This is a genomic window from Aeromonas tecta, from assembly GCF_000820185.1.
Classification (GTDB): Bacteria; Pseudomonadota; Gammaproteobacteria; order Enterobacterales; family Aeromonadaceae; genus Aeromonas; species Aeromonas tecta.
In genome coordinates this window covers 83,116-198,104 of the sequence record NZ_CDCA01000010.1, presented here as the reverse complement: position 1 = coordinate 198,104, position 114,989 = coordinate 83,116, and the positions used below count along the sequence as shown (strand labels likewise).

Genomic DNA, 114,989 nt, shown 5'->3' with positions numbered 1-114,989 from the left:
ACTGAACCCAGGCCTGGCCGCCACCTCGGAGATACGCAGATAACAGGCATACATGAGGCAGATGAGAAAACGGCTGCGCTCGTGCTGGGCCGGGTTCTCGCTGGCGAGCTGTTCGGCGGCCTGCATCACATAGGACCACTGCAACTCGGTAAAGGACTGGGCCTGCTCATCGGTTTCCTGCTGAGCAGACTGCTTGACCCTTTGCAGCAGCAGCGCAGGGTTGCGATCCATGTACTCTTCCTGCACGAGGAACTGAAAGAAGGCCGACAAGATGGCTATCTTGGTCTTCATCGCGGGCTCGCTCAGCCGGTATGGCAGCTCGCGGCCCAGCTCCCGTTTGCCGAGAAACGGCCGCCACTGCGGGTTGGGCAACCGCTCGCCCCACTCCTTGTCTTGCACGAACTGGGCAACATTTCGGTAGGCGATCAGTTCCTGTGGTGGTGACTGGCAGTAATCCAGATAGCGCATCATGATGCGCCTGGTGAGATCCTTGGGGCTGATGGCCAGCTCGGCGAAGCACCAGTGCAGGAAGGTCGTCAGCTCGCTGCGATAGGTCTTGTAGTTGTTCTCACTGTGACGCTGCTCCAGCAGCCAGTCGACGGCCAGTTCATAGACGAGGCCAGCGTCGGGTACCTGCGTCAGGCTGAGGTTGGCGAGATACTGATTGACCAGAGGGTTACCCGCCTCCAGATGAGCAAGGCTATCGAACAGCGGCATGGCAGGTGGCAGTGGCAGTGGAAGTGGCAGTGGCAAAGGGGTCATGGTGATGCTTGTGGTCAGGTTGTTGGGGTCGAAATCTGGGTTTGCTCAAGACTGATGCCGATAAATGGGGTTATCGGCATCAAAGGTATCCAGACTGCCTGGGCAGGTATCGCAGCCATGGTTCGAGATGTCGTCGAGTGGATGGCAAGCCTTACTATTCACTGGGTATGCACGTTGGTTAGAAAATTCTCGGGGTAAATACCAACAAATTCGAATGCGCATTCACATTTGTTGCATGGGGAGACTGATGCATTAGCCTGTCTATTCCATGCCGCTCCCGCCCTGCTCTCTTTATTCAGGCTACGCTTTTGAGGGATTTTCCCTTGGGTTTATCGGCACTGACATCGTCAATATTCTCTTCCTTTGGGCTGGGGCCCTGCCCTTTACCGCCTTTTAGCACGCTTTGCAGCAGATCACGCTGCTCTGCCAGGTAGAATGCCAGGCTCTCTTGCTGCTCGGCAGTCAGTTCGACCGGTGCCCCGGCCAGCAAGGTCATCAACTCATCGGCGGTGTCCAGCAACTTGTCATAGGCATCGGCCTCTTTCTTGCTGGTAAAGATCATCTTCTCCACTCCCCCACGCACCACAACATACTTGATCTCAACGGCCATAATGGCGTCCTCCTCATGATAGTAAGCGCAATTATATGTACGGATATACAGTATTGCAAATAACCACGCCGATGGATGACAAGGCGCGCCATCTAGCCGATCCAGGCGCTGATTGAACATAATGGGCGGCACATGGCGAGATCCTGACCTTGCCCCTCCCCTTGCCATTATATGAGCGGCCCTTTTTCTCGACCAGAGGGTGTGCAGGCAAGACAGATGGCGGGTTTTAGGGTAAATTTTATCAATTCCTTCAACAGGTTGAATCGTATGTCGGATCCCCATTCCGTGATCGTCTGCCCGGCTTGCGACTTGCTGATCGAACGCAAGTTATTGCCATTGCGCCGTCACGCCCATTGCCCTCGCTGTCATCAGCATCTCTATGGCCGCTACGCCTTTCGTCCCTCCCAGTTGATGGCACTGACCATCACCGGGTTCCTGTTGCTACCGTCCGCCTTCTTCGAGCCACTCATCTACCTGCGCCTGGCCGGGGTCAATTCAGACGCCAACTTGCTCAAAGGCATCATGGTGCTGCTTGGCGAGAATGAGTTTTGGGTGGCCGGGCTGGTGCTCTGGTGCGCCGCCCTGGCACCGACGGGCTTGCTGGTCGGCATCTTCGCCCTCGCCTCCGGTCTGGCCAAACGCTGGCATATCCTGGCGCCCACCCTCAAGGCGGTGGAGGTGTTTCGTCACTGGGCCATGCTGGAGGTTTATATCGTCAGCCTGCTGGTCGCTCTGTTCAAGCTCATCGACATCGCGGATGTGCGCTTGGGCGGCGGCTTGCTGAGCCTCGGGATCCTGATGTTGCTCAACATGACGCTGTTGATCCTGTTTGATCCGGCGCCCTATTGGGAGCGCGTTGCGCTGCAAACACCGTCACAGGAGCCGGCTCATGAACCTGACCAGCGCCCGTGAACTGGGGCTCTGCCGCTGCCACACCTGCGGCCTGTTGGTGCGCTATCAGCCCAAGATGAGTTGCCCCCGTTGCCACAGCCATTTGCAGATGCGGATCCCCCGCTCCCTTGCCTGGTCATGGGGCCTGCTGGCGCTGGCGACCTTCATGTTGCTGCCCGCCAACCTCTTGCCCATCACCCATTTCTACAACAAGGGATTATTGCAGTCCGACACCATTTTCAGCGGTATCATGGCGCTCTATCGCAGCAAGATGTCTGGCATCGCCACTATTGTGCTGACCGCGAGCATCGTCGTGCCCATCGGCAAGATCCTGGGGCTGAGCTGGATCTGCTGGCAGCTGCAACGAGCCAAGCCGGTGCGGCGCAAGCGCCAGCTCATCATGTACCGCATCATCGATTTCATCGGGCGCTGGTCCATGCTGGACCTGTTCGTCATCTCGCTCATGGTGGCGCTGGTGGATCGCGGCGTCCTGCTCAACGTGCGGGCAGGCCCCGGGGCCACCGCCTTCGCCGGCGTGGTGGTGCTGACCATGATGTCGGCCAGAATGCTGGATACCCGCCTGTTGTGGGACAAGGCGTCCCGCTAGTGCAGCTTTTCATCTGTATCGTATATGCCGTCAAACACAGTCACATTAAGGAGTCGGTATGATCGGGGCTGAACCCGTCATTGAGAAACATCGCTGGTTATCCCCAGTCTGGTTATTGCCCGTCATCGCCTTGTTGCTGGCGGGTGGCTTTCTCTACCAGCAGTGGACCAGCAGCGGTCAGCTCATTCGCATCAACTTTGCCCAGGGCAACGGTATCTTGCCGGGCAAGACTCAGCTGCGTTATCAGGGGGTGGCCATCGGGGTGGTACAGGAGCTGGAGCTGGCCGAGGATGGCCGCAAGATAGCCGTGCTGGCCAAGGTCGACAGCCGCGCTCGCCCGCTCATCCGCAAGGGCTCCGACTTCTGGCTGGTGAGCCCCAAGGCGTCACTGACCGAGATCTCCGGTCTCGATACCCTGGTGTCCGGCAACTACATCAACCTGCAGCCCGGCCGGGACAACAACCCGCTGGAAGATGAGTTCGATGCCCTCGACGGCCCTCCCCCCGGTTATCAGGCCCAGGGCCGCACCCTGCATTTGACCGCCGATTCGCTGGGCTCCGTTGGGATCGGTGCCAAGATCTATTTCCGCGGGCTGGAGGTGGGTAGCGTCATCAATACCCGGCTCGGGGAAGAGAACCAGAATGTGATCCTGGATCTGGTGATCGAGCCGCGCTTTGAAAACCTCATCAAGACCGATACCCGTTTCTGGAACATCAGCGGCATCAAGGGCTCCTTCAGTCTCAGCGGCGTCAAGGTGGAAGCAGGCAGCCTCACCTCCATACTGAGCGGCGGCATAGCGTTTGACTCCCCCAAGGAGTCTGATGTGGCGCAGAAGGGCCAGACCTTCGTCCTCTACAAGGGCTTGGCCGAGGCGGCCCGTGGGGAGCGCATCCAGATCCAGGCCGGCAGTCTGCCCATCAAGGAAGGGATGCCCATCCTGTTTGAGGGCATCGAGATCGGTCGTATCGACCCCATCCGCCTGACTGAAAAGGGCCGGGTCGTCACCGCGCTGATAAACCCGGAACAGGCGTTTCGGGTGACCGGCAAGAGCCGCCTCGTCTGGGAAACCGTCTCCCTCTCCCCGACCGGCCTCAAGCACGCGGATCGCCTGCTGGCGGGCCCCGCCATCCGGCTGGATTATGTGGCAGGCGATCGGGTCAGTGCCATGACCCTCGAGAGTCAGGCACAAACCGCCGGCATCAAGATCAGTTTGCAGGCAGACGATCTCGCTGGCCTGAGCGAAGAGGCGCCAGTCTGGTTCAAGGGGCTGCAAATTGGTCAGGTCGGCCCGCTGACGCTGGATGCGACCGGCAATGCCAGGGTCGAGCTCAGCGTCAATGAGGCGTATCGCCACCTGCTGAATCGGGCCCGCTTCTACCGCGCCTCTCCCCTGCAGATCGATGCGAGCCTCGCGGGCATCAAGGTCGATACCAGCCCGGCCAGCGCCTGGCTCGGTGGCGGCGTCAAGCTCATACAGGCGCCGGCGGGCGAGCGGATCGACAGGCTCTATCCCAGCCAGGAGCTGGCACTGCTCGGTACGCGCAATGCCAAGCCCCAACGCTGGCTGCTGCGCGCCGAACAGGCCGACGGGGTCGGGATCGGCTCACCCGTGCTCTATCTGGGGCTCGAGGCTGGCAGGGTCAAGGCATTGAAGGCCGATGCCAAGGGAGTCGAGATAGAACTTGAGATCGATGCCATCTATGCCCCCCTGCTCAAGCAGCAACCCCAGTTCTGGAAGAAGGCGGCCATCGACGGCAAGGTGCGGCTGGATGGCGTGCAGGTCAAGGTGGGCAACCTCGCCACCCTGCTGCGCGGCGCCATCGAGTTCGACCGCCTCGGCACCGGTCGCAGCAGTCATCAGCTGTTTGACAGCAAGGAGCAGGCCAGAACCCAGGTGCGCACTCTGACGCTGACCGCCGACAACAACCCGGGGCTCGGGGTGGGCAGCCCCATCCGTTATCGCGGCGTAGACATCGGCAAGGTTGAGCAGGTAGAACTGGACCCCGCCCTCGGTCAGGTCAGCTTCAAGGCAGAGCTGGACAAGCAGTATGCCGATCGCTTCTTGCAGTCCGGCGCCCGCTTCACCCTGGTGCAGGCCAAGCTGGGGCTGGGGGGCGTGTCTCATCTCGATACCCTGATCAAGGGGGTCTTCATCGAGGCAAGCCCAGGCCAGGGTGCGAGTAAGGAGCGTTTCCCCCTGAGTCAGAGCGGCCCCATCGGGCTGGCGCTGACCTTGAAGAGCCCCTCGGTCAGCGGGATCAGCGTCGGGAGCCCCTTGCTGTTTCGCAAGCTGGTGGTCGGCAGCGTCACCCAGATCGCACTGGCCCGCGATGGCAGCGAGGTGTTGATCGACGTGAGTGTCGACAAGCAATACGCCCACCTGGTGCGGGCCAACAGCCGCTTCTGGAATGTCTCCGGCGTCAAGGCCGACATAGGCCTGACCGGCGGTACAATAGAGGTGGAAACCGTACAGAGCCTGCTAGCCGGCGGCATCGCCTTCAACACCCCGGAGCGGGAGATGGGCCCCACTGTTAAATCGGGCCACAGCTATCCCCTCTATGGCAAGGCGGAGAAGGATTGGCTGGAGTGGAGTCCCCGCATCCAGCCCTGAGTCAGCTGATGCATATAAAAAACCGGCCTAGGGCCGGTTTTTTATTGGCCGCTGGCCTATGGCGCCGTGAAAGCCCCCTCAAGAAACGGCTCAGGCTGTGCTAAGATATCGCCCCTCATTTTGGGTCCGCGAGAGAGCACAGTGCACGACAACACCTATCTTCCCGATCACTTTTTGCGCCATATCCAGGCCATCATGCCGGCCCACCTCTCGCTGGATGAGTTCGTGGCGAGTTGTCGACGACCGCTTAGGCGCAGCATCCGGGTCAATACCCTCAAGATCGGCGTGCAGGATTTTGCCGCCAAGATGCAGCCACTGGGCTGGCAGCTGGATCCCGTGCCTTGGTGCGAGACAGGGTTTTGGCTGACGCGAGACGATGAGAGCGTGCCCCTTGGCAATACCGCCGAGCACTTGAGTGGCCTCTTCTATATCCAGGAGGCGAGCTCCATGCTGCCGGTGACGGCGCTGTTTGCCCGCGACAAGGTCAAACGGGATGGGATCTTGCTGGATGCGGCGGCGGCGCCGGGCTCCAAAACCACCCAGATCGCAGCCTTGATGAACAACCAGGGCATGCTAGTTGCCAACGAATATTCCAGCAGCCGACTCAAGGTGCTGAGCGCCAATATCCAGCGCTGCGGCGTCACCAACGTCGGCATGACCCATTTCGATGCCAAGGTGTTTGGCCAGTGGTTGCCGGAGACCTTCGACGCCATCCTGCTCGACGCCCCCTGCTCTGGGGAAGGCACGGTGCGCAAGGACGAAGACGCCCTTCGCAACTGGAGCATCGAGAGCATAAACGAGATAGCCGAGGTGCAGGCGGGCCTGCTGGAAAGCGCCTTCCATGCCCTCAAACCGGGCGGTGTGCTGGTCTACTCAACCTGCACCTTGAGCGAACAGGAGAACCAGGCCATCTGCCAGTCCCTGCTGGACAAGTTCGGCGATGCCTTGAGTTTTGATTCCCTGGGGGGTCTCTTCCCGGGCGCCGAGCAGGCCTGCACCCCTGAGGGGTATCTGCATGTCTGGCCCCAGATCTTTGACAGCGAAGGCTTCTTCGTCGCCCGCCTGCGCAAGCATCACTCCGTGGCCAACACCATGTTCAAGCCGGGCAAGCTCGGCAAGTTCCCCTATCTGCCGCTGCCGGCCAAAGAGTCCGAGCCCATGGTGCGCGAGATAGCAGATAACTTCGGGGTGGCGCCACGCGGCATGCTCTATGGCCGCAATGACGAGATCTGGCTCTTCCCCCACCCATTCGAGCAGTTGCAGGGCAAGCTGCGCTTCGATCGCATTGGCATCAAATTGGCGGAAACCTTCAAGAAGGGGTATCGACTAACCCACGAGTGGGCGCTGGCCAATGGCGGCATGGCGACTCAGGGCACGGTCGAGCTGGACGCTGCGAATGCACGGGAATACATGATGGGGCGGGATGTCTGGCCAGAGTTGACACCCGGCAGCGGCGAGGTGATCGTCCGCTATCAGGGGCATCCGCTGGGAATGGGGAAATGGGTCGGCAGTCGCATCAAGAATGCCCTGCCCCGTGAGCTGGTGCGTGACAACAACCTGTTCAACGGCTGAGGCGGCTGGCGGGAGGTGTGCATCTGCATGCCCTCCCCGCTGGTGGCTGGATCTGGGTATTGAGCAGTTTAACACCTGAACGAGTCTGAAAAACCTCCACTCTGGTTGAACTTTTAGTCAGATCTTGAATTGCTTCGAGCCTTGTCTAAGCTTAATGCTATCCACACACCAGTTAGCGCACGGCTCTGCAAGGAGCCAATTCCCCTATGCCAGGTACAAGGAATTCGTACCTGGCTTTTTTTATGCCCGCGTTTTGCCCGGCTTTCTCAGTCGACGATATCCGTCTGCGATTTCTCTTCACTATGTTCGTCACTGCGCTCTTCAACATACTGCGGTACCAGCTCGTGCTGATAGAGCAAGTCGATCGCCTGCTCGATGAGAGATGCCTGACTGTCTTCCAGCTGCAGGCCGAGTTCATGCAGTCGCTCGGCGTGACGATTGCTTATCCAGCACTGTAACCGGCTGTGACTCTCCTGCTTGCGCTTCACGTGCTGGCGCTGGCGCTCGGCGTTGTCCAGTGCCTCTGTTGGCGTTTTTTCTTGGCTCATATGACCTTGCTTCTTGTATCTATGCGATATGTTATCTCTCACTCGAGCAGTCTATCGATTGAGCAAGACAGGTTCCCGCCCGTCTGGAGAGAGACGGCCAAATATACCATCAGATCAACAAGATGCAATTTAACATAACAAAGAACGTGGCGCGGTTATCTTAAAGCAGCCCATCGAGGGCATGATCGGAGAACTTGTGGGCATCGTCGAAGTATTCCTGCAGGGTGCGCATGTCCTTGTGGCGGGTCACCTCGATGATCTTGTTCATGGGTTTGCCGGCGGTGACCGCCGAGGTGATAAAGCCTCGGCGCAGGCTATGGCCACTGACATAGAGGCTGTCGATGACCTGGCCAGTACGCCGCTTGATCATCAGGTTGATGCCCTGAGGGCCGAGGGGATCTGGCATCAACTGGCCCCAGCGGTTCATGCGGCGAAACAGTGGCCCCTCGCTAATCCGGCTTTTCTTGAGCCAATTCTGCAGCGCCCTGACGGGGCAATGGTGCTTGCCCGGAATGAGCGCGATCTCTGTCTCGTGCAGCTGATGCTTGCTTGGCTTGAGACGAAGCCTCACCCCCTGCCCCACAAATTCGAGATCGCTCACCTCGATGCGGGCCGCTTCCGAGCGGCGCAGGGCGCCACTGAACATCAGCAACAACAGGGTGTGATCCCGCAAGCCAGCGAGGTTGTTGGTGTCTATCTCATCCAGCACCTGGGTCAGCGGCTGCAGGGTCAGGGCCCCGGTCTTGCGCTTGCGGTTATCACCGAGCCGCACTATGCCGCGCATCATCTCTTTTATCTCCGCATGCTCGGTCGGCATGGGGTGAACTCCCTTCTGCTTGAAGGCGTAGCGAATGCCAGCGAGACGCCGCACCAGGGTCGCGGGTTTGCGCGGTTCACCGTTGCGAAGCTCCCCCTTTCCTTCCTGTTTGTCGAGCCAGACCCAGTCGGCGAGAATGCCGTCGGCCTGATCCGCTAGGAAGTTCATGATGTCGTGATGGGTGGTTTGCAGCGGATCCAGCTGCTGCAGATGACACCAGTAGACGAAGATGCGGGTATCTGCCTCGTAGGCATTGAGGGTCGAGTCCGCCTTGGCACTGCGCAGGAATCTTCTCGCCCGACTGTTGAGCTGGGGATCGAATACCGCCTGCAAGGATTGATGAGCCGGGTTTGAGATGCTGGGGTAAGTCACGTAAGCCTATGATTCAAATCGGAGTTCGGAAGGATCTTACAGGATCTTGCAGATCCATCAAGTATCGATAATGAATATTATCGATACTTATAGGGTATCAGTTTTAACCCATTCAGCATTCGGGAAGACCTCCCACCTTCCGAGTTCCATTTCGCCCGTTTACAGAAATTGAGCCGCTCCCGTTGTTCCTTTCGTGAGAGATAACATGCTCCAATCTTCGCTTTTATCAGGTGGATAATGCTGGCGATTGAAAATAAAAAGGCCCCGTTTGTGGGGCCTTGTCGGTTATTGTTTTGCCAGCTTGAACAGCGCGAAGAAGTTGTGGCTGGTGGCCTTGGCCAACTCCGTCAGCGGGATCTCTCGCAAGTCGGCAATGAACTGGGCGACGTCTCGCACGAAGGCGGGTTCGTTCTCCCTCCCCCGATGTGGCACAGGGGCCAGATAGGGCGAGTCGGTTTCGACCAGCAGCCGCTCAAGGGGTAGTGCCTTGACCACGGCTTGCAGGGCACTGGCCGTCTTGAAGGTCGCAATGCCGGAGATGGAAATATAAAAATCCATCGCCATGGCGGCTTCGGCCATCTCGAGGGATTCGGTGAAGCAGTGCAGCACCCCACCCACCTGATCGGCCCCCTCTTCGCGCATGATCTGCAGGGTATCTTGCTGGGCATCGCGAGTATGGATGATCAGAGGTTTGTTCAGTGCGCGCGCCACCCGGATGTGTTCACGAAAGGAAGCCTGCTGTACTTCCTTGTTTTCCGGCGAGTAGAAATAATCCAGCCCCGTCTCGCCGATGGCAACGACGCGGGGGTCTGCCGCCTGAGTCAGCAGCAGATCCGCATCGACGCCGGGATCCTGGTTGAGCGGATGCACCCCGCAGGAGGCAAACACCTGGGGATAAGGGGCGATCGCCGCCAGCATGGTCGGGAACTGTTGTTGAGTCACGCTCACACACAAAAAATATCCCACGTCCTGCGCCGCCGCCTTGGCCAGCACATCGGCCATGTCGGCCTGCTTGCTACCGTAGCTCAGACGATCGAGGTGACAATGGGAATCAACGAGTAACATACATAACCCTGCTTGTTTGCTTGATCGAGTTTATAACCAGCGGTTGAGCCAGTTCATCAGATGGATGGTGGGATTGGAGAGCTGACCCGGCTGGCAGGCTGCCTTCAGGCTGACCAACTGTTGCTCCGCCTCCAGCAAGGTTTCACTGGCGTGGCGTTCGGCCAGCTGCTGACTGAGCGCCGCCAGATCCGGCATCGCTAGCTGGTGATGACCGCAACCGGCCTGCGTCTTGAGGGCATCGCACAAAAACAGCTGCAGCCAGTGCAATCGAACCTGACTGTCTTCCCCCAGTTGCGAGCAGACACTGGTGGCGCGAGTGGGCGTCTGGGACAGGGAAACAAAACTCTCAAGCAGGGTTCGGCGCGCACCATCTTGTTGATCTTCGATGTAACGCAGCACCCGCAGCGGTGCCCCCTGGCAGATTCGCACCTGCGCCTGGGTCGCCTGATGCCCCTGTTCACTCAGCCAGCGTAGCGTCTCCCCTTCCGCCGGCAGCTGACAGACATGTTTGTGGCAGCGACTCAAGATAGTCGGCAACAGGCGCGACACCTTGGAGGCGATCAGCAGCAGCAGGCTATCACCGGCCGGCTCTTCCAGGGTTTTCAGCAAGGCATTGGCGGCAGATTCCGTCATACGCTCCGCGTCCGGAATGATCACCACCTTGCCGTGCCCAAGCTGGGCCGTGCTCTGCAGCCGGCCACAGATCTCGCGAATGGCTTCGACGCCGATGGTCTTGCTGTCGCTGCCTATAGTACCGAGATCCGGGTGGTGACCCTTGTCCAGCAGTTGGCAGGCGTGACACTGACCACAGGGTTCGCCCGCCGCCGGTCGCAGGCAAAGATGCAGCCGCGCCAGGCGATCGGCCAGCTGCTCCTTGCCAAGTCCCTGATCACCGAGCAGCAACCAGGCGTGGCCGAGGCGACCACGCTGGGCGCTCTGGCTCAGGGCTTGCCAGTCCGGGATCAGCCAGGGATACATAGCGAGCTATCCAGTGCGGCTTCGATGGCGGCCTTGACCTCTTCGGGGGTTTTCCCGCCGTCGATCACCAGGATGGAATCATCTTTGGCCGCGAGCTCCAGATAACGGGCACGGGTGCGCACGAAGAACCCCAGCTGCTCCAGTTCGATCCTGTCCAGCTCGCCGCGATGACGCGCCCGCTGCAAGCCGATGGCGGGATCGATATCGAGATACAGGGTCAAGTCCGGTTTGAAGTCGCCGAGCACCGCCTGTTTGATGGCCGCGATAAGTCCCGCATCGATGCCGCGACCGCCACCCTGATAGGCCTGGGAGGAGAGATCGTGCCTGTCCCCCACCACCCAGCAACCCTCGACCAACGCCGGTTTGATCCGAGTTTCCACCAATTGCACCCGGGAGGCATACATCAGCAGCAATTCGGCCTCGATGGTGAGGCGTTCATCGTGCACCTCTTTGACGATGGCGCGCATCCGCTCCGCCAACGGGGTACCACCGGGTTCACGGGTACACTCGATCCGCTCGATGCCATGGGCGCGCAGATAGTCGGTTACATAGCGTACCGCGGAGCTCTTCCCTGCTCCCTCCAGTCCTTCAATCACGATAAATTTAGACATTAGGGCTTCTTCAATATGTATTCGCGAACCGCCCGATTGTGTTCATCGAGCGTCTTGGAAAAGTAGTGGGCCCCGCCCCCCTTGGCGACGAAATAGAGATAATCGGTCGACAACGGGTTGAGCGCGGCCTCGATAGAGGCTTTGCCTGGCATGGCGATGGGGGTCGGCGGCAGACCGTCGATCACATAGGTGTTGTACGGGTTCACATCGGTCAGATCGCTGCGGCGAATGTTGCCATCGTATCTGTCCTTGACCCCGTAGATGACGGTGGGATCGGTCTGCAACTTCATGCCAAGGCGCAGGCGGTTGACGAACACCGAGGCGATCTGCGCCCGCTCGTCCGGCTGGCCGGTCTCTTTCTCGATGATCGATGCCATGATCAAGGCCTCGTAGGGCGTCTTGTACGGCAAGTTGGCCTGACGCTTGTCCCAGTTCTCTTGCAGAAAGGACTTCATGTCCTGGTAGGCACGGCGCAAGATGGAAATATCGCTAGCATGGGTTGTATAAGCATAAGTCTCTGGCAGGAACCAACCTTCCAGCTTGCCATTCTCTATCCCCAGCTCCTGGGCCAGATCGGCCTCGGTCTGCTCCACGGTCAACCGCTCCAGGTAAGGCGCACTGGAGAGCTGCTTCAACCAATCCTCGAAGCGAGATCCCTCGACGAAGGTGAGGCTGAAGTGAAACTCCTTGCCGGAAGCAAACAGCGACAGGGTCTCCTTGAGCGGCGCCCCTTCCTTGATCTCATAGGTGCCTGACTTGATGGCTACCAATTCGGGATGGCCACGCAGCCAGAGGCGCACCGCCCAGGGGCTGGTCTCCCCTTCCCCCAACTCGGCGATCAGGCGCGCCGCATGGGCGCCTTTTTCGACGGTGAAGAGGCGGGTCGGCCCCTTGTTGGTGAGCGTCTCCACCTCTTGCCATTTGTAATATACATAACCCCCAGCGACGGCAGCTGTCAGCGCCGCCCCCGCGAGCAGGGTGTAAAGCCGATTAAACTTCAATGACCAAACGCTCCTGTAAACGACGGATCAATACCGGGCTGGGATAAAGATGATCCCCGATGCCGTTCACCGGCACTACGCCCATCAGGGTATTGGTCAGCCATACTTCTTCGGCCTGCCACAGTGACTCTAACGGAGCCTCTACGACACGCAGTTCAATGCCCATCTGTTTAAGCATCATCATCACCCGGCGGCGCATGATGCCATCGACGCCTCCGTGGGAGAGATCCGGTGTGAACACCGTCTTGCCTCGACGCCAAAACAGATTTGTGCTGACTCCTTCTACCAGAAATCCGCGGCTGTTCAATACTATACCTTCGACCTTGCCGCGCGCGGCTAGTTCGCTTTTTAATAAAACTTGCTCCAAGCGGCCCAATGTCTTGAGCCCCGCCAGCATGGGCGCATCGCCGAGCCGTTGCTGGCAGACCAGCAGCTCGATGCCACTTTGCTGCCAACCCAGATAATGCGCCGGGTACTCGGCCAGCGACACTATCCGGGTGGGCGACTGGCAATCTGCCCCGTCATAGCCCCGACCGCCACTGCCGCGGGTCAACACGACTTTGACGACAGCCTGTGTCTGCCCTGTCGCAAGTTGCGCCACCTCCTCTGCCAGCCGATCCCAGGGCTGCTCGGCAAAGCCAAGTCTGGCGCTGGCATGTTGCAGCCGTGCCAGGTGATCCGGCCACCAGACAACGCGGCCAGCCAGCACCTGCATGGTGGTGAAATGGCCGTCTCCATACGCCAGGCCGCGATCCCTGGCAGACAAGGCTTCTGTTGGCACTCCATTGATCAACATGCGTGTCCTTTTGATAAAAAAGGCCCGATACCAGGGTATCGGGCCTGACTCTGCGCTTGGCAAATGCCCAGCGAGAATTATACGCGTTTGAAGATCAGGGAGCCATTGGTGCCGCCGAAACCAAACGAATTGGACAGGGCATAGTCGAACTGACCGGCCTTGGCCACGTGCGGAACCAGATCCAGATCGCACTCATCATCCGGGTTGTCCAGGTTGATGGTGGGTGGCACCTGCTGATCGCGCAGCGCCAGCACGGTGATGATCGCCTCGATGGCACCGGCGGCGCCCAGCAGATGACCAGTCATCGACTTGGTGGAGCTGATCATCAGCGACTTGGCATGTTCACCAAACACTAGCTTCATGCCGCGCAGCTCGGCCACATCCCCCAGCGGAGTGGAGGTGCCGTGCGCATTGATGTAACCAATTTGCTCGGGGGCAATGCCTGCATCCTTGATGGCATTTTTCATGGCGCGCGCGCCACCGTTGCCATCGGCGGGGGGAGCCGTCATGTGATAGGCATCGCCACTCATGCCAAAGCCAACCAGCTCGGCATAGATCTTGGCGCCACGGGCCTTGGCGTGTTCGTACTCTTCCAGCACCAATACCCCGGCGCCGTCACCCAGCACGAAGCCATCGCGATCCTTGTCCCAGGGGCGGCTCGCCTTCTGGGGCTCGTCGTTGCGAGTAGAGAGTGCCTTGGCCGCCGCGAAGCCGCCCATCCCCATGGGGGTGGAGGCCTTCTCGGTACCGCCGGCGACCATCACGTCCGCATCACCGTAGGCGATCATCCGACCGGCCATGCCGATAGCATGGGTGCCCGTAGTACAGGCGGTGGTCACGGCGATGTTCGGACCTTGCAGGCCCTTCATGATGGAGAGGTGACCGGACACCATGTTGATGATGGTGGATGGCACGAAGAAGGGGCTCAGCTTGCGCGGGCCGCCGTTCATCAGGCTGGTGTGGTTCTGCTCGATGAGACCCAGACCGCCGATACCGGAGCCGATGGCCACGCCAACCCGCTCCGCATTGTCTTCGTTGATGACCAGACCGGAATCATCCAGCGCCTGCACACCCGCCGCCACGCCGTACTGGATGAAGAGATCCATCTTGCGGGCTTCTTTGCGGTTGATGCCGAACTGCTCTGGATCGAAATCTTTGACCAGACCGGCGAAACGGGTCGCGAATTCGCTGGCGTCGAAATGGTCGATGAGAGAAATGCCGCTCTGCCCGTTAAGCAGGGCTTGCCAGCTGGATTCGGCGGTGTTGCCCACCGGGGAAAGCATCCCCAAGCCGGTTACCACGACTCTGCGTTTTGACACTGAGCTAGTCTCCGAGAGGTATTTTGAGAGGGAGTAGATATAAAAGAAGCGGCCCTTGGGCCGCTTCTTTCAGAACAGGAACTTATTCCTGATTCGCGGTGATGTAATCGATAGCCGCTTGAACAGTGGTGATCTTCTCGGCTTCTTCATCAGGAATTTCGGTATCGAATTCTTCTTCCAGCGCCATTACCAGTTCAACGGTATCCAAAGAGTCAGCGCCCAGGTCGTCGACGAAGGAGGCAGCGTTCTTAACGTCTTCCTCTTTAACACCCAGTTGTTCGATGATGATTTTCTTTACGCGTTCTTCGATGTTGCTCATGACCTGAATTTTCCTTTAAAAATACGCTATTGCGTCTGGTTGGGGTAGTGTATTCAATTGACGTGAGTTTGCAAGTGGCTTGCCGCTGGTCAAACCACGAAAATCGCCAAACTTCGGCGTATTATCGCAAATTTGAACAGATCTCACGACAAATTGATTACACCATGTACATCCCGCCATTAACATGCAGGGTTTCGCCGGTGATATAAGCAGCGTCATCAGACGCCAAGAATACCACAGCGGCAGCAATTTCTTTCGGGTCGCCCAAGCGACCGGCCGGCACCTGATTCATGATGCCATTGCGCTGTTCTTCATTGAGCGCTTTGGTCATGTCGGTCTCGATGAAACCGGGGGCCACCGCATTCACCGTGATGCCACGGGACGCCACTTCACGGGCCAGCGACTTGGTGAAACCAACCAGACCAGCCTTGGCGGCAGCATAGTTGACCTGACCCGCATTGCCCATGGTACCGACCACGGAACCGATGCTGATGATGCGACCATGGCGCTTCTTCATCATGGCACGCAATACCGGCTTGCTCAGACGGTACAGCGAGGTGAGGTTGGTGTCGATGATCTCGTTCCACTCATCATCTTTCATCCGCATCAACAGGTTGTCGCGGGTGATGCCGGCGTTGTTGATCAGGATGTCGATCTCGCCAAAGCGCGCCTTGATGGCGGCGAAGACGGTCTCGATGGATTCAGGGCTGGTCACGTTCAGTGCCATGCCACAACCTTGCTCGCCCAGATAGGCGCTGATGGCCTCGGCGCCGCTCTCGCTGGTTGCGGTACCCACTACCTTGGCGCCACGGGCCGCGAAGGTTTCGGCAATCGCACGGCCGATACCACGACTGGCACCGGTGACCAAGACTACTTTATCGGTAAAACTCATGACTCGCTCCTGATTACTTGACTTGGGCCAGCGCCTGCTCGAAAGAGGCGACATCGTTGGCGTGAATGCCTTCCACACGCGGGTCGATGCGTTTGGCCAGCCCGGTCAACACCTTGCCCGGTCCCATCTCGATCTCGAGCGTCACACCGTCGTTCGCCATCCGCTCAACGGTCTCGGTCCAACGAACCGGGCTGAACAGCTGACGCACCAGGGCTTGCTTGATGGCGGCCGGATCCTGCTCACAGGAGACGTCCACATTATTAATGACTGCGATGACAGGAACCTTGATCTCGATCCCATCCAGCGCGGCGGCCAGTTTTTCGGCAGCCGGTTTCATCAGAGCGCAGTGTGACGGCACCGAGACTGGCAGCGGCAGCGCACGCTTGGCGCCAGACTCTTTCATCAGCACGTTGGCACGCTCAACCGCGTCCTTGTGACCGGCGATGACCACCTGCCCTGGGGAGTTGAAGTTGACCGGTGACACCACCTGACCCTGCGCCGCTTTCTCACAGTTGGCCGCGATGGAATCGTTGTCCAGACCGATGATGGCGGCCATGGCGCCGGTACCTTCCGGCACGGCTTCCTGCATGGCGAGGCCTCGCAGCTCGACCAGCTTGACCGCATCGGCAAAATTCAGGGCGCCGCTGCACACCAGGGCGGAATACTCGCCCAGGCTATGCCCGGCCATGACGGCGGGAGTTGCCCCACCCTGTTGCTGCCACAGGCGCCAGAGGGCGACGGAGGCGGTCAGCAGCGCAGGTTGGGTACGCCAGGTCTTGTTCAGATCTTCGGCCGGCCCATTCATGACCAGGGCCAGCAGATCGTAACCCAGTACCTGGCTCGCCTCGGCGAAGGTCTCTTTAATTACGGCGTGTTGCTCGGCCAGTGCAGCCAGCATGCCGACGCTCTGGGAGCCTTGTCCCGGGAAGGCAATGGCAAATCGGGTCATCATTGATTCCTTTAAGGTAAGACGAATTCGATAAGCGGGCGCCCGAGACGGTTATCAAGGGCGCGGCTTGATATCAGAGGCGAACCAGCGCCGAACCCCAGGCGAAACCACCGCCGAAGGCTTCCAGCAACACTAGCTGGCCTGGCTGGATACGGCCATCACGCACCCCTTCATCGAAGGCGATGGGCACGGAGGCGGCAGAGGTGTTGCCATGGCGATCCAGAGTCAGGATCACCTTGTCCAGCCCCATGCCAAGTTTCTTGGCGGTGGCGCTGATGATGCGGAAGTTGGCCTGGTGTGGCACCAGCCAATCGAGCTCGCTGGGGTCGATGCCATTGGCCGCCAGGGTCTCGGTCACTATCTCGCTCAGGCGCGTCACCGCGACCTTGAACACGTCGTTGCCCTTCATATACATGTAGGCTTCGAGCTCGGCGCCCGGCATGCCGCGGTGTGGCTGCGGCAGCTTGAGCAGCTCGCCATAGCGGCCGTCGGCATGCAGATGGGTGGAGATGATGCCCGGGGTCTCGCTCGCCCCGATCACCACGGCCCCGGCTCCGTCACCGAAGATGATGATGGTACCGCGATCCTTGGGATCGCACATACGCGACAAGACGTCGGCACCCACTACCAAAACGTTGCGGGCGGCGCCGGATTTGACGAACTGATCGGCAACGGCGAGGGCATAGGTGAAGCCGGCGCAGGCGGCGGCCACGTCGAAGGCCGGGATCCCCGGCACCCCAAGCAGTCCCTGCAGTTCGCAGGCAGCCGCCGGGAAGGCGTTTTCGGCACTGGTGGTGGCCAGCACTATCATGTCCAGATCGGCGGCGGTCAGGCCGGCCGCGTCCAGTGCCCGCAAGGCAGCCTGATGAGACAGGGTCACGACGGTTTCGTCGGTCCCTGCGATGCGGCGCTCACGGATCCCGGTACGTTCCACGATCCACTCGTCACTGGTCTCAACCATCTGTTCAAGATCGGCGTTGGTACGCACCGAGCTCGGCAGGTAACTGCCAGTACCCAGAATTTTGCTATGCATAGAGTTCTTATAAGTCCCTGTCGGAAAAGACAGATTCAAGGCGATCTGCTATTTGCAATGGAAGTTGATGCTTGGCCTCTTGTGCGGCCAGCAAGATCGCATTACACAGAGCGCGCCGTTCGGCCCGCCCATGGCTTTTTACCACAATGCCGCGCAATCCTAACAGACTTGCGCCATTATACTGGTCGGGGTTCAGGTAAGAAAAACGTCGTTTGAACATAAATCCGGCGATCCGGCCAAGAAAACTGCGTTTCTTGCGGGGATATCCGGCCAATTGGGCCATCATTCGTACTACCCCCTCGGCCGTTTTGAGCGCCACGTTGCCCACGAAGCCATCGCAGACAATCACATCACATTCACCGCTGAAGATCCTGTCCCCCTCGATGAAGCCGACGAAATTGAGTGCGGGGCACTGGCGCAGCAACTCGGCGCTGTGACGCACCAGATCGTTGCCCTTGATCTCCTCCTCCCCCACGTTGAGCAGCGCCACCCTAGGGGACGCTATCCCCTCGACCCGTTCCGCCGCCACCGATCCCATCACAGCAAACTGCAGCAGAGTATCGGCATCGCAGCTCACGTTGGCGCCCAGGTCCAGCATCACGGTGCGCTTGCCACTCAGGGTTGGCAGCGCCTTGATCAGCGCAGGCCTGTCGACACCGGGCAAGGATTTGAGCACACACTTGGCCATGGCCATCAGGGCACCGGTATTGCCGGCACTGACGCAGGCATCGGCCTCCCCGGCTTTCACCAGATCCAGGACCACGCGCATGGAGGAGTCTTTCAGGGTACGCAGCGCCACGATCGGCTTTTCGCCCATGCCAACCACCTGGGAAGCATGTACAAAACGAACACGAGGATGAGTCAGCAAGCCATGTTGCTGTAACAGGGAGGTAGTCTGGTGTTGATCACCGACCAGAATAAGTTTGAGCTGAGGCAGAAGAGACAGTGCCTGCACGGCGGCAGGCACTGTTTCCGAGGGGCCAATATCTCCCCCCATTATGTCTAGCGCGACAGTTTGCGTAGACAAAGGCAATCCTTAAGCGATTACCTTTTTACCGCGGTAGAAACCATCGGCAGTCACGTGGTGACGACGATGGATTTCACCACTGGTCTGATCAACAGTCAGTGCTGCTGCGGTCAGTGCATCGTGGGAACGACGCATGCCACGCTTGGCGCGGGTTTTACGGTTCTGTTGTACGGCCATGGTAGGCTAACTCCTAAAAATTCACTTACGTTTGAGCTCTTCAAGAACTGCAAAGGGATTCGGCCGCTCATCAGCAGGTTCGATATCACCCCAGGTCATCTCCATGTTCCCTCGCGGGCAAACATCCATGGGATGCATTGCGACTTGAGGCAACGAGAGGATGAGTTCATCCTCCAGGATTTGATGAAGATCTATCTCGCCGTTTTCGTCCAACTCAATGGGCTCATAAGCTTCCGGCAGTTCTTCCTCGTTTGTTTTTTCAAACAGCGGAGTGTAGACAAATTCAGCTTCACAAAGGTGTTCGAATGCCTCTCCACAACGTTGGCAAACCAGATTGACCTTGGCATGGGCAGTGCCTTTCATAACGGTCAAACGCTGGACATCTTTACCAAATTGCACAGTGACATCCACATCACTTCGCAAGCCTTCGGTTGACGCTTCCAATCTGGGCATCTGCGACTTTTCCACTATCCCGACATAGTCGAGTAGCTTCAAGGCATTACGGACTGGATCAACCTTAACGGGCAACTTCACCTTTTGCATAGGGCGCGAATATTATAGGTCCAACAAGGGATAGTCAAAGGAAAAAGTCCTTACCGCCGATGATTTTAACCACACATGCCCCTGAATACAGGAACTTGCGTTCATCGGTGGCTGATTATGCCACAAACCGCAGGATCCCGCACAGGATCCTGCATCATCCGTTTGCCGTGGGGAGCTGGGTGAGTTGCATTCATTGCCGCGGCGAGAGCCATGGGTGCTCAGTGCTTCGTCGATCGAAGCTGACGCGCTGATTAAAAAACAGCCTGACAGTGTCATGTTCTCTGTCTTAGGATAATGACGGACTCTATAAGGACATCATTGGGAGACTCGTCATGAAAGGCCTTACGTTCTGGTCAATTGCCCTGGTGCTGGCGATTGGCGGCCAACAGGCACCCGCATTCGCCGAAGAAAAAACTGCCGGGCACTATTATCGGGAGGGCGATCTCGAATCCTTCATCCCTTGCGGATCGGACAATGCCTTCTGGATGAAGGGTGAGACAAAAGTATTGCAACCCTTGCGAGACAAGTTGAGCAAGCTGAACGAACTACACGCGGACTCCCCTCGCCCACTCTATGTCGAGGTCAGCGGCCATTTCGAAGACAACGCCAACAGCGAGGGGGTCTCGGCCGATTACGACGGTCTCTATCGCATCGAATCCGTACTCAGCAGTAGCCCGGACAGCCCGGCTTCCTGCCCCGTGTTGGTCATGGATGATTAACTCTATTTAGCGATGCCAGGTTGCTCAGGGAGTGACGGGACAGGCTGTGGCACTCCCCAGCAGGCTCTGCCGACTCGGCGGTTTGGGCTGTGCTTCCATCAGTAGTCTGATGGCCTGAAAGCTCTCCAGCGCGGCCTTGATGGCAATGGGATTGACCAGCCAGCCCGGCAAGTTGTTGCCCGGGTTGGTATAGGTTTCCAGCCGGATCAGAGTGGTGCCATCCCCTTGCGGCAACGCCTGCCAGCGCCCACTGCTATCCCGGATCCGCACCAGCCCAGGGCGTATGCGCAGTGCATCGGGCTCCGCCCATACCTTGAGCTCGAGTCCACAATCGGCCCGCCGCGACACATGAGAGCGGGTAATCAGCTCCCTGTCCTGCACCGGCCAGGGGGATTCCAGTCGGGTATACACCAACTCATCATCCGGCCCGGAGGTGGCGAGCACCCGCACCTCACGGCTCTTGGGCAACCACTCCTGATGGCGCGATGTATCCCGCAGCACGGCCAGGAGTGCAGAAGGCGCGGCCCTCACCCGCATCTCCAGGCGCAGCGCCAGATACGGGCCGGGTGGATGGGACTGGGTCCAGAGCATCACCCCGCTCTCTCCCTGCTGAGGTTGCCATCCCTGCCCCCAGCTCGTCAGGGAGATCAGCAGCAGAGTCAGCACGCCATATTTTCTCATTCGTATTTCCCATCTGATGGTTCTTATATGCTTATAGCCGCTTTCCAGACCCCCGGGAGCCTTGACCATGTTGGCAGCACATCGATGAGCACAATGTGGTGCCATGATCGCGGCCCCTGCACTTATCTCTTTTGCAGAATCCCAAGATGCGTTGGCTGTTTGCGCCGAGCATTTGGCAAAGATAGAATCAACTAATTGATTTATAGATGGATATCATCAGAACATGAACACGCCCTTGATCCTTGCCTCCACTTCCCGCTATCGCAAGGCCCTGCTGGAAAAGCTCGGTCTGCCGTTTCAATGTGCCTCCCCCGAGGTTGACGAATCACCCCTCCCCGGGGAATCGGCTCAGACACTGGTTGCGAGACTGGCCCATGCCAAGGCGAGCGCCATCGCCCGGCACCATGATCAGGGGCTGATCATCGGCTCTGATCAGGTGTGCGTGTGTGACGGCCAGATCCTTGGCAAGCCCGGCACGATAGAGGCTGCGGTAGCGCAGCTGATGGCGGCGCAGGGCAAGAGCGTCACCTTCTATACCGGGCTCTGTGTGCTGGATGCGGCGAATGGTCAGGCAAAGCAGTTGGTGGAACCCTTCACCGTCCATTTTCGCACTCTGGATGAAGCTGCCATTCGGCGTTATGTGAATGCAGAGTTGCCGCTCGATTGCGCCGGCAGTTTCAAATGCGAAGGTATGGGGATAGTGCTGTTCAAGGGGCTGGAGGGGCGAGATCCCAATGCCCTGATCGGTCTCCCCCTCATCGGTCTGATCGAGCTGCTGGATCAACATGGCTTGGCCCTGCCCTAAATCCGCAATAGGGAATGAGATCAGAAACGGGAGCCAAGGCTCCCGTTATATATAGATGTCTCGCAAGGCCAAATCAGCTTAGCAACTGTTTCAACTCGTCCATGCTGTCGACGATGGCCACAGGATCATGCTCAGCCAGCCGACTCCTGTCATGCACTCCCCAGGTCACACCGATGCGCGGCATGGCAAGCGCCTCTGCCATCGCCATGTCATGGATGGAGTCGCCTATCATCACCGCCTGCTCGGGGGTCAACCCCAGCTCATCCAGGATCTGTACCAGCATCAAGGGATCCGGCTTGGAATTGGCCTCATCCGCGCCGCGGGTGGCGGTAAACAGCGGCCGCAGCCCCGTCTCGTCAAGCACCCTGTCCAGACCCCGCCTTGATTTGCCCGTGGCAACCGCCAGGGCAATGCCCTCGGCATGCCAGCGGTGCAACAATTCACTTGCACCAGCGAATAGCGGGCTCGGCGTGTCGTCATGTAGATAGTGATGACGGTAACGGGCGATCAGGGCGGCGGCACGCTCACTGCCCTGCTCCAGATCGAACAGCAGGGGTATACCGACCTCGAGGCTGAGTCCGATGATCTGGTGTGTCTCCTGCGCGCTGGGGATTCGCTCGCCACAATCACGGGCGGCCCCTTGCACGCAGGCGACAATCCGGCCCACCGAATCCATCAGGGTACCGTCCCAGTCGAAGATGGCGAGCCGGATAGCCTTCATCAGCGTGCCAACTTGTTCAGGAAGCTGTCGAGCTCGGGGGCGAGCGGCGCCTCCACCTGCATCTCGCGGCCATCGGCCGGATGGGTGAAACTCAGCTTCCAGGCGTGCAAGAACAGCCGTTTCAGGCCCTGAGTGCGCATTTTCTCATCAAAGGCCGCTTCCCCATACTTGTCATCACAGGCGATGGGATGACCGGCATGCTGGGTATGCACCCGGATCTGGTGGGTACGACCGGTGATGGGGCTGCACTCCACCAGGGTGGCTTCGGCAAACTGCCGAGCAATCCGGAAACGGGTCTCGGATGGCTTGCCATCGCCGCTGACTCGCACCACCCGCTCGCCGGATTGCAGATCGTTTTTACGCAATGGCGCATTGACCACCTTGACGTGGGGCTGCCATTGGCCGCGCACCAGCGCCAGATATTGCTTGCGCATGGTCTTGACGCGCAGTTGCTCGTGCAGGCTGCGCAGCGCGCTGCGCTTCTTGGCAACCAGCAGCACGCCGGAGGTATCGCGATCGAGCCGATGGACCAGCTCCAGGAAGCGGGCCTCCGGGCGCAGGGCACGCAGCCCCTCGATAACGCCAAAGCTCAGGCCGCTACCACCGTGCACCGCCATGCCGGACGGTTTGTTGAGCACTATCATGGCCTCGTCTTCAAACAGGATCTGGCTCTCCAGACGCTGGATGCTGCCGAGGTTGGCAGAGGGCAATTCGTTCTTTTCGGCCACGCGCACAGGGGGCACCCGTACCTCGTCACCGACGCAGAGTTTGTATTCGGGTTTGATGCGTTTCTTGTTGACGCGCACCTCTCCTTTTCGAAGGATGCGATAGATCAGGCTCTTGGGGACGCCCTTTAACTGAGTCTTGAGAAAATTGTCGATGCGCTGCCCTTCATGCTCAGCTTCGATGGTGAGCAGCTGCACTTGTTGTTGTATCTGTGTCATGGCGCGGATTTTACCACTGCCGGTGCCCCTTGGCTGCATGCTTTGTTAAAAAATGGCACCTTGCTATAAAAGTGGTTTAAATGGGATAATAAACAAGGTTTTGTCATTGTGTTCAAGCCTTGTACTAAGTGGCCAAAATTTATGCCACCCAATCCCGAAACACCGTGTATACAAGAACATGACGGTTCCCGGGTGCGAGGTACAACGCATGGAGAACGCAAACAGAGCCAGTTTAATTGTCTCCACATCGGTATCCTTAATTCATGCCTTCTCGAGATGGCTGAACCAGAGCGCCCTTAGTTTGCGCCTCATGCATGCCCCAACCGGGAGGTTGCCCAAGCATGCTGAAGACCCGAGGCCGGCGCCGGCAGGACCCTGTGGAGGAATCAAAATGACAAAATAATGAGAACTCAATGAAAAGAATGCTAATCAACGCGACTCAGGAAGAGGAGTTGCGCGTAGCGCTGGTTGACGGACAACAGCTCTATGATTTGGATATTGAAAGTCCGGGCCACGAGCAGAAGAAAGCGAACATTTACAAGGGTAAAATCACCCGCGTAGAACCCAGTCTTGAAGCTGCTTTTGTCGACTACGGCGCCGAGCGCCACGGTTTCCTGCCCTTAAAGGAAATCGCCCGCAATTACTTCCCCTCCGGTTACTCCTATCAGGGTCGTCCCAACATCAAAGAAGTGATCCGCGAAGGTCAGGAAGTGATCGTCCAGATTGATAAGGAAGAGCGTGGCACCAAGGGTGCAGCCCTCACTACCTTTATCAGCCTGGCCGGTAGCTACCTGGTCCTGATGCCGAACAACCCCCGTGCCGGTGGTATCTCCCGCCGCATCGAGGGTGATGAAAGGACCGAACTGAAAGAAGCCCTGAGCGGACTGACCGTGCCGGACGGCATGGGTCTCATCGTACGCACCGCCGGTGTGGGCAAATCCCCGGAAGAGCTGGAATGGGACTTGAACGTTCTGCTCAACCACTGGGACTCCATCCACAAGGCATCACAGAACCGCTCCGCTCCGGTGCTTATCCATCAGGAAAGCAACGTGATCGTGCGCGCCATCCGTGATTACCTGCGTCGCGATGTCGGCGAGATCTTGATCGACAACCCGGTCATCTTCGAGCGCGCCAAGGCCCATATCGAACTGGTCCGTCCCGATTTCCTCAACCGCGTGAAGCTGTACAAGGGTGAAGTTGCCCTGTTCAACCACTTCCAGATTGAGAGCCAGATCGAGTCGGCCTTCCAGCGCGAAGTGCGCCTGCCCTCCGGCGGCAGCATCGTCATCGATCCGACCGAAGCCCTGACCTCCATCGATATCAACTCCTCCCGCGCCACCAAGGGCGGCGATATCGAAGAGACGGCGCTGCAAACCAACCTGGAAGCGGCCGACGAGATTGCCCGTCAATTGCGTCTGCGTGACTTGGGTGGTCTGATCGTCATCGACTTCATCGACATGACCCCGGTTCGCCATCAACGCGAAGTGGAAAACCGTCTGCGTGAAGCCGTCCATCAGGATCGTGCTCGCATCCAGCTCGGCCGGATCTCCCGTTTCGGTCTGCTGGAGATGTCCCGCCAGCGTCTGCGCCCCTCCCTCAACGAGTCCAGCAGCCATATCTGCCCTCGCTGCCAGGGTCAGGGTGTGATCCGTGATAACGAATCACTGGCCTTGTCCATCCTGCGTCTCATCGAAGAAGAGGCCATGAAGGACAATACCGAGCAGGTTCACGCTCAGGTGCCGGTCGATGTTGCCGCCTATCTGCTCAACGAGAAGCGGGCCTCCATCGCCAGTCTGGAACAGCGCAATGAAGTACGTCTGTACATCATTCCTAACCAGCATCTGGAAACCCCGCACTACGAAGTGACCCGCATTCGTCAAAACGAGATCCCGGAAGCGGCCAGTTACGAGCTGAAAACCGAAGTTGCCAAGCCGGTCTACCAACCGAAGCAGGCACAGGTGATCGAGCGTGAGCAGCCGCTGTTGCAAGGCTTCGTCCAGGCACCCCAGCCTGCCGCTCCGGCCGCGCCAGCACCTGCCCCTGTTGCCGTGACCGCCGCGGTAGTCGCACCAGTCGGCCTGTTTGGCAAGTTCGTCAAAGCCATCTCTGGTATCTTCTCCTCCGAACCGGGTCCTGTCGCCGCTGCGCCAGCCCAGACCGAGAAGCCAGCCGCCCGTGAAGCGCGCAAGGATGACGGTCATCGTCATCAGCGTGATGAGACCCGTGGCCGTGGCCAGCGTCCTCGTCGTGACGACAACCGCAACAACCGCAACACCGCCGAAGCCGGCGAGAAGCGGGAAGGTAGCGCCAACCGTGAGGGTGGTGAGAACCGCAACCGTCGTCCGCGCAAAGAACGTGAGCCTCGTCAGGACCGTGACGTCCGTGGTGAAGCGCGCAGCGAACAGCGCATGGATCGTGAACCCCGTGCTGAGGTGCGCAACGAGCCGCGCCAAGATCGCGAACCCCGTGAGCCACGTCAGGAACGTGAACCCCGCGCCCCGCGCCCGGCTCGCGAACCCCGTGCTCCGCGCGAACCTCGTGCCGAGGTCGTCGTTGAAGCCGTAGAAGCCGTTGAGGTTGATACTGCCATCATCAATGACGAACCGCGTCAGGAGAAAGAGCAGAAGGTGGCCGAGCGCCGTGAACGTCGTCAACTGCGCAAGCAGGTTCGTGTCGATGTCGCCGCTACCGATACCCCTGCCCTGCCTGCGGATGAGCAAGTGAACGAGGCTGCCGATACTCAAGCCGTGGCCGGTGAGCAAGAGGAGCAGACCGACGGTCAGCGCCGCTCTCGTCGTACCCCGCGCAGCCAGCGTATCGAAGGTCAGCGTCGCAAGCGCATCAACGAAGACGCCCGCAGCCAGCGTGATGATGAAGAGTCACATGCCGAGGCTCCCATCCTGACCGCAGCCGCTCAATCTGATGCAGCCCAGGTCAAAGTGGAAGAGCCGGCGGTGCCTGTTGTCACCACTCCGAGCGCCGAAGCCGTCGCCGCCGCGCTGCAAGCATCTGCCGCGCTGACCGAGCATATGGTCGTGGAAACCGTGGCTGACGAGGCCCCTCACCAGGTCGAGACTGCGGTTGCCGCCGTTGAACCTGTGGTCCAGGCCGACGCAGTAGCCCCTGTTACCGTGACCGAGCCGGTGGTCGCCGACGTGATTGTTGCCGAGGTTGCCGAGCAGCCAGCACCAGTCGTTGAAGCCCCTGCCGTTGAAGCCCCGGTCGCCGAAGCTGCACCAGCGATGGTGACAGAGTCTGCCCCGCAGGTTGCAGAGGTCGTTGCTGCGCCCGTTGTTGAGCCTGTCGCCGCTGTGACAGCTCAGGTCGAGCCTGCAGCCAAACCTGCCGTTGCAGCCCCTGTGATCAAACCGGTCAACAAGGGTGCTGGCGTACTGGCTAATGCTCGCAAGGCATCTGCGCCCATGGCCACCCCTGCTGCCGTACCTGCCCAGGAAAAACCTGAGCAGGTCGAACAGGCTTCCTTGGTTCGCAACGAAGTGGCCAGCTCCGGTCGTCACGCAGGCAGCACTGCCGCTGTCAACGTGGCAACCAGCCCGGCGGGTCGCCCCTGAGTTAGCTTGCTAGCCTGATGAAAAGAGCCACACACTGTGTGGCTCTTTTTTTTGCCCTGTCGTTATCCCCCCATATCGAGACCCTGACGACGACATAGACAAGGGCGTTATCGAGCGAATGATGCGACCACCGGCCCTGTGTGCCCCACGGGCAACCGCATTGTGTTCCCTTCGAAGCAAGACTGTGTTGTCGACATCTGGATTTAGACCAGTTCCGACAATCCACATCAGTCTATTTAGCTGCATTAAACACAAAATACATCGCATAACATCTAATGATTAATGCAAATCCAATACACAGACGCTGTTTTATGTGACCACTCAGCACCTTACTTCATTTTGACATCTGATTTATGACCAGGTCGACACCTCGGCCAACAAGGTGGCGTTCAACCCCTTCGGGATCTGCATGGCCATCTTTCAAGAGAGAGCCCCTTCCTCTTTCATCCTTCATTACCGGCAATAAGCGCCGGCTTCCCGCACCGAACTCAGGAGTTCTCTCACTCGCTGGTACTCAGGGCTGCAGCCCTGCTCTCGACGACCAGTGCTTACTATGCCTAGTAAACAAGTATGGTTTATTTGGTTACTGGATCTTAAAGGCGGTGATGAAGGTATGGACAGGGGTCTTGATAGGTTGATACCAAGTCTAGTTTGATGGCATATAAATGATATTTGTTTGGACTGGCTCGAGATGTCGCCCCGATACCATTAGCCGATGGTAAATCCAGATAAATGGTGCTGGCAGTTACTTGTTGGGCATGGACATTGCCGTCGCTGGTAGCGGGATTGGCTGCTACCTAAAACATCAGCCCCGTCATCAGCGGCCTAAGGTGAACTTGCAGTTACCCTGCCCTATTAAGCGCCCTGAAGCAGGCATTTATGCCCACCCTGCTGGCCATCGGCAGCTCCCACCTAGTCTGTACGAACTGATTGAGACCTTGCGCCAGATGCATAGCTCGCCGCTTACCGGCATCCTGTAGGCGAAACCAACATTGCTCCCTCGCGATGGTGCAATGCACCCTGGCAGTATGTACGTATTACATCGGCGAAGCGGCCACCCTCTTCTCTCGCAGCACTATGCCAAAGACCAGACAAGTACATATGGTCGGAATGCAGATCAGGGGTCGGAAAACACAGATGGTGCTGAATCAGGCCCGTTTATTGATAGCCAGCCATGGTTGAGTCATCGTCCAGCGCGTGCCAATGCCGCAATCAGCACGCATTAAAAAAGGGCCCGAGGGCCCTTTTATCATTCTGTAGTGCGCTGACTATCAGTTACCAAACAAATGGTTGCTGATAATGAACAGGCCACCAGAGAGCAGCATGGTCAGCGGCAGGGTCAGTACCCAGGCCAGCAAGATGGTCTTGATGGTCTGGCTCTGCAGGCCTGACTTGTTCGCCACCATGGTCCCTGCGACGGCAGAGGACAAGATATGGGTGGTGGACACTGGCATGCCGGTCAAGCTGGCCACCCCGATGGAGGCGGCTGCGGTGATCTGGGCGGCAATGCCCTGGCTATAGGTCATGCCAGTAGAGCCGATCTTCTCGCCTACGGTGTAGACGATACGACGCCAGCCCACCATGGTACCGCAACCCAGCGCCAGGGCGATGGAGACGATGACCCAGGTCGGTGCGTATTCGGCAGTCGCGGTCAGATCCTTGCGCCATTTGGCCAGATCGGTCAGCTCCTTGGCCGGCAACGGCAGCTTGGAGACCTTGCGAGCGGTGTCATCGATGCAGAGCAGCAGACGACGCACTTCACGGCGATCGGTCAGGTCCATCTCTTCATAGGTACGCACCTGGCCGAGACGATCGTTGAGGGTCGCCATGGCTTCGAATGCTTCGCCCGCCTCACAGTGGGTCATCAGCTCTTCCTGGGCATGAGCCGGAACGCTGAAATTGACCACCTGGGAGACCAGTTCGTGGTTACGCTGGTAGATCTCCATGATGCGCTGGTTGGCATCCTGGGTTCTGTCCAGATCGTAGGAGCGGCTGTTCATGTCCAGTGCGAAATAGGCAGGCGCCATGCAGATCAGCACCAACATCACCAGACCGATGCCCTTCTGACCATCGTTGGAGCCGTGTACGAAGCTCACCCCCATGGCGGAACAGATCAGGGTCACACGAGCCCAGAATGGCGGGTGTTTCTTGCCATCCACCAGCAGACGCTCTTCCGGAGTTTTGTGGATCTTGCTACCCAGCCAGATGCGCTTCATGGCAAACAGCAGCAGGGCTGCGATCACGAAACCAACGGTGGGAGAGATGATCAGAGAAAGCATGATGTCGATGGCTTTACCGACGTTGATGCCTTCCTGCAGAGGCTGATGACTCATCCAGGCATAGGCACCGCCCACCCCCAGAATGGAACCGATCAGGGTATGCGAACTGGATGCCGGGATGCCGAAGAACCAGGTCCCCAGATTCCAGACGATGGCAGAGAACAACAGGGAAAAGACCATGATCAGCCCCTGGGTGGAATCCATGCCGAGCAGCAGATCGATGGGCAGCAGATGCACAATGGCATACGCAACCCCAAGACCGCCCATCATGACCCCGGCAAAGTTGAACAGACCGGAAGCCACCACCGCCATATGAGCGGGCATCGCCTTGGTATAGATAACCGTTGCTACCGCATTCGCGGTATCGTGAAAGCCGTTGATGAATTCATAAGCCAACACAAAAAAAACGGCCAATGCCAAACCGATTGACCACCACAAACCCAAACCACTAAACATTTCAAACATAAAAACGAACCTGTTTATGAGTTGCGGCGGATTATGCCAGAAGGCTCGGTGCGCCATACCCGTTGTTGAAATATTTCAGTAAGAAAAAAAAAGAGCAATCCGTCAGAAAATGTCTTAGGGCCTGTAGGAATGCGCCTTGTCGAAGATTAATTAAACCCTCAAATGCTCTTTTTTAAGGGCTTCATTCAACACCATTTAATCTGTTAAGTCCCGATTCTCGCTGCTTTTTACCAGGTAACCAGCCTCGGTCATCACCATCATGGCACCCAAACAGATAATGGAAAAAGGTGCCGAGGCACCCTTATATCAATAAGCCGTGAAGAGGATGTTATCAGTCCTGATTGATCCGACTGGCCACCGCCCCTTGCTGACTCTTGTACTTGGCGTTTTCCCGCTTGTTGTACGGGCGAGCGGCGGCGCCGGAGAGCATCTCGAAGTTGAGTGCACCTATCTTCATCTTGGGACGCAGCGCCAGCGGCAGCTTGCCGCCGTTGTAGAACTCCAGCACGATGCGACCGGACCAACCCGGATCGATGCGATGCGCGGTGACGTGCACCATCAAGCCCAGACGGGCGAGCGAGGAGCGACCATCCAGCCAGCCGACGATATCAGCCGGCAGGGTCACGGATTCGTAGGTCACCGCCAGTGCCAGCTGACCCGGGTGCAGATAGAAGGCTTCACCGTCCGCAATGTGGATCTCGTCACTCATCACCCGATCGATGGCATCGGCCATCTCGCTGCTCGGGCCGCTGAGATCGATATAGGGCGCGGTGTGATCGCGAAACACCCGAAACTCGTTGCCGAGCAGCACATCGACGCTGACGCCGCTGATCCGCTCCACACCGGGTCTCGGCTCAATCACTATCTTGCCTTCATCCAGATGGCGTTCGATATCGGTATCACAAAGGCGCATTCGGCGACTCTCCTGACAAAAGATTCATTTAAAAAAGCCGGGCATCACCCGGCTTGTTTCATATTAACCAATCAACATGTGGCGAATTCTCGCCTTGAGCATGTCGATGGCGATGCGGTTCTTGCCACCACGGGGCACGATCACGTCCGCGTACTGCTTGGACGGGTCGATGAACTGCATGAACATGGGGCGTACCGTCTTCTGATACTGCTTGAGCACCGAGTCCATGGTACGGCCACGCTCTTGCACGTCGCGCACCAGACGGCGCAACAGGCAGATGTCGAGCGGGGTATCCATGAAGATGGAAGCATCCATCAGCTCGCGCAGCCGACTGTCGGTCAGCAGCAGTATCCCTTCCAGAATGATGACCCGACGCGGGGCGAAGGCGGTCACCTCGGTCATGCGGGTGTGTTCGGTGTAGGAGTACTGGGGAATGTTGACGGCTTCCCCGCGTACCAGCTGGGTCAGATGCTGCACCAGCAGATCGTGATCTAGGGCATTCGGATGGTCATAGTTGGTCTTGACCCGCTCTTCCATGGTCAGGTGGGTCTGATCACGGTAGTAGCAATCTTCGGTGATCACACCAATCTGACCTGCGCCCAGTTCGGCCACCAGCTCTTCATAAATGGTTTGAGCGATAAGACTCTTGCCGGATGCGGATGCACCAGCAATACCGATGATCACACACGAATGTTGAGTATCAGACATTGAAAATACCTAAGAGAGAAGAGCACTGGGGATTGTTTAAACCGATCCATTATATAAAAAAGGGTGAGCCATGCCCACCCTGAAATCCACAGTAAATGACCAACAGCCGATTATTCGTCCAGCGCCACCGTGTAAAGCGGGGTCGCAATCGGTTTACCGCTGAAATAGAGCTCGGCACCGACCCGGCGGGCCAGCTTGAGGTAGGCCCCAGCTAACTCCCCTTGCGGTGAATCGGACACGGTGGGGGTGCCATTGTCCATGTGCTGACGGATATCGATGTGCAGCGGCAACTGGCCAAGCAGCGCCACTTGATACTGCTCTGCCATCTTCTGCCCGCCGCCGGTACCAAACAATGCCTCGTGATGACCGCAGGCACTGCAGACGTGATAACTCATGTTCTCGACGATGCCGAGCACGGGCACATTCACCTTGTTGAACATGGCGATGCCCTTGCGCGCATCGGCCAATGCCACGTCTTGCGGGGTGGTGACGATCAGCGCCGCTGTGGTCGGTACCTGCTGCGCCAGAGTGAGCTGGATATCCCCTGTGCCTGGCGGCATGTCCACCACCATATAATCCACTTCGCCCCAACGGGTTTCGTGCAGGATCTGCGCCAGCGCCTTGCTCGCCATGGGGCCACGCCAGATGGTGGCATCCTGCTCAGCCACCAGATAACCGATGCTGTTGCTCTTCAGGCCACAAGCCATGACCGGCTCCATCAGCTTGCCATCGAGGCTGTGGGGACGTTCCTTGAGGGTACCCATCATGGTCGGAATGGAGGGACCATAGATGTCCGCATCCAGAATGGCGACCCGCGCCCCCTCTTTTTGCAGCGCCAGTGCCAGGTTGACGGCGGTGGTGGATTTACCCACCCCTCCCTTGCCGGAGGCGACCACCAGAATATTGCGAATCCCCTGCACCGCCGCCAGCTGCTGGGCGCGGGGCATGCTGGCCACCTCGATATCACATTGCCAATCGATGGCGGCAGCCCCCGTGGCGATGCGCAAGCGGCCATCGAAGTCCTGCTTGATCTGCTCAAACAGGGAGCGTCCGGCAAACGGCAGCACCAGTTTGATAGCTAGGCTCTGCCCATGCTGTTCGATGGATCGCACGAAACCGGCCGCGACCAGATCCTTACCCCACCCTACCGGCTTAAATTCGGCAAGGATCTGTTTTACTGAATCAATCACCATTAACTCCCCATTCTGTTGTCGTTATGCAGAGGTGAACGGTTACCGCACACAAATCAGTGCTTTGCCTGCGCATTTGAGATGCCATCTGCCAAGCCAGACAGGGCCACAACCCTAGGCAGGCCGCCCCCAATTCGGGTAACATGCTCGGCACTGTATCATCCCAACAGGCACATAAAGAACGTATTATGGCAACTGATCCTCGTACAATGCTGGTAACCTGCGCCCTCCCCTATGCCAATGGCTCCATCCATCTTGGCCACATGCTGGAACACATCCAGGCCGATATCTGGGTTCGTTATCAGCGAATGCGTGGCCATCAGGTGCATTTCGTCTGTGCCGACGATGCCCACGGCACCCCCATCATGCTCAAGGCGCAGCAGCTCGGGATCACCCCGGAAGCGATGATCGCGGCCGTGTCCGAAGAACATCAGACCGATTTTGCCGGCTTCAACATCAGCTTCGACAACTATCACTCCACCCACAGCGACGAGAACCGCGAGCTGGCGGAGTTGATCTACGGTCGGCTGAAAGGCGGCGACTTCATCAAGGGCCGCACCATCACCCAGCTGTTCGATCCGGAAAAGTCCATGTTCCTGCCGGATCGTTTCGTCAAGGGGACCTGCCCCAAGTGCAAGTCCCCCGAACAATACGGCGACAACTGCGACAGCTGCGGCGCCACCTACAGCCCGACCGAGCTCATCGATCCGAAATCCGCCGTTTCCGGCGCGACCCCGGTGATGAAAGACTCCGAGCACTTCTTCTTTGACTTGCCGCAGTTTGAAACCTGGCTGGCCGGTTGGGTGCGCGGCTCAGGCGCCATCCAGGAAGAGATGGCGAACAAGATGCAAGAGTGGTTCGAATCGGGCCTGCAGCAGTGGGACATCACCCGTGACGCCCCCTATTTTGGCTTCGAGATCCCGGGCGCCCCTGGCAAGTACTTCTACGTCTGGCTGGATGCCCCCATCGGCTACATGGCATCGTTCAAGAACCTGTGCAACAAGCGCGGCGACATCGACTTTGACAGCTACTGGAAGGCCGACTCCGAGGCCGAGCTCTATCACTTCATCGGCAAGGACATCGCCTACTTCCACTGCCTGTTCTGGCCGGCCATGCTGGAAGGCGCGGGTTTCCGCAAGCCGACCAAGGTCAACGTGCACGGCTATGTGACCGTCAACGGCGCCAAGATGTCCAAGTCCAAGGGTACCTTCATCAAGGCCTCGACCTATCTGAAGCACCTGGATCCCGAGTGCCTGCGTTACTACTACGCCGCCAAGCTCAACAGCCGCATCGACGATCTGGACCTGAACCTGGAAGACTTCGTCTCCCGCGTCAACGCCGACGTGGTCAACAAGCTGGTCAACCTGGCCTCCCGCAACGCCGGTTTCATCACCAAGCGCTTCGATGGCAAGCTGGCTGACAGCTGCAGCGAACCCGAGCTCTACAGCGAGTTCGCCAACGCCAGCGCCTCCATCGCCGAAGCCTATGAGGCCCGTGAGTTCAGCCGCGCCATTCGCGAGATCATGGCGCTGGCCGACAAGGCCAATCGCTACGTGGATGACAAGGCGCCCTGGGTGCTGGCCAAGCAGGAAGGCGCAGACGCCGAGCTGCAAGCGGTCTGCTCCGTCGGCATCAACCTGTTCCGGGTGTTGATGGCCTACCTCAAGCCCGTCATGCCGCTCTTGGCCGAGCGCGCCGAAGCTTTCCTCGGCGAGACCCTCAGTTGGGATGGCGTGGCTCTGCCACTCACCAACCACCAGCTGGCGCCGTTCAAGGCACTGTTCGCCCGTATCGAACCCGCCAAGGTAGAAGCCATGGTAGAAGCCTCCAAGGACGACCTGGCCAAGGAGCAAGCCGCGAAGCCGACTGGCCCGCTGGCGGATGACCCCATCAGTGAAACCATCTCTTATGAGGATTTCGCCAAGCTGGACTTGCGTGTCGCCCTGATCAAAAAGGCCGAAGCGGTACCGGAAGCCGACAAGCTGCTCAAATTGCAGCTCGACCTTGGCGGTGAAACCCGTCAGGTGTTCGCCGGTATCAAGTCCGCCTACAACCCGGAAGATCTGGAAGGCAAGCTGACCGTGATGGTGGCCAACCTGGCGCCGCGCAAGATGCGCTTTGGCATGTCCGAAGGCATGGTGCTGGCTGCCGGCCCGGGCGGTAAGGATCTCTGGATCTTGGAGCCCCAAGAAGGCGCCCAGCCCGGCATGCGCGTCAAGTAAGCGCAGATCGTCACGCGGTGACCAAAAAAGAGAGGCCCTAGGGCCTCTCTTTTTATTTGGCGTTAGGCAGACTCGCTGCAAGCGCCTCTCAGACCACCCGCTGCATTGCCATTCTCAGCCCCACCAACTCTGCCTGCTGGCAGTCCAGTTGTTGTAGCTGGCAGTGCATCGCCGCCTTGAGTCGCTGCTGCTGGCGTTGGCGCTTGTCATTGCCGCGCTTGCGGCCCAACCGCTTGAGCCACTGTCGACCGTCCTGCAGCTGACCAAGCCGCTCCTGCCAGCTGACCAGCATGGACAACCAGGCCGGATCCCCTGCTCCCTGATCGAGCAGCAGCTCCACCCCATAGCGAGTCTGCTTGAGGATCAGCCGCAACTTGTGCCAATGGCGAAGCTGACACTTGTCACTGACTGAGGCAGCGTCCAGCCCTGGCTCGGCCAACCCATCCGCCAGACGCAGTGCCAGCTGCATCTGAAACAGCGGCAAGGGATTGAAGTCGGCGGGCACCAGCGCCAAACGATCCAGCCAGCGATCCAACCGTACCGTCAACATGGGGACGGGGGGAACAGAGAGCCCATGGGGCTTGCCACCGAAGCGCTCCTCATACACCTGGGCATCGCGCAGGGCCGAAAGCGTGGCCGTTGCTCGCAGCAAGCGCCGCTCCAACCCGGGCTGATGGATCAATGGTCGCCATAGGGCGAGCAAGGCCAACAGCCGACGGGCCGCGATCCGGTAGGCATGTACCTCGACCGGCTCTGCCTGCTGGCGCAGGGCCAGGGTGGCAGCCTCGTATTGACTGATGAGCCGGCGCGCCTGCTCCAGCCATGTCGTCTGCACCATCATCTCCATGCTCTCGCCTCTGCTCTGTTAGTTGGTATGAAAGCCGGCGCCCGTGGGCGGCGCAGCCTCGGCACATTCCATTCTGGTGACGGTCGCCGTGCGGGGCCCGTGTTCAAGCCAACCCAACATCATCTGTACCTGATGCTCGGGGCCGGCGATGAGGACTTCGACCGAGCCATCTTCCAGGTTGTAGGCATGACCCCTCAGTCCCAGTTGCAGGGCTCGCTCGCGGGTGAAGTAACGAAATCCGACCCCTTGAACCTGGCCCCAGACTCGGATGACAAACGATTGCTCTCCCATTTTCAGCACCTTTCCCTTAAGAAATTTCCCTCCAAGGCGATAATGAGTGCGACACTCTCCCCCTGCAGGACGCAATATCATTATGAAAGAAGTAAAATTTCGGTGGGTTGACCGCTATCTCATTCACCTCACGATCAGCGAAAAATTTCTCATCACCTTCTGGTGTCCCCTCCTGTTCATCGCCGCCCTCACCTGGTACCTGCTGGCCGATGGCCACGATCAGCAGATGCAGGTAAGACTGGATCAGCTCAAGCAGCGGGTCGAGACCACGGCGCAGCTGGTGAGCCAGCAGCCGACCCTCACGCTGCCCGCCGAGCTGACCCTGAGCCAGACCGGTAACCCGGGTCTGACTCAGCAGGGGGATCATTACAGCGTCAGCGCGAGCGCAGGCCAGGCCGGGTTTGTCACCGGCACCCTGGATGCCAGCCGTTACTCCATGTGGGATGGTCAGGGCACCGCCCTCACCATCATCGCCGTGCTGGCCGCCCTGCTGGCGCTCATCACCCACTACCTGATGACCTTCGTCTCCGGCGCGCTCTACTCCACCAACAAGGCACTGCAGACGGTGGCGGGCGGGGATCTCACCTTCCGCCTCAACTTCTTCCCGGTACGAGACGAGTTTTCCATCCTGGCTGGCAGCATCGACAAGTTCACCGATCGCCAGCACAAGATAGTGCAGCTGGTGGAAGAGTCTGCCGAGGCGCTGACCATGGCCGCCGACGAGTTTCGCGAGCACGCCAGCGACGGCGAAACCCTGGCCCGCGCCCAGCGCCAGCACATGGACTCCCTGGCCGCCGCCATGGAGCAGATGTCCGCCGCCATTCGGGAAGTGGCGCGCAACGCCAACGACACCCTGTTGCAGACCCGCCAATCCAGTGAAGAGGCCGCCAACGGCGCCGAGCGGGTGGCGCGTACTATTAGCGCCATCAGTACCCTGGCGGATGAGATAGGCAACGCCTCCGGCGCCGTCGAGCGGCTGACCCACAACGCCAATCGCATCAACGAGGTGGTCAGCGTCATCAACGCCATCTCCCAGCAGACCAACCTGCTGGCACTCAACGCCGCCATCGAAGCCGCCCGGGCCGGTGAACAGGGTCGTGGCTTCGCGGTGGTGGCCGATGAGGTGCGTACCCTCGCCAGCCGCACCCAACAGGCCACGGTGGAGATCCAGCAGATGATTGAAGAGCTGCAAGCCGGTACCGGCGCCCTCAACGACATCATGGAGAAGACAGTCGGGCGCGCCGCCAGCAGCCAGGCGCTCATCACCGAAGTGGGACAAGACATCGACAAGCTGAGCAGCCACAGCGACGCGGTGCTGGAGATGAGCACCCAGATCGCCACCTCCAGCGAGGAGCAGAGCTCGGTCGCCGAGGAGATCACCCGCAATCTGGATCAGGTGCGCCACGAGGCGAGCCGGGTAGAAGAGTCGGCCAGCGCCTCGGTCGCCGGCACCGCCGGCCTCAAGGCCACCGCCACCGAGCTCGGCCAGGCCATGACGGGGCTCAAGATTTAACGGACGCGACAACGCAGACAAGCAAAGGCCATCCCACGGATGGCCTTTTTCATTGGCGCGCGTTTACCGCTTAGGGTGAGGATGCACACCGCTGCTGATAAAAAAGGGACCCGAGGGTCCCTTCAACGCATCAGGTTGGCTCAGCGCCCGAAGGGCCACCAGGACTTGTCATTGTCCTTGATATCGACCAGGGTCTCTTGCTGGTCGCCGGCATGCGCCCCTTGCAGTCGCTGCAGGCTGACCCTGAACTGCTCGGTCGGCTCCACAAACCAGTCATCGATGACAAGCACCTTGATGGACTTGACCCCACCCTCACCGGCGGCCCAATTCACGGATTGGCCGAACCAGGGCAGGAAATCCAACCCCCAACGGGCCGTCATGCCGTCGAGCGCCAGCTGGGCACGGGCAGGCTTGCTCAGATCGCCGCTGCGCACCAGCGGGATCTCGACCAGCCAGTCACCTTCGCTCACCTTGATGGCGGCGCTCTGCAGGGCAATGGTGGACGCCGCCATCTTGTCCTTGATGGTCACCAGCGTCTGGGACTGGGCACCCAGAGTCGCCCCGCTCGCCTCCTGCAATAACAGGGTGAAGGTCTCGTCTCCCTCGTTTTTCGTGTCGGTGAGTATCGGTATTTGCAGTGTTTTGTCCTGCTTATCACCATCAGACCAGTTCAACACACCACTGACTGGTGCCACATCCTGGCTGTCGGCGCTGCCATACTGCACCGTCCAGCTGACGCTGGCGGCGCCACGGCTGCCTCCCTTGCGCTGCACCGCCAGAGTCAGCATGCTGCCCTCCTCCACACTGGCCGCGCTCGTGGTGAGGCTCAGCTCCCCGGTCGAGGGCAGCGGATACTGGATGGCCACCAGCACGGGATCATGATCGGAGGCGCTGAACGGCCCCTCTGACTTGCCGAGCTGACCCGAGAACTTCTTGCCGTACTCGAAGAAGTTGCTCTCGGCCGAGTTGATGTGCCAATCCTCGATGCCGACGACCTTCTTCGCCAGGCTCGGGTTTGCCAGCGCATGATCCAGATTGCCGAGCTCCCCCTCATAGCTGTAGGAGTAGGTGTCGGTGCCGTGGAACTGGGTGTTGAGGTTGATAAGCCCGGCCCCCTTGCCCACCGCAGTGGCCTGCTCCTCATAGGGCTGGCCCGCCAGCTGGGTGAAGGCGGCGCTCATGATCTGGCGTGATTGGGCGGCAGGATCGTAATCCGTCAGCACCCGCACCGGATCTTCCAGCCCGTAGGCGTTGAGATCGCCCATCACCAGCAGATCCCCGACCTCCTGCTTGAGCCGCTCCCCCAGCACCTTGGCGGCAGAGACCCGCAGCGCGTTGCAGTGACCCTGCCCATCCTGGGGATCGGCAGTCACATAGTCCGGGTAGTCCTCATAACAGGCCGAGCCCTTGGATTTGAGGTGATTGACCACCAGGGTCAGCGGCGCATCCCCCTTGGGCGAGGTGAAGCGCTGCAGCAGGGAGTCGCGCATGCCTTGCTGGATGCTGACCGTCTTGCCAGCGCCGTCGATGGCCTCGGCCACCTGCACCGGTAGCGGGATCAACTGAGCACCGCCGTCCAGGCTGACCCTGGCGGGCTTGTAGATGAGCCCCACCGTGATGGCGTCTGTGCCCATGGGCTTATCATCGGGGGAGTGAACGAAGGCGTAGTGATCCTGCTCGTCCGGCAGGGCGGCGTTGAGGGCCCCCACCAGGTTGGCGATAGCGGAGTTGTCACCGTAGCCGTTGTTCTCAATCTCCATCAGCCCCACCACGTCGGCGTTGAGGCGAGTGATGGCGCTGACGATCTTGGTGCGCTGCAACTCGAACTCACCCACCGTCAGGGCGCCCCGGTTGCTGTTGGTGGGGTTGGCATCGCCGCCGACCACCGTGGTGAAGAAGTTGAGCACGTTGAAGCTCGCCACCCGCAGATCCCCCGCCGTGGCAAGCTCTGGGGTCTCGACCCTGTCCCAACCACTGTGATCCACGTCCGCCGGGCTTATCCGGTTGTCCGCCACCAGCCGGTAGAGGTCGTAGGAGTAACCGATGGCCCCCTCCAGATTGCTTAAGCGATCGCCTATGCGCAGATACCCCTGCTCGGCATCGAAGGCAGGATACCAGGGCAGCACGCCGTCCGGCGCCTTGGTATCGGTCTCCACCACCAGCTGGTTCACCCGGTTACGCTCGGCCCATTGGCTCGCCTGCTCGCTCATGGCCGGGAATTTCTGGGTCGATTTGATGAGCGGCGCACCGTAGGCCAGCACCAGGTTGTTGCGTTTGCCGTCGTAATCAAAACTGAAGTTGCGAGTGACCACCAAGCTGGAAGCCAGCACCAGTCGTACCCGCATCCCCTCGTGACGCTCAAGCAGCGCAGTCAGACTCTCCCCCGCCACCGGCACCAGATCCAGCGCGGGGATGAGACCCACCATGGGTTGGGTCACCGTCATGGCATCGGCGCTGAGCTGGGTCTGGTTGTAGTACTCCTTCACCTTGCCAGAGACACACACCTCGGCGCCGGGCACCATCTCGGGGCTGACCGTGGTGCTCTGCACGAACAGGCCATCGGAGCTCGCGGGATCGCCATCCCCCTGCGGGTCCTGAATGAAGAAGCCCTTGTAGAGACCGTTCACCACCTGAGTCACCACCCCACGGGTGGCATAGGCCGTCTCGGATTCAAACTTGCCGGCCGGCACCAGCGGACTGCGATCACCGTTGCCCTGGATGGCGGGCACCGGGATGAGCGTATCCACCGGGCAGGCAAACACCGGCGGCTGGCTGCCATCACAGCTCTGCTCGCCGCTGCAGCCGAGGCCGCTTACCTCATCCTTGGCAAAGGCCAGGTATTCGGCGGCGGGATCGAAGGTAGCCGTTGCATCAACGCGCCCCACATTGACGCTGGCCTTGCGGCGCAGGGTCATGTCCAGAGTCGAGACAGAGCCGGATACCCAAGCCGTGCCCGGATCCACCCCGATCTGGCCGATGCTGTCGACTATATCGTCCTCCTGATAGAGCACCAGGCCATCATCACCATTGAACACCAGGTTGCCGCTGGTCTGGTTGGCCTTGGCGAGGGTAGCGGGCAGCGCCGAGGGGTGGGCCAGCACCAGACTGGCGCCGGGGGCCAGTGTCCCTTGCAGGGCCAGACTGTTGGTCGGGCCCGCCGCCAGGGTACGGCCATTGGCATAGAGGGCCAGCCGGTATTGGTCGAGATCGATGGCGCTGGCGCCGAGATTGCTCAGCTCCACCGCCTTGTTGTTGCCGGATCCTTCCAGATATTCGGTGATAAGCAGCTGTGCCTGCACCTGTCCAGACAATGCCAGCCCAATCGAGAGCGCCAGCAGAGAGTGTCTTCCTGACATGGTAAGCCTTCCTTTTCTTGTTTATGTTGCCAGTGATATTGGGCGACCTCGCGGTCGCAGCACCTTGTTGCATGCCGCTGACAAGAGCCAGACGGCGCACATACTGTGCCCACTTTTCGCGGGTAGCACCGCGAGCTGGCTAACAATTGCAGAAGTTTGTTGCTGGCAAGTGACAGATAAGGTTCAGGTTTATCGATATGGTTAACATTGGCCACGCGTCCGGCGCCGCCAATGGTCGAAGAAGGTCAGTAAAAGCCATGGGGCAAGGCTGGCGTAAGCTGACCATTGCCCCTAGAATATGCCCCCTCTTCTTCCTCGTATCGGCAAACACTCATGAGCACATTCGTCTATCTCGTCCCAGGCCGCGAAAAATCCCTGCTGCGCCGTCATCCCTGGATCTTCTCCAAGGGGATCGACAAGGTGCAGGGCAACCCCATCGACGGCGATACCGTCGAGATCTACGGTAACGATGGCAAGTGGCTCGCCCGTGGCGCCTGGTCCGGCAGCTCCCAGATCCGCGCCCGGGTCTGGACCTTCGATAAAGAAGAGACCATCGATCTGGACTTCTTTATCCGTCGGCTGAGCGATGCTCAGGCCGCCCGCGATGCGCTGATCAAGCGCCAGGGTCTCACCGGCTATCGCCTGTGCTCCGCCGAGTCGGACGGCCTGCCGGGCCTGATCATCGATCGCTACGCCGATTTTCTGGTGTGTCAGTTCCTCTCCGCCGGGACCGAGTTCCAGCGCGAGCTGATCACGAAAGCCCTGCGTACCCTCTACCCCGAGTGCAGCATCTATGAGCGCTCCGATGTGGCGGTACGCAAGAAAGAGGGCCTGAAAGAGCGCACCGGCGTCATCTATGGTGAGACTCCGAACGAACCCGTGATGATCGAAGAGAACGGCGTCAAGATCCTGGTAGACATCCGCAATGGTCACAAGACCGGTTTCTATCTGGATCAGCGCGACAACCGCCAGGCGGCCTCCAAGTACACCGAAGGCAAACGGGTGCTGAACTGCTTCAGCTACACCGGTGGCTTCGGCATCTATGCCCTCAAGGGCGGCGCCAAGGAAGTGGTCAACGTCGATCTCTCCCAGACAGCGCTGGATCTGGCCCGCCAGAACGCCGAGCTGAACGGTCTCGACATCAGCAACACCCAGTTCGTGCGTCACGACGTGTTCAAGCTGCTGCGGGAATACCGCGAGAAGGGCGAGAAGTTCGATGTCATCGTGCTGGATCCGCCGAAGTTTGCCGAGAGCAAGGCCCAGTTGCTGGGTGCCTGCCGTGGCTACAAGGACATCAACATGCTGGCATTCCAGCTGTTGGCGCCGGGCGGCGTGCTGCTGACCTACTCCTGCTCCGGCCTGATGGAGCAGAGCCTGTTCCAGAAAATCGTGGCGGATGCGGCGCTCGACGCCGGTCGCGATGCCCAGATCCTAGAGCTCCTGTCCCAGGCTTCCGATCACCCCATCGGCACCGCCTATCCGGAAGGTTTCTACCTCAAGGGGCTGGTGGTACGCGCCCGCTGATCCACTCCTGATCAGTGAAAGCACAAGTATCCTGATCAAACAGGCCCGCATTGCGGGCCTGTTTTTTATGCGCCAACCCTCTCTCGTCCCCGCGTACATACCATCTCTCTGGCCCTGCCTGTTTTGTCTTCATCAATGCATATTTATGATAAAAATCACATCCGTATGACTCTCACTTGCGTACTCTGATCCCGCCTGTGACCACCATGAGTCGAGGCTGCGGGCCCAAGGGGCCTGCATAACAACAAAAACGATGTCAGGCCAAGCTGAACATCACAAGGGTCCCAACATGAACCAATCATTGCCGCTGTTAACGCCGCTGCGGGGCATTGCTGCCCTGATGGTGGTGCTGTTCCACGCCAGGTTGCTGCTATTTCCCCAGTGGAAGGAGCCCATCGCCGAGGTGACACAACTCATCGAGAACGGCTACCTCTGGGTCGATCTCTTCTTCATCCTGAGCGGGCTGGTGCTGGCCCACGTTTATGGAGAGGCCTGCTCTGGCCCTCGCCGCACCATTGGCTATGGCCGCTTTCTCTGGCTGCGGCTGACCCGGGTCTACCCCCTCTATCTGCTCACCCTGTTGCTGCTGGTCGGCTGGGAGCTCTACAAGGCCCAGCATCAGATAGGCTTTTACGCCGGTCCCCTGTTCAAGATGTGGGAGTGGGAGGGCATGCCTGCCTTCGGCTCCCCCTTCACCCCGGTGGAGGCGCTGCCGAGCGCTTTTCTGTTGCTGCAGGTGGCCACGGATCATGGCTTGACCTGGAACTTCGCCGCCTGGTCCCTGAGCGTGGAGTGGATAAGCTACCTGCTGTTCCCGCTGCTCATCCCGCTCGCGGTCACCCGCAGCCGCTGGAGCCACCTTGCCCCGCTGCTGGCATTGATGGTGCTGGCATTTATCGTTCACCGCCAGGGCACCCTGGATGTCACCAGCGGGGTGCTGGCGGTCGGACGAGGGGTGAGTGAATTCGTGCTCGGCCTCTGGCTGCTGCCCAGGGTCAAGGCGAGCCAGCATCTGGCCATGATGGGGCGAGATCTACCGCTGTTGCTGGCCTTTGCCCTGCCCTGGGTGCTGCTGCAATTCACCATGACGGCGCCATTGACCCTGCTGCTGATTGGCTCCTATGTGCTGCTGATCTGGATTGCCGCGGCGCAAAACGCGCGCCAGAGCCCGCTACTGCGCCTGCTAGACAACCGCTTCACCAACTGGCTGGGGGATCTCTCCTACTCCCTCTATCTCTGGCACGTCCTGGTGCTGCTCACAGGCTGCGAGCTCATTCACTATCTGGCTCCCGGTCTCACCGACTGGTGGTATGCCCAGACCAGCCCCTTGCTGGGGGTGCTCGCGACCCTGTTGATGCTGGCGCTGCTGCTTGGCATCTCCTGGCTGAGTTACCTAGGGTTTGAGCGGCCGATGCAGCGCAGATTGCGCCATTGGCAGGGCGTCAAGCGACTGTGGTCACGGCCCGTGAAGGAGTGAGTGGCACTTAGCGTTTTTCTTAAGCCAAAAAACAGGCCCGTAATCGATGCGGGCCTGTTTTTTATTGAGGTTTTCAGCTCAGTCCCGCTGGGGCGCCCCCAGGGGGAAGTAATGTCGATAGGGCCTCGCCTCATCCACCACCCGGGCAACGCTGGAGTGGGCCAGCAGACGCGCGCGATAGGCACGAAGCTGGGCGCAGGTGGGCGGGATTTCGTGGGCCCAGTCGGCATAGAAGAGGGAGGGTGCGGCGGCGCAATCGGCCAGGGTAAAGTGCTCCCCCGCCGCCCAGGTGCGTCCGCGCAGGCGCTCATCGAGCCAAAGATAGATCTTGTCCAGCACGGTCCGCGCCTCGGCGACCCCGAAGCCATCGTACTCGGTCGCCGGACGCAGCTTGTCCAGCACCACCTTCTGCATCGGCGTCATCACATAGTTGTCGAACAGGCGATCCAGCATGCGCACCTCTATACCGGCCTCCCCCGTGGGTACCAGGGTACCTGGGCCCGGGTGCTGCAGCTGGAGGTATTCGATGATGATGCTGCTCTCGAGAATGGTGCGGCCGTTATCCACCAGCACCGGAAAGCGTTTGAGGGGCCAGAGGCTGGCCAGTTCGGCCTTCACCGTCGGGGATTCCAGGTTGTGGTATTCGAACGACAGGGCGTTCTCATACAGCGCGATCAGCACCTTCTGGCTGTAGGACGAGAAGGGGTGGGCATAGAGTTTCATATCACCGGATCCTTATGTTTCGTTGCATTCATCCAATAAACAGTGCATTTCATTCATCAAACCCAAACCAGGCAGAGAAATATGCCGCAAATTACAGCTCTCGCCACTACCCCTGCTCCTTGAAGGCGAGCACCAGCACCCCCCCGGCGATGAGAGCGATGCCGAACCATTCCCGCAGGGAGGGACGCTCCCCGAGGAAGAGAACGGCGAAGATCACCACCAGCACCAGGCTGAACTTGTCGATGGGCGCCACCTGGGAGGCGTTGCCCAGTTGCAGCGCCCGGAAGTAGCAGAGCCAGGAGGCCCCGGTGGCGAGGCCGGAGAGGCCGAGGAACAGCCAGCTGTGGCCGGAGAGCGCCAGCGGATTGCTCCACTGGCGAGTACCTGCCACATAGAGGCAGAGCAGCAGGAAGATGATGGCGGTGCGGATCAGGGTTGCCAGATCCGAGTTGATCTGCGCCACGCCGAGCTTGGCGAAGATGGCGGTCAAAGCCGCGAAGATGGCCGACAGCAGGGCCCAGCCAAACCAGTTCAGGGTCGAAAGAAATGAGGTACTCATGTTTTTGCCTTGCAACACGGGGGTGAGCTAGTTGTAGCAGAGCCTGGGGACGACGGGATCCCGCTCATCGCCGGGCTGCGCCGCCCATCCCATCTTGCCCCCTCACCCACTCATCACCTCAATCTCCGCCTCAATTGCGGGTCGGATCCCTCACCCTCTTTGTGGCATAATGCTCCGTCCCGTGGCCTTGGGTGGCGCGGTGTGGGCCAGCCCCACGTTGCGGCGCGCCTTGTCTGCCCGCCAAACCACCCAGGCTCATCCGTTTTCTGCGATTGTCCGCACTGTCACTACCCGCAATGCGATGACCGCACCCATATCGAACCGCTTCACGCGAGCGTGAACCAAGAGGGGTCAGTATGTCTTCCATTCGTCTCACCCAATACAGCCACGGCGCTGGCTGCGGCTGCAAAATCTCCCCCAAGGTGCTCGACACCATTCTCAAGAGCCAGATCCCGGGGTTTGATGACCCAACCCTCATCGTCGGCAACAGCAGCAAGGATGACGCCGCCGTGGTGGACATCGGCAACGGTCAGGGCATCGTCTCCACCACCGACTTCTTCATGCCCATCGTCGACGACCCCTTCACCTTCGGCCGCATCGCCGCCACCAATGCCATCAGCGATATCTACGCCATGGGCGGCAAGCCCATCGTCGCCATCGCCATCCTCGGCTGGCCCATCAACACCCTGGCGCCGGAAGTGGCCCAGCAGGTGATCGACGGTGGCCGCCAGGTGTGTCACGAGGCTGGTATCTCCCTGGCCGGTGGTCACAGCATCGATGCCCCCGAGCCCATCTTCGGCCTGGCGGTGACCGGCATAGTGCCGCTCGATGCCATCAAGCAGAACGACACTGCCAAGGCTGGCGATGTGCTCTACCTGACCAAGCCGCTTGGCATCGGCATCCTCACCACGGCTCAAAAAAAGGGCAAGCTCAAACCCGAGCACGAGCAGCTGGCCCCCGAGGCCATGTGTACCCTCAACAAGATTGGCCAGCGCTTCGCCGCGCTCAAGGGCGTGCACGCCATGACCGACGTCACCGGCTTTGGTCTGGCCGGCCATCTGCTGGAGATGTGCGAAGGCTCCAAACTCTCTGCCCGCCTCGATTTCAACGCCCTGCCGCTCTTGCCCGAGGTGGACCATTACCTCGCCGAGGGTTGCGTGCCGGGCGGTACCCTGCGCAACCATGACTCCTACGGCCACAAGCTCGATGCCATGGACGATCGCACCCGCAACATCCTGTGCGATCCGCAGACCAGCGGCGGCCTGCTGGTAGCGGTGGGTAAAGAGAGCGAGGCCGAGCTGCTGGCCATTGCCCGCGAGGCAGGTTTGAGCCTCTCCCCCGTCGGGCGGATGCAACCGCTGGTGGGTGAGCGCTTCATTGAGGTCATCCAATGAGTGCGTTGCCCCAGGCGACGGATCTGGCCCGCATCTTCTTGGAGGACGTGCCGCTTATCGACCTGCGCGCCCCCATCGAGTTCAAGGACGGCGCTTTCCCCACGGCCATCAACCTGCCGCTGATGACGGACGAGGAGCGCGCCCAGGTCGGTACCTGCTTCAAGCAGCAGGGTCAGGCCGCAGCCATCGCGCTCGGCCATCAACTGGTGGGCGGCGATGTGCGGGCTGCGCGCATGGAAGGCTGGCTGGCGCAATTGCGCCAGCAACCCGATGCCCTGCTCTACTGCTTTCGGGGCGGCCTGCGCTCCCAGACGGTGCAGCAGTGGCTGGCTGATGCCGGTGTCATCCGTCCGCGGGTGGCCGGCGGTTACAAGGAGCTACGCCGCTTCCTCATCGATACCCAGGCGAGCGCCTCGGCCGAGTGTGGCTGGACAGTGCTGACCGGCATGACCGGCTCTGGCAAGACCCACATGCTGGCGCAAGTTGCTCAGGCGGTGGATCTGGAGGGGCATGCCCATCACAGGGGCTCCTCCTTCGGCCAGTTGCCGGGCGGTCAGCCCAGCAACATCAACTTCGAGAACAAGCTGGCCATCGAGCTGCTCAAACGCCGCCACCTCGGCGAACATGCCTTCGTGGTGGAGGACGAGAGCCGCCTCATCGGCCGCTGCGCCCTGCCGCTGAACCTCTATGATGCCATGTGCCAGGCGCCGCTGGTGGTGGTAGATGTACCGCAAGAGGAGCGCGCCGAGCAGATCCGCATCGACTACGTGCAGGATCTCTGGCAGCGCTACCTGGAGATGTATGGCGCCGAGGAAGGCTGGCCGCTGTTTGCCGCCTACCTGACCGACGCCTTGGCGCGCCTCAAGCGTCGCCTCGGTGACAAGGATCATCGGGAGCTGGATCAGCTGATGCAAGCGGCCCTCGCCGAGCAGGCCCAAAGCGGCAACACCGAGCTGCACCTGGCCTGGATCCGCCTGTTGTTGACCCGCTACTACGACCCCATGTATCTCTATCAGCTCAACAACAAGCGCGAGCGCGTGCATTTCAGGGGCGACAAGCAGGCCTGTCTCGCCTTTTTTGCAGAGCAAGATGCCAATAAGGCCAACCAAAAGAGTTCGACATGCTGAAATTTGAGATTATTCCAGTCACTCCCTTTGCCCAGAACTGCTCCCTCATCTGGTGTGACGAGACTCGCCAGGCGGCGCTGATAGACCCGGGTGGCGAGGCCGACAAGCTGCTGGCCGCCATCGCCAAACACAAGCTGGTGTTGTCGAAAATCCTACTGACCCACGGGCATCTGGATCACGTCGGGGCCGCTGCCGAGCTGCGCACCCGCACCGGGGTGACCATCACAGGTCCCCACAAGGAGGATGCCTTCTGGCTCGACATGCTGCCCCAGCAGAGCCAGATGTTCGGCTTCCCTCACACCCCGGCCTTCGCCCCGGACGCCTGGCTGGCGCAGGGAGACAAGGTGGCGCTCGGCAACTGCGAGCTGGAGGTCTATTTCTGCCCGGGCCACACCCCTGGCCACGTGATCTTGCTCTGCCAGGCCGAGCAGCTTGCCTGGGTCGGCGACGTGCTCTTCGCCGGCGGCATAGGTCGTACCGATTTCCCCCGCGGCGATCACGCCACCCTCATTCGCTCGATCACCGAGACTCTGTTGCCGCTCGGTGATGACATCGTCTTCGTGCCCGGCCACGGCCCCAGCTCCACCTTCGGCCGTGAGCGGGTGAGCAACCCCTACCTCACCCAGCCGGTCTGGTAGAGAGGCAAATGAAAAAGGGCGGCCCCAGGGTCGCCCTTTTTTTGATCCGGCCTGATGGCGGACCTTGGCCATCCGCTCCTGAGCGCCAGAATGCAAAAAGCCACTCCGAAGAGTGGCCTTTTATTCAACCGGAACGACGCGATTAAACGCGTACGAAGTCCAGGTGAACCAGCTTGTAACGTACTGGGTGACGCTGGATAGCCTTCACTTTTACGTTAACTTCTTCGCCGTTGATGACCATGGTCAGTACGGACTCGTAGAATTCCGGCTTTTCTTGGGCCAGAACTACTTTTTTGTGGTCCAGGGTGATGGACACGGCTTCTTTGCCTGCACCGTAGATGATGGCAGGAACTTGGTCAGCGTGACGCAGGCGGCGGCTCGCACCTTTCCCCAGGTCAGAACGGACTTCAGCTTGGAATACGAAAGACATAGTGTTTATCTCTTTTAAGATGAATGTATGGTGTTGACTGCGACCGGTCAGCACCTCGCAAAACGAGCGCGCATACTAGCATGGGCCCAGAGTGGATACAAGCCGCGAACCCCTTGGCATTTCCCCCATTCAGACCCGCTGCCCCTGAGCACATGCAGCCTGCTCGGTGGGCCATTGGGGCCACAGGTCAGCGTCCCTGCTCCAGCCGGGCAAACTGTTGCTGACGCTGGGCCGGGCTCATGGCATCGAACTGGGCCAGGGTCTCGGCCCGCGGACAGTAGAGGCTCTGGCCCGTTTTGACCCGGATCCCCTTGCCCATGCTGGTGCGGTTTTCCTCCACCAGGGCCAGCAGATAGCTGTAAGTGTCTGCGCCAAGCTGACCCTCTCCTTGTTCAACCAGCTGGCTCGCGATGCGCCACAGGGTCTCCCCCGCCGCGACCTGGTGGCAAATCCGCGATGTGCCGCCAGCCGCCGGAGCCGACAGCGTCAGGGTCGTCGCCTCGACCAGTTGGCGAGCCGCGGCCAGCTGCACTTGTGCCATCCGCTCAGGAGCCGCTTGCCCGCCAGAGGCGGCCTGGCGCACCAGGCTGGCCAGCAGGGGCTCGGGGGCTGGCATCTGATGGCCCGCACCGCGCCCCATGGGCCGCGAGAACTCGGCGATAAAGGGTGAGGATCCCCCATCGGACATGGGTAAAGAGGCAGCAATGGCCGGGGTGGCCCCTTGATGAGGCGCCATGCCATAGGCCATCTCGTCGATGCGCTTGAGACGGGCCAGATAGGCCTTTGAGAGCTGCGCCTCCCCCTCGAACAAGTCAAAGGGGGGAACCAGTCTCGCAGGGAACAGCACCTGCCAATGGCCATTCTTCTTTTTCTGCTCGAGGGGTGGGAACTGATTGCCCCGCCATGCCACGAAGATGGGCGGCACGGCACTGTGTACCGGGTAATAATCCGGATTCAGCTGCACCCAAGTTTGCTCCGCAATGGGTTGATAGCCGCTGATGTTGACCAGCGCTACCCCTAACCAGATCCCCAGCATCCTATCCCCTCCTCCTCATGACACCCATCCTCATTCCCATAATGCAATGGTTCAGAAAAAACAGATACATAGCAGCTTAGCACTGGGCAATCGCATTGAGCACCCGTTTATCGGAAACCGGATAGGGGGTGCCCAGCTGCTGGGCAAAGAACGACACCCTCAACTCTTCGATCATCCAGCGGATGTTGGCCACCTCGGTCGGGATCAGCTGGGATTTGGGGATCTTGGCGAGCAGCGCCTTGTATTCGGCCTCGACGCTCTGCACCTTGAGCATGTAAACCCGATCCCGGTTCGGATCGATGGCCAGCTTCTCCATCCGCCGCTCGATGGCGCGCAGGTAGCGCAGCAAGTCCGGCAGCCGCTGCCAGCCGGTCTCGGTGACGAAGCCCTTGTGAATCAGCTTGTCGAGCTGCAACTGAATGTCTGACATGGCAAAGGCCGTGTCGAGCTGCATCTTGCCCTTGAGCCGTTTCTTGATCTCATGGGAGAGGGTCAGCACCGCCTCCACCTGCTTGGCAACCTCGACCACGGCGTCGTTGAGCTCGGCGCGCACAAACTCCTTGAGCGCCTCGAAGCCCGCCTCGTCCCAGGCCAGGCCACCGTGGCGCTCGATCAGCTTGTCACAACCACAGGCGATGCAGTCATCGATCAGCTCCGCCACCTTGCCAAAGGGGTTGAAATAGAGCCCGAGCTTGGCCTTGTTCGGCAGCTTCTCCTGCAGGTACTTGATGGGGGATGGCACGTTGAGCAGCACCAAGCGGCGCTGACCACTCCACATCAGCTGCTGCTGGGCCACCGGGCTCTCCACCAGCTGGATGGCGACCGAGTCTTTCTGATCCACCAGCGCCGGATAGGCCTTCACCTCGAAGCCGCCGCGTTTCTGGCTGTACTCCTTGGGCAACTCGCCAAAGCTCCACAGGGTGAGGCCTGACTGTTCGATGTCATCGTCCGCGACCTGGGACAGGGTCTCCTGCACTTTGCCACGCAGGGAGTCCTTCAGCGCCTCCAGATCCTTGCCTTCCGCGATGGGCTTGTGTTTGTCGTCCACCACTCTGAAGGTGAGTTTCAGGTGATCGGGCACCGCTGACCAATCCCAGGCCTCGCGCGGCACTGTCACCCCTGTCATGCGGCGCAGCTGGCGCTCCATCTCGTCGAGCAGCGGCCCCTGCTCGGGGTTGATGCTGGCGAGCAACGCATCGGCATAGTTCGGCGCCGGCACGAAGTTTTTGCGCATCGGCTTTGGCATCGACTTGATGAGGGCCACCAGCAACTCATGGCGCAGGCCGGGGATCAGCCACTCGAAGCCCTTCACCTCCACCTGGTTGAGCTGCGGCAACGGTATGTGCAAGGTGACGCCATCGGCCGCCTCCCCCGGTTCGAACTGGTAGCTCAATTTCAGCTTGAGCCGCCCCTGCTGCCAGAAGTTCGGGTAATCGAAATCGCTGATGTGGGCCGCATCGCCCTTCATCAGCATCTCCCGCTCGAAGTTGAGTAGCTCGGGATCCTGCTTCTGCGCCTCCTTCCACCACTTGTCAAAGTGGCGGGCGGAGATGACGTCTTCCGGCAGACGGGCGTCGTAGAAGCGGAACAGGTCCTCGTCATCCACCAGAATGTCGCGGCGGCGAGACTTGTGCTCCAGCGTCTCCACCTCGGCCAGGAGCTTGCGGTTCTCGGCAAAGAAGCGGTGGCGCGTCTCGAAATCCCCCTCCACCAGGGCGCGGCGGATAAACAGCTCGCGGCACAGGGCCGGATCTATGGTGCTGAAGTTGATGGTGCGCTCATTGACCAGGGTCAGGCCATAGAGGGTCACCTTCTCCTTGGCCATGACGGCGCCGCTCTTCTTCGACCAGTGCGGATCGCTGTGGTGCAGCTTGATGAGATGCCCCGCCAGCGGCTCCACCCACTCGGGTTCAATCTTGCCGTTGATGCGGGCGTAGAGGCGCGAGGTCTCCACCAGCTCGGCGGCCATCACCCATTTCGGCGGCTTCTTGAACAGACCCGAGGCCGGGAACAGGTGGAAGCGACCGTTGCGGGCACCGAGGAACTCGGGTTTTTCCAGATCCTTGTTGCCGATGTGGCTGAGCAGCCCGGTCAGCAGGGCGCAGTGAACCGTCTTGAAGTCAGCAGGCTCGGCATTGGTCTTGAAGCCCAGCTCTTTCACCGTCTGGCGCAGCTGGAAGTGAATATCCTGCCACTCGCGCACCCGCAGGTAGGAGAGAAACTCCTTCTGACACATGCGGCGGAACGGGTTACTGCCCAGCAGATCCTGCTGCTCTTTCAGATAATTCCAGAGGTTTACGAAGGCGAGGAAGTCGGAATCCTTGTCCTCGAAGCGTCTGTGCTGCTCGTCGGCGGCCTGTTTCTTCTCCATGGGGCGCTCGCGCGGATCCTGGATGCTGAGCCCCGCGGTGATCACCATCACCTCGCTCAGGCAGCCGGTTCTGGCCGCCGTGATCACCATTTTTGCGAGCCGTGGATCGAGCGGAATACGCGACAGCTGGCGGCCGGTGTCGGTCAGCTGCAGCCGGACCTCTTGTTCCTCGCCTGCGGTGGACGTTTGACTGGCGGCTTGATCGCGCTTGGCCGGCAGCTCCTTGACCGCCTCCAGCTCCTTGAGCAGGGAGAGACCGTCCTTGATGTGGCGCGATTCGGGCGGCTCGACGAAGGGGAAGGCTTCCATGTTGCCAAGCCCCAGCGCCAGCATCTGCAAGATGACGGACGCCAGGTTGGTGCGCAGGATCTCGGGATCGGTGAAGGCGGGTCTGTTGTTGAAATCCTCCTCGCTATAGAGGCGGATACAGATACCGTCCGCGACCCGGCCACAACGGCCCTTACGCTGGTTGGCGCTGGCCTGGGAGACCGGCTCGATGGGCAGGCGTTGCACCTTGGTGCGCCAGGAGTAGCGGCTGATGCGGGCGGTACCAGGATCGATGACGTAACGGATACCCGGCACCGTCAGGGAGGTTTCCGCCACGTTGGTGGCGAGCACGATGCGCCTTCCGGCGTGTTGCTGGAACACCTTGTTCTGCTCGGCGTTGGAGAGGCGCGCATAGAGTGGCAGCACTTCGGTGTCGCGCAGATTGAGTTTGCGCAGGGCCTCGGTGGTGTCGCGGATCTCCCGTTCGCCGTTCATGAAGATGAGGATATCGCCCAAGCCTTCGCGGGCCAGCTCTTCGACCGCATCGAAGATCCCCTGCAGCTCGTCGCGCTCGTCCCCACTCTCCTTGCCATCGCTCTTTTTATCTTCACCCTTTTTGTCGTCAAACAAGGGCCGATAGCGCACCTCCACCGGATAGGTGCGACCGGACACTTCGATGACCGGTGCCTGGTTGAAGTGGCGGGAGAAGCGCTGGGGATCGATGGTGGCCGAGGTGATGATCACCTTGAGATCCGGCCGCCTTGGCAGCAGTTGCTTGAGATAGCCGAGGATGAAGTCGATGTTGAGGCTGCGCTCGTGAGCCTCATCGATGATGATGGTGTCGTACTGGGTCAGCATCCGATCGTGCTGGATCTCCGCCAGCAGGATACCGTCGGTCATCAGCTTGATGTGGGTCTGCTCGCTCACCTGATCGGTGAAACGCACCTTGTAGCCCACATATTGACCGAGCTCGGATTGCATCTCCTCGGCGATGCGGGCCGCGACGGTGCGGGCCGCCAGACGGCGTGGCTGGGTGTGGCCGATGTAGCCCTTCACCCCGCGCCCAAGTGCGAGACAGATCTTGGGGATCTGGGTGGTCTTGCCCGAGCCGGTTTCGCCGGCGATGATCACCACCTGGTGTTCACTGATGGCTTTGGCGATCTCCGCCTGCTTCTGGCTGACCGGCAGGTTGCCTGGGTAGGTGACCTTGGGGACGCCCGCCAGGCGGGACTGGTAACGTGCCTGAGCCAGGTCCAGATCCGCGGCGATGGTCTCCAGTACGGCGGCCTGTTTGCCCTCGGGCAGCTTCTTGACCCCGTGCAGACGGCTGGAAAGGCGGCGGGCATCAAGATTCATGCAGGCGGAGAGACGGCGGCGCAGCGCCTCGATAGAGAGAGACAAGGTACAGATTCCTTATGAGAAGCCCGCGAAGGGCCAATTCGATAGCTGGGGAGATCCTAAAGAGCGGGCGGGAGCGGTGCAAGCCTTAAAGCGAGTCGCCGCCGGATAAGGACGATAACCTTGAATAAAAAGAGCAGGCTCTCGGCCTGCTCTTGATGAGAGCGTCTGAAACCAGGGTCAAACCCGGGCCTGACACACGAAGCAGGTGCCGAGCTGGGCATGGATGGCCTGCATCACGTTGTGGCGGCTGATAACCCCAAGCAGGCGTCCCCCCTCCACCACCGGATAGATTTTGGGTTTTTGGCCCATCATCATCTCCGCCAGATCCAGGATGCTGGTATCGGGCCCGACCGCCAGCACCTCCTTGCGCATCACGTCCCTGACCTGCGCCACCTGCTCGCAGTGGTAGGCTTCTTTCAACATGACGGCGATGCAGTCTTGCTCCGACACCCAGCCGATCAAACGGCCCTGCGCATCCACCACAGGGCCGCCGAGCTGGTGGCTATTGAGAAACTTGGTGACCGCATTTTGCACCATCATGTCCGCGCCGAACGTGATGGGTTTGGTCTGCATATAATCCTTGGCCTTGAGTGATTCCATGACGCTTCCCCCAACCTGCCTCCCGGGCGGGAGGCGCAAGCCGGGCAGGATGTCCGGCTCACTCCAAGCATAGCCTGCCGGGGATCAGGAGATGGATTGCAGCAACAGCAGCAACTCGTTCTGGCTGTGGCAGTCGGTCTTCTTGAACACCCCCTTGAGGGTAGAGCGGACGGTCTCCACCTTGACTCCCCGCAGCTCGGCGATGTCGTTGCTGCTGTAGCCCTTGCTCATCAGCACCAGCAGCTCCTTCTCGCCGATGGTGAGCGGATAGAGGCTGGCCAGTGCTTCGATGTCTGGATTGAAGGAGTGTTCGGGGTCGCGCAGCACCACTTCCACGTAGCGCTCGAAGCGGCTCAAGCCGCTCATCAGGGTGCACTGGATCAACAGCGGCCTTAAATTGGCCTGACGGGGAATGGACATATAGGCGCTGGCACCCGGCAACAAATAGGCAAAGCCATTCAATATTTCCTTGAGCTGGCGTTGCTGTTCCTTATTTTGCAGCGAAAAAATACCATTGATGGCCCGCAGCTCCACATTCTCATCGGAGATACGGTTGAACGCCACATTGGAATAATGAATATGCCCCTTGTCATCGATGATGGCACTGGGTTTATTATGGTTTTTCACCAGCTGTTGCAGTTGATAGTTCTGGGTTTCCAGGGCAAGCAGGTTCCAATAATGCTGGCTCCATGCCGCCAGACCAGAATAAATCTCGGTCAGGGAAGAGAGATCCTGAGGGCTGAAGTCATCCTGCGCCGCGCCGCGATAACTGCACAGGCTGCTGAGGCCACGCCCCTTTACCCGGCACACGCCGCCGGCGGCAAACTGGGCACCGAAACTGGCCAGCAGGCCCGGTGAATTGGAGATGGCACTGGCGCTGACAATCCCCTGACAGCCCTTGTCCAGATAGTGGTTGAACCACACATCCTGACGATGGTGCTGCACATAGAACTGTTGCTGGGCCTCGGTCAACCCGCTCGAGAAGAGCTTTATTCCGTCGCTCTTGTCATCATCGCGCAATAAAAACAGCGATGAACTGCCGGACAAGTCTGAACGAAATTGGTCCACCACCAACTTAATGTCAGAATCATTAATACCGCACTCGTATAACTGGCTGATATAGGGCGATATCCTTTCTTTTTCTAATGCCTTCACACCCGAACTCCTAATTCTTATTTTTATTGATGGGGCATCTTACTCTGCAATGAGAAACTCGAGAAGTAGTCAAATGAACAAAGCTTTTATGACCAATCCATAAATAGTAATGAGAAAATTACATATGAATACAGGAATGAGAAAACGTTAAATCCAAACTAATGTTTTATATTGATTTTGTCGTTATACAGCAGGTTTGACTGCTTTTTCCCATGAATGACTTCGCTTTCACCACCGCTCTCGGCTTGTCCAGACGTTTTTACTGCCAGTTCCCGATGGCCTGAGGCGGTCTACGCCCGGCTCGCGCACCCAGATCATATGCTCAGGTCTTTGATACCCCATCAATTCCTTATCTTGCCAGTGATCTGCAACAAGCCTGCCACCGGCTTCTCCATCATATCGGCCGTCTTTATGATCATCGTGGCCAAAACCCTCAACCTGATGGAGCACTGGAACTTCTACTTCTGGTCGCCCCTGGTGATCACCTTCGTCATCACCGCCATCCTGGCGTGCATCCCGCCCATCTCCGGCATGGATAACCGATGAGCCATTGCCGGTGGGCAAGAGCCGCTGGAAACCGCCATGGCCCTCGGCTGGTTGAGTTAGTCCGGTAACCCGTGCCTAAAAAAACAAAGCGCCATCAGGCGCTTTGTTTTTTGTCGACGCCATCCATGGCGCCAAGTGAGGTTTAATGAGCGATATTGGCAAAACGCCCGCGGTTGAAATCATCGATAGCCTGGTTTATCTCCTCCTGGCTGTTCATCACGAAGGGGCCATAACCGACTATGGGCTCATCGATGGGTTCACCGCTGAGCAGCAGCAAGACCGCATCCTCGCGGGTCTCGATCTGGATGTCACTGCCGCGCGAGTCCAGCAGTACCAGCTGCGCCTCACCCGCCTCCTCCTGATCATTGACCCGCACCGATCCCTTGAGCACCACTATGGCCGTGTTCCAGCCATCGACGGCGGGGAGCAGCACCCTGGCACCGCCATTGAGCCGCACATCCCAGACGTTCATCGGCGTGAAGGTGCGGGCCGGGCCCGTTTGCCCCGCATAGTCACCCGCGATGATCCGCACGCTTCCTGCCTCGTCGGCCAGGGGATGTAGCGGGATCTTGTCGCTGCGAATAGCCTGATAGCCGGGCGCCGACATCTTGTGTTTGGCGGGCAAATTGACCCAGAGCTGCACCATGTCGAGGGTGCCACCCGTTTGGGTGAACACCTCGGAGTGAAACTCGTCGTGCATGATGCCAGCCGCCGCCGTCATCCATTGCACGTCGCCCGGGCCTATAGTGCCGCCCTGCCCGGTCGAGTCGCGGTGTGCGACCTCTCCCTTGTAGACGATAGTGACGGTTTCAAAGCCCCGATGGGGGTGTTGGCCGACGCCGCGGGGGCTATTGGCCGGTTCGAAGTCGGCAGGCCCGGCCCTGTCCAGCAGCAGGAAGGGGCTGAGCGCCTTGCCGTGGCTGTGATAGGAGAACAGGGAGCGCACCGGGAAACCGTCGCCAACCCAGTGGGGGCGCGGCGCGCTGTAGATACCGATGATCTTTTTCATGACTCTCTCCAAGTGGGTTGTAACGCTTGGGTTCATTATGTGGATGGAACGATCTCTTCGGTAGACGTAATATTGGCCACCAGCGTCCTATTTGGTGAACGATAAACCATGACTTCGGATCTCAACGATCTCTATTACTACGTCCAGGTGGTGGACCACGGCGGTTTCGCCCAGGCGGGCCGGGCGCTGAGCATCCCCAAATCCAAGCTCAGTCGTCGCATTGCCTTACTGGAAGAAAGGTTGGGGGTGCGTCTGCTACAGCGATCCAGTCGCAGCTTTCAGGTCACCGAGCTGGGGCAGGCCTATTACGCCCGCTGCCGGGCCATGCTGGTGGAGGCCGAGGCGGCCCAATCTCTCATCGACGCCACCCGCAGCGAGCCCTGCGGCGTGGTGAGACTCGCCTGCCCCATCGATCTGCTGCACGCCCATGTCGGTACCATGCTGGTGGCATTTTCCCAGGCCTATCCTGAGGTCAGCATTCAGCTGGTCGGGGTGAATCGGGCGGTGGATCTGGTGGCCGAGGGCCTAGATGTTGCCATTCGAGTGAGGCCCTTGCCGCTGGATGACAGCGATCTGGCCATGCGGGTGCTGGGCTATGCGAGCCAGTATCTGGTGGCCAGCCCCGCCCTGCTGATCCGCCATGGGGAGCCCAAAGGACCTGCGGATCTGCTGAGCTGGCCGAGTCTGGGGCACGGCGCCACCCTGGAGGGCCATAAGTGGATGTTGCTCGGGCCTGAGGGGGCCGAGGTCAAGCAGCATTACACCCCCAAGTTCACCACCACCGACATGCAGACCCTTCGCCAGGCGGCGATAAGCGGTGTGGGGGTAGTCCAGTTGCCTGCGATGATGGTGCAGGAGGCGCTGAATGCGGGCAGCCTGGTGCGACTGCTGCCGGACTGGGCACCGCGCCGGGAAGTGATCCACGCGGTGTTCCCCACCCGGCGGGGGTTATTGCCTTCGGTGCGGGCTCTGATCGATCACCTCGCGCAGCATTTTGCCCCCCTGGCAGAACACTGAAGGTACCAGCTGCCGGCGCTCTCACTGTTCGAATAAGCAAAAAGGCCAGAGCGGTGCTCTGGCCTTTTTTAGCGATGGACGTTCGTCTCGTTTTGGATCTTACAACCCAAATACTTAGAACGGCAGCTTCATGCCCGGCGGCAGCTGCATGCCACCGGTCAGCTCGCCCATCTTCGCCTTGTTCTGCTCTTCCACCCGGCGAACGGCATCGTTCACGGCGGCGGCGACCAAGTCTTCGAGCATCTCCTTGTCATCTTCCATCAGACTCGGATCGATCTCGATGCGACGCACGCTGTGGCTACCGGCCATGGTGACCTTGACCATGCCAGCACCGGCTTCGCCGACTACTTCCATCTGGGCAAGCTGCTCTTGCATCTTCTGCATACGCTCTTGCATCTGTTGGGCCTGTTTCATCAGGTTACCCATTCCACCTTTACCAAACATAGGTCGTCTCTCGTCTTGAAATCCGGCATCCAGCGCCGGGCTGTGGGCTTGTCTGTCCTGAATATGGGGACAGCCAAAGGGTTTTTCAACCGGGGATCCGCTCCCGGCAGCTGTTTTAACCAATCAAACTCAATGACTCAGCGGCTCTATGCTGTCGGGATGGAGCACGGCGCCGAATCGCTGTTGTAGAAACTGTACATGAGGATCCTCTGCCAGATCCCGGGCTACCTGCTCGCGCACCCCCAGATAGAGGCGATGCTCAATCTCGAGCGGCGTTTCCCGCGCCGGATCCGTGCCCAGAGTCACCTCCACGCGCACCGCCTGGCCGAGCTCAGGGCCGATGATGTCGGCCAGATCGGCGAGGGCCCGATCGCTCACCAGATGACGCTGCTCTGGCTTGAGCACAAGCGACACCCGCTCGCCTTCGCGGGTCATCACCGAGTTGATCGCGAGCTGCCGCAACCGGCCACCTACCCCGGTGCGAGCGATGAGCTCGGCCCAGGGATCGCCGCAGTTGACCAGCAAGGAGGACGGGATCAACCGGGCAACCTCCTCTCCCTCCTCCGGCTCGGCGTCGCTCTCCAGCTCGTCCCAATCGATGGTCTCCATCGCGGAGGCTGGCTGCGGTTCGCTCGGTACGGCGAGCGGCGCAGACTGGGGCGCGGCGGGGACAGGCGCCGCAGCGGCCTTGGCCGGTGCACCATCCAGATCCCAGGGGGGGAGATCATCCGGGTCGGGGCGAGCCTTGCGCGGTGTACTCTGGCTGGCTGTGACCGGAGTCAGAGGCAGATTTACCGCAGCAGAGGCGCTGGCAGAGTGCTCACCAAAGCCCTGATTCAGGTACTCCTCGTAATCGCTGCCACTGTCATCGTAGGCATCGAGCGGCTGCAGATCTTCATAGCCTGTCACGGGCTCGGCATAGGCTGGCGCCGCGGCGGCAGCTTGTCTAACGGGCGCAGATGGCGGTATCGCCACAGGCGCCGCTGGGGTTGCCTGAGGCGCCATCGCGGGTTTGGTCGGCGCCACCCGAGCGGGCGGCGGCGTCGTGGCTCCGGGTTCGGCTCGCAACCGGCTGCGCAGCAGATTGCGCTTGCCGAGCAGGCTCTGCATGCTGGAGGCCGCGGAGGGTTCTGGTTCGACCGCAGCGGCGATTTGAGATTCATTCGCTGGTGCGGTTTCTACCGGCATGTCCGTCAGCGGCGCAGGGTCGGCAGCCATTGAGAGGCGGGAGGGAACACTCGGCTCGACTCTCGCCTCTGGCTCATATCCCATCTGCTGCGCGGCCTGCAACAATTCATTCTGCTCGGCAAACAGCGGCTCGCTCAGGGCATCCTGGGCGGCGTCCTGCTCATCCACAGCGGCAACCGAGGGCATGACCGCAGATGTATTCACCATGGCGGCGGGCTCTGCAGCAACGGCGGCCTGAGTACGCACGGGCGCTGCCGGTATGGCGGCCTGATCCGGGGCTGGTTCAGCCCCGCGAGGCTTTCCCACCGGGGCCGCGGCGGCCTCCCTCCCGGCCGCAGAGCCGGCAACCGCCAGCCCCGCCATGGAGGGAGGCAAGGCGCTCAGGTTCGCTGGGTGCAGCGCCTCGCGACGCGGCGAGAACGCCAGCATCCGCAGGCAGGTCATCTCCAGTGCAGTGCGGCCATCCGGCGCCCAGGGCAGGTCCTTGCGCCCCCCCAGCACGATTTGGTAGCACAGCTGCACCTCTTCCGGGCTCATGGCCCCGGCCAGTTGCAGCAGGGCGACGGCATCGGCCCCCTGCTCCTGCACGCTGGCCGGCAGCAACTGCGCCATGGCGACGCGATGGAGCAAGGCTTCCAGCTCGGCGTGCAACTGATCGAAATCCGGCCCCAGTGTGGCGATTTCGGTGATCTTGGCCATGGTCGCCGGGGCGTCCTGGCGCAAGATGGCCTCCAGCAGCTGATGAAGGTGATGATGATCGAGAGTCCCCAACATGGTCAGCACGGCTTCGAGCCGCACACTGCCATTGCCGTGGGCCAGCGCCTGATCGGTCAGACTCAGCGCATCGCGCATGCTGCCATCGGCCGCCTTGGCCAGGGCCAGCAGAGCACGGGGCTCGAACGGCTGACCTTCCTGATCCAGCACCCATTCCAGCTGTTTGGCGATCTGGCTCTGATCCAGGCTCTTCAGATGGAACTGCAGGCAGCGGGAGAGAATGGTGATGGGCAGCTTCTGCGGATCCGTGGTGGCCAGCAGAAACTTCACATAGGGAGGCGGCTCTTCCAGGGTTTTGAGCAGCGCGTTGAAGCTGTGACGCGACAACATGTGCACCTCATCGATGAGGTAGACCTTGAAGCGGCCACGGGCCGGCCTGTACTGCACGTTGTCGAGCAGTTCGCGGGTGTCTTCCACCTTGGTGCGCGACGCCGCATCAATTTCCAGCAGATCGACGAAGTTACCCTGATCGATCTCGCGGCAGGTGTCACATACGCCGCACGGGTGGCTGCTGATCCCCTGCTCGCAGTTGAGGCTCTTGGCCAGAATGCGGGCGATGGTGGTCTTGCCGACCCCGCGGGTGCCGCTGAGCAGATAGGCGTGATGCAGCCGTCCCTGATCCAGGGCATTGGTCAAGGCGGTCAGCACATGTTGTTGGCCAACCACTTGTTCAAACGTATGGGGGCGCCATTTACGCGCCAGAACCTGATAGCTCATAGATCTCGATGCTGGGAAAACGAGGCATTGAGGCAGGATGCTAACACAAATGCGGGGCGGGCTGTATCGGCTAAGGGCTCTGTTGGGAGGGATCGCTTGATTTTCAAACCGATGCCCGAACGGGCACCGGTTTGGCGCGGATGGCAGGCTGACGACGCCTGCTCAACCGCCAGGCAGGAGGCTTACTCGCCGGCCAATTCGACCAGTGACACCACCTTGATACCGGCCGCCGTCAGGCGGGCATCGCCACCCAAGGATGGCAGGGAGATGATGAAGGCGGCATCGGCCACTTCACCGCCGGCGCGGCGAATGAGCTTGACGGTAGCATCGACGGTACCGCCGGTGGCCAGCAGATCGTCCACCACCAGCACCTTGTCACCGGGGACTATGGCATCGGTGTGCAGCTGCAGGGTGTCGGTACCGTATTCGAGGGCATAGGACTCCTCGATGACGGCGCGGGGCAACTTGCCCGGCTTACGCACCGGCACGAAGCCGAGGCCCATGGCGAAGGCAACCGGGGCGCCGAAGATGAAGCCGCGGGCTTCGGTGCCGACAATCTTGGTGATCCCTTGATCACGATAATGCTCAGCCAGCAGATCGATGGTGGCCTTGAAGGCCTCAGCGTTCTCTATCAGGCTGGTGATGTCGCGAAACAGAATGCCCGGCTTTGGATAGTCGGGAATGGTCTTGATGCTCGCTTCGATAAACTTGAGGGTATCCGGATTCATTATTTGACCGCTTATTTTTTTGAGCCCAGCTGCGGCGTCTCATCTGATATCCGCCAGGGGGCAATAAAAAGGCCCGTCACGCAAAAATGACAGGCCGACTCCATAGCATTATTGCTGCAATAGCTTAGGGATTTCACTTCTCCATTGCAACTGGCTCCAGCACGGGTAATCGCATTAACCAGGTGAGCAGGATGGCCATGATGACGACGAGCAACAGCCGCACCCAGGGCATGGGCACCACCACCAGCGATACCGAGAAGGAGAGCAGGATAAAGATGATGGCCCGACGGCGGGCATGACGACGAATGCCGCGATACTGCTGCCAGTCGGCGATGGGCGGTCCAAACCAGGGATGTGCCAGCAGCCAGCGATGAAACCGGGGGGACGAGCGGGCAAACAGCGCCGCCGCCAATAACATGAAGGGCGTGGTCGGCAGCAGTGGCAATACTATCCCGACAATACCCGTGGCAAATGCCAACCAGCCAAGGGCCATCAGACACCAACGCTTCATTCCGACTCCTCATAGATACTTCTGTCCCTAGCCTAGCAGACTTGCCCCGTTCCCCGACAGCGCCGCGATGGGCTTCGAAAGCTGTCAGCGCGTTATCTAGGCGTATTCTTTACATACCGCGCCGAATACGGCCTTGACGGGTACAACTGCTGACATCTGCCCCCCGTTGCCTCTACCATCTCGCTGCTTTTTGAACTCCATCCCTTCAAAACCGGTTAGGCGCGTTATCTCGCCCCCCATGCAGGCCATGCCCGATATGCACTCCAGCTGGCGCAACTGCTGACATCTGCCTTTGTTACCACTACAATCTCGCCTCTTTCTTGACTTCCATCCTTCGGAACCGGTTATGCGCGTTATTTTGGCCCCCATGCAGGGGGTGCTGGATCATCTGATGCGGGAGGTACTCACCTCCGTCAACGATTACGACCTCTGTGTCAGCGAATTCATCCGGGTCGTCGATCAGCTGCTGCCCGCCAAGGTGTTCTATCGTCTCTGCCCCGAATTGCGCCAGGATGGCAAGACCCGCGCCGGCACCCCGGTGCGGGTGCAACTGCTGGGTCAGCACCCCGAATGGCTGGCTGAGAACGCGGTGCGCGCCATCGAGCTCGGCTCCCCCGGGGTCGATCTCAACTTCGGCTGCCCCGCCCCCACGGTCAACAAGAGCAAGGGCGGCGCCGTGCTGCTCAAGGAGCCCGAGACCGTCTATCGGATCGTCAAGGCAGTGCGCGAAGCCGTGCCCGCCCACCTGCCGGTCAGCGCCAAGATCCGGCTCGGTTACGATGACAAGGAGCTCTATCTCGACAACGCCCAGGCGGTGTATCAAGCCGGGGCCAGCGAGCTGGCGGTGCATGCCCGCACCAAGCGGGAAGGCTACAAGGCGCCGGCGCACTGGGAATACGTGGACGCCATTCGCCGCGCCCTGCCCATTCCGATCACCGCCAATGGCGAGATCTGGGATCACAAGGACGCCCTCAAGTGCGCCCAGGTTTCCGGCTGCGATGCGCTGATGGTGGGCCGCGGCGCCATCTCCCTGCCCAATCTGGCCAACGTGATGAAGACGGGGTGTGCCCACATGAGCTGGGCCGAGGTGCTGCAGCTGATGGTAAGCTATACCGAGCAGGACTTGGCGAGCGAGAAGGCCGACTACTATCCCAGCCGGATCAAGCAGTGGTTTAGCTACCTCAAGCGTGAATATCCTGAGGCTGACGAGTTATTTCGGGATATTCGTCTGCATAAAGAGACGTCGCCCATCCGGGATGCCCTGCTGCAAGCCTCGAAAAGCGTGATCTAACCGATCTTTACTTGACTCATGTCATCTTGATAATCCACCCATTTCCCTATACTGGCCCCCGTTGTTATTCGTCTGTTGGGGGTTAGTGTGTGTGAGATGACGCAAGCCCAGTTGGCCGGATGGCGTGATCGCCTGCTGACTGACTGGGCGCAAGTGAAAGAAGAATTGGTCGTTCAGCTCAAGGCTGATAAAGGTGATGATCTGGCAGAAAAAGTGGCGCAGTGCGAGCGCGATCAACTGGTGGACATGACCAGTCGCTTCAAGCTGCCCAAGGTGGAGCCGCGTGTGATACGGCTCAAGCGGATCGATGCCGCCCTCTGCCAGATGGACCTGGGCCTCTATGGCCTCTGCTCCGATTGCGAGGAGCCCCTGGCCATCGCCCAGCTCGAGCAGGATCCGACCCTGCAACGCTGTCCCCGTTGTGAGAGCCGCTATTGCAAGGGATTCCACGCCCACGAACTCTGAGGGGGCACCTTCTGTGCCCCTCATGACCTGTCCATCCCCTCCGACTTCCCTCCCCCTGCGTCCATTGCTACGCCCGCAGTAGCATCTCTGTTTGAAAGCTCGCTCTTTTACAGTTGACTCAACCGCTATTGATAAATTAAGCAATATAAAAGGGAAGCCATAGGCTTCCCTTACAATGATTTATTTTTTTGGTCAACCCTGACACTCAGGCTCCGGCGCTTACTGTACTTACGTACTTATGGCACTTGAAGTAGCCCCGTAGCGGCCAGAGGGTCCCGATGCGCGCTACTGGGCCAGCAGATGCCCCACCAGCTCCTGACGCCAGCCTTGCAGCAGCATCGGCTTGTCGGCGCGGGCACGCTCTTCGTCGCTCATGCGCCAGCTCCAGGTGAAGTACTGGTGAATGATCTTCTTGCTGGCCACCAATTCCGGTGGAATGTTGCTGGCCTTGGCCTTCTCTTCCACCATGGCCTTGATGCGCTTGAGCTCCGCCTTGTACTGAGGGAAGTCCACCAGCCGGCGAATGGGCTCGGGCCAGCTGTCCGGCTCGCTCTGCTGGGCCGCCGCGACGATGTCCAGCATCCGCTTGCCGTGGATCTTGATTTCGATCGGCGCCAGTCCCAGCTCGTTGAGATCGCGCAGGGAGGTGGGCTTGCGCTCCGCTACCTTGAACAGGTGCAGCTCTTTGACCACGAAGTTCAACGCCAGATCCCGGCGGATCGCCTCTTTCTGACGCCAGGCAGCCAGCTCGCGCAGGATGGCGAGTTCACGGCGACCCAGTTGCCAGGCGTTGATGATCTCGAGGTAGGCCTGACGGGGATCGTTGCCCTGGGTCTTGCGGGCGGAGTGGTTGCGGCACTCCTGCTCGAACCAGGCAAACTTGCCGCTCTCATGCAGCTTGGCCATTACCTTCTCGTAGAGCGGCATCAGGTAGAACACATCCGCCGCCGCGTATTCGAGCTGACGGTCGGTGAGTGGGCGAGCCAGCCAGTCGGTACGGGCCTGATCCTTTTCCAGCTCCACGCCGAGGAACTCCTTGACCAAGGCACCGAAGCCGACCGAGACGCCGTGACCCAGGAAGGCTGTCGCCAGTTGGGTATCGTGCATCAGATTTGGCAGATGGCCCGCCTGATGCTGGATGAGTTCGAGATCTTCACCGGAGGCGTGCAAGATGGAGATCTGCCCGGCCCGGCCGAGCCGTTGCCACAGCCCGGACAACTCCAGGGTCAGCGGATCCAGCAGCGCCAGCTGTTTGCCGTCATAGATCTGGAACAGACCGAGCTGGGGATAATAGGTACGGGTGCGAACGAATTCGGTATCGATGGCCAGGGGAACGTCGGCCAGGGAAGCGAGATACTGTTCCAGTTCGGCTTGCTGTGAAATGAGTTGATATTGCATCTTTGCCTGCACGTTGGTCGGGGCCCGAAAAGAAAAAACCGTGGGTTGACCCACGGTTTTGCATGACATCAGCTGTCTGCCCGTTATTGCTTGGCAATTTCCTCGTCGCGCAGCACGCGGCGCAGGATCTTGCCCACATTGGTCTTGGGAAGTTCGTCACGAAATTCTACCAGTTTCGGGACCTTATAGGCAGTCAGATGTTTGCGGCAGTGAGCAATAATCTCATCCTCCTGCAGTTTTGCATCTTTCTTGACCACGAAGATCTTCACCAGCTCGCCGGACACTTTATGGGGCACCCCCACCGCGGCCACTTCCAGCACCTTGGGATGCAGCGCCACCACGTCTTCAATCTCGTTCGGATAGACGTTGAAGCCCGACACCAAGATCATGTCCTTCTTGCGATCGACGATCTTGAAGAATCCCTGCTCGTCACACACTGCTATGTCGCCGGTACAGAGCCAGCCATCCTGCATCACCTCGGCGGTGGCTTCCGGCCGCTGCCAGTAGCCGGTCATCACCTGCGGACCACGCACCTGCATCTCGCCGGGGGCGCCCAGCTCGCTGACCACCGCGCCCTTGTCATCCACCAGACGGATCTCGGTGGAGCAGACCGGCAGGCCGATGGAGCCGTTGTAGTCCACCAGATCATAGGGACAGACGCTCACCAGCGGCGAGCATTCGGTCAGGCCATAGCCTTCCAGCAACGGGGTATCGGTCAGCGCCTTCCACTGCTCCGCCACCGCCCGTTGCACCGCCATGCCACCACCGATGGTCAGCTTCAACCCGGAGAAGTCCATGCTCTGGAATTCGCCGTTGTTGACCAGCGCATTGAACAGGGTGTTGACCCCGGTGATGCAGGTGAAGGGGTATTTCTTGATCTCTTTGACAAAGCCCGGGATGTCGCGCGGGTTGCTGATGAGCAGGTTGTAACCGCCAAGGCGCATGAACAGCAGGCAGTTCACGGTCAGCGCGAACACGTGATAAAGCGGCAGCGCCGTCACCACGAACTCCTTGCCCTTCTCCAGCACGGGACCATAGACCCCGAGACACTGTTCGACGTTGGCAATCATGTTGCGGTGAGTCAGCATGGCCCCCTTGGAGAGGCCGGTGGTGCCGCCGGTGTATTGCAGGAAGGCGATGTCCTGGTTGCTGATCTCGGGCTTGATGTATTGCAGGTAGCGGCCCTTGGCCAGCACCTGGCGCATGGTACTGGCGTGGGGCAGGTTGTATTTCGGGACCAGCTTCTTGACGTACTTGACCACGAAGTTAACGAGCGTGCCCTTGGCCAGCCCCAGGTTGTCGCCCATGCGGGTCAGGATGACGTGCTTGATCGGGGTGTCGTAGACCACTTTTTCCAGGGTATGGGCAAAGTTGGAGACGATGACGATGGCCTTGGCGCCGGAGTCTTTCAGCTGGTGTTCCAGCTCACGGGGGGTATAGAGCGGGTTGACGTTCACCACCGTCATGCCGGCCCGCAGGATGCCAAACACCGCGATGGGGTATTGCAACAGGTTGGGCATCATCACCGCCACCCGATCGCCCTTGACGAGCTTGAGCTCGTTTTGCAGGTAGGCGGCAAAGGCGCGGGACTGCTCCTCCAGTCGGCGGTAGGTGATGGTCTGCCCCATGTTGACGAAGGCGGGCTGATCGGCAAACTGGGTCACCGACTCCTCAAACATCTCAACCAGAGAGCCGTATTGGTCTGGATTGATCTCGGCGGGAACCCCTTCCGGATAACGCTTCAGCCAGACTTTTTCCACGAACTTCTCCTGCATAACTAGCACCTTTGCGCTCACTGTGTTGCCTCCGTCCCGGTTCACATCCATTTCAATCAGTTGTTTTAAGCTACAACTCTAATGCGCCACATATTTACATAAGGCAACATCGATTAACAGCAAATTAACAAGACGAAAGTGTGAGGGAGAAAGCAAACCTGGAATGATGTAAAGCAGCTGATCTTAACGGATCTGACAGAAATTTTCGATATAAACGGCGGTTTGGCTTGAATTTTCCATGTGGAAATGATGATTTCCCGCCACCACCGCCATTTCTATCTGCCTGAAGGCCCCGGCCCGCGATTGCCACTGTTCGACCAAGGCCGTAAAGCCCTGCTCCCCCCGAATAAACAGCACCGGGCAAGCAATGGCGCGGATCAACGCCTGCGCCTGGCCCTCGCTCATGCGCAGGGGCGACAAGTCTCGCAGCCGTGGATCGCTGCGCCAATGCCAGCGGCCGTCCCGCGCGATCAGCTGGCGTTCGCAGATAACGCGCGCCGCCCCATGGGAGATCTCCGCCACCTTGCAGCGCGCGCCCACCGCCTCCTCGATGGAGGCAAACCCCAGCGAAGCTCGCTCCCGGGTTCGACTGCGATTGAGAATGGCCCGCCGCAACTGCTCAGGCACCTGCTCATCGGCCTGGCTAAGCGGCCCCAATCCTTCCAGCATGACGAGCCGCTCGACCTGCTCCGGAAAGACCCCCGCATAGGCACTGGCAATCAGCGCCCCAAGGGAGTGGCCGAGCAGCATGAAGCGTGGCCAGCCAGCGGCCTGGCTCAGTTGGTAGAGATCGTCCAGCCAGTCGACGAAGACGTAGGGAGTTGACTTGTGATCCGAACGGCCGTGGCCGGGTAGATCGACGCAGATGAGGTGAAACTGCTCGAGATAAGGGGCGAGCGGCAGGAAGCTGGCGCTGTTGTCGAGCCAGCCGTGCAGGGCAATCAGCATCGGCTTGCCCTGCTGGTCGTTATCCAGCAGGGCAATGCGCCGCCCGTCATGCAGCGTGACGAACCGCTCCCACATCATCATCAGCGGTAAAAGCGGTGACGTGGCCAGAAGGGATCATAGAAGGGGTCGTAGAACGCGGGATCGTAACGCACCTCCACCTCCTGCACCGGTGGCCACAGCTTGCTGCTGGTCACCTTGAGCACGGAGAAGCGGTATTTGTGATCCCCGATCTGGCTGTCTATCGGCTTGTCCAGGGTGCCCAGCACCGTCAGGCTGCGCCCCTTGGCATACAAGGTCGGATCGACGAACCCCTTCATGATGGCGAGAAAACGCCCCGGACTCTGCTCGGTCTGGGTTGGTACCCCGTTGCTCTTGAGCGGCAGATAGACCACTTCGATGATGCTCTGATCCTGCTTATTGTGGACCGCCGAGATGACCCCGCTCCAGCGAGCCGGCTTGCCATCCATGCCCGCAAGCGCCGGCTGGTATGCCACCAGCGCACTCTCTGGCTCATAGGCCAGCTCCTTGGGCACGGAACTGCAGGCGCTGAGCAGCAACCCCATCAGACCCAGCAATATCACGCGTTTCATCATTCGCCTCTCCTCATGCGGGCCCCTCGGCGGCATGCCCGCTATTTCATTCTATTCGCGACCCGGCAGTTTCTTCCAGGTCACCTTGTCACGCAGATAAACCGGTGTAGCCTGCTCCACCGCGACCGCTTCCCCGGCTAGCCAGGCTTTGCGGGCCAGCGGCAGCATGTCCAGCGCGGCGGGGAAACGCAGCTGTTGGCTGCCCACCAGCTCCTCGGCCAGCCCGTTGAGCTGCTCGCCATAGGTCTCAAACCCTGTGCCGACCGCGAACCAGCGCCCAGCCAAAGCCGCCTCTGCGGTCAGCTCGCTCACCAGCAATGTCGGCTCGCTCACCACCTCTTCCCCCACCAGCTGCATGCAACCTGCCTGCAACTCATAGCGACCGAAGTAGACTTCGTTCATCCGCGCATCGATGGCGCTGAGCACATGGGTTGCCCCTTCCAGCCGATGCACCCCTTGCGCCATGGCCGCCAGGGTGGAGATGCCGATGAGCGGCACACCGGCGCCAAACGCCAGCCCCTGCGCCACGCTGATCCCGATCCGCACCCCGGTGAAGGAGCCGGGACCACGACCGAAAGCGATGGCATCAAGCGCATCCAACGATAATCCGGCCTCATCTAACACAGCCTGAACCATGGGCAAGATTTTACGGGTGTGATCCCGTGGAGCCTCTTCCCAGCGGGAATACAGCTTGTCACCCACCAGCAAGGCGGCTGAGCAGCCTTCGGTGGCAGTATCAACGGCCAGGATCTTCAACTCGTTCATTCTTTTTATTCTCTTTACATCAGTCAGTTAAGTCATCAGCGGGATTTTCCCACCGCATGCAGATATCAGGTTTAAACGGCGCAAGGCCGTTTGCAGTCATCCCCGGCCTTGTCGGTGCGAGGAGATAACGACTCACTCGCCCCGATCGAAGAAATTACCCAGGCTCGCCAGCTCCCGCGTGCGGGGAATGGCCGGCAGGCTTTTGATAAAGGTGGCGCCATAGGGTTTGTTGACCATGCGCGGATCACAGATGACCAGCACCCCGTGATCCGTGCGATCACGAATAAGCCGCCCCACCCCCTGCTTGAGGGCGATCACCGCCTTGGGCAGCTGAATATCGGCGAAAGGATCGCCGCCTTTGAGCTTGCAATCATCGACCCTGGCCTTGAGCAGAGGGTCGTCGGGGCTGGCAAACGGCAGCTTGTCGATGATAACACAGGAGAGCGCAGCCCCCCGTACGTCTATCCCCTCCCAGAAACTGCTAGTGGCCACCAGCACGGCGCGGCCATTCTCCACGAAGGTCTTGAGCAGCCGCTGCTTGTTGTCCTCTCCCTGCAGCAGCACAGTGCGGCCTATCTCGCGGCGCAGCACCTCCGCCACCTGGCGCATCACCTGATGGCTGGTACAGAGGAAAAAACAGCCCCCCGGCGTCTTGTTGATAAGCGGGATCATCAGGGTTGCCAGCTGCTCACCGCGGCCGAAGGCATTGGGCTCTGGCAGGAAGCGCGGCACGCAGAGCCGCGCCTGCTCGGTGTAATCGAACGGGCTGTCGAGGATAAGCTCGGCGCTGCCCGCGAGCCCGAGATCGGCCACGAAATGGTCAAAACGATTGTCCACCGTCAGGGTCGCCGAGGTAAACACCCAGGCCACCTCGGGGCGCAGCACTTCGGCACCGAAGCGCTCGGCCACCGACAGCGGGGTGAGATTGAGGGTAAAGTGCAGCCGCGAGCAGTCATACCAGTAGGAGAAACCGGTCTGGTTGATGGCGAGCACCTCGCCGAGACGAGTACGCAGCTCGCAGATTCGCTCGAAGGCGTGATCGAGCTGCTCGCCGCGCCCGAGCGCGAGTTTGAGCACCTCGTAGCAGAGGCCAAGCGCATCGTTGAAGCGCGCCAGCGCCTGGGCCCAGAGTGGCAGACGCAACATGTCGCGGGTATTGCCGCGCCCGCCATCCACCCCGAAGGCGAGGCGCAAGTCCTGGCTCGCGATGGCGAGCCGATCTGCCGCCTTGCCAAGCTGTCCCATGTCATGGGCCTCGGCGCGGTACGCGAGCTGGATGTCATGGGCGAGATCCTGGATGGCGCGGCTGCCTACCGACTTGCCGAAGTAGTTGGTGGCGATCTCCGGCAGCTGGTGCGCCTCGTCGAACACATAGACCTGGGCTTCTGGCACCAACTCGCCGAATCCGGTGTCTTTCACCGCCATATCGGCGAAGAAGAGGTGATGATTGATCACCACCACCTGGGCATCCATGGCCCGGCGGCGGGCCACTACCAGGTGGCAATCATCATAATAGGGGCAGTCGCGACCGAGGCAGTTGTCGTTGGTGCTAGTGATCTGGGGCAGGATCTCGGCATTCTCCTGCAACCCCGGAATGTCCCCCACATCGCCGGTCTCGGTGGCGGTGGACCAGGACTTCACCTTGACCAGATCGCTCAGCACTTCCGCCTTTTGCAGGTGGGATTCGCTGAGCAGTCGGTTCATCCTCTCGATGCACAGATAGTTGCTGCGCCCCTTGAGCAGGGCCACCGGCGGTGTGTAGGAGAGCGCCGCCGTGATGGTGGGCAGGTCGCGATAGAACAGTTGCTCCTGCAGGTTCTTGGAGCCGGTGCTGATCACCACCCGCTTGCCGGACTCGAGCGCCGGCACCAGATAGGCATAAGTCTTGCCCGTCCCCGTTCCCGCCTCCACCAGCAGACGGCCACCGCTCTTGATGGCGCGCGCCACCGCCTCGGCCATCTCCAGCTGAGGTGCGCGGGCGACAAAACCATCGATGTGGCTGGCCAGGGGGCCATCTGGCTTGAACAGGGTCTGTATGGTCAAAGGGGTGTCCCGCGCAAAAGCGGTCATTATGCCAAAAGTGAGGGAAAAGCGGGATCGCTAAATGAGGCGCTAACGCGATGCGGCCCGTGCAGAGTGAACGAGCGCAGCAATGCGGGATCAGGAGCCAGCTCAGACGAAGATATCAATCTTGTGCTCGGGATCGGGCTTGTGATCATCATCTTTCACCACGCTCTGATCGTGCTTTGCCCGGGGATCCGGTTGCTGCTGCGAGCCGTCGCCACCGCCATCGGCGCTGGTTTTGCGCAACTTGTGCTTCTGGCTCACCTGGGTCACCTCCCGCTTGATGTCATCGGGACTCGGCGTGGCGGGTGCCCGCGGCAAGATGGGGAATAACAGGTCCTGACTGGGCATAGTTTGACTCCTGCGAGATGAGTTGATTAGATATCGACCGAATAATCGTTTTCTTGATTTTAATCCATCAAGCCACATTCTCGGGTTGCAATTTCCGTCAAGGTCGGTAATGTAAATCAGGCGTCATCTACGACATCTTTTTTGTAAAGGATTCATTACATGAAGTTCAACCAACTGAAGACTCATCACCACCATCATCATCCCGAATAGTCTTTCAGGAGGTTGACTGCTGGAAGACACTTAACTGGTGACTTCCAAAAGGACCGCAAGATTCATAAACCCTCGGAAGCACACACTTCCGAGGGTTTTTTCGTTTTTGACTAGAAGGAAATCGAGCAATGGAAACACAACGTCTGCGCATCGCCATGCAAAAATCCGGTCGCCTGAGCCAGGACTCCCAGGCCCTGTTCAAGAGCTGCGGCCTCAAGATCAACCTGCGTGAGCAGCGCCTGATCGCCCACGTGGAAAACATGCCCATCGACATCCTGCGGGTGCGCGATGACGATATCCCGGGCCTGGTGATGGAAGGGGTGGTCGATCTTGGCATCATCGGCGAGAACGTGCTGGAAGAGGTGCAGCTCATTCGCGCCTCCCAGGGCCAGCCCTTCGCGGTCAAGACCCTCAAGCAGCTCGATTTTGGCGGCTGCCGTCTCTCTCTCGCCATCCCCAGCGATGCCGAGTATCAGGGCCCGGCGAGCCTAGCCGGCAAGCGCATTGCCACCTCTTACCCCGGCTTGCTCAAGCGCTTCTTCGACGAACAGGGCCTTGATTTTAAGAGCGTGATGCTGGGCGGCTCGGTGGAAGTGGCGCCGCGCGCTGGCCTCGCCGACGCCATCTGCGATCTGGTTTCCACCGGTGCGACCCTCGAGGCCAACGGCCTGAAAGAAGTGGAAGTGATTTACCGCTCCAAGGCGGTGCTGGTACAGGCACCCAATCCCTTGAACGCCGCCAAGCAGGCCATCATCGACAAGCTGCTGCCCCGCATCCAGGGCATGCAACAGGCCCGCGAGAGCAAATACATCATGCTGCACGCCCCCAAGGAGAAGCTCGAAGCCATCACCTCCCTGCTGCCGGGTGCCGAACGTCCCACCATCATGCAGCTGGCCGGTGACACCAATCAGGTGGCACTGCACGTGGTTTCCAGTGAGACACTGTTCTGGGAAACCATGGAGCAGCTGAAAGCCCTGGGTGCCAGCTCCATTCTGGTGCTGCCCATTGAAAAAATGATGGAATAAGCAGAAATGATGGAATAAGGACTGACATATGCAGACCCTGATCTGGAAGACCCTCTCCCCCGCCCAACAGGCCGATGTCCTGACCCGGCCGGCGTTGAATGACGAGGCCGACATCGGCGCCGTGGTGCAAGGCATCATCGCCGCCGTCCGCAGCCGGGGGGATGAAGCCCTGCGTGAGCTCAGCCTGCGCTTCGAGCGCGCCCCCCGCGAGCAGCTACGAGTGAGCGAGGCCGAGACGGACGCCGCCTGTGAGCGTCTCGGTGCTGACATCAAAGATGCTATCAATACGGCCATTAACAACATTCGCACCTTCCACGCAGCGCAAGTGCAGCAGATTGTGCGAGTAGAAACTCAGCCAGGCGTCGTTTGTGAGCTGCGCACCCAGCCCATCAGCCGGGTCGGTCTCTATGTACCGGGGGGCAGCGCGCCGCTCCCCTCCACCGTGATGATGCTGGCCATTCCCGCCGCCATCGCCGGTTGCCGGGAGGTGGTGCTCTGCACCCCGTCCCCCGCCAGCGACGAGATCCTGTTTGCCGCCCGCGCCTGCGGCGTGCGTCAGGTGTTTGCCATCGGCGGCGCCCAGGCTATCGCCGCCATGGCCTATGGCACCGAGTCCATCCCCAAGGTGGACAAGATCTTCGGCCCGGGCAACGCCTATGTGACCGAGGCCAAGGGTCAGGTTTCCCGTGACTGGCGCGGTGCCGCCATCGACATGCCGGCCGGCCCCTCCGAGGTACTGGTGATCGCCGACGACAGCGCCAACCCCGCCTTCGTGGCCGCCGATTTGCTCTCCCAGGCCGAGCACGGCCCGGACAGCCAGGTGGTGCTGGTCACTACCTCGCCCCGTCTGGCCGATGCCATCAGCGGTGAGATCAAGGCGCAGTTGGCCAAGCTCAGCCGCCGCGACATCGCCGCCAAGGCGCTGGGATCCAGTCTGGTCATTCTGTGCGATGACCTCGATGAAGCCTGCGCCATCTCCAACGCCTATGCCCCCGAGCACCTCATCGTGCAGACCGCGGCGCCGCGGGACCTCTTGGGCAAACTCGAGAACGCCGGCTCCATCTTCCTCGGTCAGTGGACACCGGAATCGGTGGGGGATTACGCCAGCGGCACCAACCACACCCTGCCGACTTACGGTTATGCGCGCACCTGCTCGAGCCTGGGGCTCGCCGACTACCAGCGCCGCTACACGGTGCAGGAGCTGAGCGCGGATGGCATCCAGGGATTGGGCCCCATCGTTCAGCGCATCGCCGAAGCCGAGGGGCTCGATGCCCACAAGAATGCCGTTACTTTGAGATTGAACGCCTTGTCTAACAAGCAGCAGAAGGATTTGTCATGAGCATCGCCAATCTGGCTCGCCGCGTGGTGCGGGCCCTCACCCCTTATCAGTCTGCTCGCCGCATCGGCGGCAATGGCCACGTCTGGCTCAACGCCAACGAGGCGCCGCTGGCCTATCCCTTCACCATCGAGGGCAGCCGCCTCAACCGCTACCCGGAATGCCAACCCGCCGCCGTGGTGAACGGTTATGCCACCTATGCGGGAGTGAACCCGGATCAGGTGCTGGTGAGCCGCGGCGCCGACGAGGCCATCGAGCTGCTGATCCGCACCTTCTGTGAGGCGGGGGAAGATCAGATCCTCATCTGCCCGCCCACCTACGGCATGTACGCCATCAGCGCCGAGACCTGCGGGGTCGGCATCGTTGAGCTGCCACTCACCAAGCGCCGTCAGCCGGACTGGCCTGCCATCTATGATCGCCTCTCCGACGTCAAGCTGGTGTTCCTCTGCTCTCCCAACAACCCGACCGGGGATCTGGTGGGCCGTGATGGCCTGATCAAATTGCTGGAGAAGGCCCAGGATCGCGCCATCATCGTAGTGGACGAGGCCTATATCGAATTTTGCCCAGAGGCGAGCGTGGCGGACTTGCTGGCGCGCTTCCCCAATCTGGTGGTGACCCGCACCCTCTCCAAGGCTTTTGCGCTGGCCGGGATCCGCTGCGGCTTCACCCTGGGGGATCCCGAGGTCATCGCCATGCTCACCAAGGTGATTGCCCCTTACCCTATCCCTGAGCCCATCGCCCAGATAGCGGCCCAGGCGCTCAGCCCCATGGGGTTGGAGCTGATGCAGGAGCGGGTGATTGAGCTCAACAAGCAAAAAGCCATCATCAAGGCCGAGCTGAGTCAGCTGCCTTGCGTGCGCGAGATCTTCGAGGACAAGGGCAACTTCGTGCTGGTGCGCTTCGATGACAGCGCCAGCGTCTTTGCCGCCATGAAGGCCGCCGGCATCATCTTGCGGGACTTCTCCACCAAGCCGGGGCTGGATAACAGCATCCGTATCACCATCGGCTATCAGGGTGAGATGGACGCCGTACTTACCGTGCTGCGCGGCCTGTCAGCCGCCAAGATGCAGTCTGATAACCAGCCTGCCGCCAGTTTATAAGGACGTAACAGATGAAGACCCCGTTTTTGTTTATCGACCGCGACGGCACCCTGATTGAAGAGCCGGTGACCGACAAGCAGGTGGACAGCCTCGCCAAGCTGCGCTTCGAGCCCATGGTGATCCCGGTGCTGCGCGAACTGCAGGCCGCTGGCTACGTGCTGGTGATGGTGACCAATCAGGATGGGCTCGGCACCGATAGCCTGCCCCTTGAGAACTTCCAGCCACCCCACGATCTGATGATGCACCTGTTCGAATCCCAAGGCGTGCACTGGGAGCAGGTGCTGATCTGCCCCCATTTCCCGACCGACGGTTGCAGTTGCCGCAAACCGAACCTCGGCCTGGTGAAGGAGTACCTCGCCTCGGGTCGCATCGACTTTGCCAACTCCTTCGTGATTGGTGATCGCCAGACCGACCTGCAGCTCGCCGAGAACATGGGCATTCGCGGTATTCGCTATCAGCCGCAAGATCACGACTGGCTCGCCATTCGTGATCAGCTGCTGTCCAAGGGGCGCATCGCCGAGGTGGAACGCTACACCAAGGAGACCCGCATCCAGGTGGCGGTGGATCTCGACAAGAGCGGTGGCAACCAGATAGTCACCGGCATCGGTTTCTTCGATCACATGCTGGATCAGATCGCCACCCACGCCGGTTTCAGATTGAAGCTCAAAGTGAGCGGCGATCTGCACATCGACGATCACCACACGGTGGAAGACGTCGGTCTGGCCCTGGGCCAGGCCCTGCGCCAGGCGCTGGGTGACAAGCGCGGCATCGGTCGCTTCGGCTTCGTGCTGGCCATGGACGAGGTGCAGGCGGTGATCGACGGCCGTCCGCGCCAGAGCGAAGATGCCACCTCCCTCACCGAGCTGGACGTGGCCACCGCGCTGGATTTGAGCGGCCGCCCCTACTTCGTGTTCGACTGCCCGAGCGGCTTTGGCCGCGACAGCGTGGGCGAGATGGCCACCGAGATGGTGCCCCACTTCTTCCGCTCCTTGTCGGACGCCATGGCCATCACCCTGCAGATGAAGGTCGGCAGCGGCAACACACACCACCAGGTGGAGGCGTTGTTCAAGGGCTTCGGCCGCGCCCTGCGCCAGGCCATCCGGGTCGAGGGGAGCGAGCTGCCCTCCAGCAAGGGAGTGTTGTAATGGCTAAGCAAAATCTGGTCATCATCGGCACCACTGACAGAGTGCCAACCTCCATGCGGGTTGTGAGGAGTCTGAGATGAGCAAGCAAAACCTGGTCATCATCGACACTGGCTGCGCCAACCTGGCCTCGGTGCGGATGGCGTTCGAGCGCCTCGGCGTGACCCCGCGGGTCAGCTGCGACGCCGCCGACATCGAGCAGGCTGACAAGTTGATCCTGCCGGGGGTCGGTACCGCGGTGGCCGCCATGCGCAACCTCAACGAGCGGGGTCTGGTGCCGCTTATTCGCGCCGCCAAACAGCCGCTGCTGGGCTTTTGCCTCGGCATGCAGATGCTAGCCGAGGCCTCCGAGGAGACCATGGCGGGGGATGAGGGCCGAAATGGCGCCCTGATCGAGGGCCTTGGCATCGTCCCCGGCAAGATCCGGCTGATGGAGGTGGGCAATCTGCGTCTGCCTCACATGGGCTGGAACCAGATTGAGCACGACGAGACGCACCCGCTGCTGCGCGGCATCCCGAGCGGCAGCTACTTCTACTTCGTCCACTCCTACGCCCTGGAGGTGACGGATGCCACGCTCGCGACCTGCGACTACGGCAGCCCCTTCACCGCCATCGCCGCGCGAGACAACTTCTTCGGCGCCCAATTCCATCCGGAGCGATCCGGCGCGGCCGGCGCCCGCTTGCTGCAAAACTTTCTGGACTTATAAGGCAAGGAACCGCGAATGATTATTCCAGCCATTGATTTGATTAACGGTCGGGTTGGATGAAGGCGCGCCTCTATCGGGGCAATGACCAGACGCTGGCAGGCAGTAATCCATACGAATATTGGGAGTTGTGAACAAGATGATTATCCCGGCAATTGATCTCATTAACGGTCAGGTGGTGCGCCTCTATCAGGGCGACTACGGCCAGAAGACCGAATACAGCAGCAGCCCCCAGGCACGCTTCGACGACTATGTGGCCCAAGGCGCGGTGCAACTGCACCTGGTGGATCTGGACGGTGCCAAAGACGCCAAGGCGCGCCAGCTTGCCCTTATCACCCAGCTGCTCTCGGCCACCGAAGCGCCGGTGCAGGTAGGCGGCGGCGTGCGCAGCGAACAAGACGTGGCAGACTTGCTGGCCGCCGGTGCCAACCGGGTGGTGATCGGCTCCACCGCGGTCAAATCCCCGGATCTGGTGGCGAGCTGGATGGAAAAATATGGCCCCGAGCAGATAGTGCTGGCGCTGGACGTGAACATCGACAGCGATGGCAAGCGCCAGATAGCGGTAGCGGGCTGGCAGGAGAACAGCGGAGTGACCATTGAGGCGCTGATCGAACGCTTCCTCCCATTTGGTCTCAAGCACGTGCTCTGCACCGACATCAGCCGCGATGGGACGCTTGCCGGCAGCAACGTCGAACTCTACCGGGATCTCTGCGCCCGCTACCCGAGCGTGGCCTTCCAGGCCTCCGGCGGCATCGGTGGCATCGCCGACATCGAGGCCCTCAAAGGCACGGGCGTCAAGGGGATCATCCTCGGCCGCGCCCTCTTGGAGGGCAAGTTTTCGGTGGGCGATGCCATCGCCTGCTGGGCGAATCAACCCATTGTAGGAGGCAGCTGATGCTGGCAAGACGCATTATTCCCTGCCTCGACGTCAAAGACGGCGTCGTGGTCAAGGGCGTGCAGTTTCGCAATCACGAGGTGATGGGCGGTATCGTCGAGCTGGCTCGTCGTTACGCCGAGCAAGGTGCCGACGAGCTGGTGTTCTATGACATCACCGCCTCGAGCGATGCCCGGGTGGTGGACAAGAGCTGGGTGAGCCGGGTGGCGGAAGTCATCGATATTCCCTTCTGTGTCGCCGGCGGCATCAAGAGCGTGGAAGATGCCCGCCAGATCCTGGAGTTTGGTGCCGACAAGGTCTCCATCAACTCCCCGGCCCTGGCGGATCCGACCCTTATCACCGTCCTGGCCGAGCGCTTTGGTGTGCAGTGCGTGGTGGTGGGCATCGACTCCTACTTCGACGCCGAGACCGGCCAGTATCAGGTCAAACAGTTCACCGGCGACGAGAGCCGCACCCGCACCACCGCCTGGACCACCCTGGAGTGGGTCAAGGAGGTGCAAAAGCGCGGCGCGGGCGAAATCGTGCTGAACGTGATGAACCAGGACGGCATGCGCCAGGGCTACGATCTCGAGCAGCTCAAACTGGTGCGGGCCCTGTGCAAGGTGCCGTTGATTGCCTCGGGCGGTGCTGGCACCATGGCGCATTTTCGCGATGCCTTCACCCTGGCCGACGTGGACGGGGCCCTGGCGGCCTCCGTGTTCCACAAGGGCCTTATTCCCATTCCCGAATTGAAACGCTGGCTGAAAACCGAAGGAGTCGCCATCCGTGAATAATCCATTGATAGATACCCCCCTGATCGACCGTCTCGACTGGGCGAAATGTGATGGCATGATCCCCGCCATCGTCCAGCACGCCGCAAGCGGCCAGGTGCTGATGCAGGGCTTTATGACCCGCGAAGCGCTCGAAAAAACCCAGGCCACCGGCCAGGTCACTTTTTTTAGTCGCAGCAAGCAGCGGCTCTGGACCAAGGGCGAGAGCTCGGGCCATGTGCTCAAACTCGTCGCCATCAGCACCGACTGCGATCAAGACTCCTTGCTGGTCGCCGCCGAGCCGGTGGGCCCCACCTGCCATCTGGGCACGGCTTCTTGCTTCGACGCCCATCCGCAGCCACCGCTGGGTTTTCTCGCCGAGCTCGAGCAGATCCTGGCGGCACGCAAGGGCGCCGATCCTGCCACCAGCTACACCGCCAGCCTCTATGGCAAGGGCACCAAGCGCATCGCCCAGAAGGTCGGTGAAGAGGGTGTGGAAGTGGCGCTGGCGGCCATGGCCAAGGACAGGGAAGAGCTCATCAACGAGTCCGCCGACTTGCTCTATCACCTGACGGTGTTGCTGCAAAACGAGGGGCTGGACCTGAAAGACGTGGTGCAGCGGCTCGCCGAGCGCCACAACAAATAACATGCAATAGCATAAAGAACGGGCCTTTTGGCCCGTTCTTTATAGATATGCCTACCCAATATAAATCCACAGATGACTTCATCTAGCTGCCAATTAAAAACCAGATATTTATATTAAAAACACCCATTTCCAGCCATGTCGAAGAGCCCCTCACCGCGTCTTTGCGGGTCTCTCGGCAAGCCATCTATGCCCGCATAGGACGAGACAAGCCCCCAGTCAGGGAGTCGCCCTGCGTCGAGTTGGCGGCGATAATGGCCCATCCTGCCTTACCTTTCAGAGTCGTCATGAGCAAGTTTCAGGTGTTTGCCACCCCAGATGCCCCCGCCGCCTTCACCCTGCTCGACATGGCGGCGGCCAATTTCATGGCCGACAAGGCCGCTTTGCTCACCCAGGGCTTCGAGGTCATCGGCGAACCCATACTGGCCCCGGATGCCCGCGCGGCGACCCATGCCCATCAACTCAACCTGGCCGACCCCAGCCGCCCCTATGGCGGTCCCGGCCGCATAGGCCTCTTTCATTACATGCTGCTCCACGCCCCCCGGCTGTTTGGCAAGAAGACGCACCCCGGAGCTGACTGAAGCTGGTCTGAACAAAGGGCCCTGTTGACGCCGCAGATGGGGGCTGCCCAGGGGGGATATTCCCCTGAATAATGGCGCCATTGCGTCCCCCACCGTCAGAGGCCTTATGAGCAAATATCAGTTCTTCCGCCAAGAGCAAGATCCCGCCAGCGTCACCTTCTTGCAGATGTTCTCCCCTTCCTTTTTGCAGGAAAGGGGTGTTATTGCCTAAAGCCGCGATCGATACGTCACTCCCCAACCCAGACGATGACTATCCCCCCCCTTCACCAAATACGCTCCAGATCTCCGGAAATAGCGCCCCATCCGCCGATGAAGTAGTGGTCTTTCTTGCTTGGCCACTGCATTTTGTGTGCATATTTCTGGATTTAAAGCGGTTTATATTAGCTATGAACGGGATCACAAGAACCGCTCATTATTAATGAACAACTCTATTAATTACGCCCTGTTAAGGACGTGTTAAGCATCAGTGTGAGATAGTGACATGCAGCTGATTACGTTCGGTTACCTTTCCAAATAAAATATATCTCATAGGAACGGTATGGGACAGATAACAGCAAGAACAGAATAGCATGCTCTATATGCAATAATTTATGTGCGCAAGCCATCAATAACATGGAGTGACCGCTTCACGTTATTAACTACAATGCTGTTAATTTTACCTCCTCCGGTGTGGATGCCAATCCTTACCACCATTTTAGTGCCTTATATATTGCATTCTATTTTTATTATTTGATTTAACATCAAAGGATATCTAAAAAATGAAAAAACGGTTTATTGCCACATCGCTGCTGATCTTGTCCGGTAATGTACTGGCATCATCGGAAAACTGGGAAGGTTTCTACATAGGTGGCAATCTTGGGTACGGGGCTGGCGATACCAAGGATCAGAGCAACCCGGATGCTGCCGAACAATCCATGGAGGGCGTGACTGGCGGTATCCAAGCAGGACACAACTGGCAGTTTGACAACAATGTGGTGTTAGGTGTCGAGGCTGGGTTGTCTTTTAATGACATCAACAAATCATGGCATGATCAAGAGAACAACCAGTTCAGCCCATATCATGGCAAAGATGCAATCAAGCAATCAGGTTCGTTTAATATTAAACTCGGCTACGCCATTGATAATTTCCTACCCTACGTCACCACTGGTGTCACTGTGGCCAAAATGGAACATTCACTTGGATGTGAAAAGTCCTCAGTGTCAGTCACAACAGGCTGCAGTTCAGACTTTAACACCAACACCTCTGACATTGGCGCAGGTGCTAATATTGGTGTCGGCGTCATGTATAAATTCAATAAAAATCTCTCAGGTGGGATTGAGTATCTCTATACCGACTTGGGAAATAGCTCGGTTAGTCTGAACGACCCCAATTATCCATCTGCTAGCGAACGTAATATGAAAACAGATTTTAGTACCATAACAGCCAGAATGAATTATCATTTCTAAGATGTTGACCACTAGTTAATTAATGGCGCGATAATGATTTTTCACTATCGTGCCGTTTACCATTATCTAATTCGCATGACGTCACGTTATATTTCATCTCTGATGGGAGTGGCTTCGGCTGTTACCTAACTCAGCGGTAAAGTCTTCCTGGCTATTCTTTCGTTCTAATAGGCTGAGCAAGGGTATTGAGCTTGTTGATGACGCGCACATCTGCACTGTACCCAGATAGGCCTCTGGCAGCCACAAGGTTGTGGGTAGTCTGATCGACCGTTGGTCTATTTTATTCCGAGCCCTGTTTGCGCCCCTTCCCCCCCCTTATCCAACACCTTCAGCCCGGTGGACTCGATGACCAGATCAGTCTCCTTGCCCTTGTGCGGTACTTTGACCGTGCCAGCGCACTTGCTGACGTAGCGATGGGACACATAGCGGCACATTCATCAGTTCAAACAGTAAATCGAGCAGCCCATAAGAAGACGCCCCTCGACGCTGACTGAAACAGCTCTGACTAAAGCGAGTCTGACTGAAGCTGGTCTGAACAAAGGGCTCTGTTGACGCCGCAGATAGGGGCTGCCCAGGGGGGAGATTCCCCTGAATAATGGCGCCATAGTGTCCCCCACCGTCAGAGGCCTTATGAGCAAATACCAGTTCTTCCGCCAAGAGCAAGATCCCGCCAGCGTCACTTTCTTGCTGATGTCCTCCCCCTCGTTCTTGCCTGAGAAGGCGCAACTGCTCGAGCAAGGTTTCGAGGTGGTGGGGGATTATATCGACGCGACAGACGATCAAGAGGCCATCGAGAAATTCAGGAGCGGCATGGTTGAGCCGCTGACGGAGTACACCAAGGCCACCGAGGAGGGAGGGCTGTATTACTTCATCACCGGCCTGTGGGAGGCGCTGAGCAAGCGCATCAAGGGCAGTCATACCCGCTAGCCTCTGCGAGATCAGCGCGGATGGGCCCCGCGTTCAGCCACCCATTCTCTCCTTTCTCCGAGCCAGGCTCTGCTGACGAATTGGCCACAGGCAGGCCGAGCGCCATCACTCGGCCCCATCCCTCATCGGCGTTGCCGTGGTGATAAAAAAACGGGCCCCAGGCCCGTTTTTTTGACGGCAAGACAACCCTCTCACTCCAGTTGCTGGCGCAGCACGTACTTTTGCACCTTGCCGGTGGAGGTCTTGGGCAGCGGGGTGAAGATGATGCGCTTGGGAGCCTTGAAGTGGGCCATCTGCTCGCGGCAGAACGCAATCAACTCGGCCTGACTCAGCTCGCGCCCCTCTTTGAGTTTGACGAAGGCGCAGGGCACTTCGCCCCACTTCTCGTCCGGCATGGCGATCACCGCCGCCTCGTCCACATCGGGATGACGATAGAGCACATCTTCGACCTCCAGGCTGGAGATGTTCTCCCCGCCCGAGATGATGATGTCCTTGGATCTGTCTTTGATCTCCACATAGCCATCCGGGTGCCAGACCGCGAGATCGCCGCTTCGAAACCAGCCCTCCGCCATTGCCTCCGCACTGGCGGACGGGTTCTTGAGGTAACCCTTCATCACTATGTTGCCGCGCAGGAAGATCTCCCCCAGGGTCTTGCCGTCCTGGGGCACCGGCTCGCCACTGACCGGATTGGCGACGCGCAGCTCCCCCTGCAGCGGTGAGGCCACCCCTTGGCGCGCCTTGAGCCGCGACAAGGCGGCGCTATCTTGCCCCTGCCAGCTCTGCTGCGGCTCGCACACCACGCAGGGGCCATAGGTCTCGGTCAAGCCGTAGGTGTGGGTCACCGCTATGCCCATCGCTTCCATACCGGCGATCACCGTGGCCGGTGGCGCGGCCCCGGCCGTCATCACCTTGATGGGGTGATCAAGCCCCAACTTCAGCGCCGGATCGGCGTTGTTGAGCATGTTGAGCACGATGGGCGCCGCGCAGAAATGGCTCACCTTGTGGGTGTGCAACGCCTCATAGATGGCCCCCGCCTGCACATGGCGCAGGCAGACGCTCACCCCGGCGGTGGCCGCCAGGGTCCAGGGGAAACACCAGCCGTTGCAGTGGAACATCGGCAGGGTCCACAGGTAGACCGGGTGTTTGGGCATCTCCCAGGAGAGCACGTTGTTGATGGCATTGAGGTGAGCGCCGCGATGGTGATAGACCACCCCCTTGGGGTTGCCGGTGGTGCCCGAGGTGTAGTTAAGCGAAATCGCCTGCCACTCGTCGCGCGGCAACCAGCCTGGCTCCTCGCCATTGCCCCTGGCAAGGAAATCCTCATAGCTGAGGGCGCTGATCAGCTCCCCTTCCCGATAGAGGGGATCGTCGATGGCGATGACCAGCGGCGGCTGTTCGAGCAGGGCCAGCGCTTTTCGCACCACGGCGCCAAACTCTCTGTCCACCAGCACTACCTTGCTCTGGGCATGCTGGAAGATGAACGCCATGGACTCGGCATCGAGCCGGGTGTTGATGGTGTTGAGCACGGCGCCGATCATGGGCACCCCGAAATGGGCCTCGAACATCGCCGGGATATTGGGGGCGACGATGGACACCGTATCCCCCTCGCCGATGCCATGCTGGCGCAGGGCAGAGGCAAGCTGGCAACAACGCAGCTCGGTCTGGGCCCAGCTCTGACAAAGCAGACCGTGCACCACGGCCGGATAGTCGGGATAGACCCGGGCCGCCCGTGTCAGGAAGCTCAAGGGGGTCAGGGCGTCAAAGTTAGCGGTGGTCTTGTCGAGGCCTGTCTCATAGAGGTGCTGCTGTGTCATCGGGTTCCTTCCTCACGTGGGCACAAAGCGGGTGGCGGTCATTGGCCAGACAGCGGCCAGACTGCAGCCGGGAGGCGGTCAGGCATCGTGCCCGACGCAGCCTCCTCATGGAAATGGCAGGTTAACAAGGGGAAGGGGCATCCGGTATTAGCGAAACGTCTTAGCTGGCCGCCGACTCATCGCATGGCGGAATATATCTGGCATGCCACGCTATATATTCTGCGACCAACATTCACCATCATTCTTAATTTCATCGAAGCGAAATAAACCCCACCAAAAAATGAATGCCAGGGAAATACCATGCAATATCGGTGCAGTTATCCTTCATCAAGAATTGCGTAGCCGACAATGTCATCCCCGCGCCCTTGAATAGTCATGGCATAACTCAGCCAATCATCTATCTCGGCACCAGTTAATCACAAGGTATCGACAGTCCGGTTCTGTGAGCCAGCCCCGGTTCATCCCTGTCGCAGAGCGTTATGGTTACACAGCGAAACAATATGCCACACCATCAATATCAGGCCAGATTTCTCGCCACCAAGCGCGTAAAAACCAGCATGAACACGCACTATCTTGTATGACGAAGGAACCCTATCGACCCGATATTCCGCCGAGCCCGACCCTGCTTTCAAGGAGTGTTTTATGTGCGCCGAGCCGAATATGCAATCACGCAGACAATTTCCCACCGCCTTTACCATTTTGTTTCTTATTATGTTGCTGGCCATTGCTCTGACCTGGATCATTCCCGCCGGGGCCTATGCCAAGCTCTCTTATAATCCAGCCAGCGACATGCTGATGGTCAATAGCCCGCAAGGGGAAATAAGCCGAGTGCCCGCCACCCAGGCCGAGCTTGAAAAACGTCATATCAATATCGGGGTGGCGCAATTTACCAGCGGCGTCATTCGCCAACCCATCGCCATTCCCGGCACCTATGAACGACTGGCGCAGGCCCCCAAGGGGCTGACTGACGTGGCGGTAAGCATGGTCAAGGGCACCATCGAAGGGGCCGACATCATCGTCTTCATTCTGGTGCTCGGCGGGCTCATTGGCGTCATCAACAAGACCGGCGCCTTCAGCGCGGGCCTGGTGGCCCTGTCGCGCAAGACCCGGGGCAACGAGTTCCTGTTCGTGGCGCTGGTCTGCTTGGTGATGGCGCTCGGCGGCACCACCTGCGGCATCGAAGAGGAAGCGGTCGCCTTCTATCCCATACTGGTGCCGATTTTTCTGGCACTGGGCTATGACGCCATCGTCTGCGTCGGCGCCATCTTTCTCGCCGCTTCCATGGGCACCACCTTCTCCACCATCAACCCCTTCTCGGTGGTGATCGCCTCCAACGCCGCGGGCATCCCCTTCACCGAGGGGCTGGTCTTTCGCGCCGTCGGCTGCCTGGTGGGGACCCTGGTGGTCATCTCCTACCTCTATTGGTACTGCAAGAAGATCAAGGCCAACCCGGCCTTCTCCTACAGCTATGAGGACAGGGACAGCTTTCGCGCCCGTTTCCTGAAAGAGGGCTCGCTGGATGAGGGCGTCCCCTTCACCCTGCGCCGCAAGATCATCCTCAGCCTGTTTATCCTCGCCTTCCCGCTGATGGTATGGGGCGTCTCCATGGCGGGCTGGTGGTTCCCGCAGATGGCGGCCTCCTTCCTCACCATCGCCATTATCATCATCTTCATCTCGGGGCTGAAGGAGAAGGAGGCGGTCGAGGCCTTCACTCAGGGCGCCTCCGAACTGGTGGCGGTGTCGCTCATCATCGGCTTGGCACGCGGGGTCAACCTGGTGCTGGATCAGGGGATGATCTCGGACACCATACTGGCTTACGCCTCCAGCCTGGTCTCCGGCATGCACGGCGCCGTGTTCGCAGTCGCCCAAATGCTGGTGTTCACCCTGCTCGGGCTGGTGGTCCCCTCCTCCTCGGGGCTGGCTGTGCTCTCCATGCCCATCATGGCGCCGCTGGCGGATACCGTGATGATCCCGCGCTACATCGTCGTCTCGGCCTACAACTGGGGGCAATACGCCATGCTGTTCCTGGCCCCCACCGGGCTGGTGCTGGTCACCCTGCAGATGCTCGGCATCCAGTTCAACCAGTGGGTCAGGTTCGTGCTGCCCATGGTGGGCTTCGTGCTCGGCTTTGGTGCACTGATGCTGGTGGTGCAAGTCATGCTGATCTGATAAGTGCCAGCCCAGCCAGGTCCCGTCATCCGCCACCGAGCCCGCTACGGCAGCGGCAGGGAGCAAACCGGGACCCATATTGAGCGCTTGTCGCCAAAGCCCGACACCCGTTTGGTGAAGGGCTTTTTGGTGATGTCAGGGCTTGTCGTGCCAGGGCGGCCCTTGCCTTGTTCATTCGCCGCGTTGTGCCAAGATGACCGCAAGCTAGAACAGCATCGGATGATGCATCTCAGGAGAATCCAACATGAACAAATCCATGATGGCAGGTGTCGGGATCGGTATCGCCTCTGCGCTGGCACTGTCAGCAGCCGCCAGCGGATCCCTGTTTTCATCAGAGCCCCAGTTTGCCGAGGTGCTGGCCAGCAAGCCGGTGACCGAGACCGTCAAGACCCCGCGCCAGGAGTGCCGCAACGTCAACGTCACCCACCGCAAACCGGTGCAGGATGAGCACAAGATCCTGGGCACAGTGGTCGGTGCGGCCCTGGGCGGCGTGGTCGGTCACCAGTTTGGTGGCGGCAGCGGCAAGAAGGTGGCTACCGCCGCCGGCGCCGTGGCTGGTGGCTATGCCGGTAACCAGGTGCAAGGCAACATGCAGGCCGGGGATACCTACACCACCACAGAGCAACGCTGCAAGACAGTACAAGACAGCAGCACCCGCACCCTGGGCTATGACGTGACCTACCGTCTCGCCGGCCAGGAAGGGGTGATCCGCATGGAGAAGCAACCCGGCCCCACCATCCCGGTCAAGGATGGCAAGCTGGTAGTGAGCAACGCGCAGGGTTGAACCTCCGTTAGGAGCGCCCTGCCATGAAAAAGGCCCACCAATACGGTGGGCCTTTTCCTTTTCTGATGACTTGAAAATAGGGCGTCAACCGCCCAGATGCAGCGCCAGCCAGACGGCTATCGGGATCACCAGCACCGAGAGCGCGTTGCCACCGAGCACTATGCTGGCCACCTTCTCCGGCTGGCACTGGTACTGCTCGCACAACATGTAGTTCAGCACCGCCGGCGGCAGCGCCACCGACAGGGTCAGCAGCGGGATCCACTCCGGCCGCAGCGGCAGCAACCAGACGGCGAGCGCGAGGGAGAGCCCACCGGCCAGCAGATAGAGCAGATTGCACTTGATGGCTAGCCCCATATGCTCCAGTTCCCCTTCCATCAGCCGGATGCCGAGGGCAAACAGCATCAGCGGCACCGACAGCTGACCGAGCAGCGAGGCGCTGGTCACCACGTAGGCCGGCAACGGGATCTGCCAATTGGCCACCAGCAGCCCCGCCAGCGCCGGCTGCGCAGCCAGAGCCAGCGCGACGCATTGGCCGAGAGGATGAACATGCCCACCGAGAAGTGGAGCAGGTTGGAGAGCACAAAGAGGATGACGATGGCGCCGAGCTGCTGCTCGCCAAACGCCAGCACCATCAAGGGGATGCCGAGGTTGCCGGTGTTGCGAAACATGGCGGGCAGGATCAGCGCAGCCCGCTCTATCCCCTTGAGCCGAAGCAGGGAGAGCAGCAACCCTGGCAGCAGGATCACCAAGGTGCCCGCCGCGATGAGCGGCAGATGCTCCCCCAGCGCTAGCGGGTACTTGATCAGCGCCGAGAACACCAGCGCCGGCGAGAACAGCTCGATGTTGGCCCGATTGATGTAACCGAGCTCGGCCCCCGCACGCAGCCGCCCGTAGAGGGCGCCGAGGGCCACCACCGCAAACACCGGGATGACGATATCAAGCAAGGTCGTGAACATGATGCCCGGCTCAGAGTTCGCGGGCGGAACGCCCCATCAACACCACAGGGTCAAGGGTCACTTCCAGCTTGCCGTTGCTGACCCAGAGCTGACCATCGGAGATGGTGCAGGTGAGCTGCATGGTGCGCTCGACCATGGCGGTCAGCGGCAGGGTTTGACTGTCGGAGAGCTCGATCACGCTGAGGTTGTCATGCAGGCCAAGCTTGCCCTGGTTTTGCTTCCACCAGACGCTGGTGCCGCGGCCACCGTACAGATAGAGCACCACCTGACGGGAGCGATTGCATGCCTTTCTCAGGCGCTTCTCGTCGGGCTGACCCAGCTCAATCCAGAGCTCGATCTCATCGGAATAGTTTTTCAGCCAGAGCTCGGGCTCATCGTCCGCCGACAGCCCCTTGGTGAATTCCAGCCGCTCGGCGGCGTGCCAGGCGAAGGCGGCCAGCCGGATCATCATGCGCTCGTCGGTCTCGGAGGGGTGACGGGCCAGGGTGAGGGAGACATCCTGATAGAGATGGCGATCCATGTCGGACAGACTGAGTTGGGCCTTGAATACGGTTGCCTTGAGAGCCATAGAAACCTTGAATACCTTGAAGTGGAAAACGCGCCGAAAAGCTGCGCGCCAGTGTAATCAAAATCGGCGCAGGGTTCGACCACCTTGGTGAAACAGTTGTGCACCAGCGCGGCGATAACGAGGAAGACGGGCAAAAACAAATGCCAGCCCGAAGGCTGGCATTTGGCGGTATGAACCGGACTGGATCACTTCTCGGCGGACTTGACCCCGAAGAGGTTGAGCAGCACGCAGCAGGTCACTGCGACAGCCACAAATCCGCTCAGGAAGATAAAGGGCATGGCCCCGTATCCCAATATGTTCCAGATGGTTTGTTCAAGCAGACTCATTATGTGTCCTTCATCCAGTGAAATGGGTGTCCCTTTCGACGGCGGGTATGTTCCCGCTCCTGATAGCACTATTTGAACTCATCCGGCGCCAGAGGCCTATGCCACCAAAGTAATAAATAGGGCACTAGTTTGCGCTAGATCAATAATTTAGCCCCATTTTATGCGCCATTGCCCTCGTCCCCCCTCGCTGAACCATAGTCGAGCCCGGCCGGAGCGCGCCAAATGGAAGAGGCGGCCCCAGGGCCGCCTCTTGGTCATGACAACATCAGCGCCTTTATATCAATAGAAGGTCTGCTGCTCCGCCGCCATCGCCTTGAGCCGTGCACAGGGGGCGAAGCGATCGCCGTGGCGCTTCTGGTAATACTCGAGACGCCCCACCAGGTGTTCGATACCGAGGTTGTCCATGTAGCGGAAGGGGCCACCCAGGAACGGCGGGAAGCCGATGCCGAAGATGGCGCCGATATCGCCATCCCGGGCCGAGGCCACGACGCCACTGTCCAGCGCCATGGCGGCCTCGTTGAGCATCATCAGCACGCAGCGCTCGGCGATCTCCAGCTTGGCGAGTTTGGCCGACGGCTTGACCCCCAGCACCTCGTAGACGCTCTCGTCCACGGTCTTCTTGCCCTCTTTGCCGGTGAGCCGGTTGCGCGGCGCGGCCTTGCCATAGAGGTAGAAGCCCTTGCCGTTCTTGCGACCCTTGCGATCGTTTTGCAGCAGCTTGTCAAAGGCGGCCGGTGCCTGGAATTGCTCACCACCCAGCTCTTTTTCCAGGATGGGGGAGATCTTGGCCCCCACGTCGATGCCGACTTCGTCCAGCAGCTGGATGGGGCCGACCGGGAAGCCGAAGTCCAGCAGGGCACCGTCCAGCACCTCCACCGGCTCCCCTTCCAGCACCAGCCGCGCCGCCTCGTTCATGTAGGGGGCGAGGATGCGGTTCACGTAGAAACCGGCTTCGTCCTTGACCACGATCGGGGTCTTGCCCTGAGCACGGGCGAAAGCCAAGGTGGTGGCCACCGTCTCGGCACTGGTGCCGGCATGAGGGATGATCTCCGCCAGCGGCATCTTGTCCACCGGGCTGAAGTAGTGCAGACCGATGACCCGCTCCGGATGGGTGGCCTTGGCCGCTATCTGGTGAATGGGCAGGGAAGAGGTATTGGACGCAAATACCGTGTGCTCCCCGCATTCCCGCTCCACGTCCTGCACCATCTGGTGCTTGAGGGCGAGATCCTCGAACACCGCTTCCACCACCATGTCGACCCGGTGGAAACCGGCGTAATCCAGTGTGCCAGACAGCATGCTCATCTGCTTTTCGAGTTCACTGCGCAAGATCTGACGACGTTTCAGCTTCTTGGCCAGCAGATCGTAGCTATAACGCATGGCGTTGCCGATGCCGGCACTGGCTACGTCCTTGATCCGCACCGGGACCCCGGCCTTGGTGGCGGTCACGAAGGCGATGCCGCCCCCCATCAGGCCCCCGCCGAGCACGGCGGCATGAGTGATCTTGCGCGGCGCAGCGCCCTGATAAGTTACCTCTTTCTTCATCTCGGTGGTGGCGAAGAACAAGGATCGCAGAGCGGCGGATTCGGGGGTCATCACCAGCTCGCCGAAGTGGCGCGCCTCGGCGACCAGACCAGCCTGCAGCCCCTCCTCTACCCCGATGCGCACCACTTCCAGGATGCGCTCCGGCGCCGGGTAGTTGCCACGGGTCTTGGCGTTCACCCCTTTGCGAGCCTGATCGAACAGCACCTTGCGGCCAAGCTGGTTGGTTTCCAGCAGCTTGCCTTGCAAATCTCGTTTGAGGGTGTGGCGCGGTTTACCCTTCTTGGCCAACTGGATGGCTGCTTCCAGCAAGATGGCGGGGGCGACTACGTCGTCCACCAGGCCGAGTTTCTTGGCCTGTTTGGCACGTACCTGCTTGCCGGTCAGCATCAGATCGAGCGCCTTGGCGACCCCGATGAGGCGCGGCAGGCGCTGGGTGCCGCCAGAGCCCGGCAGCAGGCCGAGCTGCACTTCCGGCAGACCCAGCACGGTCTTGCCGTGATCCGTGATGACCCGGCCATGACAGGCTAGCGCCAGCTCCAGCCCGCCACCGAGGCAGGGGCCGTGGATGGCGGCGATCACCGGGATGGCGAGCGCCTCGATCTCGGCAAACACAGCCTGCCCCTCGCGAGACAGGGTCTGGGCATCCTGGGCGCTGGCGCACGCCGCCAGCATGCTGATGTCGGCGCCGGCGATGAAGGAGTCCTTCTTGCCGGAGACGACCACCAGACCGATCAGATCCTTGTTGGCTTTAACTTCGGCCAGCACCGCGCGAATTTCCTCTGCGAAGGCGGCCTTGAGGGTGTTCATGCTCTCGCCGACCACATCCATGGTGAGGATGCCGATACCGTCTTTGCGAATGTCCAATGCAAATGTGTTAGTGCTCATCTTGCTCGCCTCCATCATGCTCTCTGTCATCACTCCACCTCCAACACCATGGCTGCGCCCAATCCACCTGCGGCGCAGGCGGTGTTGAGCCCCAATCCCCCGCCCCGACGACGCAGCTCGTGCAGGGTTTGGGTGATCATGCGCGCCCCGGTGGCGGCAAAGGGGTGACCGTAGGCCAGGGAGCCGCCGAGCACGTTGAATTTATCCATGTCCACCTCGCCGATGGCGCTGTCCCGACCCAGCTTGGTGCGGGCAAACTCAACGCTTGAGAACATCTTGAGGTTGGCCAGGGTCTGGGCGGCGAAGGCTTCGTGCATGTCGATCAGGGTCAGGTCGGCCAGCGTGATGCCGGCTCTGTCCAGCGCCAACGGGGTGGCGTAGGAGGGCCCCATCAGCATGTCCTGCCACACATCGATGGCAGAGAAGGCGAAGCTGCGGATATAGCCCAAGGGTTCGAGTCCCAGCTCCTTGGCCCGGCCTTCGCGCATCAGCAGCACGGCGGCGGCGCCATCGGTAAGCGGGGTGGCGTTGGCGGCGGTGACCGAGCCGTGCAGCCGGTCAAACACCGGTTTGAGCTTGGCGTAGCTTGCCAAGTCCGAGCTCTCGCGAATGTTGTTGTCCCGCTCGAGCGGTGATTTATAGGGTGGCACGTGGGCGGTAAACACCTCGCCACTGAGTTTGCCCTGCGCCCAGGCCTCTGCGGCCAGGGTATGGGAGCGATGCGCCAGGGCGTCTTGCGCCTCGCGGCTGATGCCGTGGCTCTTGGCCATCTGCTCGGCGGTCTGTCCCATGGAGAGACCGGTAGAGTATTCGGCCACCGCCGGCGGCACCGGCAGCAGATCCTTGACCCCCAGCCGGCGCAGGATATTGAAGCGCTGCTGCAGATTGCGGGCCTTGTTCAGATCGACAAGGGCCCGCGCCAGCGTCTTGCTGACCCCGATGGGCAACACGGAGGAGGAGTCGGCGCCGCCGGCAATGGCGATGTCGACCGTGCCGGCCATGATGGATTCGGTGACATTGGCCACCGCCTGGAAACTGGTGGCGCAGGCGCGCGATACGCTATAGGCATCGGTGCTGACGCTCATGCCGGTGCCGAGCACTATCTCGCGGGCGATGTTGGGTGCTTCTGGCATCTGTACCACCTGGCCGAACACCAGCTGATCGATCAATTTGGGATCAAGATCGGTGCGGGCAAGCATCTCGCTCACTACCAGCTTGCCGAGATCGACCGCGGGAACGCCATGAAAGGCGGTGGCCTGCTTGGCAAAAGGGGTGCGCAGACCCGCCACGACGGCAATCCGTTCGCCCTGGCGCGTCGTCAGTTTCAATGGCTGTTTCATCCTGGCTCCTTGGTTAAAAGGTAGAGGTCTGACCTCATTGCGCCACATCTTAACAATCCACTCACAACTTTCATACGGCTGATTGAAACTAAATTGTCACCATCTTTGCCCCCTCTCTCGCCCTCGTGAAGTAACTAGGGTATAAAAATAGCAACTTCTATTAAAACAACGGGTTCATCCCATGGCAGCGACCGAGTTCAGACAACTTAGCGACTATCTGGGCAGCCAGATCCTGGGACAGGGCCCGCTCATCGACGGCCTACTGATCGCCCTGCTATGTGAAGGACATGTGTTGATCGAGGGGGCGCCCGGCCTTGCCAAGACCCGCGCCGTCAAGGCGCTCGCAGGCGCCGTGGAGGGGCGCTTTTCCCGCATCCAGTTCACCCCGGATCTGTTGCCGGCCGATCTCACCGGCAGCGAGGTGTTTCACCCGCAGGATGCGAGCTTCGTGTTCAAGCCCGGCCCCCTGTTCAACCACCTGGTGCTGGCAGACGAGATCAACCGGGCTCCCGCCAAGGTACAATCGGCCCTGCTCGAGGCCATGGCTGAGCATCAGATCACCGTGGGCAAGAAGAGCTGGCGCCTGCCCCCTCTGTTCATGGTCGCCGCCACCCAGAACCCCATCGAGCAGGAGGGCACCTACCCTTTGCCGGAGGCCCAGCTCGACCGCTTCTTGCTCAAACTGGTGGTGGATTACCCGAGCCCCGCCATGGAGCTCGCCATCTTGCAGCTCAACGCTCGCGGCGAGTCGTTGACCCCGCCCCCCGTGACCCTGACTCAGGCCAGCCTGCTGGCGGCTCGTGACGAAGTGTTGGGAGTGCAGATGCAGACCCGCCTCGAGCATTATCTGGTGCAGCTGGTCTGCGCTACCCGCCCGGACAGTGGACTCTGTCCGGAGCTTGCCCCCCTCATCGCCGTGGGCGCCAGCCCCAGGGCCAGCATAGGGCTGGCACGCGCCGCTCGCGCCAGGGCCTGGCTTGCCGGGCGTGATTTCGTGCTGCCGGAAGATATCCAGCAACTGGCTCCCGCCGTGCTGCGCCATCGCCTCATTCCCAGTTATCGGGCACTCGCCGACAACCTCGATAACGAGGCACTGATCTCACTGCTGCTGGATGTGATCCCATGCCCATAAGCCCTCTGGCGCCATCGCCTTCTCTTCGGCCAAGCTATCGGGCGCTGGCCGACAACCTCGACAGCGAAGCCCTGATCACTCGCCTGCTGGACTGGGTACCGTGTCCCTAGCACCCCGCAACCACCCCGATATTGCCCTGCATCTGGACCAGTTGCTGGCCATTCGGCTGTGGGCGCGGCGCGGCCCAAGGGCCCGCATTCACCCCGCCCATCAGGGGCGGCTCGGGCGCATGCCCGGCCTCAGCTTTCGCGAGCTGCGGGCCTATCAGGCCGGGGATGAGGTGCGCCACATCGACTGGCGGGTGACCGCAAGGCTCGATCGCCCATACACTCGCCTCTACGCAGAGGAGCAGGATCATGCGCACTGGCTGCTGCTCGATCTCTCCCCCGCCATGTACTTCGGCTCAGGGCCGCAGCTCAAGGCGCGCCTGGGCTGCGAGCTGGCGGCAGCCCTGCTCTGGCAGGGAGAAAAACAGGCCAACACCCTGATCTGCCACGGGCGGGATCCCCAGATACAGCCCCAACGCGGCTCGCTGATGCCACTGCTGGAAAGCCTCTGCCACCACTACCGGCAGGGGCTGGACCGCGTGCCACTGCTGCACAGCCTGGCGCAGACAGTGGCGCGGCTCAGGCTGCCCCACGGCGCCCGCTTGACGCTGATCTGCGATCACCAACCCTGTGACGAAGCACTCGCACAACAATTGCAACTGCTCGGCAGGCGACACGACATCCACTACTGGCAGATCCGGGATCCGCTGGAGGCAGCCTTGCCCGAGCAAGGTCGGCTGGCGGTGCAGGCGGGTAAACAGAGCGGCTGGCTCGACGCTGGCCAAGCGGCCTTTCGGCGTCACTATCAGCAAGCGGCCGAGCAGGAGGCCTATCAGAGTCAGCAACAGTTGTTGCCGCTGGTGCAGCGCCTCTATCGACTCGACAATGGCCAGCCCTTGCAACGCCAATGGCAGGAGGGCGAATGCCGTCTGCTCTGAGCCTCATTCTGCACCTGACTCTGACCGGCTCGCCCCTCGCCGCTCAGTTGCGTGACATCCACCCGGGCCCGGCGCTCGGCAGCGCCATCGATCCTCGCCTGCTGGGATTGGGATGGCTGCTGGCTGCCTTGCTCTGCGCCCTGCTGATCGGGACCCTGGTGCTGACACTGTGGCGCCAGCGCCGCTGGGACCGGCAGCTGGACTGGCAAGCCGCCGATCTGGTGCCCCGCCTGCAGAGCGTGTTGCGCAGTGCCGCCCTCGCCCGCTGGCCCGAGGCGCGCACCCTGCAGGGGGAAGCCTGGCTCGCCTGGCTCGATGAAAAAGGGGGCTGCCGCTTTAGCGAGCTGGCGACGCACTGGCCTGGCTGGCTCTACGGCCAGGAGGTGCCCGATGCTCAGCAACGGGCGGCGCTGCGCCGTGCCTACCTGCGCTGGGGGCGCAGTTGTGTCAGCCTGCCGCAGTTACTGGCTCGGCCGAGCCGTTGGCACCGGCAGCATGGCGGAGGCACAAGGTGATCCTCGCCTGGCCCTGGTTTGCGCTCGCCCTGGTATTGCCGCTGCTGGTGCGCTTCGGTCTCCCGCCCCTTGCCGCCGATCGGCGGGGCCGGGCCAGATTAGCCCATAATGGTTTCCCCCTGCTGCTGCCCAATGCCGGGCAACCACTCTGGCGCATGGCGCTGTGCTGGTGCGCCCTGGTACTGGCCCTGTGCCGCCCTCAGTGGCAAGAGGTGCCGCTCATTCACTATCAGGCCAGCCGGGATCTCATCCTGGCGGTAGATCTCTCCGACAGCATGCGCACCCAGGACATGCTGGACGAGGGCGAGCAACGTGATCGCCTCAGCGCGGTTCGCCAGCAACTCAAGCAATTGATCAAGGCTCGCCCCGGCGATCGCATCGCCATCGTGGTGTTTGCCGATCATGCCTATCTGCTCTCCCCCCTGACCCAGGAGACCCAGGCTCTGCTGACCCTGACCAACGAGCTGGATTTTGATCTGGTGGGCCGCACCACGGCGCTGGGGAAAGCCATACTGCTGGCCCGCCAGCACGCCGAACCCGGCCGTCCCACCGCCCTGTTGCTGGTTACCGATGGCCGCAACACGGCGGGCAACGCGGATCCGCTGACCGAAGCCAAACAAGCGGCCGCCGCCGGCATGACCCTCTATACCCTGGGGGTCGGCGCCGATCCCGGCACCTTCGCCGAGGCCTTGCCCCAGAGCCAGAGCGATCCCAGCGCCGAGCTGGATGAACCCCTGCTGCAACAGCTGGCCCAGCTCGGTCACGGCCGCTATTTCCGTGCCCGCAGCCAGGCCGATCTCGCGGCCATCAACCAGACCCTCGACCAACTGGAGCCCAGCGCCAGCGCGCAGACGATCTATCGTCCCAACCAGGAGCTCTATCCCTGGCCGCTGGCGCTGGCCTGGCTGTTGCTGATGTGGCCAACCCACTGGCGCCGATTCTCCCTGCCGTGGCGCCGCCGGGGCCAACCACCGGAGCCACCCCATGCTTGACTCGCTGCGGGGGCCCTTATCATGGAGCTGATCCTGCTACGCCCGCTCTGGCTGCTGGCCCTGTTGCCCTGGTTGTGGCAGGGCTGGCGCCGACATCGCCAGCGCCCCCTGCTCGCCCCCGCCATGCAGGCGTATCTGCTGCCAAATCAAGGCCGTAGCCTCCCCTGGCTCTGGCTCGCCTGTCTGCCGGTGATCCTGGCCCTCAGCGGGCCGGCACTGCGCCAGCAGAGCCAGTCCATCGAGAGCCCCGCCCTCGATATCTGGTTGCTGGATCTCTCCGGCTCCATGCTGGCAGGGGATCTGCCACCGGATCGGGCGACCAGGGTGCGACTATTGCTACAAGACATGCTGGCCGAGGCCGGTCCCAATCCCATCGCCCTCATCCTGTTTGCCGGCGATGCCTACCTCGCCATGCCCCCCAGTCGGGATCATCAGGCCATTTCGCTGCTGCTGCCTGACCTGCGCCCGGCCATCATGCCCATCCCCGGCAGTGCTCCCGAGCGCGCCGTCGCGCTGGCGCTTGGCCAGATCCCCGCTGGCCAGCACGCTCGCTTGCTGCTCATCACCGATGGTCTCTCGCCCACCCAGATCGAGCGCATTGCCGCTCAGTGGCCTTGCCAGAGCACGCTGTTTTGCCAACACACCTCGACTGCTCGCCTCGATATTCTGCTGGCCAACGCGGGCAAGAGTGCCCTTCTCCCTCCTTCCGCCACCGCAGGATCCGGGCTTGGCAGTGGCTTGGGCCGTGAATTGCCGCCCCCCGATGGTGCGGCCATGCAGCGACTGGCCACTCAGCTGGGGGGAGATCTGCAGTGGCTGCAGGCCGGCATGCCGCGCTTCGCACCGCTGCCCATGAGCCAGACGCTGGCCGCCGATCACAACCAGGATCTCGGCCCCTGGCTGCTGCTCCCCTTGCTACCACTGGCACTGCTGGCCCGCGTCGGTTCGCTCTGGCTGTTGCTGCTTTGCCTCGGGGGTATAGTCAACTCGCCGCCATCGCAGGCCGCCGTGGCGTCGACGGCAACAACCATACAAGATCGCGAGGCCTGGCAGGCCTTCCAGCAGGGACATTATCTGCTGGCCGCCCGCAATTTTCAGGATCCCGTCTGGCAGGGTAATGCCTGGTACCGAGCCGGTGACTACGAGAAGGCCGCCTTGGCCTATGCCCGCGCCAGCAATGCGACCGCCCACTACAACAGGGGCAATGCACTGGTGCAGCTAGGCAATCTTCACGCTGCCGAGCAGGCCTATCTGGCCGCTCTGGCCCTGGAGTCTGGCCACGAGGATGCGCTCTACAACCTGGCCCTGCTGCGGGCCCAGCCTCCACAAGCGGCTCCCGCCAGCCAGGAGCCCAAACCCGTAGAAGCTCCCGAGCAATCTGCCGCCCCGGATCGGGCGCGGCCACCGGCGCCGCCAGTCTTGTTGTTGGAGCAACGACTGCGCAAGGAGGCCCAGCGCCGAGCTCAGGCCGCGCCATCGCTCAAACCGGAGGAGCCCTGGTGAGGCCATCCTTGCATTCGCTTATGGGACGACCCCGCTTCCGGGTACGGCACTGGCGAAGAGGCTTGTCTCTATCACTGGTCCGAGTGGGGGCCCGCATGCCTTTATATCATCGAGGGCAATGGCGGCATTGGCTGTTGCTCTGCTTTTTATTGATGGGCCAGGCGATCATGAATCAGGCGCTGGCAGCCTCGCCCAGGGCCGAGTTGCTGCCGGGGGCGAGTGAGGGAGACTGGCTGCTCATCATTGAGGCGGATGGGGAGCGGCGCAGCGATGAGCTCAACCTCACCCCGTTGCTGCGCCAGTTTGCGGTGGGCCGGGTGACATTGAGCCGCGTCACCACCGAGGTGCAGAGCCTGACCCGCTGGCAGATCCCCCTCAGTGTCGCCAGGGACACCAACCAGATCCCCGCCCTCACGCTGGGCAGCGAGCAGACCCCCCCCTTGCCGCTGCCCGAGCGCAACCAGCCTGATACAGCCAGCGCAGCCGCCTCGGTCTCGCCCGTCGAACTGCAAGCCAGCGTGCTCCATCAGGGGCCACTCTATCCGGGTCAGCCTTTCATCTATCAGTTGAGCCTCTGGTTACCCGACAACATGGAGGCGCCCAACCTCAGTGAGCCGAGCGGTAGCGGCTTCACCATTCGCCGCCTTGGCAACGATCAGTGGGAGTCCCCTGCCAGCCCCGGCATGCCCGGACGCCTGACCCGCAAATGGCTGCTACAGGCAAAAGAAACCGGCCTGCATCCGCTGGAATCCCCCCGCTTTGAGGGCACTCTATCCAGAGCGCGCGGCCAGAGTGACAAGTTTTCGGCCAGGGCGGCCACCCAGTTTGTGAAGGTGGACAAGGCCCCGCTGGAGCCGGTGGCCAGCACCCTGATCCTGCGCCAGCAGTTCAGCCCGGCGACCGGAGCCAGGGTTGGGGAGCCGGTGATCCGCACCCTGACCCTGGTGATGGAGGGAGGAGATGGCAGTCGCCTGCCAATGCCCCCCTTCACCGTGCCCAGCGAGCTGCGACTCAAGCCGGACGGAGAGCAGCAACAGGAGCAATTCACCGCCAAGGGGGCTCTTCGCTTCGAGCGCCAGTGGCGCCAAGCATTGACGGCCGATGCGGCGGGTGGTTACAGCTTGCCCGCCGTGGATCTGCCCTGGTTCAATACCCAGAGTGGCCGCATCGAACATGCTCGCTTGCCGGCGCAGACGCTGCGCTTTGAGGCCAATACCGAAGTGGCTACCACCTCTCAGGCCCCCCACGGCGAGAGTCTCTACTGGGTGCTGGCGGCGCTGTTGTTGCGGGCCCTGTGGCAACATTGGCCCCGCTGGCGGGCCTTTTATCACCTGCAGCGCGCGCTGGCCGCCAAGGAGCCTGACTCGGCCAGATGGGCCTTGTTGAGCTGGAGCGAGCGGCGCTGGGGAGGATCCCACCTGCATCTTGCCAGCCTGCCCTGCCATGGCGATCCCGCCATCGGCCCCTTGCTCGACGGTCTGGACAGGGCCTGTTTTTCCCCGTCCTCAGCCATCGACGGCGAGCCTGACTGGCTGGCGCTTGGCAAGGGATTATGCGCCTACGAAACTTTTGCGATAGCCTATAGCCTCAGGACACTGGCGCGGATGAGTCGCTGATCCGCCGCAAGCCACCGCAGATAAAAAGGAAGCCCAGCAATGGCGTTAGGTTTTTTTAGAAAAAAAAACTCCGGGACGGGAAAGGATCCCGCGACCACACCGGTCTATGGGGGTATGGCAGACAAACAAACCAAATACGAAGCCCTGGTGCACGCCCTGCATGCAGACATTTACCGCTATGCCTACTGGTTATGCCGGGATCCACAGGTCGCCGAAGATCTGGTGCAAGAGACCTTCCTGCGCGCCTGGAAGGCGATCGACAGCCTGCTCGACGACAAGGCCGCCAAGGCGTGGCTCATCACCATCCTCAGGCGAGAAAACGCCCGGCGCTTCGAGCGCAAGCAGTTCGATCTCATCGATCTCGATGAGCATCCACAGAGCGATCAGGATGCGCTGCACAGCGAGCAGGAGATGGAGAACGAGTGGCTCAGGCGTCATATCGCTCGCCTGCCCGCCGAATACCAGGAGCCCTTGCTGTTGCAAGTGCTGGGCGGGTTCAGCGGCGAGGAGATAGCGGCTCAGCTCGGCCTCAACAAGAACACCGTCATGACCCGGCTGTTTCGGGCTCGCAACCAGATCAAAGAGGCCATGGAGTCAGCAGCACAACAGAGAGGACACACGAATGGATGAGCTTGAGTTTCGCCGTCGGGCCATCGCCCATCCAATGGACACAGATCCTGCGTTCCTCGAGGCGGCGCAGGCTGCCCCCGCCAACCGCAAACATCTCGACGAGATGCAGCAACTGGATCGCCAGCTGCGTCGCACCCTCGAGGTCGAGGTGCCGGCGGGTCTGGCCGAGCGCATCCTGCTGCGCCAGGCGATGGAAGTCGACGATGATGTTGTCATTCCTCTGCCGCCGCCCCCCGCACGCAGCAGCTGGCGTCCCCTCGCCATCGCGGCCTCGGTCGCCTTCCTGCTCGGCATGAGCACCCGCTGGGTAAGCTGGCCGGTGCAGGCGCCCGCCGAACTTTCACTGGCACAAGTCGCCATGGCTCACGTCTACGGGGAAGAACCCTTCATCAAGGACGTGGACGAGAAGGTCAACCTGCAGACCATCAACGCCAAGATGGAGAAATACGGTGCCACCCTGATGGACATGCAGGGCATGAAGGTCACCTATGTCAATCACTGCGCCTTCTATCAGGGACCGGCCTTGCACATGGTGATCCAGGGCAAGATGGGACCCGTCACCCTGTTCCTGGTGCCCAAGCATGTGCCGCTCACCCTGCAGCCGCATTTTGCCGATGGCACACTCAAAGGGGAGATACTGCCGCTCAAGGGTGCCAACATGGTGCTGATCGGTGACATGCAGGAGCAACTGGCTCCGGTTGCCCAGCAATTGGAGTCACATCTGCACTGGTCCATTTAACAGACCTTAACCTTGGCTGACTGGCATTTTGCTCCGTCAGTATCACAGGCAGACAAGCCAGTTGTCTGCCTGTTCATCTCAACATCTCGACAATTCCCTGCTCATTGCCCGCCTGAAGTCACAAATCTGCCAATTTATTTAAGTGATACAAACGAAACCAATTGTTTACAATTTATCCAATAATGGATAAATTCGGCTAATAAAACGGCAAGTTAAAACAAATGATTAACACAATGGAAACTTTTATGTATTCTGCTGTCACTGGTCTGATTTCTTACCTCCTACCAGATCCATAGAATCACGCCAGAAGTGAATGGGAAGAAGCTTACATAACAACAGATCTTGTCGTGTATAGCGGCCAAAGAGCCGTGATATCGACAGAAAATCTGCTTACAAGAGAGAACACTATGACAACTGCCTTTTTCAAGAAAAGCCTGATCGCCGCGGCCGTGACCCTGGTCAGTACCCAGACCTTTGCTGCCGCGTTCCAGTTGAACGAGCACTCAGCCTCCGGTCTGGGTCGCGCCTATGCAGGGGAAGCCGCCATCGCGGACAACGCCTCTGTGCTGGCCCGCAACCCGGCCGCCATGACCACCTTCGACAAGATGGCGTTCTCTGTGTCCGGTACCTACATCAAACCTGATGTGAATGTTGAGGGTAACCTTTACGCGGGTCCACTCAATCGGGGTAATTCCAGCGAGGACGACATCGCACCGGACGCCTTCGTACCGGCGACCTACTTCATCCAGCCGCTGAACGATCAGTGGGCCTGGGGTCTGGGCCTGTTCTCCAACTACGGCCTTGCCACCGAATACTCCAAAACCTTCCCGGCTGGCGCCGGTGCCGGTGATACCGAGCTGTTGACCTTCAACATCAACCCGAACATCGCCTATCGCATCAACTCCAACTTCAGCATCGGCGCCGGTATCAACGCCGTCTATGCTCAGGCCGAGTTGAACCGCTACGCCGGTGCCCTGGCTGCCGCCATTCCTGGCGCCTCCTCTGACACCCGCCTGGCTCACCTGAAGGGTGATACCTGGGGCTTTGGCTGGAACGTCGGCACCCTGTATGAAATCAACGACAGCAACCGCCTGGCCCTGACCTACCGCTCCCAGGTAGACCTGAGCTTCGACGGCGACTTCCAGGGCGCCACCTCCGGCAACCGTGTGGTCGATGGCAACCTGAAACTGGATCTGCCGGCCCAGGCCGAGTTCGCCGGTTACCACCGTCTGAACCAGCAGTTCGCCGTGCACTACTCCGTCAACTGGACCGACTGGAGCGCCTTCCAGGAGCTCAAGGCCACCAGCAACGGCTGCGCGGGCGGTGTCTGCCTGCAGAAAGACGAGAAGTTTAAAGACTCCATGCGCTATGCCCTGGGCGGTACCTGGTACATCAACCCGGCCTGGGAAGCGCGTCTGGGCTTCGCCTACGACAACAGCCCGATCGAGCCGGAATACCGCAGCCTGAGCATTCCTGACTCCGACCGCGTCTGGTACAGCGTCGGTGCCACCTACCACATCGACCAGGACATGAGCGTCGATTTCGGCATGGCGTACCTGGACGGCAAGGAAGTGGACGTGAACGAAGGTGTGCGCAGCCACGCCGATGCACTGCGCTGGAAGGGTACCTCCCACGGTAACGCCCTGCTGGCCTCCGCCCAGTTCAACATGAAATTCTGATCCCGGGATCAGCAAAAAGAGCGCCCGAGGGCGCTCTTTTTTTATACCGAATGCACATTTCAGCGTACAGCTGTAGCAAACAGCTGTACGCTTTTCGTTTTTTATCAACCTGTTAGCCCCAACATCCTCAGCATTTAATCCCGTTTTGCCTTCAACGCCTCCGGCGCCGTTGCCTTACTGGTCATACCATATAAAATCCCGCCCCCAACCAAATAACAGAATGAACCATAAGTTCATCCAGGAAGAAGCTATGCATTCCCCCCTCAAACTCTCCCTCGTCGCCCTGCTGATGCTGTCGAGCCAGGCACAGGCGGCCGGCTTTCAGCTGGCGGAGCAATCGGCCACCGGCATGGGCCGCGCCTTCGCCGGTGAAGCGGCCATCGCCGACAACGCCAGCGTGCTGTCACGCAATGCCGCCGCCATGACCCGCTTCGATCGCACTGCCTTCTCCGGCGGCTTCATCTATATCCGCCCCGACGTCAACATCGAAGGTACGACCCGGGTGCCGACCGCCATGGGCCCCGTCAACCTGGATGCGAGTGCCCACGACATCGCAGGCTCGGCCTGGGTGCCCAATGCCTATCTTATCGTGCCGCTCGGCGAGCAGTGGCGGCTCGGCCTCGCGGCCACCTCCTACTATGGCCTCGGCGTCGAGATGCCGGACAACTACAACGCCGGTCACTTCGGCAATGTGTCCGACATCAAGACCATGGATTTGAGTGCCTCGCTGGCCTATCGCATCAACCAAAACTGGTCGGTGGGTGGCGGGCTCTCGGCCATTCAGGGTGAGGGCGAAGTAGGCGGCACCTTCCCCTCCAACAACAAGATAGCCAAGCACCTCCAAGGGGATGGCTGGGCATTGGGCTGGAATCTGGGCACCCTGCTGGAGCTGTCTGAATCGACCCGCATCGGCCTCTCCTATCGCCACGACGTCAAGCTGACCCTCTCTGGCGACGCCATCGGCACCGATCTGCAGGGGCGTACCTTCACCGACACCGGCAGCCTGGAGTTGCCACTGCCCGCCACCGCGGAGCTGGCGCTGTTCCACCAGCTGACCCCGGCCCTGGCGCTGCATTCGAGCATCAACTGGACCAACTGGAGCAAGTTCGTCCAGCTCGAATCCGAGCTCGATCATTACGGCACCATGCACATCAAGGATGAACACTGGCAAGACAGCTGGCGCTATGCCCTGGGCATGACGTATCAGCTGGCGCCCCAGTGGCAGTTGCGCTCCGGGGTCGCCTACGATCGCAGCCCGGTGCCCGCCGATCGCCGCACCATCTCCATCCCGGACTCGGATCGGATCTGGTACAGCGCAGGCGTCGGCTATCAGTGGGATCGCAACTTCTCCCTGGACGTCGGCCTGACCCTGCTCGATGGCAAGAAGGTCGATGTGACCGAAACCATGCAGCTCAAACCCGGCGTGCCACAGACCAGCTCCAGCTTCCAGGGCACCTCGGAAGGGGACGCCTGGCTGGCCGGTCTGCAGCTCAACTACCTGTTCTAATTCAGCAAGATCTCATCAAACACTATGCCAGTTGTTGACCGGTTCGGTCCGGCTAGCACTGGCATAGTGATCCGCTTCACAATAGAATCAACCCAGCACCCATGCTGGAGAGATGCATGTATTCCTATGTAGCAAGGCAGCCCATCCTGGATCGGGAGTTGAACACCCACGCCTATGAGCTGCTGTTTCGCGACAGCCTGGATAACGTGTTCCCTCCGATCTCCGCCCAGCAGGCAACCGCCCGGCTGGTCGTCGAACAGTTCCTGCAACAGAACATCGATCAGCTGATTGGCGGCCGCCCCTGCTTCATCAACTTCCCTCACTCCTTGCTGCTCGAAGGGCTGGCCGAGTGTTTGCCCCAGGAGAAGGTGGTCATCGAGATCCTGGAAGATGCCACGCCGGACGATGCGCTGCTTGCCAAGGTAGTACAGTTGAATCAACTGGGTTATCGCATGGCGTTGGATGACTTCACTCTTTCCTTGGACTGGGATCGCTTTTTGCCCTATGTCCACATCATCAAGTTCGACCTGAGGGCTACCTCCCTCGCCAGCATCGAAGCCTTCATCGCGAGTCACCGCCACCTGCCGCTCACCTATCTCGCCGAGAAGGTGGAAAACAAGGCGGAGTTTGAGCGGATGAAGGCGCTGGGAGTCGCGCTGTTCCAGGGTTTCTTCTTTAGCCGGCCGCAGATGGTGCAACAGACCACCAGCCACCCGGATCAGTTAATGGTCATGCACCATGAGCCGTCGCTCAAGCACCTGATTGAAAAAGTCCTGCACAAATAATGGCGTAGCGAAGACTCGTTCGTTTATTAGCCACTCCCCCATCAGGCACAGTAAAGACATAAAAAAATGCCCCTCGAGAGGGGCATTTTTTGTGTCAAGCGTGAGCGGCTTAGAACAGCATATTGAACTGGACCGAGGCCAGGAAGGCATTGCCTTCGTTGTTGCCTTCGAAATAGAAGGGCTGGCCCGGGTCGTTGTTGTGGATCCCCTCCTTCACCTCGCTCGCTTCGCCATTGATATAGGTCATGCCGATGTCGATGCTCTTGGTCTCATCGAGGTGATAGGTCGCCCCCGCGCTGTACCACCACTTGTCTGCATCGGGCAGACTGATGGTGGCGTGCTCGCGCTGTACGGCTGACTCGTCATAGGCGACGCCGACGCGCGCCTCCCACTGCGGGTTCACATACCAGGTCGCGCCGACCGCGTAGCGCATCGCATCCTGCAACTGCTCGTTCTTGCTCAGGCAGACGCCGCCCGGCAGGCTGCATTGATCGCTGGTTGCTTCGAGTTTGTCAAAGGCACTCCAGTCGGTCCACATCACCGAGTAGTGCAGGGCAAATTGCTGATTCAGGCGGTGGTAGCCGGAGAACTCGGCGATGGCGGGCATGGGGATATCGACCTTGGCATCGGCCTTATAACCGGGTGCGCCAACGGCGCCGGTGTAATCCCCCTCCAGCTCCACATCGATCTGGGAGCGGTAGGTCAGCGCCAGGCGGTTATCCTGGTTGATCTCGAACAGGCCACCGACGTTCCAGCCCCAGCCGTTGCCGGCGCCATCGAAGTTGGCCAGGGTATTGTGAGAGCCATTGGGGTTCGCATTGGCGTTGACCCTGTCCACATACCCGCTGGCGATGGTGTAGTTGACACCGGCCCCCAGGCTCCACTGCTCGTTGATGCGATAGGCCACATTGGGGTTCAGGTTGACACTCATCAGCGAGGTCTCACCCGCCAGCAAGCCTGCTGCAGGATTGCTGCCAGCACCGAAGCTGTCGTCGAAGCGCGTGCCCAGACCATAGTTGGTCATCATGGCAAAACCGACGGCCCACTGCTCGTTGATGGGCTGGATCATATAGGCGGCGGGCACCACGGCGTTGGGGCCGGCGTTGCCATGGCTGGCCGCGGTGGAGCCAAAGCGAGAGACAAATTCACCGTCCACACTGTAATCCGGATCCACCATGGTGGCGGCGACGGAGACGGCGGTCTTGTCGAACATCATCATGGCGGCCGGGTTGCGGCCCAGCACGGACGCGTTGTCGGCAATGGCTCCCTCACCCGCGAAGGCGCGGCCGAGGCCGGAGGCGGAGTGTTCGTTGATCTGAAAGCCAGAGGCTGAGGCATGGGTGGCGAGCAGTGCCAGCGCGCTGGCAAGGATGCTGAGCTTGAATGGGGTGGTCATCAAAGGTTCTCGTTTACGCACCCATGGCGGGCGATGAGCATCACGGCGGCCTGGGCGACGCGATGCAACAGTGCCCTGAGTCATGGGAGTCAAGGCAAGAGCGGCAAAAATAGATGCGCATAGTAGGGAGCCTCCTCGCGACTGCAAATCAGACCAGTCTCCATATTGGCCGCCAAACTTAATACCGGCTGAATGATCGCAAATAAGCCTGTCTTTCCGCTGATAAACGGGCTTTTCGCTGCACGTTTTGGATAGCGCGAACGGTGAGCAGACCATCAGGACAGACTGGGAAATTGTCACCCAGAGCCGCCATCGACCCCCGGGTGAGGAAACATGGCTTAGTAGCCGCCCATGCGGCCCCCGGGCCAATTCGACAATGTGGAAATCAGAGAGTGGAAAAGTGAGAGGAAAAGAGAGAAAAGAGAGAAAAGAGAAAAGAGAAAAGATAACGAAGGCAAATAACCCGTCCGTGTCATCAACTTCCAGGCTCAATGCCGATGCCGCCTCGGGCTGGTCGGCATTGAGCCCCTCGTCTCAGCCCAGCTCGATGGCCACGGCGGTGGCCTCCCCGCCCCCGATACAGAGGCTCGCCACCCCACGCGTTAACCCGCGGGCACGCAGGGCGTGGATCAGGGTCACCAGGATACGGGCGCCGCTTGCGCCGAGCGGATGACCCAGGGCGCAGGCGCCGCCGTTCACATTCAACTTGTGATGGGGGATCTGGCAGCCCGCCATGGCCAACATGCTGACCATGGCGAAGGCCTCGTTTACCTCAAATAGGTCAACTTCCTCCACCGGCCAGCCCACCCGCGCCAGCAACTTCTCGATGGCGCCGATGGGCGCACTGGTGAACTCCGCTGGCAGGGCGGCGTGGCTCTGATAACCCGCAATCCGCGCCAGCACCGGCAAGCCCAGTTCGGCCGCCGTCTCGGAGCGCATCAGCACCAGCGCCGCCGCCCCGTCCGAGATGGAGCTGGAATTGGCCGCCGTGATGGTGCCGGCCTTGCTGAACGCGGGTTTGAGTTGGGGGATCTTGTCGGGCCTGGCCTTGCCCGGCTGTTCGTCATCGGCCAGCAACGGCTGATCCCCCGCCATGACGGGGGCAAGCTCGGCCGTGAAGGCGCCGCTCTGCTGGGCCGCCAAGGCCCGCTGGAGCGAGCTGATGGCAAAGGCATCCATGTCGGCCCGGGTCAGCCCGGCCCGATCGGCGCTGATTTGGGCGTAATGGCCCATCAGCTGCCCCTCGTAGGCATCCTGCAAGCCGTCGAGAAACATGTGATCCAGCAGGCTCCCATGGCCCATGCGATAACCGGTGCGGGCCTTGTCCAGCAAATAGGGCGCCCGGCTCATGCTCTCCATCCCCCCCGCCACCACCACCCGGGTCTCGCCGAGGCGCAGGCTGTCTGCGGCCAGCATCACCGCCTTCATGCCGGAGCCGCACACCTTGTTGAGGGTGGTGCAGGGCACGCTGTCGGGCAATCCGGCCTTGAGCGCCGCCTGACGCGCCGGCGCCTGGCCGAGCCCGGCGCTCAGCACATTGCCCATGTAGACCTCATCGACCTGCTCGCCCCTAAGGCCGGCCGCCGCCATGGCCGCCTTGATGGCGCAGGCACCGAATTCGGGGGCACTCAGCTCGCTCAAGGCGCCCTGAAAGGCCCCCATGGGGGTACGCTTGGCTGCCACTATCACTATGTCCATCGGTCACACTCTCCTTGTTACATGGAGATAACATATGCCGTCACCGGCACAGGAACAAGACTTGCAGGGAAGTTGACGTTTGGGTAAGGTGCAAGCCTGCATTGACAACCCAGATGGCAGCCAAGTCAGCCTTATGAACAGAGACGACACCCGGACCTTCAGCATCAGTGAACTCGCCCGCGAGTTTGACGTGACCACCCGCAGCATCCGCTTCTATGAGGATCAAGGTCTGCTGAACCCGACCCGTCAGGGCCAGACCCGCATCTACAGCCGCCAGGACAGGGTACGCCTGAAGCTCACCCTGCGTGGCAAGCGTCTGGGCTTCAGCCTGGCGGACATTCGCGATCTGTTCGATCTCTATGACGCCGACAAGAGCAGCCGCACCCAGCTGCAGACCATGCTGGGGCTGGTGGCCGACAAACGGGAAACCCTGCAGCAGCAACTGGAAGACATCAAGATGGTGTTGCTGGAACTCGAGGCCGCCGAGCAGCGTTGCCAGCAAGCTCTGGCTCAGCTCTAGCCTTCACATCTCCTCGCGCCTTTCATCGAGAACGGCGCCCATAAAAAAGAGGGAAGCAATTGCTTCCCTCTTTTGCATTCAGTGATGATCACCATGACTGGCAGGCTGGGCCGTGACTCAGGCCTGCTTGCTCCAGCGATCCGGATCGTAATCCGGGCTGTAACGGTCGACGATGATGGCACAGGCCGCGTCGCCGGTGATATTGAGCGCGGTGCGGATCATGTCAAACAGGCGATCCAGTGCAAACAGCAGCGGCAGCCCTTCGATGGGAATGCCCGCCGCCAGCAACACTGCCACCACCAGGAAGCTCGGCCCCGGCACCCCGGCCTGGCCGATGGCCCCCAGGGTCGAGGTGAGGATGATAGCGGCCCAGGCCCCCATGCTCAAGTCGATGTTGTAGACCTGGGCGAAGAAGATGGCGACCAGACCGTAATAGATGGCGTTGCCGCTCATGTTGATGGTGGCGCCGAGGGGCAGCACGAAGGAGGCGGTGGCGTTGGTGACCTTCAGCTCCTGCTCGCAGGTCTCCATGTTGACCGGCAGGGTCGCCATGGACGAGGCTGTAGAGAAGGCCACGATCTGTGGCTTCTTCATCGCCGAGAAGTACTTGCGTACTGGCGTGTTGGAGAAGAGCGCGATCAGCAGCGGATAGACCACGAAACCGAAGATCAGGATGGCGCCCACGTAAACCAGGAACAGCTTGAGCACCAGGGTCAGCACATCGAAGCCGTAGGTGCCGATGGCATCGGCCATCAGGCCAAACACCCCGATGGGAGCAATCAGCATCACCTTGTTGATCATCCACACGAAGGCGTCGACCAGGGTGTTGAGTCCGTCGGTAATGGGCTTGGCGCGCTCGCGGGGCTGCTTGGCCAGGGCGATGCCGAGGAACATGCAGAACACCAGGATCTGCAGGATGTTCGCCTCATTGAGGGACTGGAACACGTTGGTCGGGATCATGCCAAGCAGAGTGGCGATGGCGTCCGGCAATGCCCCCTTGTCGGCGTAGTCGCCGGAGAACATGGTCCCCATGGCGCTAAAGTCGACCCCGACCCCGGGTTTGAAGATCTGACCCATCACCAGTGCCAGCAACACCGCCAGCGCCGAGGTGCCGAGGAAGAAGGCGAGCGTGGTCGCCCCTATCTTGCCCGCGGCCGGGCTGGCGCCGAGGTTGGCGGCCCCGGACAGGATGGCCACCGCCACCAGCGGGATCACCAGCATCTTGATCAGCTGGATGAAGAGAGTACCGAGCGGCGCGAAGACGGTGGCCTGCTCGCCCATGAGCGCACCGGCCAGGGCCCCCAGTATCATGGCGACCACGACCTGGAAGCCAATGTTATTGATTAATCCTTTTTTTAACACAGAATGTTCCTTAAATGAGCAACTACTGACTATTTACTAGTGCAATTGACTACCCAGAGTAATAAAACCGCCTCATTACCCTGAGGTCGCGTTTTATCTCATATTTATTCATCGTTTAACATCCTGTTTCCTGAACGTAACTAATTTAGTCTCTTTCCGACAAAACTGAGACTCAGAAGAGGCATCGTTGTTTTTCCTTGTTTCACCATGACAACGGCCAAAAAAATGTGCTACGTTGGCTTGGCAAACGTGCATACAGGGAAGAAAAGATGCTGAAAGTTAACGAGTATTTCGATGGAAATGTTAAATCTATCGGTTTCGAGCAGAAAAATGAGAAATCCACAGTCGGCGTGATGGATGTGGGCGACTACCTGTTCAACACCGCCGCCCCCGAGCGGATGACGGTGGTCAAGGGTACCCTCACCATCCAGCTGGCCGATGAAGATGACTGGCACACCTATGGTCAGGGTCAATCCTTCGAGGTCGCCGGCCACTCCTCCTTCAAGCTGGCGGTGAAAACGCCGACTGCCTATCTGTGCGAGTTCCTCGACTGAGTTCCTCGGCCGGATAGCACTCTGAGTGCAAGCCATGGGGGCAGACCCGCTCCCCTGGCTTATTCAATCCAGCCCTTCCCGCCTCATTTCCACACCGCCATCACAAGCCGCCATTTCCCCTCTTTTCATCGACTACAAAAAATTTACAATGTTTAGACGAAACCCATCATCGGAGTACGTCATGATCAGTGTCTTCGACCTGTTCTCCATCGGAATTGGCCCCTCCTCCTCCCACACCGTGGGGCCGATGCGGGCCTCCTGTGCCTTCGTCAATGCGGTCAAACAGGCAGGACTCCTCTCCCAGACCGAGCGGGTCGTCGTCGAGTGCTACGGCTCCCTCGGCCAGACTGGCAAGGGCCATGGCACCGGCAAAGCCATCATCCTGGGATTGGCGGGGCTGGAGCCGGAATCGGTGGATATCGAAGCCATTCCGGGCTTCCTCGAGCAGGTAGAGCACAACCAGACACTGCGCCTGGCGGGAGAGCAGCCAAGCCATTTCCCCCGGGTTGGCGCCATCATCTTCAACCGGCGCAAGACCCTGCCCGCCCACTCTAACGGTATGACATTGCGCGCCTTCAAAGGGGAAGCCCTGCTGTTTGAGCAGACCTACTACTCCATCGGGGGTGGCTTCATCATCGAGGAGAGCCACTTCGCCAATGCCAAGGAAGAGGCGGCCCGCTTCGATGCAGAGCACCCCATCCCCTATCCGTTCGAGAGCGGCGCCCAGCTGCTGGCGCACTGCAAGGAGAGCGGCCTCTCCATCTCCGGCCTGATGCTGGCCAACGAGAAGGTGTTTCGCAGCGAAGCCGAGATCAAGGCGGGGCTTCGCAAGATCTGGCAGGCAATGCAGGGCTGCGTCGAGCGCGGCTGTCGCAGCGAGGGCATATTGCCGGGCGGGCTCAAGGTGAAGCGCCGTGCCCCCGCCCTGTTTCGGCAGCTCAACGGCGAGACCAACTTCAACAAGGATCCCCTGATGGTGATGGAGTGGGTTGACCTGTTCGCCCTGGCCGTCAACGAAGAGAACGCCGCCGGTGGGCGGGTGGTGACGGCGCCGACCAATGGCGCCGCCGGCATCATCCCGGCTGTGCTGCACTATTACGATCGCTTCGTGCGCAAGGTGGACGACGATCTGTTGCTGCACTACTTCCTCACTGCCGCCGCCATCGGCATCTTATATAAGAAGAACGCCTCCCTGTCGGGGGCCGAGGTGGGTTGTCAGGGCGAGGTGGGCGTCGCCTGCTCCATGGCCGCTGGCGCCCTGGCCGAGCTGCTTGGCGGCAGCCCCGCCATCGTCGAGAACGCCGCCGAAATCGGTATGGAACACAACTTGGGGCTGACCTGCGATCCCATCGGCGGCCTGGTGCAGGTGCCCTGCATCGAGCGCAACGCCATGGGGGCGGTCAAGGCGATCAACGCCGCCCGCCTCGCCCTGCGTGGCACTGGCGAGCACAAGGTGTCGCTGGACAAGGTGATCAAGACCATGTGGGAAACCGGCAACGACATGAAGACAAAATACAAGGAAACCGCCCGCGGCGGCCTCGCCGTCAACATCACGGAATGTTAACTCGAGGTAACGCGGTAGCGTTTGACACTCCCATACCCGGCCCGTCCGGGTATTTTTTCGCAAAACGTTTGCCAAGCGCTTAACAAATTGGATAACCATCAAAATTAATTTTATACTCGCGCCTTAGATTCAACAAAAATAGATCTGTTTCAACTTTTTTTAGGTTTTGAACCGTTACACTACGGTTATCTGGTTCATTGGCCTTGTGAAGACAGACCCGTCCCATGGATCACCCCCTTTCTGCGAGCGGGCATGGCGCCCCCTTCTACCCTGAGGTAATTGTTACATGATCAGCGTTTTTGATATCTTCAAAATCGGTGTTGGCCCCTCCTCTTCCCACACTGTCGGCCCGATGAAAGCAGCCAAACAGTTTGTGGATGAACTGCGTGCTGGCGGCAAGATCCGTGACATCACCCGGATCCAGGTTGACGTCTATGGCTCCCTCTCCTGGACCGGCAAAGGTCACCATACCGATACCGCTATCATCATGGGTCTGGCCGGTAACCTGCCGGAAAATGTCGACATCGACGGCATCCCCGAGTTCATCTCCCGCGTCGAGCAGACCGGTCGTCTGCCCATCGGGCTGCACTGCCACACCGTCAGCTTCCCGCGCGATGCCATGGTGTTCCATGATGAGGCCCTGCCGCTGCACGAAAACGGCATGAAGCTGACCGCCTTCATCGAAGACGAGACCGTCTACAGCAAGACCTATTACTCCATCGGCGGCGGCTTCATCGTCGACGAAGAGAACTTCGGCAAGGCCGACAGCGGCGACATGTCCGTCAGCTATCCGTTCAAGAGCGCGGCCGAGCTGCTCGCCCACTGCAGCCAGACCGGTCTCTCCGTTTCCGCCCTGATGCTGGAAAACGAGAAGTGCTTCAATACCCCGGAAGAGATCTACAAGAAACTAGGCAAGATCTGGACCACCATGCGTGAGGGGATCGAGCGTGGTTGCCGTACCGAAGGGATCCTGGCCGGCCCGCTACGCGTCCCGCGCCGTGCCGCGCCGCTCTATCGTCAGCTGACCACCAACGAGCATCTCTCCAACGATCCGATGAACATCGTCGACTGGGTCAACATGTTTGCCCTGGCGGTGAGTGAAGAGAACGCCGCCGGTGGCCGCGTGGTGACTGCGCCGACCAACGGCGCCGCCGGCATCATCCCGGCCGTACTGGCCTACTACGACAAATTCATCCAGCCGGTGGGTCGCGACGAATACACTCGTTTCTACCTGGCCTCCGCCGCCGTCGGCATGCTCTACAAGATGAATGCCTCCATCTCCGGCGCCGAAGTGGGCTGCCAGGGTGAAGTGGGCGTTTCCTGCTCCATGGCCGCCGCCGGCCTGACCGAACTGATGGGTGGCAGCCCTGAGCAGGTGTGTGAAGCCGCCGAGATCGGCATGGAGCACAACCTGGGTCTGACCTGTGATCCGGTCGCCGGTCAGGTGCAGGTCCCCTGCATCGAGCGTAACGCCATCGCCGCCATGAAGGCCGTCAACGCATCGCGCATGGCGCTGCGTCGCACCTCCAAGCCGCGCGTGTCGCTGGACAAGGTGATCGAGACCATGTACATCACCGGCAAGGACATGGACTCCAAGTACCGTGAAACCTCTCGTGGTGGCCTGGCCATCAAGGTGATGCAAGTGGCTTGTGATTAAATCGCGACGGTGACATGCAAAAAAGGCGGGATATCCCGCCTTTTTTATTGCCTGTTATTTGCTAACGCCAATGAGATTCTCACCGTCGATATTGCCAGACGAAGCTTGCTTATTTCAGCGATGGCGACGTTGGGCTGGCACTATTATTCAACGATTACTCCACTATGCGATCGGCCAAGGTTCCGACCGCCACCACGAAATAATGGGAGCGATTCCAGTGGCGCAGCACCCGATAATTGTCATAGGCGAGATAACTGCGGCCATGGACGTCGTCCGGCCGAATGAGGGAGGCTTGCATGGCCACCTTTGGCAGCGGTGAGCCATCATGCTGGCGCACCCCGAGTGCCTGCCAGGCTGAGAGCGGCTTCTTGGTCTCCAGCCCCAGCAGCGCCGGGGCGAGGGAGTCCGGTACCTGCACGCGCCGGCCCCAGGTCTGCTCCTCCTGCCAGCCGTTCTGATGCAGATAATTGGCTGCCGATCCAAACACATCGGCGAGATTGCCCCACAGATCTTTTCTGCCATCCCCATCTTGATCGACCGCGAATTTGAGGAAAGACGAAGGCATGAATTGCACCTGTCCCATGGCGCCCGCCCAGGATCCCTTGAACGCAGCCGGGGTCACGTGGCCCTGCTCCAGGATCCGCAAGGCATCAAACAGCTGCGCTTTGAAAAAGGCCTCGCGCCGTCCCTCCCAGGCCAGGGTCGTCAACGACGATATCAAAGGGAAATGACCGGTCAATTTGCCGAAATTGGTTTCGATGCCCCACAAGGCGACAATAAAACGGGGTTGTACCCCATATTCATGGCCTATTTTGGTGAGCAGCGGCAAATGCTGACGATATAAGGCTTTCGCCTGATTGATTTTCCATTGCGGAACGGCGCGGGGAATATAGCTATCCAGCGTCAGTTTAAATTCCGGCTGGTTTTTGTCGTGCTTGATGGCGGGTTCGATGACCCGGATATCGGCAAAGGCCGCCTCGAGAGTGGCGGCCGGGATCCCGGCCGC

Annotated in this window: 99 protein-coding genes, 4 pseudogenes and 1 other annotated feature (1 of these 104 running past the window's edge); of the genes and pseudogenes, 46 read left to right on the top strand and 57 right to left on the bottom strand. The window is 60.3% G+C overall.

Going from position 1 to position 114,989, the window contains the following annotated elements; all coding sequences use genetic code 11:
* Both BN1137_RS02220 and BN1137_RS02215 read right to left on the bottom strand, forming a co-directional pair.
* Positions 1 to 717: the 5' portion of a tyrosine-type recombinase/integrase gene (locus tag BN1137_RS02220; RefSeq protein WP_050717035.1), read on the bottom strand. Its footprint begins 534 nt before the window's first position; only the first 717 of its 1,251 coding nucleotides appear in the window; it begins with the start codon at positions 715 to 717; its stop codon lies off the left edge, out of view.
* A gap of 340 nt (positions 718 to 1,057) precedes the next feature.
* Positions 1,058 to 1,372, bottom strand: a complete 315-nt coding sequence (locus tag BN1137_RS02215; RefSeq protein ID WP_050717034.1) for a YebG family protein — start codon at positions 1,370 to 1,372, stop codon at positions 1,058 to 1,060.
* 267 nt (positions 1,373 to 1,639) lie between these two features.
* Here BN1137_RS02215 and BN1137_RS02210 point away from each other — a divergent pair, with 267 nt between their 5' ends.
* The 4 genes from BN1137_RS02210 to rsmF all read left to right on the top strand — a co-directional run bounded on the left by BN1137_RS02210 (position 1,640) and on the right by rsmF (position 7,053).
* Positions 1,640 to 2,284 carry a paraquat-inducible protein A gene (locus tag BN1137_RS02210; protein ID WP_050717033.1) on the top strand — a complete coding sequence of 215 codons (645 nt, stop codon included), beginning with the start codon at positions 1,640 to 1,642 and terminating at the stop codon, positions 2,282 to 2,284.
* Positions 2,262 to 2,870 (top strand): paraquat-inducible protein A, encoded by a 609-nt coding sequence (locus BN1137_RS02205; RefSeq protein WP_050717032.1) that lies wholly within the window; start codon positions 2,262 to 2,264, stop codon positions 2,868 to 2,870. The genes BN1137_RS02210 and BN1137_RS02205 overlap by 23 nt, the downstream gene beginning before the upstream one ends.
* A 58-nt stretch (positions 2,871 to 2,928) precedes the next feature.
* Positions 2,929 to 5,481, top strand: coding sequence for an MlaD family protein (locus BN1137_RS02200; protein ID WP_050717031.1), 2,553 nt, complete (start codon positions 2,929 to 2,931; stop codon positions 5,479 to 5,481).
* 141 nt (positions 5,482 to 5,622) lie between these two features.
* Positions 5,623 to 7,053, top strand: a complete 1,431-nt coding sequence (gene rsmF, locus BN1137_RS02195) for a 16S rRNA (cytosine(1407)-C(5))-methyltransferase RsmF (protein ID WP_050717030.1) — start codon at positions 5,623 to 5,625, stop codon at positions 7,051 to 7,053.
* 266 nt (positions 7,054 to 7,319) lie between these two features.
* Here the strand turns inward: rsmF and BN1137_RS02190 are convergent, their stop codons facing one another.
* The 15 genes from BN1137_RS02190 to yceD all read right to left on the bottom strand — a co-directional run bounded on the left by BN1137_RS02190 (position 7,320) and on the right by yceD (position 19,500).
* The gene (locus tag BN1137_RS02190) at positions 7,320 to 7,601 is read right to left on the bottom strand and encodes a RepB family protein (RefSeq protein ID WP_050717029.1); all 282 of its coding nucleotides are present in this window, start codon (positions 7,599 to 7,601) and stop codon (positions 7,320 to 7,322) included.
* A gap of 160 nt (positions 7,602 to 7,761) precedes the next feature.
* Complete coding sequence (locus BN1137_RS02185) at positions 7,762 to 8,790, bottom strand: site-specific integrase (protein ID WP_157433588.1); 1,029 nt, start codon at positions 8,788 to 8,790, stop codon at positions 7,762 to 7,764.
* Between the two features lie 285 nt (positions 8,791 to 9,075).
* The gene (locus BN1137_RS02180) at positions 9,076 to 9,855 is read right to left on the bottom strand and encodes a TatD family hydrolase (protein ID WP_050717028.1); all 780 of its coding nucleotides are present in this window, start codon (positions 9,853 to 9,855) and stop codon (positions 9,076 to 9,078) included.
* A 30-nt stretch (positions 9,856 to 9,885) separates the two neighbouring features.
* Positions 9,886 to 10,833: a DNA polymerase III subunit delta' gene (gene holB / locus BN1137_RS02175; protein ID WP_050717027.1), complete on the bottom strand. Its 948-nt coding sequence runs from the start codon at positions 10,831 to 10,833 to the stop codon at positions 9,886 to 9,888.
* Positions 10,818 to 11,444, bottom strand: coding sequence for a dTMP kinase (tmk, locus tag BN1137_RS02170; RefSeq protein WP_050717026.1), 627 nt, complete (start codon positions 11,442 to 11,444; stop codon positions 10,818 to 10,820). Before tmk ends, holB begins: the two co-directional genes overlap by 16 nt.
* A complete protein-coding gene (gene mltG, locus BN1137_RS02165; protein WP_050717025.1) occupies positions 11,444 to 12,445 on the bottom strand; it encodes an endolytic transglycosylase MltG in 1,002 nt (333 codons plus the stop codon). Before mltG ends, tmk begins: the two co-directional genes overlap by 1 nt.
* Positions 12,435 to 13,241, bottom strand: a complete 807-nt coding sequence (gene pabC, locus BN1137_RS02160; RefSeq protein ID WP_050717024.1) for an aminodeoxychorismate lyase — start codon at positions 13,239 to 13,241, stop codon at positions 12,435 to 12,437. The genes mltG and pabC overlap by 11 nt, the downstream gene beginning before the upstream one ends.
* Positions 13,242 to 13,318: 77 nt before the next feature.
* On the bottom strand, positions 13,319 to 14,560 hold the full coding sequence (gene fabF / locus BN1137_RS02155) for a beta-ketoacyl-ACP synthase II (RefSeq protein WP_050717023.1): 1,242 nt from the start codon (positions 14,558 to 14,560) through the stop codon (positions 13,319 to 13,321).
* Positions 14,561 to 14,642: 82 nt separating this feature from the next.
* Positions 14,643 to 14,879, bottom strand: a complete 237-nt coding sequence (acpP, locus tag BN1137_RS02150) for an acyl carrier protein (protein ID WP_005300909.1) — start codon at positions 14,877 to 14,879, stop codon at positions 14,643 to 14,645.
* 157 nt (positions 14,880 to 15,036) lie between these two features.
* Entirely contained in the window at positions 15,037 to 15,771 is a 735-nt protein-coding gene (gene fabG, locus BN1137_RS02145; protein WP_050717022.1) for a 3-oxoacyl-ACP reductase FabG, read from the bottom strand.
* A gap of 13 nt (positions 15,772 to 15,784) precedes the next feature.
* Positions 15,785 to 16,720, bottom strand: coding sequence for an ACP S-malonyltransferase (fabD, locus tag BN1137_RS02140; protein WP_050717021.1), 936 nt, complete (start codon positions 16,718 to 16,720; stop codon positions 15,785 to 15,787).
* Positions 16,721 to 16,793: 73 nt separating this feature from the next.
* Positions 16,794 to 17,753 carry a beta-ketoacyl-ACP synthase III gene (locus tag BN1137_RS02135; protein WP_050717020.1) on the bottom strand — a complete coding sequence of 320 codons (960 nt, stop codon included), beginning with the start codon at positions 17,751 to 17,753 and terminating at the stop codon, positions 16,794 to 16,796.
* 7 nt (positions 17,754 to 17,760) lie between these two features.
* Positions 17,761 to 18,780, bottom strand: a complete 1,020-nt coding sequence (gene plsX, locus BN1137_RS02130) for a phosphate acyltransferase PlsX (RefSeq protein WP_050717019.1) — start codon at positions 18,778 to 18,780, stop codon at positions 17,761 to 17,763.
* A 9-nt stretch (positions 18,781 to 18,789) separates the two neighbouring features.
* Entirely contained in the window at positions 18,790 to 18,957 is a 168-nt protein-coding gene (rpmF, locus tag BN1137_RS21750) for a 50S ribosomal protein L32 (RefSeq protein WP_081966227.1), read from the bottom strand.
* 21 nt (positions 18,958 to 18,978) lie between these two features.
* Positions 18,979 to 19,500 carry a 23S rRNA accumulation protein YceD gene (gene yceD, locus BN1137_RS21745; protein WP_083443335.1) on the bottom strand — a complete coding sequence of 174 codons (522 nt, stop codon included), beginning with the start codon at positions 19,498 to 19,500 and terminating at the stop codon, positions 18,979 to 18,981.
* 332 nt (positions 19,501 to 19,832) lie between these two features.
* Between yceD and BN1137_RS02120 the strand changes: the two genes are divergently transcribed.
* Positions 19,833 to 20,219: a hypothetical protein gene (locus BN1137_RS02120; RefSeq protein WP_050717018.1), complete on the top strand. Its 387-nt coding sequence runs from the start codon at positions 19,833 to 19,835 to the stop codon at positions 20,217 to 20,219.
* A gap of 24 nt (positions 20,220 to 20,243) precedes the next feature.
* Here BN1137_RS02120 and BN1137_RS02115 read toward each other — a convergent pair whose 3' ends face one another.
* A complete protein-coding gene (locus BN1137_RS02115) occupies positions 20,244 to 20,900 on the bottom strand; it encodes an START domain-containing protein (protein WP_050717017.1) in 657 nt (218 codons plus the stop codon).
* Positions 20,901 to 21,123: 223 nt separating this feature from the next.
* Here BN1137_RS02115 and BN1137_RS02110 point away from each other — a divergent pair, with 223 nt between their 5' ends.
* The gene (locus BN1137_RS02110; protein ID WP_050717016.1) at positions 21,124 to 21,705 is read left to right on the top strand and encodes a Maf family protein; all 582 of its coding nucleotides are present in this window, start codon (positions 21,124 to 21,126) and stop codon (positions 21,703 to 21,705) included.
* A 73-nt stretch (positions 21,706 to 21,778) separates the two neighbouring features.
* Here BN1137_RS02110 and BN1137_RS02105 read toward each other — a convergent pair whose 3' ends face one another.
* Positions 21,779 to 22,426: an HAD family hydrolase gene (locus BN1137_RS02105; RefSeq protein ID WP_050717015.1), complete on the bottom strand. Its 648-nt coding sequence runs from the start codon at positions 22,424 to 22,426 to the stop codon at positions 21,779 to 21,781.
* Positions 22,426 to 23,370, bottom strand: coding sequence for a 23S rRNA pseudouridine(955/2504/2580) synthase RluC (gene rluC, locus BN1137_RS02100; RefSeq protein WP_232306879.1), 945 nt, complete (start codon positions 23,368 to 23,370; stop codon positions 22,426 to 22,428). The genes BN1137_RS02105 and rluC overlap by 1 nt, the downstream gene beginning before the upstream one ends.
* A gap of 413 nt (positions 23,371 to 23,783) precedes the next feature.
* On the opposite strand from rluC, the gene rne reads away from it, so the two are divergent.
* Positions 23,784 to 26,942 (top strand): ribonuclease E, encoded by a 3,159-nt coding sequence (gene rne / locus BN1137_RS02095; protein ID WP_050717013.1) that lies wholly within the window; start codon positions 23,784 to 23,786, stop codon positions 26,940 to 26,942.
* 1,271 nt (positions 26,943 to 28,213) lie between these two features.
* Here the strand turns inward: rne and BN1137_RS02090 are convergent.
* From BN1137_RS02090 to apbC, 4 genes are all read right to left on the bottom strand, one after another.
* Positions 28,214 to 29,686, bottom strand: coding sequence for an inorganic phosphate transporter (locus BN1137_RS02090; RefSeq protein ID WP_050717012.1), 1,473 nt, complete (start codon positions 29,684 to 29,686; stop codon positions 28,214 to 28,216).
* Between the two features lie 331 nt (positions 29,687 to 30,017).
* Positions 30,018 to 30,599, bottom strand: coding sequence for a dCTP deaminase (gene dcd / locus BN1137_RS02085; RefSeq protein ID WP_050717011.1), 582 nt, complete (start codon positions 30,597 to 30,599; stop codon positions 30,018 to 30,020).
* 63 nt (positions 30,600 to 30,662) lie between these two features.
* Positions 30,663 to 31,307, bottom strand: a complete 645-nt coding sequence (gene udk, locus BN1137_RS02080; protein WP_050717010.1) for a uridine kinase — start codon at positions 31,305 to 31,307, stop codon at positions 30,663 to 30,665.
* Between the two features lie 110 nt (positions 31,308 to 31,417).
* On the bottom strand, positions 31,418 to 32,500 hold the full coding sequence (gene apbC / locus BN1137_RS02075; protein WP_050717009.1) for an iron-sulfur cluster carrier protein ApbC: 1,083 nt from the start codon (positions 32,498 to 32,500) through the stop codon (positions 31,418 to 31,420).
* A 185-nt stretch (positions 32,501 to 32,685) separates the two neighbouring features.
* Here apbC and metG point away from each other — a divergent pair, with 185 nt between their 5' ends.
* On the top strand, positions 32,686 to 34,719 hold the full coding sequence (gene metG, locus BN1137_RS02070; protein WP_050717008.1) for a methionine--tRNA ligase: 2,034 nt from the start codon (positions 32,686 to 32,688) through the stop codon (positions 34,717 to 34,719).
* A gap of 88 nt (positions 34,720 to 34,807) precedes the next feature.
* On the opposite strand, the gene BN1137_RS02065 is transcribed toward metG, so the two are convergent.
* Together BN1137_RS02065 and BN1137_RS02060 are read right to left on the bottom strand one after the other, a co-directional pair.
* Positions 34,808 to 35,557 carry a CHAD domain-containing protein gene (locus BN1137_RS02065; RefSeq protein ID WP_408605521.1) on the bottom strand — a complete coding sequence of 250 codons (750 nt, stop codon included), beginning with the start codon at positions 35,555 to 35,557 and terminating at the stop codon, positions 34,808 to 34,810.
* Between the two features lie 27 nt (positions 35,558 to 35,584).
* Entirely contained in the window at positions 35,585 to 35,857 is a 273-nt protein-coding gene (locus BN1137_RS02060; RefSeq protein WP_050717006.1) for an acylphosphatase, read from the bottom strand.
* Positions 35,858 to 35,939: 82 nt separating this feature from the next.
* On the opposite strand from BN1137_RS02060, the gene BN1137_RS02055 reads away from it, so the two are divergent.
* Positions 35,940 to 37,370, top strand: coding sequence for a methyl-accepting chemotaxis protein (locus BN1137_RS02055; protein ID WP_050717005.1), 1,431 nt, complete (start codon positions 35,940 to 35,942; stop codon positions 37,368 to 37,370).
* Between the two features lie 140 nt (positions 37,371 to 37,510).
* On the opposite strand, the gene BN1137_RS02050 is transcribed toward BN1137_RS02055, so the two are convergent.
* Positions 37,511 to 40,726: an ExeM/NucH family extracellular endonuclease gene (locus BN1137_RS02050; RefSeq protein WP_050717004.1), complete on the bottom strand. Its 3,216-nt coding sequence runs from the start codon at positions 40,724 to 40,726 to the stop codon at positions 37,511 to 37,513.
* A gap of 333 nt (positions 40,727 to 41,059) precedes the next feature.
* Here BN1137_RS02050 and BN1137_RS02045 point away from each other — a divergent pair, with 333 nt between their 5' ends.
* Positions 41,060 to 42,250 (top strand): class I SAM-dependent methyltransferase, encoded by a 1,191-nt coding sequence (locus tag BN1137_RS02045; RefSeq protein ID WP_050717003.1) that lies wholly within the window; start codon positions 41,060 to 41,062, stop codon positions 42,248 to 42,250.
* A 289-nt stretch (positions 42,251 to 42,539) separates the two neighbouring features.
* The gene (locus tag BN1137_RS02040) at positions 42,540 to 43,727 is read left to right on the top strand and encodes an acyltransferase family protein (RefSeq protein WP_050717002.1); all 1,188 of its coding nucleotides are present in this window, start codon (positions 42,540 to 42,542) and stop codon (positions 43,725 to 43,727) included.
* A 78-nt stretch (positions 43,728 to 43,805) separates the two neighbouring features.
* Here the strand turns inward: BN1137_RS02040 and BN1137_RS02035 are convergent, their stop codons facing one another.
* On the bottom strand, positions 43,806 to 44,450 hold the full coding sequence (locus BN1137_RS02035; protein WP_050717001.1) for a glutathione S-transferase family protein: 645 nt from the start codon (positions 44,448 to 44,450) through the stop codon (positions 43,806 to 43,808).
* Positions 44,451 to 44,556: 106 nt separating this feature from the next.
* A complete protein-coding gene (locus tag BN1137_RS02030) occupies positions 44,557 to 45,009 on the bottom strand; it encodes an EamA family transporter (protein WP_050717000.1) in 453 nt (150 codons plus the stop codon).
* 356 nt (positions 45,010 to 45,365) lie between these two features.
* Between BN1137_RS02030 and selD the strand changes: the two genes are divergently transcribed.
* From selD to BN1137_RS02015, 3 genes are read left to right on the top strand one after another with little or no spacing between them, the layout of a single operon-like run.
* Complete coding sequence (gene selD / locus BN1137_RS02025) at positions 45,366 to 46,403, top strand: selenide, water dikinase SelD (protein WP_050716999.1); 1,038 nt, start codon at positions 45,366 to 45,368, stop codon at positions 46,401 to 46,403.
* Complete coding sequence (gene mnmH / locus BN1137_RS02020) at positions 46,400 to 47,530, top strand: tRNA 2-selenouridine(34) synthase MnmH (RefSeq protein WP_050716998.1); 1,131 nt, start codon at positions 46,400 to 46,402, stop codon at positions 47,528 to 47,530. The genes selD and mnmH overlap by 4 nt, the downstream gene beginning before the upstream one ends.
* Positions 47,524 to 48,168, top strand: a complete 645-nt coding sequence (locus BN1137_RS02015; RefSeq protein ID WP_050716997.1) for an MBL fold metallo-hydrolase — start codon at positions 47,524 to 47,526, stop codon at positions 48,166 to 48,168. Before mnmH ends, BN1137_RS02015 begins: the two co-directional genes overlap by 7 nt.
* A 142-nt stretch (positions 48,169 to 48,310) precedes the next feature.
* On the opposite strand, the gene rplY is transcribed toward BN1137_RS02015, so the two are convergent.
* The 5 genes from rplY to BN1137_RS01990 all read right to left on the bottom strand — a co-directional run bounded on the left by rplY (position 48,311) and on the right by BN1137_RS01990 (position 55,428).
* Positions 48,311 to 48,598 (bottom strand): 50S ribosomal protein L25, encoded by a 288-nt coding sequence (gene rplY, locus BN1137_RS02010; protein WP_050716996.1) that lies wholly within the window; start codon positions 48,596 to 48,598, stop codon positions 48,311 to 48,313.
* Between the two features lie 187 nt (positions 48,599 to 48,785).
* Positions 48,786 to 49,634 carry a hypothetical protein gene (locus tag BN1137_RS02005; protein ID WP_050716995.1) on the bottom strand — a complete coding sequence of 283 codons (849 nt, stop codon included), beginning with the start codon at positions 49,632 to 49,634 and terminating at the stop codon, positions 48,786 to 48,788.
* 76 nt (positions 49,635 to 49,710) lie between these two features.
* Positions 49,711 to 53,673: an ATP-dependent RNA helicase HrpA gene (gene hrpA / locus BN1137_RS02000; protein WP_050716994.1), complete on the bottom strand. Its 3,963-nt coding sequence runs from the start codon at positions 53,671 to 53,673 to the stop codon at positions 49,711 to 49,713.
* Between the two features lie 177 nt (positions 53,674 to 53,850).
* Positions 53,851 to 54,273 (bottom strand): CBS domain-containing protein, encoded by a 423-nt coding sequence (locus BN1137_RS01995; RefSeq protein WP_050716993.1) that lies wholly within the window; start codon positions 54,271 to 54,273, stop codon positions 53,851 to 53,853.
* Positions 54,274 to 54,357: 84 nt separating this feature from the next.
* Positions 54,358 to 55,428, bottom strand: a complete 1,071-nt coding sequence (locus BN1137_RS01990) for a helix-turn-helix transcriptional regulator (RefSeq protein WP_050716992.1) — start codon at positions 55,426 to 55,428, stop codon at positions 54,358 to 54,360.
* A gap of 378 nt (positions 55,429 to 55,806) precedes the next feature.
* On the opposite strand from BN1137_RS01990, the pseudogene BN1137_RS23090 reads away from it, so the two are divergent.
* Positions 55,807 to 56,005 (top strand): annotated as a pseudogene (locus BN1137_RS23090) (YjiH family protein); the annotation flags it as partial.
* Positions 56,006 to 56,116: 111 nt separating this feature from the next.
* Here the strand turns inward: BN1137_RS23090 and BN1137_RS01980 are convergent.
* Positions 56,117 to 56,983 (bottom strand): pirin family protein, encoded by an 867-nt coding sequence (locus tag BN1137_RS01980; RefSeq protein ID WP_050716990.1) that lies wholly within the window; start codon positions 56,981 to 56,983, stop codon positions 56,117 to 56,119.
* Between the two features lie 108 nt (positions 56,984 to 57,091).
* Here BN1137_RS01980 and BN1137_RS01975 point away from each other — a divergent pair, with 108 nt between their 5' ends.
* Positions 57,092 to 58,000 carry a LysR family transcriptional regulator gene (locus BN1137_RS01975; RefSeq protein WP_050716989.1) on the top strand — a complete coding sequence of 303 codons (909 nt, stop codon included), beginning with the start codon at positions 57,092 to 57,094 and terminating at the stop codon, positions 57,998 to 58,000.
* Between the two features lie 114 nt (positions 58,001 to 58,114).
* Here the strand turns inward: BN1137_RS01975 and BN1137_RS01970 are convergent, their stop codons facing one another.
* From BN1137_RS01970 to BN1137_RS01955, 4 genes are all read right to left on the bottom strand, one after another.
* Positions 58,115 to 58,444 carry a YbaB/EbfC family nucleoid-associated protein gene (locus BN1137_RS01970; protein ID WP_050716988.1) on the bottom strand — a complete coding sequence of 110 codons (330 nt, stop codon included), beginning with the start codon at positions 58,442 to 58,444 and terminating at the stop codon, positions 58,115 to 58,117.
* A gap of 129 nt (positions 58,445 to 58,573) precedes the next feature.
* Positions 58,574 to 61,123, bottom strand: a complete 2,550-nt coding sequence (dnaX, locus tag BN1137_RS01965; protein ID WP_050716987.1) for a DNA polymerase III subunit gamma/tau — start codon at positions 61,121 to 61,123, stop codon at positions 58,574 to 58,576.
* A 182-nt stretch (positions 61,124 to 61,305) separates the two neighbouring features.
* A complete protein-coding gene (apt, locus tag BN1137_RS01960; RefSeq protein WP_050716986.1) occupies positions 61,306 to 61,851 on the bottom strand; it encodes an adenine phosphoribosyltransferase in 546 nt (181 codons plus the stop codon).
* Between the two features lie 133 nt (positions 61,852 to 61,984).
* Positions 61,985 to 62,362 carry a YbaN family protein gene (locus BN1137_RS01955; protein WP_050716985.1) on the bottom strand — a complete coding sequence of 126 codons (378 nt, stop codon included), beginning with the start codon at positions 62,360 to 62,362 and terminating at the stop codon, positions 61,985 to 61,987.
* A 346-nt stretch (positions 62,363 to 62,708) separates the two neighbouring features.
* Here BN1137_RS01955 and dusC point away from each other — a divergent pair, with 346 nt between their 5' ends.
* Together dusC and BN1137_RS01945 are read left to right on the top strand one after the other, a co-directional pair.
* Positions 62,709 to 63,653: a tRNA dihydrouridine(16) synthase DusC gene (dusC, locus tag BN1137_RS01950; RefSeq protein ID WP_050716984.1), complete on the top strand. Its 945-nt coding sequence runs from the start codon at positions 62,709 to 62,711 to the stop codon at positions 63,651 to 63,653.
* Positions 63,654 to 63,749: 96 nt separating this feature from the next.
* On the top strand, positions 63,750 to 64,118 hold the full coding sequence (locus BN1137_RS01945) for a TraR/DksA family transcriptional regulator (protein WP_050716983.1): 369 nt from the start codon (positions 63,750 to 63,752) through the stop codon (positions 64,116 to 64,118).
* A 285-nt stretch (positions 64,119 to 64,403) separates the two neighbouring features.
* Here BN1137_RS01945 and rnd read toward each other — a convergent pair whose 3' ends face one another.
* From rnd to BN1137_RS01910, 7 genes are all read right to left on the bottom strand, one after another.
* The gene (gene rnd, locus BN1137_RS01940; RefSeq protein WP_050717132.1) at positions 64,404 to 65,516 is read right to left on the bottom strand and encodes a ribonuclease D; all 1,113 of its coding nucleotides are present in this window, start codon (positions 65,514 to 65,516) and stop codon (positions 64,404 to 64,406) included.
* 83 nt (positions 65,517 to 65,599) lie between these two features.
* Positions 65,600 to 67,276 (bottom strand): long-chain-fatty-acid--CoA ligase FadD, encoded by a 1,677-nt coding sequence (fadD, locus tag BN1137_RS01935; RefSeq protein WP_157433599.1) that lies wholly within the window; start codon positions 67,274 to 67,276, stop codon positions 65,600 to 65,602.
* Between the two features lie 198 nt (positions 67,277 to 67,474).
* Positions 67,475 to 68,317 carry an alpha/beta fold hydrolase gene (locus BN1137_RS01930; RefSeq protein WP_050717131.1) on the bottom strand — a complete coding sequence of 281 codons (843 nt, stop codon included), beginning with the start codon at positions 68,315 to 68,317 and terminating at the stop codon, positions 67,475 to 67,477.
* Positions 68,318 to 68,319: 2 nt separating this feature from the next.
* Complete coding sequence (locus BN1137_RS01925) at positions 68,320 to 68,832, bottom strand: Slp family lipoprotein (RefSeq protein WP_050716981.1); 513 nt, start codon at positions 68,830 to 68,832, stop codon at positions 68,320 to 68,322.
* 48 nt (positions 68,833 to 68,880) lie between these two features.
* Positions 68,881 to 69,594 carry a tRNA (adenosine(37)-N6)-threonylcarbamoyltransferase complex dimerization subunit type 1 TsaB gene (tsaB, locus tag BN1137_RS01920; RefSeq protein ID WP_050716980.1) on the bottom strand — a complete coding sequence of 238 codons (714 nt, stop codon included), beginning with the start codon at positions 69,592 to 69,594 and terminating at the stop codon, positions 68,881 to 68,883.
* Positions 69,595 to 69,726: 132 nt separating this feature from the next.
* Positions 69,727 to 71,637 (bottom strand): DNA repair helicase YoaA, encoded by a 1,911-nt coding sequence (locus BN1137_RS01915; protein ID WP_050716979.1) that lies wholly within the window; start codon positions 71,635 to 71,637, stop codon positions 69,727 to 69,729.
* Positions 71,638 to 71,766: 129 nt separating this feature from the next.
* On the bottom strand, positions 71,767 to 72,009 hold the full coding sequence (locus BN1137_RS01910; RefSeq protein ID WP_050716978.1) for a hypothetical protein: 243 nt from the start codon (positions 72,007 to 72,009) through the stop codon (positions 71,767 to 71,769).
* A 185-nt stretch (positions 72,010 to 72,194) separates the two neighbouring features.
* Positions 72,195 to 72,323: a sequence feature (His leader region), on the top strand.
* A 24-nt stretch (positions 72,324 to 72,347) separates the two neighbouring features.
* Here BN1137_RS01910 and hisG point away from each other — a divergent pair.
* The 10 genes from hisG to BN1137_RS01860 all read left to right on the top strand — a co-directional run bounded on the left by hisG (position 72,348) and on the right by BN1137_RS01860 (position 81,838).
* A complete protein-coding gene (gene hisG / locus BN1137_RS01905) occupies positions 72,348 to 73,244 on the top strand; it encodes an ATP phosphoribosyltransferase (RefSeq protein ID WP_050716977.1) in 897 nt (298 codons plus the stop codon).
* A 28-nt stretch (positions 73,245 to 73,272) separates the two neighbouring features.
* Positions 73,273 to 74,583, top strand: a complete 1,311-nt coding sequence (gene hisD / locus BN1137_RS01900) for a histidinol dehydrogenase (RefSeq protein WP_050716976.1) — start codon at positions 73,273 to 73,275, stop codon at positions 74,581 to 74,583.
* On the top strand, positions 74,580 to 75,680 hold the full coding sequence (gene hisC / locus BN1137_RS01895) for a histidinol-phosphate transaminase (protein WP_050716975.1): 1,101 nt from the start codon (positions 74,580 to 74,582) through the stop codon (positions 75,678 to 75,680). The genes hisD and hisC overlap by 4 nt, the downstream gene beginning before the upstream one ends.
* An 11-nt stretch (positions 75,681 to 75,691) precedes the next feature.
* The gene (gene hisB / locus BN1137_RS01890) at positions 75,692 to 76,825 is read left to right on the top strand and encodes a bifunctional histidinol-phosphatase/imidazoleglycerol-phosphate dehydratase HisB (RefSeq protein ID WP_050716974.1); all 1,134 of its coding nucleotides are present in this window, start codon (positions 75,692 to 75,694) and stop codon (positions 76,823 to 76,825) included.
* Between the two features lie 76 nt (positions 76,826 to 76,901).
* Complete coding sequence (gene hisH, locus BN1137_RS01885; protein WP_050716973.1) at positions 76,902 to 77,528, top strand: imidazole glycerol phosphate synthase subunit HisH; 627 nt, start codon at positions 76,902 to 76,904, stop codon at positions 77,526 to 77,528.
* A gap of 136 nt (positions 77,529 to 77,664) precedes the next feature.
* The gene (gene hisA / locus BN1137_RS01880; protein ID WP_050716972.1) at positions 77,665 to 78,420 is read left to right on the top strand and encodes a 1-(5-phosphoribosyl)-5-[(5-phosphoribosylamino)methylideneamino]imidazole-4-carboxamide isomerase; all 756 of its coding nucleotides are present in this window, start codon (positions 77,665 to 77,667) and stop codon (positions 78,418 to 78,420) included.
* A complete protein-coding gene (gene hisF / locus BN1137_RS01875; RefSeq protein ID WP_050716971.1) occupies positions 78,420 to 79,193 on the top strand; it encodes an imidazole glycerol phosphate synthase subunit HisF in 774 nt (257 codons plus the stop codon). Before hisA ends, hisF begins: the two co-directional genes overlap by 1 nt.
* On the top strand, positions 79,186 to 79,815 hold the full coding sequence (gene hisIE, locus BN1137_RS01870; RefSeq protein WP_050716970.1) for a bifunctional phosphoribosyl-AMP cyclohydrolase/phosphoribosyl-ATP diphosphatase HisIE: 630 nt from the start codon (positions 79,186 to 79,188) through the stop codon (positions 79,813 to 79,815). The genes hisF and hisIE overlap by 8 nt, the downstream gene beginning before the upstream one ends.
* A 284-nt stretch (positions 79,816 to 80,099) precedes the next feature.
* Positions 80,100 to 80,393, top strand: coding sequence for a hypothetical protein (locus BN1137_RS01865; RefSeq protein ID WP_050716969.1), 294 nt, complete (start codon positions 80,100 to 80,102; stop codon positions 80,391 to 80,393).
* Between the two features lie 758 nt (positions 80,394 to 81,151).
* Positions 81,152 to 81,838, top strand: coding sequence for an outer membrane protein (locus BN1137_RS01860; protein WP_050716968.1), 687 nt, complete (start codon positions 81,152 to 81,154; stop codon positions 81,836 to 81,838).
* Between the two features lie 311 nt (positions 81,839 to 82,149).
* Here the strand turns inward: BN1137_RS01860 and BN1137_RS22780 are convergent.
* A pseudogene (locus BN1137_RS22780) lies at positions 82,150 to 82,312 on the bottom strand (IS5/IS1182 family transposase); the annotation flags it as partial.
* 156 nt (positions 82,313 to 82,468) lie between these two features.
* On the opposite strand from BN1137_RS22780, the gene BN1137_RS01855 reads away from it, so the two are divergent.
* Positions 82,469 to 82,765 (top strand): hypothetical protein, encoded by a 297-nt coding sequence (locus BN1137_RS01855; protein ID WP_050716967.1) that lies wholly within the window; start codon positions 82,469 to 82,471, stop codon positions 82,763 to 82,765.
* 191 nt (positions 82,766 to 82,956) lie between these two features.
* Here BN1137_RS01855 and BN1137_RS01850 read toward each other — a convergent pair whose 3' ends face one another.
* Complete coding sequence (locus BN1137_RS01850; protein ID WP_050716966.1) at positions 82,957 to 84,579, bottom strand: acyl-CoA synthetase; 1,623 nt, start codon at positions 84,577 to 84,579, stop codon at positions 82,957 to 82,959.
* Positions 84,580 to 85,221: 642 nt separating this feature from the next.
* Between BN1137_RS01850 and BN1137_RS01845 the strand changes: the two genes are divergently transcribed.
* The gene (locus BN1137_RS01845; RefSeq protein ID WP_050716965.1) at positions 85,222 to 86,748 is read left to right on the top strand and encodes a YfcC family protein; all 1,527 of its coding nucleotides are present in this window, start codon (positions 85,222 to 85,224) and stop codon (positions 86,746 to 86,748) included.
* Between the two features lie 244 nt (positions 86,749 to 86,992).
* Positions 86,993 to 87,532, top strand: a complete 540-nt coding sequence (locus tag BN1137_RS01840) for a glycine zipper 2TM domain-containing protein (protein WP_050716964.1) — start codon at positions 86,993 to 86,995, stop codon at positions 87,530 to 87,532.
* Positions 87,533 to 87,616: 84 nt separating this feature from the next.
* Here the strand turns inward: BN1137_RS01840 and BN1137_RS01835 are convergent.
* The 5 genes and pseudogenes from BN1137_RS01835 to fadI form a co-directional block, all read right to left on the bottom strand.
* Positions 87,617 to 88,488 (bottom strand): annotated as a pseudogene (locus BN1137_RS01835) (AEC family transporter).
* A gap of 10 nt (positions 88,489 to 88,498) precedes the next feature.
* Positions 88,499 to 89,056: a YaeQ family protein gene (locus BN1137_RS01830; RefSeq protein ID WP_050716963.1), complete on the bottom strand. Its 558-nt coding sequence runs from the start codon at positions 89,054 to 89,056 to the stop codon at positions 88,499 to 88,501.
* A 185-nt stretch (positions 89,057 to 89,241) separates the two neighbouring features.
* A complete protein-coding gene (locus tag BN1137_RS21740) occupies positions 89,242 to 89,382 on the bottom strand; it encodes a TIGR02808 family protein (protein ID WP_083443334.1) in 141 nt (46 codons plus the stop codon).
* 279 nt (positions 89,383 to 89,661) lie between these two features.
* The gene (fadJ, locus tag BN1137_RS01825; RefSeq protein WP_050717130.1) at positions 89,662 to 91,809 is read right to left on the bottom strand and encodes a fatty acid oxidation complex subunit alpha FadJ; all 2,148 of its coding nucleotides are present in this window, start codon (positions 91,807 to 91,809) and stop codon (positions 89,662 to 89,664) included.
* A 29-nt stretch (positions 91,810 to 91,838) separates the two neighbouring features.
* Positions 91,839 to 93,149, bottom strand: coding sequence for an acetyl-CoA C-acyltransferase FadI (fadI, locus tag BN1137_RS01820; protein WP_050716962.1), 1,311 nt, complete (start codon positions 93,147 to 93,149; stop codon positions 91,839 to 91,841).
* A 181-nt stretch (positions 93,150 to 93,330) separates the two neighbouring features.
* Here fadI and BN1137_RS01815 point away from each other — a divergent pair, with 181 nt between their 5' ends.
* The 11 genes and pseudogenes from BN1137_RS01815 to BN1137_RS01765 all read left to right on the top strand — a co-directional run.
* Positions 93,331 to 94,281 (top strand): AAA family ATPase, encoded by a 951-nt coding sequence (locus tag BN1137_RS01815; RefSeq protein WP_050716961.1) that lies wholly within the window; start codon positions 93,331 to 93,333, stop codon positions 94,279 to 94,281.
* 100 nt (positions 94,282 to 94,381) lie between these two features.
* Positions 94,382 to 95,266: a DUF58 domain-containing protein gene (locus BN1137_RS01810; protein WP_050716960.1), complete on the top strand. Its 885-nt coding sequence runs from the start codon at positions 94,382 to 94,384 to the stop codon at positions 95,264 to 95,266.
* Complete coding sequence (locus tag BN1137_RS01805; RefSeq protein ID WP_050716959.1) at positions 95,251 to 95,781, top strand: DUF4381 family protein; 531 nt, start codon at positions 95,251 to 95,253, stop codon at positions 95,779 to 95,781. The genes BN1137_RS01810 and BN1137_RS01805 overlap by 16 nt, the downstream gene beginning before the upstream one ends.
* Positions 95,778 to 96,773, top strand: a complete 996-nt coding sequence (locus tag BN1137_RS01800; RefSeq protein WP_050716958.1) for a VWA domain-containing protein — start codon at positions 95,778 to 95,780, stop codon at positions 96,771 to 96,773. The genes BN1137_RS01805 and BN1137_RS01800 overlap by 4 nt, the downstream gene beginning before the upstream one ends.
* A 21-nt stretch (positions 96,774 to 96,794) precedes the next feature.
* Positions 96,795 to 98,276 carry a vWA domain-containing protein gene (locus BN1137_RS01795; protein ID WP_050716957.1) on the top strand — a complete coding sequence of 494 codons (1,482 nt, stop codon included), beginning with the start codon at positions 96,795 to 96,797 and terminating at the stop codon, positions 98,274 to 98,276.
* Positions 98,277 to 98,443: 167 nt separating this feature from the next.
* A complete protein-coding gene (locus tag BN1137_RS01790; protein ID WP_083443339.1) occupies positions 98,444 to 99,892 on the top strand; it encodes a BatD family protein in 1,449 nt (482 codons plus the stop codon).
* A gap of 39 nt (positions 99,893 to 99,931) precedes the next feature.
* Positions 99,932 to 100,522 (top strand): sigma-70 family RNA polymerase sigma factor, encoded by a 591-nt coding sequence (locus BN1137_RS01785; RefSeq protein WP_083443333.1) that lies wholly within the window; start codon positions 99,932 to 99,934, stop codon positions 100,520 to 100,522.
* Entirely contained in the window at positions 100,515 to 101,261 is a 747-nt protein-coding gene (locus BN1137_RS01780) for a DUF3379 domain-containing protein (RefSeq protein ID WP_050716954.1), read from the top strand. The genes BN1137_RS01785 and BN1137_RS01780 overlap by 8 nt, the downstream gene beginning before the upstream one ends.
* 407 nt (positions 101,262 to 101,668) lie before the next feature.
* Positions 101,669 to 102,940: an outer membrane protein transport protein gene (locus BN1137_RS01775; protein ID WP_050716953.1), complete on the top strand. Its 1,272-nt coding sequence runs from the start codon at positions 101,669 to 101,671 to the stop codon at positions 102,938 to 102,940.
* A gap of 250 nt (positions 102,941 to 103,190) precedes the next feature.
* Entirely contained in the window at positions 103,191 to 104,447 is a 1,257-nt protein-coding gene (locus BN1137_RS01770) for an outer membrane protein transport protein (RefSeq protein ID WP_050716952.1), read from the top strand.
* A 116-nt stretch (positions 104,448 to 104,563) separates the two neighbouring features.
* Positions 104,564 to 105,181: pseudogene (locus tag BN1137_RS01765) on the top strand (EAL and HDOD domain-containing protein); the annotation flags it as partial.
* A 160-nt stretch (positions 105,182 to 105,341) separates the two neighbouring features.
* Here BN1137_RS01765 and BN1137_RS01760 read toward each other — a convergent pair.
* A complete protein-coding gene (locus tag BN1137_RS01760) occupies positions 105,342 to 106,628 on the bottom strand; it encodes an outer membrane protein transport protein (RefSeq protein ID WP_050716951.1) in 1,287 nt (428 codons plus the stop codon).
* 534 nt (positions 106,629 to 107,162) lie between these two features.
* The gene (locus BN1137_RS01755; RefSeq protein WP_050716950.1) at positions 107,163 to 108,326 is read right to left on the bottom strand and encodes a thiolase family protein; all 1,164 of its coding nucleotides are present in this window, start codon (positions 108,324 to 108,326) and stop codon (positions 107,163 to 107,165) included.
* A 133-nt stretch (positions 108,327 to 108,459) separates the two neighbouring features.
* Between BN1137_RS01755 and BN1137_RS01750 the strand changes: the two genes are divergently transcribed.
* Complete coding sequence (locus BN1137_RS01750; protein WP_050717129.1) at positions 108,460 to 108,846, top strand: MerR family transcriptional regulator; 387 nt, start codon at positions 108,460 to 108,462, stop codon at positions 108,844 to 108,846.
* A gap of 117 nt (positions 108,847 to 108,963) precedes the next feature.
* On the opposite strand, the gene BN1137_RS01745 is transcribed toward BN1137_RS01750, so the two are convergent.
* Positions 108,964 to 110,208: a dicarboxylate/amino acid:cation symporter gene (locus BN1137_RS01745; RefSeq protein ID WP_050716949.1), complete on the bottom strand. Its 1,245-nt coding sequence runs from the start codon at positions 110,206 to 110,208 to the stop codon at positions 108,964 to 108,966.
* A gap of 269 nt (positions 110,209 to 110,477) precedes the next feature.
* On the opposite strand from BN1137_RS01745, the gene ppnP reads away from it, so the two are divergent.
* The 3 genes from ppnP (at position 110,478) to BN1137_RS01730 (ending at position 113,983) form a co-directional block, all read left to right on the top strand.
* Positions 110,478 to 110,762, top strand: a complete 285-nt coding sequence (gene ppnP / locus BN1137_RS01740) for a pyrimidine/purine nucleoside phosphorylase (RefSeq protein WP_050716948.1) — start codon at positions 110,478 to 110,480, stop codon at positions 110,760 to 110,762.
* A 181-nt stretch (positions 110,763 to 110,943) separates the two neighbouring features.
* Positions 110,944 to 112,326 carry an L-serine ammonia-lyase gene (locus BN1137_RS01735; RefSeq protein WP_050716947.1) on the top strand — a complete coding sequence of 461 codons (1,383 nt, stop codon included), beginning with the start codon at positions 110,944 to 110,946 and terminating at the stop codon, positions 112,324 to 112,326.
* Positions 112,327 to 112,612: 286 nt separating this feature from the next.
* Complete coding sequence (locus BN1137_RS01730; protein ID WP_050716946.1) at positions 112,613 to 113,983, top strand: L-serine ammonia-lyase; 1,371 nt, start codon at positions 112,613 to 112,615, stop codon at positions 113,981 to 113,983.
* A 154-nt stretch (positions 113,984 to 114,137) separates the two neighbouring features.
* Here BN1137_RS01730 and BN1137_RS01725 read toward each other — a convergent pair.
* On the bottom strand, positions 114,138 to 114,989 hold an 852-nt coding region (locus BN1137_RS01725; protein WP_050716945.1), incomplete at its 5' end, for a lytic murein transglycosylase.

What these genes read in the sequence shown, in the direction of transcription:
- fadJ (WP_050717130.1), bottom strand. Translation starts at nt 91,809, where the DNA reads ATGAGCACTAACACATTTGCATTGGACATTCGCAAAGACGGTATCGGC.
- BN1137_RS02180 (WP_050717028.1), bottom strand. Translation starts at nt 9,855, where the DNA reads ATGTTACTCGTTGATTCCCATTGTCACCTCGATCGTCTGAGCTACGGT.
- BN1137_RS02190 (WP_050717029.1), bottom strand. Translation starts at nt 7,601, where the DNA reads ATGAGCCAAGAAAAAACGCCAACAGAGGCACTGGACAACGCCGAGCGC.
- hisA (WP_050716972.1), top strand. Translation starts at nt 77,665, where the DNA reads ATGATTATCCCGGCAATTGATCTCATTAACGGTCAGGTGGTGCGCCTC.
- metG (WP_050717008.1), top strand. Translation starts at nt 32,686, where the DNA reads ATGGCAACTGATCCTCGTACAATGCTGGTAACCTGCGCCCTCCCCTAT.
- holB (WP_050717027.1), bottom strand. Translation starts at nt 10,833, where the DNA reads ATGTATCCCTGGCTGATCCCGGACTGGCAAGCCCTGAGCCAGAGCGCC.
- BN1137_RS02210 (WP_050717033.1), top strand. Translation starts at nt 1,640, where the DNA reads ATGTCGGATCCCCATTCCGTGATCGTCTGCCCGGCTTGCGACTTGCTG.
- BN1137_RS01785 (WP_083443333.1), top strand. Translation starts at nt 99,932, where the DNA reads ATGGCGTTAGGTTTTTTTAGAAAAAAAAACTCCGGGACGGGAAAGGAT.
- BN1137_RS01910 (WP_050716978.1), bottom strand. Translation starts at nt 72,009, where the DNA reads ATGCCCAGTCAGGACCTGTTATTCCCCATCTTGCCGCGGGCACCCGCC.
- BN1137_RS01945 (WP_050716983.1), top strand. Translation starts at nt 63,750, where the DNA reads ATGACGCAAGCCCAGTTGGCCGGATGGCGTGATCGCCTGCTGACTGAC.
- BN1137_RS01805 (WP_050716959.1), top strand. Translation starts at nt 95,251, where the DNA reads ATGCCGTCTGCTCTGAGCCTCATTCTGCACCTGACTCTGACCGGCTCG.
- BN1137_RS02005 (WP_050716995.1), bottom strand. Translation starts at nt 49,634, where the DNA reads ATGCTGGGGATCTGGTTAGGGGTAGCGCTGGTCAACATCAGCGGCTAT.
- BN1137_RS21740 (WP_083443334.1), bottom strand. Translation starts at nt 89,382, where the DNA reads ATGAGTCTGCTTGAACAAACCATCTGGAACATATTGGGATACGGGGCC.
- BN1137_RS01925 (WP_050716981.1), bottom strand. Translation starts at nt 68,832, where the DNA reads ATGATGAAACGCGTGATATTGCTGGGTCTGATGGGGTTGCTGCTCAGC.
- BN1137_RS02060 (WP_050717006.1), bottom strand. Translation starts at nt 35,857, where the DNA reads ATGGGAGAGCAATCGTTTGTCATCCGAGTCTGGGGCCAGGTTCAAGGG.
- BN1137_RS02200 (WP_050717031.1), top strand. Translation starts at nt 2,929, where the DNA reads ATGATCGGGGCTGAACCCGTCATTGAGAAACATCGCTGGTTATCCCCA.
- fadI (WP_050716962.1), bottom strand. Translation starts at nt 93,149, where the DNA reads ATGAAACAGCCATTGAAACTGACGACGCGCCAGGGCGAACGGATTGCC.
- BN1137_RS02030 (WP_050717000.1), bottom strand. Translation starts at nt 45,009, where the DNA reads ATGAGTACCTCATTTCTTTCGACCCTGAACTGGTTTGGCTGGGCCCTG.
- BN1137_RS01780 (WP_050716954.1), top strand. Translation starts at nt 100,515, where the DNA reads ATGGATGAGCTTGAGTTTCGCCGTCGGGCCATCGCCCATCCAATGGAC.
- hisG (WP_050716977.1), top strand. Translation starts at nt 72,348, where the DNA reads ATGGAAACACAACGTCTGCGCATCGCCATGCAAAAATCCGGTCGCCTG.
- BN1137_RS01955 (WP_050716985.1), bottom strand. Translation starts at nt 62,362, where the DNA reads ATGAAGCGTTGGTGTCTGATGGCCCTTGGCTGGTTGGCATTTGCCACG.
- BN1137_RS02015 (WP_050716997.1), top strand. Translation starts at nt 47,524, where the DNA reads ATGCTGAAATTTGAGATTATTCCAGTCACTCCCTTTGCCCAGAACTGC.
- BN1137_RS02110 (WP_050717016.1), top strand. Translation starts at nt 21,124, where the DNA reads ATGAACACGCCCTTGATCCTTGCCTCCACTTCCCGCTATCGCAAGGCC.
- BN1137_RS01790 (WP_083443339.1), top strand. Translation starts at nt 98,444, where the DNA reads ATGAATCAGGCGCTGGCAGCCTCGCCCAGGGCCGAGTTGCTGCCGGGG.
- BN1137_RS02115 (WP_050717017.1), bottom strand. Translation starts at nt 20,900, where the DNA reads ATGAGAAAATATGGCGTGCTGACTCTGCTGCTGATCTCCCTGACGAGC.
- BN1137_RS01755 (WP_050716950.1), bottom strand. Translation starts at nt 108,326, where the DNA reads ATGGACATAGTGATAGTGGCAGCCAAGCGTACCCCCATGGGGGCCTTT.
- BN1137_RS01730 (WP_050716946.1), top strand. Translation starts at nt 112,613, where the DNA reads ATGATCAGCGTTTTTGATATCTTCAAAATCGGTGTTGGCCCCTCCTCT.
- BN1137_RS02120 (WP_050717018.1), top strand. Translation starts at nt 19,833, where the DNA reads ATGAAAGGCCTTACGTTCTGGTCAATTGCCCTGGTGCTGGCGATTGGC.
- BN1137_RS01750 (WP_050717129.1), top strand. Translation starts at nt 108,460, where the DNA reads ATGAACAGAGACGACACCCGGACCTTCAGCATCAGTGAACTCGCCCGC.
- hisB (WP_050716974.1), top strand. Translation starts at nt 75,692, where the DNA reads ATGAAGACCCCGTTTTTGTTTATCGACCGCGACGGCACCCTGATTGAA.
- BN1137_RS01775 (WP_050716953.1), top strand. Translation starts at nt 101,669, where the DNA reads ATGACAACTGCCTTTTTCAAGAAAAGCCTGATCGCCGCGGCCGTGACC.
- dnaX (WP_050716987.1), bottom strand. Translation starts at nt 61,123, where the DNA reads ATGAGCTATCAGGTTCTGGCGCGTAAATGGCGCCCCCATACGTTTGAA.
- hisF (WP_050716971.1), top strand. Translation starts at nt 78,420, where the DNA reads ATGCTGGCAAGACGCATTATTCCCTGCCTCGACGTCAAAGACGGCGTC.
- BN1137_RS02135 (WP_050717020.1), bottom strand. Translation starts at nt 17,753, where the DNA reads ATGCATAGCAAAATTCTGGGTACTGGCAGTTACCTGCCGAGCTCGGTG.
- hisC (WP_050716975.1), top strand. Translation starts at nt 74,580, where the DNA reads ATGAGCATCGCCAATCTGGCTCGCCGCGTGGTGCGGGCCCTCACCCCT.
- hisD (WP_050716976.1), top strand. Translation starts at nt 73,273, where the DNA reads ATGCAGACCCTGATCTGGAAGACCCTCTCCCCCGCCCAACAGGCCGAT.
- BN1137_RS01995 (WP_050716993.1), bottom strand. Translation starts at nt 54,273, where the DNA reads ATGGAATCACTCAAGGCCAAGGATTATATGCAGACCAAACCCATCACG.
- ppnP (WP_050716948.1), top strand. Translation starts at nt 110,478, where the DNA reads ATGCTGAAAGTTAACGAGTATTTCGATGGAAATGTTAAATCTATCGGT.
- BN1137_RS01795 (WP_050716957.1), top strand. Translation starts at nt 96,795, where the DNA reads ATGGAGCTGATCCTGCTACGCCCGCTCTGGCTGCTGGCCCTGTTGCCC.
- BN1137_RS01865 (WP_050716969.1), top strand. Translation starts at nt 80,100, where the DNA reads ATGAGCAAGTTTCAGGTGTTTGCCACCCCAGATGCCCCCGCCGCCTTC.
- acpP (WP_005300909.1), bottom strand. Translation starts at nt 14,879, where the DNA reads ATGAGCAACATCGAAGAACGCGTAAAGAAAATCATCATCGAACAACTG.
- BN1137_RS02205 (WP_050717032.1), top strand. Translation starts at nt 2,262, where the DNA reads ATGAACCTGACCAGCGCCCGTGAACTGGGGCTCTGCCGCTGCCACACC.
- BN1137_RS01975 (WP_050716989.1), top strand. Translation starts at nt 57,092, where the DNA reads ATGACTTCGGATCTCAACGATCTCTATTACTACGTCCAGGTGGTGGAC.
- udk (WP_050717010.1), bottom strand. Translation starts at nt 31,307, where the DNA reads ATGTCTGATACTCAACATTCGTGTGTGATCATCGGTATTGCTGGTGCA.
- rplY (WP_050716996.1), bottom strand. Translation starts at nt 48,598, where the DNA reads ATGTCTTTCGTATTCCAAGCTGAAGTCCGTTCTGACCTGGGGAAAGGT.
- BN1137_RS01850 (WP_050716966.1), bottom strand. Translation starts at nt 84,579, where the DNA reads ATGACACAGCAGCACCTCTATGAGACAGGCCTCGACAAGACCACCGCT.
- BN1137_RS01760 (WP_050716951.1), bottom strand. Translation starts at nt 106,628, where the DNA reads ATGACCACCCCATTCAAGCTCAGCATCCTTGCCAGCGCGCTGGCACTG.
- BN1137_RS01980 (WP_050716990.1), bottom strand. Translation starts at nt 56,983, where the DNA reads ATGAAAAAGATCATCGGTATCTACAGCGCGCCGCGCCCCCACTGGGTT.
- dusC (WP_050716984.1), top strand. Translation starts at nt 62,709, where the DNA reads ATGCGCGTTATTTTGGCCCCCATGCAGGGGGTGCTGGATCATCTGATG.
- BN1137_RS02040 (WP_050717002.1), top strand. Translation starts at nt 42,540, where the DNA reads ATGAACCAATCATTGCCGCTGTTAACGCCGCTGCGGGGCATTGCTGCC.
- BN1137_RS02065 (WP_408605521.1), bottom strand. Translation starts at nt 35,557, where the DNA reads ATGGTGCAGACGACATGGCTGGAGCAGGCGCGCCGGCTCATCAGTCAA.
- BN1137_RS01855 (WP_050716967.1), top strand. Translation starts at nt 82,469, where the DNA reads ATGAGCAAATACCAGTTCTTCCGCCAAGAGCAAGATCCCGCCAGCGTC.
- BN1137_RS01930 (WP_050717131.1), bottom strand. Translation starts at nt 68,317, where the DNA reads ATGATGTGGGAGCGGTTCGTCACGCTGCATGACGGGCGGCGCATTGCC.
- BN1137_RS02035 (WP_050717001.1), bottom strand. Translation starts at nt 44,450, where the DNA reads ATGAAACTCTATGCCCACCCCTTCTCGTCCTACAGCCAGAAGGTGCTG.
- apt (WP_050716986.1), bottom strand. Translation starts at nt 61,851, where the DNA reads ATGAATCCGGATACCCTCAAGTTTATCGAAGCGAGCATCAAGACCATT.
- BN1137_RS01770 (WP_050716952.1), top strand. Translation starts at nt 103,191, where the DNA reads ATGCATTCCCCCCTCAAACTCTCCCTCGTCGCCCTGCTGATGCTGTCG.
- BN1137_RS02215 (WP_050717034.1), bottom strand. Translation starts at nt 1,372, where the DNA reads ATGGCCGTTGAGATCAAGTATGTTGTGGTGCGTGGGGGAGTGGAGAAG.
- BN1137_RS02105 (WP_050717015.1), bottom strand. Translation starts at nt 22,426, where the DNA reads ATGAAGGCTATCCGGCTCGCCATCTTCGACTGGGACGGTACCCTGATG.
- BN1137_RS02090 (WP_050717012.1), bottom strand. Translation starts at nt 29,686, where the DNA reads ATGTTTGAAATGTTTAGTGGTTTGGGTTTGTGGTGGTCAATCGGTTTG.
- BN1137_RS01970 (WP_050716988.1), bottom strand. Translation starts at nt 58,444, where the DNA reads ATGTTTGGTAAAGGTGGAATGGGTAACCTGATGAAACAGGCCCAACAG.
- rne (WP_050717013.1), top strand. Translation starts at nt 23,784, where the DNA reads ATGAAAAGAATGCTAATCAACGCGACTCAGGAAGAGGAGTTGCGCGTA.
- rnd (WP_050717132.1), bottom strand. Translation starts at nt 65,516, where the DNA reads ATGCAATATCAACTCATTTCACAGCAAGCCGAACTGGAACAGTATCTC.
- tsaB (WP_050716980.1), bottom strand. Translation starts at nt 69,594, where the DNA reads ATGAACGAGTTGAAGATCCTGGCCGTTGATACTGCCACCGAAGGCTGC.
- rluC (WP_232306879.1), bottom strand. Translation starts at nt 23,370, where the DNA reads ATGACACAGATACAACAACAAGTGCAGCTGCTCACCATCGAAGCTGAG.
- rpmF (WP_081966227.1), bottom strand. Translation starts at nt 18,957, where the DNA reads ATGGCCGTACAACAGAACCGTAAAACCCGCGCCAAGCGTGGCATGCGT.
- BN1137_RS02050 (WP_050717004.1), bottom strand. Translation starts at nt 40,726, where the DNA reads ATGTCAGGAAGACACTCTCTGCTGGCGCTCTCGATTGGGCTGGCATTG.
- BN1137_RS01845 (WP_050716965.1), top strand. Translation starts at nt 85,222, where the DNA reads ATGTGCGCCGAGCCGAATATGCAATCACGCAGACAATTTCCCACCGCC.
- BN1137_RS01830 (WP_050716963.1), bottom strand. Translation starts at nt 89,056, where the DNA reads ATGGCTCTCAAGGCAACCGTATTCAAGGCCCAACTCAGTCTGTCCGAC.
- BN1137_RS01860 (WP_050716968.1), top strand. Translation starts at nt 81,152, where the DNA reads ATGAAAAAACGGTTTATTGCCACATCGCTGCTGATCTTGTCCGGTAAT.
- mnmH (WP_050716998.1), top strand. Translation starts at nt 46,400, where the DNA reads ATGAGTGCGTTGCCCCAGGCGACGGATCTGGCCCGCATCTTCTTGGAG.
- fabG (WP_050717022.1), bottom strand. Translation starts at nt 15,771, where the DNA reads ATGAGTTTTACCGATAAAGTAGTCTTGGTCACCGGTGCCAGTCGTGGT.
- apbC (WP_050717009.1), bottom strand. Translation starts at nt 32,500, where the DNA reads ATGGTGATTGATTCAGTAAAACAGATCCTTGCCGAATTTAAGCCGGTA.
- BN1137_RS01840 (WP_050716964.1), top strand. Translation starts at nt 86,993, where the DNA reads ATGAACAAATCCATGATGGCAGGTGTCGGGATCGGTATCGCCTCTGCG.
- BN1137_RS02045 (WP_050717003.1), top strand. Translation starts at nt 41,060, where the DNA reads ATGAGCACATTCGTCTATCTCGTCCCAGGCCGCGAAAAATCCCTGCTG.
- selD (WP_050716999.1), top strand. Translation starts at nt 45,366, where the DNA reads ATGTCTTCCATTCGTCTCACCCAATACAGCCACGGCGCTGGCTGCGGC.
- pabC (WP_050717024.1), bottom strand. Translation starts at nt 13,241, where the DNA reads ATGTTGATCAATGGAGTGCCAACAGAAGCCTTGTCTGCCAGGGATCGC.
- fabD (WP_050717021.1), bottom strand. Translation starts at nt 16,720, where the DNA reads ATGACCCGATTTGCCATTGCCTTCCCGGGACAAGGCTCCCAGAGCGTC.
- hisH (WP_050716973.1), top strand. Translation starts at nt 76,902, where the DNA reads ATGAGCAAGCAAAACCTGGTCATCATCGACACTGGCTGCGCCAACCTG.
- tmk (WP_050717026.1), bottom strand. Translation starts at nt 11,444, where the DNA reads ATGTCTAAATTTATCGTGATTGAAGGACTGGAGGGAGCAGGGAAGAGC.
- BN1137_RS01815 (WP_050716961.1), top strand. Translation starts at nt 93,331, where the DNA reads ATGGCAGCGACCGAGTTCAGACAACTTAGCGACTATCTGGGCAGCCAG.
- BN1137_RS02055 (WP_050717005.1), top strand. Translation starts at nt 35,940, where the DNA reads ATGAAAGAAGTAAAATTTCGGTGGGTTGACCGCTATCTCATTCACCTC.
- dcd (WP_050717011.1), bottom strand. Translation starts at nt 30,599, where the DNA reads ATGCGCCTTTGTGATACCGATATCGAACGCCATCTGGATGAAGGCAAG.
- yceD (WP_083443335.1), bottom strand. Translation starts at nt 19,500, where the DNA reads ATGCAAAAGGTGAAGTTGCCCGTTAAGGTTGATCCAGTCCGTAATGCC.
- BN1137_RS01735 (WP_050716947.1), top strand. Translation starts at nt 110,944, where the DNA reads ATGATCAGTGTCTTCGACCTGTTCTCCATCGGAATTGGCCCCTCCTCC.